Here is a 115,343-nt window from a genome sequence, read left to right on the forward strand (position 1 = left end):
TCACCACCGAGTGCCACTCGGTCTTCTCCTTGCGCTCGCCCGTGCCCTTGTCCTTCCAGGTCTCCGACGTGGCAAGGCGCAGGTTCACCACCGGCTCCCCGTTCGACAATCGCCGCACCTCCGGGTCACGCCCCAGATTGCCAACCAAAATCACCTTGTTTACGCTTCCAGCCATGATGGCCTCTCCACTTCATCTCTCCTGAACGGCTGAAGCATCGGGGATGCCACACGTTTTCAGGTCGGTTGCACATTCCTGCCCGGTGAGAGGCATCGCCTATTGTTCTATCTTTGTTCCACGTGAAACACAAGGTCCCTGGGTGGCCCGGTCCGTTTCCGGCGAGGGAATTTCCGGCCCGCGAAGCATCGGCGCACGAGTTGTCTGTGAAGTGCCATGAGGGCTAAAGGTTACGGCTCGGCTTCAGGAGTCTGGCATGACCGATGAGATCTTGGATGAAGCAGCTGTCGCGGCCGCTTGGGATCGGAACGCTGCGATCTGGACCCAGGAGGTGACAGCGGGCTTCGATTTCTACCGAGAGCTTTATACGTTGCCCGCTTTCCTTGACTTCGTTCCCTCCATGACCGGACAGCGCATCATTGATTTGGGCTGCGGCGAGGGCTCGAACACACGCCGCTTCGCGAAGCTCGGTGGAATGATGACCGGCGTTGATCTGTCCGCTGAGATGATCAAGCATGCCCGCCGGAAGGAAGAAGAGGAACCTCTCGGCATCACATATGAGGTCGGCTCGTTCAACGATCTCTCGCCCTTTGCGGACGGGCAGTTCGACTGCGCTGTGTCGACCATGGCGCTCATGGACGGGCCGGACTTGCCAGCCGCGATGCGGGCTACGTCCCGGGTTCTGAAGCCAAGCGGCACTCTGTGCTTCAGCGTTCTTCACCCCTGCTTCATCACACCTGCGATCCGGTGGCTCACGGATGAGGAAGGATCTCATCTCGGTCTTCGTATTGGCCGCTATTTCGAGAGAACACCCTTTGTTGAATATTGGCGTTTCGGCCGCCGTCCGGGCACGACCATGCTTGAGCCTTTCGAGGTGCCGCGCTTTCCGCGCACTCTGTCCGACTACATCAATGCCGTCAGCGAAGCCGGATTTCGAATTGTGAAGGTTGAGGAGCCGCGCCCGAGCGAAGAAATGGCACGTCGATATGATTGGCTAAACCGCTGGTATCAGCATGCGCCGCTCGTGCTGTTCATCTTGGCCGTAAAGGCCTAAGCGACGGTTACGGAACTGGTGGCCGATACAAAAATAGCGGTGACTGTGTCACCGCTATTCTGAAAGTGAAGCTTACTCGGCAGCCTGAAGGTACACGACCTTCGACTGTTCGCTCTGAACCTCGCGCAGGGTGCGCGCCATATAATTCAATTGCTCGATGGCCTTGTTGAGGTCGAGCTTGGTGCCTTCTTCAAGGTCATAGGCCCGGCGCCCCCGATAGAGCCGGTTGACCTGACTCTCCATCTCGGCAGCAGCCTCGCGGATGCGGTGGACGAGGTTATCGGCAATGTCATTGGCGTTGTCATCGACAACGCAGAAGCCGACATCGCTTGCGCGAACCTTGGTCATGGGGTGATACCTCTTCTTGTTGTTTCGTCTTTAGGCGACGGCCCGCTGTGCATGCTCTGCGTAGACGCCGAGCCGGCGAGCCAGGGAATGCTTCGTCACGGGTCCCACCCAGGGCAGCGCTGCAAGGAAGCGCAGCTTATCGGGACTTGCGTTGTACTCGTCGAACAGTCGCTCACGCTCGCGCCAGATCATGTCGATCGCCTCAGCCTTGGCAGGATGGCGAAATCCAATCCGGGCCGTTGATCCCAGGCTGAGCGCGCGCATGCAGCGCTCGAACGTGCGGCGACCGACGCTTGGCGTCACGCTCGCATGACAGATTGCGTCGACGACATGCTGTGCAAATTCATCCGCCGTTTCAGGCGATGTCGTCTCCGCTCCGGAGATATCTTCCTGAAAAGCATTCGCGCCATACCGCATTGTCTCTTCAAGTCCGAAGCTCGGCATTCATCTCACCTTATGTTCCAGGCAGCCTGCAGCAGCCGAACAAGCTTTGTCCCTGTCTTTCGAATCCGGCGCTGCGCTCGCCATGGAAGGTCGGCTTCTCGCGCCAGGCTCAGGCGTTCGGGACGGGGACGCGGGGTTTTCAGAAACAGGCGCGCGCCCGTTTGAGGGCGTATGCGCCAGGCATCGTCCGGGCTCTGAAAACCTTGACCATTCAAGGGCTTCTCCGAAGAGCGCGGCTCGATGAAGATGGGGTTCAAGCCTTGCGGATGCAAGGTCCGCGGGATGAGCGGAACGGGGTTGGAGCGCCGGTTAGATTCTCTTGCAACCTTCGGCCAGGGGGAGATCTCGCAGCGCGCCATCTTGAAGGTTTGCGCCAGCTCCGCACCTGTCGTGACACCAAAGACGGACGCCGCACGGGAGAAGGCTTCGGAGAACGGTTGCATGGCACACCAGCTCTTCTCAGCCATGTGCAGCGGCCACGTCCACAGACCATCCTCCCGGCGCTGGCCGAGGCTCTCGCGGTCGATGAAATAACCGGTTCGCTTGTGCTCCAGGCCGCTTTCGATCACGAGCCATTCGTCGTTCTCGAAGATCGGTCGTTCGTCCGTCATGGCGGTCATCGCAGGATCCTTTGCGGCGGTGAGGCGCGGCTGCCCTAATGGCGTCACATCCACAACGCATACAGGGGATGCGAACAAACCAAGAACATACTCCCGAGGGCCGCTGTGTCAAGCAAAGTCCGCGGTTTGGGACTGTAATCTTGGAGTAACCGATACTATGTGGAGGGTCGGATGCCAGGATTGAAGAGATTGCGCTTATTCCCGTCCAAAAAGAGGCAAAGTCGTTGCGGCGAAATATCGCTGGCGATACCTGAAGCTCGACCATTCCAGCACAGCGGATTCGCCCCCTCATGACCAATCTGACCCGACTCGAAACAGACCAGCTCCGGCGCCTGGAGGAGATGCGCAAGACCTTCGACAAGCTTCGGGCGGAGCGGATCCGGGCCGAGGGCGAGGTCGAGCGCCTGACGCGCGAGCTCGAAGACGCGAGGGCGCTGGCCTTGTCGGAACTGGGCACGGACGACGAAGGGCAGATCCAGTCTTTGATCGAGCAGGCACAGGCTAAGAATGCCAAGCTTGCCGAGGAATTTGGCGCGTCGCTGCGCGAGGTCGAGACGCGTCTGAGACAGCTTGGAGACGAGCGTTGATCGGGCATTCCATCGATCACGACGCCACGCGGGCGCAAGCGTCCCTCGCGCGCCTGGAGGGACGGCGCGATGCCCTGCGGATACGACGCGAGGAACTGACCCGTGAGATCGAGCTCGCCAAGGGGCGACTTGCCGTCAAGGACGAGGTGGAGGCCTTCATCGAGGCGGTCCATGGCTCCGCCAGCCGCCGCAGCCTGTCCGCATTCGAAACCCTTCTGACCGCATTGGTGCAGGAGGTTCTGCCGGGTGAAAAGCCTGTGGCCTTGGACCTCTCGACCGAGCGCGGCCTGGCCTCGCTCGATATCTGCGTGCGCCGTCCGGACGGCTCCCTGGAAGATGTGCTGGAGGACAACGGCGGCGCGCTGACCAATGTGGTCGGCATGGCGCTGCGGCTGATCGCGGTGGTCAAGGCGGATGTCGCCCGCTTCCTCGCCCTCGACGAAGCGGATTGCTGGATCGCGCCGGATCGCGTCTCGTCCTTCTACCGGGTGCTGGAGGACGGCGCGGCGCGTCTTGGCGTGCAGTGCCTCGCCGTTTCACATCACGACCTGTCGCAATTCTCCGGCAAGTTCCACATCGCCCGCATCGTCGGCGAGCCCGTCTCCGGCGTCGATGTGCAGTCCTCCGACACCAGCGCCGCGTGGGACGACGTGCAACCGGGCTTGCGTTTCATTCGGCTCGCCAATGTGCAGGCGTACAAGGACGCGACACTTCCCTTGAGCCCCGGCGTGAATGCGCTGATCGGCCCGAACAACCGCGGCAAGTCGACTTTCATCCGTGCCTTGCGCGCCGTGTTCTATGGTGAGGCCCGCGACAGTCTCGTGCGGGCGGGCGCGAAGGCGGCAAGCGTCGAGATCGGGGTTGCCGGACGCCGGACACTGCGTTTCACGCGTCAGCCCCGTCGATCGCCCGTCAATATCTGGTCTCTGCATGAAGCGGACGGCGCCATCGTCGAGGAACGGGGCATGCGCTACGAGACCGGCGGGCGCAGTGTTCCCGATTGGGTCGCCGATCTCATCCGCATCCGGAAGGTGGAAGACCTCGACGTTCACATCGCGCATCAGAAGTTTCCCGTCTTCCTTCTCGGGGAGACGCCGTCCCGCCGCTCCGCCGTTCTCTCGATCGGGCAGGAGGCGGGCTACATCCGCGATATGCTCGTCATCCATCGCGAGCGCTGCCGGCGGGACAACGATCTCGTGCGCAACGGCGAGCGCGATTTGATCGCGCTCGGCGAGGCCCTCGAAGGGCTGAAGGATCTCGACGGTCTCAAGGACAGGCTGTCGGCCATCCGCCGCCTGGGGGACGATCTCAAGGACGCTTCGGCCCATCTGCAGACGCTGCAGCAGCGCGCATCGCAGCTCGCCGATCTCAATCGCCGCTTGGAGAAGGCACAGGCGCGGGCCGAGATCACGGCAAAGCTCCCCGAGGCCGAGCAGCTGGCCCATCTCACGCGCATGGTGGAGCGCTCGCGCGAGCGCGAGCGGTTGGGAGGACGCGTCATCGGGCTCAGTCATAGCCTTGCCTGGAGCAGGGCGCGGCTCGCGGCGCTGCAGAGCCTGCCCGAGGCTCTTCCGACCCTTGAAAACACTTCGTCGGCACAAAATATCCTGAAGCGCATGAACGATCTCCGCTCTGCGGCTCTGATCGCGCAGAGCCGGATCGCGCAGGTCGACGAAGGGCTGACATCCCTCCAGGCTGAAATGGCACAGCTCGTCGAGGAAACCGGTGGGCTTTGCCCCACCTGCGGCGCGCCGGTGAAGCCTGAGAACCTGCTGGACCATCACGCCCATCCCTCGCTTTCTTCTACGCCGTCGGAGCGGCTGACCGCATGATCCTGTCCGGAGACCGTCTTCCCGAGATTCAGTGCAATGGTGTCCTCGTCATCGGGGATCCGCATGTCGGCTCGAGGCGCCCAGGGCGGCGCAAGGATGCCGTGTGGCCGCAAGCCGTGCTCGGCAAGCTGGAGCGCTGTGTCACTATTGCCAACGAGCGGCAGCTTGCCGTCGTGATCCTGGGCGATCTGTTCGACCGGCCTGTTGAGACCGACGAGGCGCTCAAGAACCAGCTCATTCGCGTTCTGAAGGGCTTCCGGCATCGTCCCATTGTCAATGTCGGCAATCACGACATCCAGCACACGATGCTCACCGACAGCGACTCGCTGGCGCTGCTGGGCTTGTGCGACGTGGTCGATGTGATTGCCACATCGGCTCCCGTGACCGAATTCCAGATCGGCGCGCGCCGTATCGGCATCGGCATGACACCCTATGGCCAGACGATCCCAACCGATGCGCGCGGCTCCTTCGCGGGTGTCGATCTTCACGCATGGTTCACGCACCACGACATCGCCTTCGACGGCGGCTATCCGGGAGCAGTGCCGCCGTTTGCAGTCGAGGGCTGCGATGTCCTCATCAACGGGCACATCCACAAGACGCAGAAATCCGTTCTCGCCGGGCGGACGCGCTGGATGAACCCCGGCAACATCACGCGCCAATCCGTCGATCTCGTGGATCATGTTCCCCGCGCCTGGATCCTGGATGGCAGCGGTGCATTGGAGCCGCAGGCTCTGCCGTTCGAAAACAATGTCTTCGATCTCACGGGGCGCGTGGTCGAGGCGGCTGACGGTTCCGATGTGGCGCGGGAGGTGGAAAGCGCCTTTGTCACCTTGCTGCAGGCGGAATCCTCGACCGAACTGAAGCGGAGCGGCGACGGTTCGATCGTTCGCGACGAGATCGAGGCGAAATTCGCCGCCGACGACACGTCGGATGCCGTGCGCGCCATCGTGCGCTCGCTTCTCGGCGAGGCGGTGGAGCGTCACGCCGCGCAATCCTAGGGCTGTTTCCACTCACGTGGAATCATCTCTGCCCTTTGCGGTGCCGCATTTTTAACGTCGAGGCGGATCCACCTCGACGAAAGATGCTCTAGAACGCGAACGGATCGGTGTAGGGCAGGCGGCGTCGGCGCACCTGTGTTTCCGGCAGGATCGGACGACTGATGTCGACGGCGATCAGCCCCTCGCAGGCCAGCGCCAGAACGGCCGCCACACCATCCTGCGTGTTCATGACGGCGCTGGCGCAATCCACCAGTCGCATGGTGCCCATCTCGTCGAGCTGATGCAGAACCCGCACCCGGTCTCCCGCGGTCACGGGAGTGCGCTTGCAGGCCATGATGAGGCGCATGGTCGTGAAGCGCGGCTCGGCCCGGATGCTGGCGGCCGTTTCAATCAGGAAAGGGCGGCCGTCCGAGGAGGTGATGCCATGGATTGCGGCAGCGCGCAGGGGATGCTGCAGCAGGTCGTCGTCGGTCACCACATCGACCAGATAGGCGGCGCCATCCTTCACGATCTCGAAATCCGCAACGTGTGCGATGGTCTCGTCCCCAACGGTGAACTCAGCCGGATCGGCGGGCGCGCGCAAGGACTCCATCTCGGCGTCAAGCTCGCAGAGCGCCAGGTAGTCGGCAATCAGGGCATTGCGCGTGAGCGGCGTGGACGGGCGCTTCTGGGCCCGGCGGGTTCCTGGACGCCGGGCCGGGCGCCGGTCCGAAAGGTCGAGGAGCGCTTGCGCGGACATCGGAGCCTCCAGCTTGGCTTTTCAAGGATTGGGCAGGCCGCCCGATATTCCGGCAGCTTTTCGCCTGTAGTATAATGAGAACATATATAGAACAATACGATAGGGGTCAAACTTTAAACGGCTCCCGAAACGGGAGCTTTAGGGCGCCCTCTCACGGCCTCGCTTCGTGCGCTTGAGACAAAATGGCACATGGGTTAAGTCTCTGACGAACAATAGTTTATTGTCTCGCCTCGTGGAGTCGAAAGTGGACCGGGAGCCTCAAATTTGCTATAGAACAAATAACGAACGCGCCGGCCGGAATAAGGCTGCGACAAGAGAGCGTGACCGATTCACGGGCTTTTGAGAAAGTTAGGATCGAGGATGAATACGACTGACAAAAAGATTTCCGAGGTGCTTGGGAAATTCGGCGAGCCGATGGCCGGGAATGTCTGGCGCGTCCAGGGAACGGCCGTCATCTATCACAAGACCCTGGAGCGCATCGCCGCCCAGGCGAAGGTCGTCTTTGACGAACCCAAGATCATTCGCGCCGAGCGCGACGAGGCCGTCATCCAGGTGACGGGCCGCATGGGCGAGCGCGTCGAGTGGTCGATCGGCGAGGCGCTGATCGGCGTGAACTACCGCGTCTCCGGCAAGCAGGCGGCCTATGTCTACGCCATGGCGGAGAAGCGGGCGAAAGATCGCGTGATCCTCAAGCTCATCGAGCTGCATGGCTACGTCTACTCCGAGGAGGAAGCCGACGAGTTCAAGCAGGGCCGCCCGGGCTATGCCGACCCGCATGTGGAGCTCGAGAAGACCGAGCCGCAGAAGGGCAAGGTTGAAGCGGCTGCCGCCGATGGCAACATCGAGGACGATCTGAAGGCGAAGATCAAGAAGTCCAAGACCATCAACGCGGTCACGGACCTGATGCTCCACGCCGACACGCAAAAGGTGCTCGCCGATCTGCCGGAAGGCATCCGCGACGAGATCCGCGACTTTGCCAAGGCGCGCCTCGTCGAACTCGGCTGGCCGACCAAGAAGGCAGCCTAAATTTTGCTGCGATCATGGACGAGACGGTCTCACCGTCTCGTCCATTCTTAATTCTCGTCCACTCTCGGTTCTCATGGCGTCCCGGCGCTGGTGGTCTCGCTGATCGATGCCGAATTCCTCCGCCATCACTGCTTCCGACCAGGACGCCCTGTCCCTCTCCGAACATCTTGTCGGTTCCATCGAGCGGGTGACGTTCCACAATGACGAGACCGGCTTCTGCGTATTGCGCGTCAAGGCGCGCGGGCACCGCAAGCCGGTTGCCGTTGTCGGCCATGCTCCATCGGTCGCCATCGGCGAAGTCGTCGAGGCGACCGGTGAGTGGCTGCACGATCGCAATCATGGGGTTCAGTTCCGGGCCGGTGAGCTGAAGACCTCGGCTCCGACGACGGCGGAAGACCTGCAGCGCTTTCTCGGATCCGGTCTCCTGAAGGGCGTCGGCCCTTCCGTTGCGCAGCGGCTCATCGCTTCCTTCGGATCGCGCATTCTCGACGTCATCGAGAAGAAGCCGCATGAGCTGACGCGCGTGCACGGCATCGGCATGGCGAAGGCTCTGAGCATCGGCGAGGCTTGGGCCGAGCATCGCACCCTCAAGGACATCGCGGCGTTCCTGAACGCACACGGCATCGGCGGCTTCCTGCTCACGCGCATCTACCGCGCCTATGGCGTCGGGGCCATCGACATCATCTCGGCCAATCCCTACCGGCTTGCTCTCGACATTCCAGGTTTCGAATTCGCTCTGGCCGATCAAGCGGCCATGCAGCTCTCAATCGAGCCGACGGCCGAAATACGATTGCAGGCCGGGCTCGCCAGTGTTCTGTCCGAAGCCGTAAAAGAGGGACATTCCGGCCTGCCGGTCGACGAGCTCCTGCAGCAGGCGAGCATTCTGCTCGAAGTGTCAAAGGCTCAGCTGGCGCCTGTGCTCGATGCGCAATGCGCGGCGGGCCAGCTTGCTGCCGATGAACTCGATGGGCACCGCTGCATCTTCCTCAAGAGCCTCTACGGCGCAGAGCTTTTCATCGCACAGCGCTTGAAGGAGATCGCGCAAGGGTTCCATCCCTGGCGCGGGCTCGATACCGCACAGGTGATTGTCGAGGCGGAGGCTGCTACGGGCGTGTCCTACTCGGTCAGCCAGCGCGAGGCGCTCATAGCCTCCTGCCGGGCAAAGGTGCTCGTCGTCACCGGCGGCCCCGGTGTCGGCAAGACCACGCTCATCCGGAGCCTGACGCATCTCTGTGCGAAGCATGAGTTGCAGGTTGCTCTTTGCGCACCGACCGGACGGGCTGCGAAACGGCTGGCCGAGAGCACAGGCTTTACCGCCAAGACCGTGCACCGGCTGCTCGAAGCCTCCGAGGGTGGGTTCCGGCGCAACGGCAATGCGCCGCTCGACTGCAATCTCCTCGTCGTGGACGAAGCCTCGATGCTCGACATCCGACTCACGGCGGCGCTGTTGCGCGCTTTGCCGAATGAGGCCTGCCTGCTCCTCGTCGGCGACGTGGACCAGCTTCCCTCCATTGGGCCTGGACAGATTCTCTCCGACATCATCGCGTCCGGCGCCGTTCCGGTCGTGCATCTCCGGGAAGTCTTTCGGCAGGAGCGGGAGAGCCGCATCATCACGGTGGCGCACGCCATCAATCGCGGCCTCGTGCCCGATCTGATGCACCAACCGGACTCCGACTTCTACTTCGTGGAGGCGGATGCCCCGGCGGACGCAATGGCCAAGATGACGATCCTCATGCGCGATCGCATCCCGAGAAGGTTCGGTCTCGATCCCGTGCGGGACGTCCAGGTCTTGTGCCCGATGAACCGCGGGCGGCTCGGCACGCATATGCTGAACGCTGAATTGCAGCAGATCTTCAATCCGCCGGGACCCGAGAGCCTGCACCGTGCCGGATGGGTCTACGGTCCCGGCGACAAGGTCATGCAGGTCAGGAACGACTACGAGCGCGACGTCTATAATGGAGAAGTCGGCATCGTCCGTGAGGTGAGCCGCACAGAGGGCGAACTCACGGTCGCATTCGACGACAGGCTCGTGGTCTACACGCTCAGGGAACTCGACGAGTTGGCCCTCGCCTATGCCGTCACGATCCACAAGGCGCAAGGATCGGAATATCCGGCGGTGATCATTCCTGTAGCGTTGCAGCAGGCCTCCATGCTGCGGCGCAAGCTCCTCTATACGGGCGTGACGCGCGCAAGCCGCCTCGTCATCCTGATCGGAAGCCGCGCCGCACTGGCTCAGGCCGTCACTCATGAGGAAGAGCCACGCCTCTCCAGATTGCGGAACTGGCTCCAGGCCTGATCCCTTTCCCTTGAATGCGGAGCGCTCTATGTTTGGTCCCCAGCGGCCGCCTTTGAAGGATTTGAACACGTGAGTGCGGGAACGGGACAAGCCGAACAGCAGGAGAGACGGGTCCGTGTGAGCCTTCTCGCCGGGGCGGTCCTGTGCCTGGTTGCATCCGGCGGCCTCCTCTGGTGGCGCTATGGTGGCGCCGTCTTCAACGATCTGGTGCTGACGACCCTGGCCTGGTGCTTCTGAACGGGGCCGCTCCGCGACGTCCGAGCGTGGCCATGGCTCGTCTTGTTCCAGCGGAACGTTGCCGTCGCCAGTTCCCACAAACCTCTCCAGGCCGCGAGGCTGACGAGCCCGTAATAGAACGGAAGCAGCGGCACCCATGGCAGAAGCCGCCAGAGGCGGCGCCTGTGAAGGGCAAAGCACGCCGGAACGACGATCGCGATTGCTCCGGAGAAGAACAGCGTCAGGCTGTAAGCATATCCCATGAGCTCCCATCGCGAAGCGAAGAGCCTGGCCGTTCCGGAAAGCCACCATGTCAGGAACAGCGCGGAAAAGAGCGGATAGACCACGGCGCTGAGCACGATGCCCCAGGTCAGAACAAGAGCACCATAAAAGCGCCAGATGCCCAATTGGCGGAGCAAAACCCCGGGCTTGCGCGAATGGCTGGTCGCGGTCTGGACATAGCCTTTCATCCACCGGGTTCGCTGCCGCATCCAGGCACCCAGGGTGCTTGGTGCCTCCTCAAGCGTCGAGGAAGGAAGATCCCTGACCCCGTAGCCCAACCGCGCCAGACGAATGCCGAGATCGGCATCCTCGGTGACGTTCCAGGCATCCCAGCCATGGATTGCCTTCAGGACCGAGGTGCGGAAATGATTCGAGGTGCCGCCCAAGAGGATGGGGCTTCCGATCTCCGCCAAGCCTGGATTGAACACATCGAACAAGGCTGCGTACTCGATGGTGAAAAGCCGCGTGAGCCAGGAATCGTCCGTGTTGTCGATGGTCAGACGCGCCTGAAGGCAGGCAACGTCGCGCGGCAGACCTGCAAACCGGGCGACAGCCAGGCGCAACTGGCCGGGATCCGGCACGTCTTCGGCATCGTAGATGACCGTAAAGCGGCCCCGCGCCAGGGGCAGAGCGACGTTGAGCGCCCGCGGCTTGGTGCGCGGCTCGCCCTTGGGGGCGACGATGATCTCCGTATTGCCCGGCAGTTCAATAGCCTGAAGAGTTTCCAGCGTTTCGCGGTCATCGGTTTCAAGCACGAGCTTGATGTCGAGCTTCGCCGCGGGATAATCGAGCCGCGACAAGGCATGGATGAGCCGGGCAGCCACCCGCTTCTCGCGGTAGAGCGCCGCGATGATCGTATAAACCGGCAGACCGGTATCCTCGGCGCGGGGCAACTGGGTTTTCGGCTCAATGGGATTGTTCATGATCGAGGCTGCGAGCCGCAGGACGATCATACCCAGGAACAGCGGCCCCAGAGCGGCGCCCACGCTTGCGATGGTCGCCCCCGGAGCGTGGCAGATGCCGAACGAGATGAGCGTAACACCGATGAACAGAACCGCAATCTGCACATAGCTGAGATCGGTTGCCAGATCGGGAGTCCGTTTGGCCAAATCGGACGCGGCCCGATGTGCTATCCACGGGCCTCGAGCGCGAAAGACCGCTTCTCTCATCCGCGATGGCGAGGTGATCGCAAGTGGCCCACCACGGGGCCGCGTTCTGAGGAAGCGGGCGAGCGCCTCACCGCGTGGCGCCATCACGAAGCCGGATTTCCGGTTGGCCAAGGGGGCGATGCCCGCCAAGACGCTGTTGGGATAATGGGCTGATCGCGACAGACGGGGGGCCGCCAAAAAGGGCAGCTGGAGTTCGGTCGCAAGGGCGCGGTAGAAATCATCCTCGCCGACGAGGTTGTGCTTCAGCAGAAATTCATCGGCCGGCACCCCGACGGATCGAGCGAGGATCGCGGCTTGGCGCAGGGTTTCCGGTGGATACCCGTGATGGGCCAGGAAGCCGATCTCGACCGGCAGTGCTATCGGCCGTGCTGTTGACTGTGGGCTTGGCTCCGCTAGACCGAGCCTCATGAGCACAGGACACTTTCGAAAGACACGCTTGATGGGTGCGGGGTCGCGTGCAAGAGAATATCAGCTTATGCTTCGAGATATTATTACATTGATTGCGCGCTTCCCTTCCAAGATCAAGCCCACCGGGCTTATCTGGGCCTTATCGGCTCTTCTGTTGTTGCCGAGCCTTGCGCAGGCGCAAGGCGTGGCCATTCCGAACTTCTGGGACCCCAAGGCGCAGCTCGACCGGCCCGACCTGCCGGCTACCCGCACGATCCGTTTTCTCGTCGATGACGACTTTCCACCGCTTCATTTTCCTGGGCTGGACGGCAATCCGACCGGGCTCTCGGTGGAACTTGCCCGCGCCGCCTGCGAGCGTCTCGGCATCACCTGCACCATCCAGGTCCGCCGTTTCGACATGCTGCTCGACGCCCTGAACGAACGGCAGGGCGACGTGGTGGCTGCCGCCATTCCCGTGACGGCGGATCTGCGGCGGCGTTTCGCCGTGACGGCCCCGTATTTCAAGATTCCGGCTCGCTTTGCCGTGCGAAAGGACCGCAATCAGCCCACTCCCGAAGCCAAGGCGCTTCAGGGCAAGACCATCGGCGTTGTCGGCGGCACGGCCCATGAGGCCTTCGCAAAAGCCTTCGTGACCGGCACTACCCTCAAGCCCTATCCGGAGCTGGCCGCCGCTCAGGCTGCCCTTAAGGCAGGCGAGATCGACTACCTGTTCGCCGATGGCCTCGGCCTTGCGCTCTGGATCGGGGGAGAGGAGGCGGGCGGATGTTGCGACTTCTCCGGCGGGCCTTATCTGGAGAGCCGCTTCTTCGGCGAAGGGATCGGCTTCATCACCCGAGCCGAGGATGAGAACCTGCGCCGGGCCCTGGATTTCGCCCTGCAGCAATTGTGGAAGGAAGGAAAATACGCCGAGCTCTACCTGCGTTTCTTCCCGATCAGCCCGTTCTAACCTTCCCTCTGCCTTGGAGCGGACGGGTTTATCGCATTGACCCTAACAGGTCTGATCCCTAGTGTGCCGCGCTTCTGGAAGCATTTTCCCGCAAGCACTAGGCCCATGTCTCACCCTCTGACCCTTGATCCTGCTCTGATCGACGCCGCCCAGACTGCCACCGCCTGGCCTTTCGAGGAGGCGCGCAAGCTCATCGAGCGGCTCAAACGGACGGGAAAGAAAGAGGCTCTGTTCGAGACGGGCTATGGCCCTTCGGGCCTGCCGCATATCGGGACCTTCGGCGAGGTCGCCCGCACCAGCATGGTGCGCCATGCCTTCCGGGTGCTGACCGGTGATACCATCCCGACGCGCCTTGTCGCCTTTTCGGACGATATGGACGGTCTGCGCAAGGTGCCGGACAACATTCCGAACAAGGAACTCGTGGCCTCCGCGCTCGGCAAGCCGCTGACCCAGGTGCCGGATCCTTTCGGCACCCATGAGAGCTTCGCGCATCACAACAATGCACGCCTGCGCGAATTCCTCGATGCCTTCGGCTTCGACTACGAGTTCATGTCCGCGACCGAGTGCTACAAGGCCGGGCGCTTCGACAAGACGCTGCTCACCGTGCTCGAGCGCTACGACGCGGTGATGGCGATCATGCTGCCTTCGCTGCGCGAGGAGCGCCAGCAATCGTACTCGCCCTTCCTGCCTGTCCACCCGAAGACCGGCATCGTCATGCAAGTGCCGATCGACGAGCGCAAGCTCGACGCAGGCACGATCGTATGGCGCGATCCGGATACCGGCGAGCGCTTCGAGACACCGGTGACGGGCGGCCATGCCAAGCTGCAATGGAAGCCCGATTGGGCCATGCGCTGGGTGGCGCTCGGCGTCGATTACGAGATGGCGGGCAAGGACCTGATCGACAGCGTGAAGCTGTCGGGCGAGATCGCCAAGGCTCTCGGCGGCCTGCCGCCGGATGGGTTCAATTACGAGCTCTTCCTGGACGATAAGGGCCAGAAGATCTCCAAGTCGAAAGGCAACGGGCTCACCATCGACGAGTGGCTGACCTACGGCACGCCGGACAGCCTGAGGCTGTTCATGTTCAACAAGCCGCGCGAGGCGAAGAAGCTCTACTTCGACGTGATCCCGCGCCAGGTCGACGATTACCTGACCTTCCTGGAGAAGTATCCGGCGCAGGATGCCAAGGCGCGCCTGATGAATCCGGTCTGGCATCTCCATTCGGGCGAGCCGCCGGCTCCCGAGCTGGTGTCGTCCGACGGAGGCAATCAGCCCGGCACGACGATCTCCTTCTCCATGCTGCTCAACCTGGTGGCGGTGGCGAATTCCGAGGATCCCAACGTGCTGTGGGGCTTCATCCGCCGCTATGCGCCGGGTGTTTCGCCGGAAACCCATCCGCGTCTCGACAGCCTCGTGAAGCGTGCCGTGCGCTACTTCGAGGATTTCGTGAAGCCGCAGAAGGCCTATCGCCTGGCGGACGAGGTCGAGGCGGCGTCGCTGCAGCGACTGGAAGAAGTGCTCGGCTCCTTCGAGGCCGGAGACCGTCCGGCGACGGCGGAAGCGATCCAGGAAGAGATCTACAACGTGGGTCGGGCCGAACCGCGCTATCAGGATCTCAAGGCCAAGGGCGCAACGCCCGACCGTCCGGGCGTGTCCATCGAGTGGTTCAATACGATCTATCAGGTGCTGCTGGGCGAGCCCCGCGGCCCGCGCTTCGGCTCGTTCATCGCTCTCTACGGGGTGAAGGAGACGCGGGCGCTGATCAGAAAGGCGCTCAATGGCGATCTTGTGCGCGAGCACGAGGCTTTCCTGAAGGAGCGCGGGGCCGGCCGCGCGGTCTGACGAGCGTCTACTGCCGCGCCCACATGATACGGGCAGCCCAGGAGACCTCTTCAGTCGGGATCATCTGGTCTTCCTGGTCCTTGGCCAAGGACGTTATTTCCAGAGTTTTGGCCGAGCGACGCTTGAGCTCCTTGGCCAGAATTTCCCCATTGGTCGTGCACACGACGATCCGGTCGCCCTTGCGGGTGCTGGCCGTCGGCGAGACGATGAGGATATCGCCGTCGCGGTAGAGCGGGGCCAGGGCATCGCCCGTGACTTCGAGAGCGAAAACCTTCTCCTGACCGAAATCGGGAAACTCGATCTCGTCCCAGCCCGGGCCTTCGTTCGGCATGCCTTCTTCATTGAAGACTTTGCCGGCTACCGCGTCGTCCATGCCGATCAACGGGATCATGGAGCGGCGCAAGGAACCGGAGGGCTCGACGAGGCGGAGAAAATCCTCCAGGGTCGCGCCGGTGGCTTTCAGGATTTTCGAGATCGACTCCGTGGAAGGCCAGCGCTCCCGGCCCTCGGGACTCACGCGCTTCGACTTGTTGAAGCTGGTCGCGTCGAGACCGGCCTTGCGAGCCAGTCCTGATGCGGTCATGCCATGGCGTGATGCCAACGCATCGATAGCAGCCCAGACGCGCTCGTGAGATAACATTGTACTAACCTTCGCTAGGAGCGAAATAAATGAAAGCGAACCTATAATTAGGAATTAAATGTGACCGAAAGCTTAGACAACTGGCAACAGACTATTGAGACAATATGTCTAATTTGGGTTGCTCCTGATGTGACGCACGGCTAATCAAGACTTCATGCGCATTATTTACAAAATTTGCCCCGCTTTTCTTTGGCAAGAGGCTGAAAAGGCCGGCTCCTTCGAAGGAGCGCCTGTCGATATCCAGGATGGGTACATCCATTTCTCAACAGTCGAACAGGTCCGTGAGACGGCTAAAAGGCACTTTGCCGGGCAGGACGATCTGCTGCTGGTTGCCGTCGATGTCGATTCGCTGGGCGAAGCCCTTCGTTACGAGCCTTCCCGCGGCGGAGACCTGTTCCCGCACCTCTATGCTCCGCTGTCCCTCTCCGCCGTTCGATGGGTGAAGTCACTGCCCCTCGGCCAGGATGGCCAGCACATCTTTCCGGATCTTGCCCGATGATCGGCGCTCTCTTTTCCCTGGCCAAACCCGCTCTTCATGCGCTCGATGCGGAGACGGCGCACCAGCTGACGATCCGTGGATTGTCCCTGATGCCGATATCGCCGGCGCCGGTGGACGATCCGCGCCTGTCCGTCGATGTGTTCGGCAGGCAATTTCCCAATCCCGTGGGACTTGCGGCAGGCTTCGACAAGCAATGCGAAGTGCCCGATCAACTCCTCGGTCTCGGCTTCGGCTTCGTCGAACTCGGTGGCGTGGTGCCGAAGCCGCAAGAGGGCAACCCGCGGCCGCGGGTTTTCCGGCTGACACGCGATGAAGCCGTGATCAACCGCTTCGGCCTCAACAGCGAGGGGCTCGATTCAGCCCGCCGGCGGCTCGCAAACCGTCGCGGTCGTCCGGGTATCGTCGGCGTCAATATCGGGGCGAACAAGGATTCGACCGACCGGATCGCCGATTACGTTCTGTGCATCGAGCGGCTGTGCGGTTTGGCCGATTTTCTGACGATCAACGTATCCTCGCCCAACACGCCGGGATTGCGCGACCTGCAGGGAGAGGCGTTCCTCGACGATCTCCTCGCCCGCAGCATGGACGCACGCGACAAGGCGGATCAGGGCAGGCGCAAGACGATCATCCTGTTGAAGATCGCACCCGACATTTCGCTCGATACGCTGGATGCGATCGTCGCCACGGCGCTCAAGCGCGGCATCGACGGGCTGACCGTCTCCAACACCACCATCGCCCGGCCCGACAGCTTGAGGGAGAAGGGGATCGCCTCCGAAACGGGCGGTCTGTCCGGCAAGCCTTTGTTCGTCCCGTCCACGAAACTTCTCGCCGAGACATTCCTGCGCGTGGAGCGCAAGATTCCGCTCATCGGTGTCGGCGGCGTCGACTCCGCGGAGGCGGCCTGGGTCAAGATCCGCGCCGGTGCGAGTCTGGTGCAGCTCTACTCGGCCATGGTCTACAAGGGGCCCGGCCTCATCGGCGACATCAAGCGCGGGCTGTTGCAGACGCTCGAAAACGAAAACACCTCGCTGGCGCAAGCCCTCGGGCGCGATGCATCGGCGATTGCGCAGGGGCGGTATTAAGATCTCCGCTCAAGACATGTTGGCGAAGGTTCTCTTCGCCAGCCTCGGATAAAGGATGAACTGGCCGAGGCCTCGTGCGCTCAGGAAAGTCAGGAGAGCGATCCAGAGCGCCGTGTTGCCGAGATTGCCGGCCGCCAGAAGAATGGCTCCGTAGGCGATGAAGGCGATCACCATCAGGTCGCGCATGGATCGAGTCCAGGTCGCTCCCGTGTAGATGCCGTCGAAGGCGAAGGCGGCGGCACCGAAGAGCGGGGTCAGAGCGGCAAAGACCAGATAATCCCGCGCATAGGAACGCACCTCCGGGTTCGTCGACACGAAGTCGATGAAGAAGCCGCCGCCAATCAGGAAGATCGCCGACACGGCGAGACCGAAGCCGAGGCTCCATCCCAGGCTCAAGTGGATGGCGCGCCGGAAGCCCCGTTCGTCGCGGGCGCCGATGCTCTGGCCGCACAGGGTCTCGGCGGCGGTGGCGAAGCCGTCGAGGAAATAGCCGCCGATCAGGAACATGTTGTAGAGCACCGCATTCGCCGCGAGCGTCACATCGCCGGACCGTGCTCCGAGGGCGCTGAAGATCGAGAAGGCGAGGATCAGCGCCACGTTGCGGATCATGATGTCCCGGTTCATGGCCAGCGTCTGCACCATCTCCGCCCGGTTCAGGACCTCAGGCCACGTGACCGCCAGCGGGTTCGAGCCGAGGCGGCGCAGAACCACGATGCCGAGGCCTGCCCCCAGCACCTCGGCGAGTGCCGTGCCGATGGCTGCACCGGCAATGCCGAGACCGAAGCCGAGGACCAGCGCCATCGTGAACACGATATTGGCCACATTGATCGCCACCTGCAGCAACAGACCGAGATCCGTGCGACCGCGCCCCAGAGTGGAACCCAGGATCACGTAGTTCGCCAGGGTGAAGGGTGCCGCCCAGATGCGGATGAAGAAGTAGGTCGAGAGGGCATCCGTCACCGCCTGGCTCGCACCCGCCATGGAAAAGGCCAGAGTCGCGATGGGCCATTGCAGCAGGATCAGCAGAAGGCCCGTCATGCCGGCTACCAGGAAAGCCCGGGCGAGCGTCAGGTCGATCTCATGCCGGTTGCCGGCGCCGGTCGCCTGGGCGGTCAGGCCGGCGGTTGCCATGCGTAAGGACCCGAAGCTCCAGAACACGAAGTCGAAAATTACCGCGCCCAGCGCCACCGCTCCGAGCAGATGCGCCTCGCCAAGCCGTCCGATCACTGTCGCATCGACGAGCCCCAGAAGGGGTGTCGTCACATGCGACAAGGTCATCGGCAGCGCGAGGGCCAGGATGCGGCGATGGGAGATGTCCAGCCGCCGCGCGGTCGCTGAGCCGTCCATGATGGTCCTCGAAGGTTTCAGCGCCGGCTGCTGAACAGGCGCGAGATGAGCCAGAGCGGGACGACGATGATCGCTCCGTAGAGAATCCAGCGCCCCACATCGAGAACCGTCTCGAGACTGAGGTCGAGAACGGAGGCGATCCAGTTGAACAGGCCTTCGATCAACCCGACAGGCGTGATGTCGAGAAACGCCAGGAAGGCGCCGACGAGCAGGGACAGGAAGATCAGCTTCACCAGCACGGAGCCGGGGGAGCCGCCGAGAAAACGGTTCAGGTTGGACATGTCCTCATCTCGTCAGAAAGCGTCACTGGAAGAAAGCGTAATAGACCTGGGTCGTTGCGTGTGCTTCATCGCAAGGGCCGGCGACGAACGCAACCCACTCCGAGCTTCGCATGATCGATCCCACTCTTTTCGACCCCTCCGCCGTCAGCGACGAGATCCGCGTCCAGAATGCCGAGATCGTGGCAAAGCTCGCCGCTCTGCCCGATCCGATGTCGGTGCCTCCGGCCTTGGTGCGGGAGCGGCGTCGCCAGGGATTGGGGCCGTTCCCCCTGATGCCGTCGAGCAGCCGGGCCCGGACCATCACCGTCGATGGGCCGGCCGGTCCCATTCCCCTGCGCATCATCGCTCCGGACAACCCGCGCGGCGTCTATTTCCACATCCATGGCGGCGGCTGGACCTGGGGCACGGCGGACGAACAGGACCCATGGCTCGACCGTCTGGCGGAAAGATGCGGCCTTGCCGTCGTCTCCGTCGAGTATCGCCTTGCTCCCGAACATCCCTATCCGGCCGCGCCCGACGATTGCGAGGCGGCTGCCCTCTGGGTCATCCGGGAGATGGAGAGCCGGTTCGGCACCTCGCGCCTGTTCATCGGCGGCGAGTCGGCCGGTGCCCATCTCTCGGCAGTGACGATCCTGCGCCTGCGCGGCAGGCACGGGCTGAAGCCCTTCCGGGGCGCCAATCTCTTCGCCGGGTGCTACGATCTTTCTCTCACGCCGAGCGTCCGGCATTGGGGCAGCGAGCGGCTGATCCTCAACACGAACGACGTGCGGGTCTTTGCCGACAATTTCTGCGGTCAGGTCCCCGACCCGCGCGATCCAGATATCTCGCCCCTTTATGCCGACCTGAAAGGCCTGCCGCCGGCTTTGTTCTCCGTCGGGACCAAGGACATGCTCCTCGACGACAGCCTCTTCATGGCGTCGCGCTGGGTGGCGGCCGGCAACACGACCGACCTCGCCATCTGGCCCGGTGGCTGCCACGTGTTCATCCGCTTCGACAGCGCTCTGTCGGAACAGGCGCTGTCGCGGATCGATGGCTTTATCGAGAGGCTTTAATCGGCCCCGGCCGGGGAGGGGCGCTGGGTCACGCCGATCTTCGAGGCAGCGATGACCGCCTGCGTGCGGCTGTCGACGCCGAGCTTGTCGAGAATGGCCGACACGTGGGCCTTCACGGTGGCTTCCGAGACGCCGAGCTCGTAGGCGATCTGCTTGTTGAGCAGGCCCTCAGACAACATGGTCAGGACGCGAACCTGCTGCGGGGTCAGCGTGCCGAGGCGGCGGACGAGATCGGCGGTTTCGGGATCTTCCGAAGCGGAGAGGTCCACGTCCGGCGGGGTCCAGGTGTCGCCGGCCAGCACCGCCTGAATGGCGCCGCCGATGCTGTCGATATCGATGGATTTCGGGATGAAGCCGGAGGCGCCGAAATCCATGGCACGGCGGATCACGGTGGGCTCTTCCGTTGCGGAAACAATCACGACGGGCAGTTCGGGATATTGGGCTCGGAGCGACATCAGTCCGGAAAAGCCCTGTACGCCCGGCATCGTCAGATCGAGCAGGATCAGGTCGACGTCCCGCTCCTGGGTCAGCGTGACGTTCAAGTCATCCATGCCGCTCGCTTCGACAACCCGGGCCTGGGGCATGGTGGAGGCGACGGCCTGTCTCAATGCCCCGCGAAACAACGGATGGTCATCGGCAATGATGATCGTGGTGGTTTGACTTTGCACGTGTGCCTTCTCCCACGAGACGCTTGCTTGAGCCTTAGCCGCATCCCTCATGAAATAGCAAGGCGGCAATCGAAGACCCTGGCTATTCTAAGGGAAAGTACTGAGGCGACACACTCGATCATGTGGATTACGCCCCGATCAGGTGAAAAGTAAGATCCCGGCGATGGGGCCTGTCCCGGTGCTCGGCAAGGTAGATCCCCTGCCAGGTTCCCAAACTCATCCGGCCTTCCGTCACGGGAATGCTCAGGGCGACGCCCGAGATCACGGTCCGGATATGGGCCGGCATGTCGTCCGGACCCTCGGTCGAGTGGACATAGCCCGCGCTCCGCGGAGCCAGACGATCGAAGGCGGTCAGCAGATCCCGGCGGACGTCCGGATCGGCATTCTCCTGGATCAGGAGCGAGGCCGAGGTGTGGCGGCAGAAGACGGTCAAAAGCCCATGCCGGATGCCGGTGCCGGACACCCAAGCCGCCGCCGCATCCGTGATCTCGGTAAAGCCCTGACCCCGCGTGTCGACGCCGAGCCGCCCGCTGGCCTGCCGCGTGATCTCGCCTTCGGACACGGTTTCGATCCTCATCCCTTCTGCCTCTTCGCTTCCTCGTCCTGCAGGGGGTAGACCTCCTTCTCGCCCCGCTCCAGGATCTTCTCCAGGGTCTCGATCCGGTCGGCTTCCGCCGCGGGCTTGTCCCAGCGGATGCGGTTGATGCGGGGGAACCGCATGGCGACGCCGGATTTGTGCCGGGTCGAGCGCTGCAGCCCCTCGAAGGCCACCTCCAGCACGAGACCCTTGTCCTTGCCGTATTCGACCTCCCGCACCGGGCCGAAGCGGTTGACCGTGTGATTGCGGACATAACGGTCGAGCTTCACCAGTTCCTCGTCGGTGAAGCCGTGATAGGCCTTGCCGACGGGCACCAGCTCCTGTCCACCCGGCCCATCGCGCCAGACCCCGAAGGTGTAGTCGGAATAGAAGGACGAGCGCTTCCCGTGGCCCCGCTGGCCGTACATCATCACGGCATCGACGAGGTAGGGATCGCGCTTCCACTTGTACCAGTAGCCCTTGGGACGGCCGGGGAGATAGGGACTGTTCGCCCGCTTCACCATGCAGCCCTCGATGGCATCCGCATCGAGACCGGCGCCGACGGAAGCCGGGTCGGCGCGGGCGGCGGCAAGGTCCTCCCAGGTCGAGAAGGGCACCATGGGCGAGAGGTCGATGCGCGGATCGTCGATGCGGGCGACGAGCGCCTCCAGGCGCTTCCGCCGCTCGGCGAAGGGGAGCCCGCGCAGATCCTCTTCGCCCTCGAATAGGATGTCGTAGACGCGCAGGTGTGCCGGAAACTCGGCGATGAGCTTCGGCGTCACGGCCTTCCGGTTCAGGCGCTGCTGAAGCACGTTGAAGCTCTGGACCCGGCCCTCGCGGACGATCAGCAATTCCCCGTCGATAGCGCCTTCGAAGGTCAGCGCCTCGACCAGATCGGGAAAGGCGCGGGAGACGTCCTCGCCGGTGCGGGAGTAGATCCGCTTCACCGGTCGCCCGTCGCTGCCATGGCCGGCTGCGGCCTGCAGGCGGATGCCGTCCCATTTCCACTCGGCCAGGAACTCGGAGGCCTCGAGCTTGGCGAAATCCTCGTCCTCCAGGGGATGCGAGAGCATGGAGGGGCGAAACGGGGCGGGATTGCCGGATTCGGGCTTCGGGCCACGGCCCTCGACCCAGGCGAAAAGGTCCTCGTACGGCGCCTCCAGCCCGTGCCAGATCAGCTCGACCTCGTCGGGCTCGACCTGGCCGAGCTGGGCGACCGCCGTCTTGGCGAGCCGCGCGGAGACGCCGACACGCAGCTCCCGGGTGATCAGCTTGATCAAGGCCCAGCGTCCCGTCTCGTCGAGAGCGTCCATCCACTCGGCGACCCGGCCGGGCAGGTCGCTCTTGCTCGTGGTCGCCAGGGTTTCGATGACCTCGGTGAGACTCGGGACATGAGGCGGCGGATTGTTGTGGCCGATGACCGGGGCGACCGGGGCGGGAGCCACGCTCTCATGCCCGGGGGAGGGCCAGATCAGCGCCACGGTCTCGGCCAGATCGCCCACATAGTGATAGGACATCCGGAACAGCTCCGGGTCGGTCCGCTCCTCGACGAGGCCGCGGATCAGGCCGGGCTTGGCCTCCTTGAACATAAGCGCGCTGGTCATGGCGGCTAGCGCATAGCCCCGGTCCGGATCGGGCGTATGGCGGAAATAGTCCGCGAGCAGCCGCAGCTTCGCGTTGCGGCGCGGTTCGTAGCCCAAGCGGTCGAGGAGGGCGGCGAAGCGGTTCATGCGGCGTCTCCCGCTTCCGCGCCAGCCGCAGGAGGCTCCTCCGCCTCGCCCTCGTCGCCATAGCCCAGCATGTGCAGGGGCCGCGCCCGGATGCCGTGGGTGGTGCACCAATGGACGAGGGCATCCTCTTGCCCATGCGTGACCCAGACCTCGCTGGCGCCGGTTTCCCGGATCGTGCGGCACAGATCGTCCCAATCGGAATGGTCGGAGATCACCAGCGGCAGCTCCACGCCCTTCTGCCGCGCCCGTGCCCGCACCCGCATCCAGCCGGAGGCGAAACAGGTGACGGGATCGGGAAAGCGGCGGGACCACAGGTCCTGGATCGAGGAGGGTGGGCAGATCACGATGGCACCGGCGAGCTTCGAACGCTCCGAGGCCACGACCTTCGGGGTTTCGCCCAGGGGGATCCCTTCCGACTTGTAGAACTCGGTCAGGCGCTCCATGGCGCCGTGCAGATAGATCGGCTTGTCGTAGCCTTCCTCGCGCAGGAGGGCCATGACCCGCTGCGCCTTGCCCAGCGCGTAGGCGCCGACGATATGGGCGCGCTCGGGAAAGAGGGCAACGGAATCGAGGAGCTTGCGCACCTCGGTCCTTGTGTCGGGATGGCGGAAGACCGGCAGGCCGAAGGTCGCCTCGGTGATGAAGACGTCGCAGGGCACGACTTCGTAGGGCAGGCAGGTCGGGTCCTCCGCGCGCTTGTAATCGCCCGACACGACGACGCGGGTGCCTCCCGCTTCGATGGCGATCTGCGCCGAGCCCAGCACATGACCCGCAGGGGTAAAGCGCACGGTCACATCCCCGAGGCGCAGGCTCTCGCCGAGTGGCGCCTCCTGCGTGGAGCCTGCGAAATCCGCCCCATAACGCACAGCCATGATGAGCAGGGTCTCCCGCGTCGCCAGGACGGAACGGTGTCCCGAGCGGGCGTGATCCGAATGGCCATGGGTGACGAGCGCCCGCTTCACGGGCCGGACCGGATCGATGTGAAAGTCGCCAAGGGGGCAGTAGAGCCCTTGCGGGGTCTGGGTGAGGATGTCGGTGGAACGCAGCGCCATGGGTGAGAATATAGGGTCCGGCCGGTCGATGTCAGGCCGAGGAGAAGTGCTGTCCTCGACGGGATTCGCCGTCGTTATCCGCGACCGGGCAGGCGGCCGGGAGTGCGGCAGGATGGATTGCTCGACCCTCGGTATTGTCATTCCCGCGCGGGTGGGAATCCAGAGCCGTTGACAGTCCCGACAGGAGCGCCGCCGCGGTTATGGATCCCGGGCTTCTCCGGGATGACGGTGCCGGGCTGGTTTTCACGCTCCCGCTTCGGCTTGCGCCGTTCGGCCCTGACATTCTCCGCCGTCATCACCGGCCTTGTGCCGGTGATCCCGATGGTTTGAAGCGCCGCGCTTTTCCGGATCGGGATGGCCGGGACAGGCCCGGCCATGACGAGGAGGGTGTGATGACGTCTGCGGGTGGATGATGTGTGTCACAGAGCCAGCACCTGTAGGCCCGGAGCCGGTGGGCTCCGAGCCAGTCAGGTTGATCGAGGGTGGTGCGCTGGGCAGCCCGGCTCGATGGGTATGGGAATGGGAAGAGCCGGACGGCGCCTCGCACGCGGGACTTTTAGGCGTTTAGACTTGGACCAGCACAGGGCTGCCAAGGGCCTCCCGCCAACCGGCGTGCGAGGCCTGCTGCAGGACCGCTCCCCGCCCCACATCTGCGACGCCCCGCGAGCGCCCCCGTCGGGCCGGGATGAGCACGGGTCGAGCCCAGATGATACACAGTGTCAAGAACAAAATGAGAACATTACACACGCCTCGTCACCACCGCCCCCGTCTTGGTGATCCCGATCCGCAAAGCACTGCGCCTCACCGGATCGAGATGGTCGGCACAGGGCCGGCCATGACGGGGAAGGTGTCATTCCCGGAAGGACGCGCAGCGGAGAGAAACGGAAGCCACTCACACCCTCACGGCCATGGGCTTCTTTCCTTGTTGCGTTCGCCGAGGATGACACGCAACGGCGTTGTCCGTTTTCTCGGCGGGAGGGGAAAACACCCTCGTCACACGATCCCGGATCGCCTGCAGCGTCCAGGCTGACGGTGGTACGCCATTGACAGACTTTCCGCTCTCCCGCATCCAAAAGCCATGCCGCAGCCCTCGACCGTCCGATCCACCGGCGATTTTCGCGCCGACCGCCGCTATGAATATGCCCGTGCCGCCTTCGATGAGCGCGACTTCGAGGCGGCCGCCGATCTGGCCCGGCAGGTGATCGAGCTCGCTCCGGACTTTGCCCCCGCCCATGTCATGCTCGGCCGCTCGGCCGCCGAACTGGAGTTACGGGAGGAGGCGGTGACGGCCCTGCGCCGGGCGCTTGCGCTCGAGCCCGAGGATGCGCTGGGCGTGCGGCTCGATCTCGCCCGGCTCGGCGCGCTCGCGCCCGGCGAGGCGATCACCGATGGCTACGTGCGGGCGCTCTTCGACGATTACGCGCCCAAATTCGACCGGCACCTGACCAAGAGCCTCGCCTATCGCGGCCCGGAGTTGATCGCCGATGCGCTGCGCCGGGCCTGCTCCAAGCGGATACGGGATTATCGCTTCGGACGGACTCTCGATCTCGGGTGCGGCACCGGGCTAATGGCGCAGGAACTTGCCGGGCACTGCGCCTCGGTCGAGGGCGTCGATCTCTCGCCGCGCATGCTGGAGAAGGCGGAGAGGACCAAGCTCTACGATACCCTGCACGAGGGCGAACTCGTTGCTTTCTTGAGCAGGCGCCGGACGGGCGAGGCCGATCTCGTCGTGGCGGCCGACGTGTTCGTCTACATGGCGGGCCTCGATGCGGTGTTTCGGGAGGCACATCGAGTACTGAAACGTGAAGGCCTTTTCGCCTTTACCGTCCAGGCGCATGAGGGCGACGGTTTCGTCCTCGGCGAGGATGCCCGTTACGCGCACAGCGAGTCTTATCTTCGCGATCTCGCGGACAGCGCTGGATTTACGCTCGTCATCTTCGAGCGCGTCTCGACCCGGGAGGACCGCGGCGTGCCGGTTCCCGGGTTCTTGTGCGTGCTGCAGCGCTGATCAGTATTGCGGCGGCGTCGAGGGGTGCGGCGCGCTCTCGTAGCAGCCGGCCACCGACTGGTCGAAATCGATCACCGAGCCGGTCATCATGCCGGATTCGCCGCTCGTCAGAAAAGCTACGGCCCGTGCCACCTCCTTCGGATCCAGCAGGCGGCCGAAGGGCTGCTCCTTCGCGGCCTTCTCGAGCCAGCCGTCCTCGGCATCGTGATAGGTCTTCATGATCCGGTCCTCGCCCGGCGTGTTCATCCAGCCGATGTTGAGGGCATTCACGCGGATGCGCCAGGGCATGAGGCTGAAGGCTGCGTTCTTGGTGAGCGTGGCGAGCGCGCCCTTCGAGCCGCTATAGGCGGTGATGAAGGGCTGGCCGCCATGGGCCGACATGGACAGGATATTGACCATCGCGCCTTCGATCTTCTCGCGCCGCATGATCTTGGCGGCCTCCTGCATGAGGAAAAAGGGCGCGCGCACGTTGACCGCGAACATGCGGTCGAACAACTCCGGGCTCGTGTCGAAGATCGTGCCGCGATCCGTGATGCCGGCCGCGTTCACCAGCACGTCGACGCGCCCGAACACGTTGTCCGCCCGTGCGGTCACCTGACGGGCTTCCTCGACGCTTTCCAGGTCGGCCTGCACGAATTCCGTTTGGCAGCCTTGGTTCGAGATCTCGCGTGCCACCGCATGCCCGCGCTCCACGTTGCGGCCGCAGATCACGAGGCCCTTGGCGCCGCGCTCGGCGAAGGTGCGGGCAATGGCCTCGCCGAGGCCCTGCGTGCCACCGGTAACGACGGCGACGGCATTCTGGAACTGGAAGTCGTGCGACATGGCGTTTGCCTTTTCATTCTCGTTGTTGGCGTTGCCCAAGCTGAAATGATCTTGCGGGAGATGGCAAGCGAGCATTGGCACGCGTTCACATCTTCAGATCCTTCACCATCTCCCAGCAGGCCACCGGGACTGGCCCGCTCCGTGTCTCCGCCTCCTCGACGATATCGGCCTCATGGCGCCAGCCGCAGCGTTCGTAGAATGCGCGGGCGTCGCGATTGCCGACGAGACACAGGAGACGGGCCCGGTCGAAGCCGCCTGCCCAGATCGCGTGTTCGCTTGCCAGCAGCAGGGCGCGGCCGAGACCCAGCTTTCGCCCTTCCGGCGCGACGTAGAGCTGGCCGAGCGTGTTTTCCGCCCAGGCGGCGAAGCCCAGAAGCCTGCCTTCGAAATAGGCCGCGAGGGGCGGCACGGGAAAGCGCCTCACCCGCTCGATGAAGAATGCTTCGTCGCGATCGGCCGCCACGCCCGGCGGCTGAAGAGGAGCCTGCGTCTCCTGCCAGACGGCATGGTAGAGCCGGCCAATCTCCTCCAGCTCGTCCCGTCCCGCTGCGCGAAGCCCGCCGTTCATGACATCTCCTTGATTCAGCAATAAATGTAATTCTGTTTCGAGCGTCAAGGCGCTCCCTGGCGAAAGCCGCGGCGCACCTTATGTCTAGGACAGATGTCGCAAGTCCCCGCCTCCCTTCTCCCCAAATCCTTCCGCGACTGGTTCAAGCGCCGTGGATGGGCGCCCCGAGACCACCAGTTGGAGCTGCTCGCCAAGGCCGGGCAGGGCCGCTCCGTGCTGCTCGTGGCGCCGACCGGCGCGGGCAAGACGCTCGCCGGGTTCTTGCCGAGCCTGGTGGAGCTGGCAGAGCGGGGAGGGGGCAGACCGAAGGAGAAGCGAGGGCTTCACACCCTCTACATCTCACCTCTCAAGGCGCTCGCCACCGACATCGCGCGCAACCTCGAAGCGCCGGTTGCGGAGATGGACCTTCCCATCCGGATCGAGACGCGCACGGGCGACACGCCGTCCCACAAGCGGGCGCGGCAGATCGAGCGCCCGCCGGACATCCTGCTGACCACGCCGGAGCAACTGGCGCTCCTGCTCGCCCATGCGGAGGCGCGGGAGTTCTTCAAGGACCTGCGCCGCGTCGTGCTGGACGAGCTGCACTCGCTCGTTACGTCGAAGCGCGGCGATCTGCTGTCGCTCGGGCTCGCGCGGCTCCTGACCATCGCCCCGCAGGCGACCGCGGTCGGCCTGTCTGCGACGGTGCGCGAGCCGGACGATCTGCGGCGCTATCTGGTGCCGCAGCGTACGGACGACGCCCTGGCCGACCTCGTCGTCGTGCAGGGCGGCGCGCAGCCCGATATCCGCATGCTCGAACTCGACGAGCGCCTGCCGCTCGCGGGCCACACGGCCTCGCTGTCGATGCCGGCGATCTACGATCTCATCCGCGACCACAAGACGACCCTGGTCTTCGTCAACACACGCCTGCAGGCGGAGTACACCTTCCAGGAACTCTGGAAGCTCAACGACGACAGCCTCGCCATCGCGCTCCATCACGGCTCGCTCGACGTATCGCAGCGCCGTCGCGTGGAAGAGGCGATGGCCGCGGGGAAGCTGAAGGCCGTGGTATGCACCGCGACCCTCGATCTCGGCATCGACTGGGGCGATGTGGACCTCGTGGTGAATGTGGGCGCTCCGAAAGGCGCCTCGCGCATCATGCAGCGCATCGGTCGCTCGAACCACCGCATGGACGAGCCGTCGGAGGCCTATCTCGTGCCCGCCAACCGGTTCGAGATCCTCGAATGCCGCGCGGCGCTGGATGCCGTGCACGAGGCGGCGCAGGATACGCCGGATGCGCGCATCGGCGCGCTCGACGTGCTGTGCCAGCACATCCTCGGCATGGCGTGCGCCGAGCCGTTCAAGCTGGATGAGCTCTATGGGGAGGTGTGTTCCGCCGCGCCTTACGCGGGCTTGAGCTGGGAGGATTTCGAGGCCTGCGTCGCCTTCGTCGCCACGGGTGGTTATGCCCTTCGTGCCTACGAACGCTTCGCCAAGATCGTGAAGGGCAAGGACGACCTTTGGCGCGTGCGCGATGCCAAGATCGCGCAGCAATACCGGTTGAATGTCGGCACCATCGTCGAATCCAGCATGATCAAGGTGCGGCTCGGCAGGACGGCACGCTCGCGGCCGGGCACCGTGCTGCCGCGCGGCCGCATCCTCGGCGAGATCGAGGAGTACTTTGCCGAGACGCTGACGCCGGGCGACACCTTTCTCTTCGCCGGGGAGGTGCTGCGCTTCGAGGGTATCAGCGAGGACGAGGTGCTGGCGACGCGCGCAGGCTCCGGGGCGGATCCGATGATCCCGTCCTACGAGGGCGGCAAGTTTCCGCTCTCGACCTTTCTCGCCGCGCGGGTGCGGGCGATCCTGGCCGATCCGTTCGAGTGGGACCGCCTGCCGCAACAGATGACCGAATGGCTGCTGCAGCAGCGCCGCCGCTCCATCGTGCCGGGGCCTCGCGACCTGCTCGTCGAGACCTTTCCGCGCAGCAACCGCTTCTACATGACCTGCTTTCCCTTCGAAGGGAGGCTCGCGCATCAGACCCTCGGCATGCTGCTGACCCGCCGCCTGGAGCGGGCGAAGCTCAAGCCGCTGGGTTTCGTCGCCAACGATTACGGCATCGCGGTCTATGCCTCCGGCGACATTGCGGCCCGCGCGGGTCGTGATCCTCATTTCATGGACGAACTCTTCTCCGAGGACATGCTCGGCGACGATCTGGAGGATTGGCTCGCCGAGTCCTCCCTCATGAAACGCACCTTCCGCCAATGCGCCGTCATCGCCGGGCTCATCGAGCGCCGGTTCCCGGGGGAGAAGAAGACCGGGCGGCAGGTCACAATCTCCACCGATCTCGTCTACGACGTGCTGCGCAAGCACGAACCCGACCACGTGCTCCTGCGCGCCGCGCGGGCGGATGCGGCAACGGGACTCCTCGACGTGAGGCGTCTCGGCATGATGCTAGAGCGCATCCGGGGGCGAATCATCCACAAGCCGCTCGACCGGGTTTCTCCTTTGAGCGTGTCCGTCATGCTGGAGATCGGCCGCGAGCGCGTCTATAGCGATAACGCGGACGAGATTCTGGCCGAGGCGGAAGCAGCGCTTCTCGACGAGGCTTTGGCGTGACGGCTTTGCGTAAGAACAAACAGACAACACACGAAATCGAGCTTCAGGGGCAGCCGGCTCTCCTCGATCTGACGGGGGCGATGTATCTGCCGGACCGGGACACGCTGCTCGTGGCCGATCTCCATTTCGAGAAGGGCTCGTCCTTTGCCCGGCGCGGCATGATGCTGCCGCCCTACGACACCCGCGAGACGCTTCTTGCGCTCTCCGACGCGGTGTTTCGCTTCGACCCCAAGTGCGTCATCGCGCTCGGCGACAGCTTCCACGACATCGGCGGGCCTGAGCGGCTCGGCGACGAGGAGCGCACGACGCTCGGCGACGTGCAGAAGGGGCGCGATTGGATCTGGGTCACGGGGAACCACGACCGCATCCTGCCCGACAGCATCGGCGGGCAGGTGATCGAGGAGATGGCGCTCGGATCCCTCACCCTGCGCCATGAGCCGGCGGCAGGAGAGCAGGCCGAGATTGCCGGCCACCTGCACCCGGTCGGCAAGGTGGTCATGCGCGGGCGCGCAACGCGCCGCCGCTGCTTCCTCACCGACGGCTCCCGCTGCGTCATGCCCGCACTCGGCGCCTATGCGGGTGGACTCAACGCCTGCGATGCCGCCTTCAAGCCGCTCTTCCCCAAAGGCTTCACCGCGCATCTCATCGGCACCGAGCGCATCTTCGCCATCGCCAGGGCGATGCTCTGCCGGGATTGAAAGCAACCTATACCATCCTTTCAGCTGTCATGGCCGGGATTGTCCCGGCCATCCCGATGATGTGAAGCGCTGCGCTTCAATCGGGATCACCGGCACAAGGCCGGTGATGACGCGAGCGTCGATGATCCGCCCACATGCCCGCACTATCCCCATTCTTCCTTCCGTTGCGCGCCCTTCAGTAAATGACTCGAGTCATTCCGCCTTCACCACAGGGGCCTCCGAGAAACGGGCCTGCCGTGGGGCGAGCTCATGGCCCTGCGGCTGCGTGAGAAGGCCGTAGAGATCCGGACGGCGGCCACGGATCCAGCGCCGTCCCGTGGCGAGCGGCAGGAGGTCGAGATCGAGGTCGGCGACGACCAGGGTATCCTGAGCCTTCCACGTTTCCGCGATGATCCGTCCATAGCAGTCGATGATCATGGCGTTGCCGGTGCGCACTTCCCCGTCATCCTCGCCGACGCCGTTGCTGAACAAAAGGAAATAGCCGTTGTCATGCGCGCGGGCAGGCAGCCAGCGCAGCAGCCATTCGCGTCCTTTCGGTCCCCGGAATTCGGCCTCGATGGCTTCCGGATTGCGGTGCCGGTTCTCCCAGAGGGCCGGATCGATCAGGCCCATGGCCTGGGGAGAGCGTGAATGACAGCCGCCGGTCTGGTGCGGCGCCATGACGATGTCGGCCCCGAGAAGCGCCGTCGCGCGCGCATTCTCGACGAGGTTGTTGTCCCAGCAGATGAGGACGCCGACCTTCACCCCCCAGGGTGTATCGAACACCGTGTAGCTGTCGCCGCTCGCGATGTCGTCGCTCTCGAAGGCATGAAGCTTGCGGTGGCGGTGGACCTGCCCATCGGGCAGGCAGACCGCATAGGTGTTGAAGAGACGGCCATCCTCTCCGCGCTCGATCAGGCCGACGCCGATGGCCATGTCGTACCGGGCCGACAGGGAGACGACGGCCTGGGTGGAGGGGCCCGACGGCACAGGCTCGGCAAGCTCCTCCAGGCGCTCCCGCCCGAGATTGCGCACGTGCCAGTACCCGGTCAGGCACATCTCCGGAAAGGCGAGGATCTTGACCCGGCTCTCGGCGGCTTCCCGGCAGAAGCGTTCCACAACCGCCATGTTGTAGGCCTTGTCATTGGCCTTGTGGTGGAATTGAACCGTTCCGCACCTGAGCATCATCGTGCACCCCGAGTTGAGCAACCGGCAGGATCGCCTGACGATCCCCGCGGGTAAAGAGCCGAGCGCGAGACGCTTCCTCAATCCCGCCGGAAGATCGTGCTGGCGAGCCAGCCGAAGAAGAGGGCCATCCCGGCCGTTGCCAGGCCATAGGCCAGGGACCAGTCGCGGGCAATGACCCCGACCCGTTCCTCGAAGCCGGTCTTGACCAGCTCGAAATGGGTCTGGGTGCGCGCCAGGATCACGGTGTCGGCAAAGAGCGTCACGTCGACATCGTAGTTGCCCGGCGGGGCCGTTGCCGGAAGCGCGATGCTGGCGCGGAAGATCTCGGGCGTCAGGAACGTCACGCCGCGCTCCTCTTCCAGATAGAGGCCTTCCTCCGCTTTGAGCCTGTAAAGCGCATCCCGGAAGGGCTGGTCCGCGCCGCCGCGATAGAGGGTGAAATCGGGGGCATTGATGATGGCACTCAGGCCGACCTTCTGGCGCTGGCGCAGCTGGTCGCTCGTAATCTCCTCAATAGACCGGGAGCTGAGCACGTTCAGATAGGCCGGGGCCGTCGGGAACTTCTGCTGGTCCTGGTTGATCCAGACAGGGCCGAGCCGTTCCTTTTCACGCACGGTCAGAAACTGGCGCGGCCCGCGAACGGTGACGACGATGTCGTAACCTGTGGCGCGGGCGATCGTCTGCGCATCCCGCTCGATGGCGCCGAACACGGCAATCTGCGTTCCGGTATAGTTCGAATTGATCAGTACCCGGTGGTTCGACAGCGACGTGATCAGGGTTTCCGCTCGGGCGCAGACCATCGTACCGACGAGGATCAGGAGGGCGCCGACGATCCTCACGTGCGCGTCTCCTGTGTCGTGATGGAGAAGGGCTCGTCCGGCTTCAGAACGAGTTCGAGGCCGAAGCGCAGGCCCACTGCCAGCAGCAGGATGGCGAGCAGGAAGCGGAAAAGCTCGGCTCGCAGGTGGCGCCCCATGCGCGCCCCGAACTGCGCTCCGAAGACGCCGCCGACGATGAGGAGGATCGCCAGGACCATGTCGACCGCCTGGTTCGTGACGGCATGCAGAATGAGGGCGACGAGGGTGGTGCAGACGATCTGGAACTGGGAGGTCCCCACGACCACGGTGGTCGGCACCCGGAAAATATAGAGAAGCGCCGGCACCACGATGAAGCCGCCGCCGATGCCGAGCAGCGCGCCGGCAAAGCCGATGAACAGCGAAAGCCCGAGGATCGGGATGATGCTGACATAGAGCTTGGAACGGTAGAAACGCATGCGCAGGGGCCAGCCGAGATAGGGCGCATGCTCGCCGGCCCTGCGCCGCAGGCGCACCGCGCCGCCCTTCCGTCGGCTCCAGAATTCCCTGATGCTCTCCTTGAGCATCAGGCTGCCCACGATGGTGAAGAGCGTCACGTAGGAGATGACGATGACGAGATCGAGCTGGCCCGCCCGTCTCGCCGCCGCGAAGAACCATACGCCCAGCGCCGATCCGACGAATCCTCCCGCCACCAATATGGCGCCGAGCTTGTGGTCGAGGGCATTGCGGCGCAGCGCTCCGAGCACGCTGGTCGTGGAGGAGGCGACGATCTGCGCCGATTGAGTCGCCACTGCGACGGCCGGGGGAATGCCGAGGAAGATCAGGAGCGGCGTCATCAGAAAGCCGCCGCCGATGCCGAAAAGCCCTGAAATGAAGCCTACCGCCGCACCCATCCCCAGGATGAGAAGAACGCTCACAGGCATCTCGGCAATCGGCAAATAGATTTGCAACCCGGTTCCCCCAATGGCCGGTGCAGCCACGTCGTTGTTACAGCATCATGCAGGCGGTGTAACGGTCATGTTCTGAACGGAAGATGACAAAGCCTGCTTGGAGCGTCGGACCCAAAAGGTGGAATCCCTTGTCGGACCCGAAACCCCTCTTCGATGAGCGCACCGTTCGGAGCGAAAAACCGGATCCACTGTCCGCATGATGCGCTAGGCTTAACTCCTGTTGCCCGGCGTTCGATCCAGAGCGGCGGTCCGGCCCTGGACGGAGACAGGCGGCTTGTTGGCAACGGGATCGACGGCCCTCGGTCGCCAGAGTTCGAGAGCCGCCTTGGCGGCCTTCATTTCGGCCGCGCTCAGGCGTCCGGCCATCTCGTCCCGCTTCCGGGCGGCCTCCGCGTCTCCCTGGTCTGCAGCGAGGGAGAACCACTGGAAGGCCTTGGACTGGTCGGGCTTTGCTCCGATGCCGCCGGCGAGCAGGATCCCCGCGTTGTACTGGCTGTCCCGCAGGCCGGATTCGGCGGCCTCGCCGTACCAGCGCAGGGCAGCGGCGTAATCCGGCTTTCCATTCTGGCCCGAGGCGAGAAGGGTGGCGAGGTTGTGCATGGCGCGAATATTGCCGCCCAAGGCTGCACGCTCGTACCAGAACGCGGCCTGCTTGAGATCGAGCGGAACACCTTCCCCCTTCGTATGCATCATGGCGAGCCGTTCTTGGGCGGGAGGAAGTCCCGCTTGGGAGGCCCGCTCGAAAAGATGAGCCGCGATGGTCATGTCCTTGGCCATGCCGCGTCCTTCTGCGGCTCGGGATGCGATCTCATAGAGAGCCGCCGCATCGCCGGAGAGAGCCGTCTGCTGCAGCTCAGCCGGCGCATCGGCCGGGATCCCACCGATGGTCGCAGGATCGACGAGAAACTGTCCAGCTGCCAGTGGGGCGACAGGATTGAACCCCGCGCCAAGGCTAGATGCCTGAAAGACGCTGGTGTCACTGGCCAGGGAGGAATGCCTCGCCGCGGCAGGCTGGGCCGTTTCCTGCGGTTTTCCGGCCGGTGTCGATGCCCGGTCAAGGGAGCTCCGCTCGCCGGACAAAATCTGGAATGTCCCGGCGGTCAGGATCAGGAAGGCAAGTCCGAAAAGAAGAGGACGGCGATGGCTGTCGAAGCTTTGACGCAGACGTTCGAAGAAGGACGCGGAGGCCTGAATCGGTTCATCCGCCTCCGGCTCTTCGGGTTCAGCCGCCTGCTCCTCCTTCGGGTTCGAGAGCGAGAGGGGAGCGGGCAAAGCCGGCTCCGGTGCCGCATTCTGCACAGCCCGCCGGGCTGCGGCGATGAAGTTGGCGCGGACGTTGCCGAGAGCGGCTTCTGGGGCGGCTTCCGGAGCGGCAGGTATGGTTGCGCCGGTCTGTGGAGCCTCCGGTGTCGAGACATTCAGGGCTTCGCAGGAAGTCGTGTCAAAGGAAAGAAGCGCGACTCCTTCGATCTGCGACAGGGTGGCCGCATGGAGCCTGCGCACGGCGACTTCGAGACGATCGGCCGGCGGCAATGGAGTGGATGGCACGTCCAGCCCGGGCTTGAGCGTCCCGCCAGGGGCGTAGGGGGGCTGGTTCGGAAGGCGGGAGGCGAGCGCTTCCAGAGCATCGTGGACGGCGCGCAGGGTTTCCTGCGTCTTCTTGTCGGAGCGATTGTGCAACGCTTTCAGCTCGACGAAGCCATGCTTGAGCGCATCGAGATCGCCGGAATCCGGCAGGGAGGGGCGGATGTCGTTCAGCACGGTCCTGGCGGCGCGCTCGGCAATGCCGACGGCCTCGTCCTGAAGGTTCTTGAGATGCCCGGTCGCCTCGTTAAGGGTCCTGTGCAGAGCCTCTCCGGGCATCTGCTCGAAGCGTTCGGCCAGGGCCACGACCTGCCGTTCGAGGGCATCGAGGCCTGCGGGGTGAGGCGGCGTCCGCTCGAGCTTCTCGTCGATGGAGCGCAGCATCTGCGCCATCCCGGAGGTGTCCGTCCGCCGGCCGAACTCGCGTAACTCCTGCTCGATGCGGTCGAACCTCTGCAGCAGAGGCTCGTGGGAGGAAGCCTCCTGTTCGGCAACGGCCTCGATCCGCGAGGACAGCCGTTCGATCGTTCCGGTCAGCGCGTGGCCGTTCTCGGTGCGGCTGTCGGAAAGGCTGGCCATCCGCTCGGTCAAGCGCGCGAGCTGCTCGCTGATCGGGGTGAGATCGGCCGGTGCCGGCTCGGGACGTCGGGCGAGAACGTCGATGCGCCGACCCAGGATCTCCAGCTGCTCGGGAATCTTGCTCGTCTCCTGCGCCGTGGCGGTGACGAAGAGAGCCGAGCAGACATCGTCGAGCGACGTCTTCAGGGCGGTGAAGTCGCTCTTGCTCACCTGATGGAGGCGAAGCTCGGAAACCTGACGGCCGAGGACCTCGATATTGTCGGAAAGCTTGGCAATCTGCTGCGGTTCGGCCCGATGCGCCAGATCCTGGCGCATATCAACGATCTGGCAGCTGAGGAAATCGACGACGGAGCGGTCTACCCCCGTCTCGGCCATCGCGTCGATCTTGCCTTTGATGTGGTCGATCTCATGGCCGATACGCCGGTGCAGTCCTTCGCTCACCTCCCCCGAAAGAGACTGTATCTGCTCGTAGAGAACGGAGATCGAGCTGGCGAGGGTGCGCAGATCCTTCGTCGTCGGTCCCTGCTCGAGATCCTTGGCAATCGACCCAAGGGCGGCGTCGAGGGCTGCGATCTCCTCGCGGGTTGCAAGGCTTTCGATGCCGGAGCGCAGCCCATCGATCTCGGTGCGGATGCCTTCGACGGAAGGGCCCCAGGTGGGATTGGGTTGTTCCAGGTACGTGGCAAGGCGCGACATGTCGGCCCGCAGGCCGACGAGCGTTGCGGAAACGGGCGCGAGCGCCTTGAGCGCCTCCTCCATGGGGAATTCGATGCGCGGTGGAGCAGCCCGTTCCGAGGTGACCTGGCGCTCCACCGTATCGAGGCGGTCCTTCAGGGACGACAGGGCCTGGGACAGCACGGCGGCGATCCGGTCCTGCTGGTCCACGGAGCTGCGGGCCGCGTCGTTCAGGCGGATTTCCGCCTGCTCGATCCAACTGGCCATGGATTCGAGCGCAATTGCCGTCTGGGAGGCCTGATCCTGAGCCTGACGCTCGCTCTCGGCCGCCACGGCAGCCATCAGGGCTTCATAATCCCGCTTGGGCTGGGACCGGGGCGGAGGGGACATCCGGGCGATCAGGCTCTCGAGATCGCTGCCGGCCCTCCGGCGCGGGGACGCCGGCCTGTCCTGCCTCTCTTCGAGCACGGCTGCGGCCCAGTCCTCAAGGCTCATGCCGGCCCGGCGAGCCGCGGCGGCGACCAGCTCGCGGGTGTCGAGGTCCAGGTCATCAGGTCTTGAGAAGACGTGTCGTCTCATGGTTGGGCTCGCGGGGATACGCGTGAACTTCTAAGGCTGGCTACGGCCCCGTACCGATGCTCGCCTCCGGGCCAGGAGCCTGAAAGAGGCGAATCACGTCGCTTCCAGACCCTTCGTCCGACGCCGCAACTTTTGTCCGCCATAGTAAAAAACCCGTTAAACGGAGGGGATTTAGAGGCAAATGGTGCCCGGAGATCGGCTATCTTCCCTATCGGAATCCCCGAAAGAGGATTTTCTTTTGCCCCAGCGGCAGATGAAGTGCGCAATACTCTTGCAAGTCCTGAAATTCATGTTGTATTATATCATTACTGAAGGGGAAGTGCTCGCACCGACCCTGTAACGAAGAAATAACGGGGCGTTCCATGGATCAATTTGCAGGCAGCACCCATGCCGGCGAGACCGGAGAGGGTGCAAAGCTTTATACGATAGGCGATCTCGCACGGGAGTTCGGAGTGACCCTCCGCACCCTGAGGTTCTATGAAGACCGCGGTCTTCTGTCCCCACGCCGGGACGGAACGGCTCGCATCTACGATGCCCGCGACCGCGAGCGTCTCTCCGTCATCCTCAAGGGCAAGCAGCTTGGCTTCACCCTGACCGAGATCCGCGCCATGCTGGCGGAGGAACGGTCGGGCAATGGAGCGGCTATGAACCTCAAGCTCTCCCTCGACCAGATCGAGGATCAGATCCGCCATCTCGAGCAGCAGAAGATCGAGATCGAAGAGGCGCTGGCCGAACTCCGCGCCCGGCGCGCAGGCGTGGCGTTCGCCGCCTGAATCGCGGCACCTTAAAAACCTGATCTTTCAACGACGCCCACCCGGCAGCAGACGACATGCTTGCTGCCGGGTGGGCGTCGCCGCTTGTGCGATGCCGCTTGTGCGATGCCAGGACTGGAAGGACCGGTCGAGCCTCCGGCGGATAGGCCTATGGCGTGGCCGGAAATCGACTTTCGTCGCTTCCATCAAAGATTTCCCACCCTACCTCTTTCAAAAACGGCAAGATGGTTTATATGTAAACTATCTACTTGGCCGGTGTGCTTCCTTAGAGGAAGCTTCGATGCCGGTGTCCGATCTGGGAGAGTCCGAATGCCGGTCTACAAGGCCCCCGTCGAAGACGTCATGTTCCTCCTGAACGACGTGTTCCCGATTGAGCGTCACAACAACCTGCCCGGCTTTGCCGATGCGACGCCCGACACGGTGGAGGCGATCCTCGCGGAGGGCGCCAAGCTTTGCGAAGAGGTCTTCGCGCCGCTGAACCTCTCCGGCGATCAGGAGGGCTGCACCCGCAATCCGGACGGATCGGTGACCACGCCGAAGGACTTCAGGCAGGCCTACGAGGCCTATGCCGCCGGCGGCTGGATGGGGCTTGCCGCGCCGGAGGAATATGGCGGACAGGGGCTTCCCTCCGTCCTCAACACCATCATGCAGGAATTCGTCTCGTCGGCGAACCTGGCGCTCGGCATGTATCCGGGCCTGACCCAGGGCGCCATCGCGGCGCTGCTGGTGCACGGCACCGAGGAGCAGAAGAAGACCTATCTGCCCAAGATGATCGAAGGCGCCTGGACCGGCACCATGAACCTCACCGAGCCCCATTGCGGCACGGATCTCGGCCTGCTCAAGACCAAGGCCGTGCCGAACGGCGACGGCTCCTATGCGATCTCGGGCACCAAGATCTTCATCTCCGCCGGCGAGCACGACATGGCGGAGAACATCGTCCATCTGGTGCTCGCCCGCATCGAAGGCGCTCCGCAAGGTACGAAGGGCATCTCGCTCTTCGTGGTGCCGAAATTCCTCGTCAACGGCGACGGATCGCTCGGCGACCGCAACGGCGTCTCCTGCGGCTCCCTCGAGCACAAGATGGGCATTCACGGCAATGCCACATGCGTGATGAACTACGACGGCGCCAAGGGCTGGCTCGTCGGTGAGGCGAACCGCGGATTGAACGCCATGTTCGTGATGATGAACGAGGCGCGCCTCGCCGTCGGCGTGCAGGGACTGTCGCAATCCGAGGTCGCCTATCAGAACGCCGTGGCTTACGCGAAGGATCGCCTGCAGGGCCGTGCGCTCACGGGGCCGAAATTCCCCGACAAGCCGGCCGATCCGATCATCGTGCATCCGGACGTGCGCCGCACGCTTCTCTCCATCAAGGCGTTCAACGAAGCGGCGCGCGCGCTCATCGTCTGGACGGGGCTGAACAGCGACATCGCGCATCGCTCCTCCGACGATGCGCAGCGCCAGACTGCCGAGGATTATATGGGCCTGATGACGCCAGTGGTGAAAGGCGTGCTCACCGATCTCGGCTTCGACAATGCCGTCAAGGCGCAGCAGATGTTCGGCGGCCATGGCTATGTCGAAGAATGGGGCATGTCGCAGTTCGTGCGCGATGCCCGCATCACACAGATCTACGAGGGCGCCAACGGCATCCAAGCCATGGACCTCGTCGGCCGCAAATTGGGCAAGGATGGCGGGCGCGCCATCACGACCTTCTTCAACGAGGTCGGCGCCTTCTGTCAGGAGAATGCCGGTGACGAGAGCCTGAAGGCCTACATCGCGCCCCTGCAGCAGGGCCTGGGCCATCTGCAGCAGGCCACTATGTGGTTCCTGCAGAACGCCATGGCGAAACCCGACAATGCCGGTGCCGGCGCGACCGACTACATGCATCTCTTCGGCCTGGTGGTCATGGGCTACATGTGGGCCAAGATGGCGAAGGCCGCGCAGGCGAGGAAGGCTCAAGGCGACGGCGTCGCCGACAGGATGGACGCCAAGCTCCTGACCGGCCGCTTCTACATGGAGCGCCTGATGCCCGAGACGGGCACGCGGCTCGCCCGCATCTCCACGGGCGCGGACACGACCATGGCGCTGCCAATGGAAGCGTTCTGATCAAACACGGCCCGGTTGGAGCATCAGCGGAAAGCCGGGACCGCATGACGAGTACACGCTCTTGAAAACGGCCCCGGATCGCGCTTCGCTTATCCGGGATGGCACATGATAATTCTGGGAGGCCTCCATGGCTGAAGCCTATATCTACGACGCCGTTCGCACCCCGCGCGGACGCGGCAAGCCGGACGGTTCGCTGCACGAGGTTCCGGCGGTCGATCTGGCCGTGACGGCGCTCGACGCCATCCGCACGCGCAACGATCTCGATCCGATGCTGGTCGAGGACGTGGTGCTGGGCTGCGTCGATCCGATCGGCGAGGCAGGGGGCGACATCGCGCGCGCGGCCGCGCTGAAGGCGGGCTTCGGCAAAGAGGTGCCGGGTGTGCAGATCAACCGTTTCTGCGCCTCGGGCCTCGATGCGGTGAATCTGGCCGCCGCGCAGGTGATGTCGGGCATGAAGGACATCGCCATCGGCGGCGGCGTCGAATCCATGAGCCGCATCGGCATGGGTGCCTCCGGCGGCGCGTGGCCTGTCGATCCGGGCATCGCCATTCCCACCTACTTCCTGCCGCAGGGCATCTCGGCGGACCTCATCGCGACGAAGTACGGTTTCACGCGCGACGATGTCGACGCCTATGCGGTCGAGTCGCAGAAGCGCGCGGCGAAGGCCTGGGACGAGGGGCGCTTTGTCAAATCCGTCGTGCCGGTGAAGGACGTGAACGGCCTCACCATCCTGTCCAAGGACGAGCACATGCGGCCTCAGACCGACATGCAGTCCCTCGGTCAGCTCAAGGCGGCCTTCGTGCAGATGGGCGAGATGGGCGGCTTTGATGCTGTGGCCATCGCTGCGCACCCGGACGTGGAATTCGTCAATCACGTGCACCATGCGGGCAACTCATCCGGCATCGTCGACGGCGCGGCCGCGGTGCTCGTCGGCAGCAAGGAAGGCGGCACGACGGCCGGACTGAAGCCTCGCGCCCGCATCAAGGGCTTTGCCTCCATCGGTTCCGATCTCGCCCTCATGCTCACCGGCCCCATCGACGTGTCGGAGCTGGCTTTGCGCAAGGCCGGCATGACGAAGGATGACATCGATCTCTTCGAGATCAACGAGGCCTTCTCGTCGGTGGTGCTGCGCTACATGCAGGCGCTCGACCTCGACCCTGCGAAGGTCAACGTGAATGGCGGCGCCATCGCCATGGGCCATCCGCTCGGCGCTACCGGCGCCATGATCCTCGGCACGGTGCTCGACGAACTGGAGCGCACCGACAAGCAGACGGCGCTGATCACGCTCTGTGTTGCCGCCGGCATGGGTACGGCAGCGATCATCGAGCGGGTTTGAAAACAGGCGGGAAGGGGATAACCACCATGACGAACTTCACCAATTTCCGCTTCGAGGTTGACGCCGACGGCATCGCGCTCGCGACCTGGGACATGCCCGGCCGTTCCATGAACGTGATCACCCCCGAGGTGATGGGCGAGCTGGAGCAGATCATCGAAGCGGTTGCCGGCGACGAGGCCATCAAGGGCTGCGTCATCACCTCCGGCAAGGAGGCTTTCTCCGGCGGCGCCGACCTCACCATGCTCCAGGGCCTCGGCGCGGAGTACGCGCGGCTCGCGAAGGAGAAGGGCGAAGAGGCCGCGATGCAGTTCTTCTTCGAGGAATCGCGCAAGCTCTCGCTGCTGTACCGCCGTCTTGAGACCAGCGGCAAGCCGTTCGCGGCGGCTGTGCATGGCGTATGCCTCGGCGGCGCTTTCGAGCTGGCGCTCGCGTGCCATTTCCGCGTGCTGTCGGATGTGGATTCCACCCGCGTCGGCCTGCCGGAGGTGAAGGTCGGGCTCTTCCCCGGCGCCGGCGGCACGCAGCGCGTGGCGCGGCTGATGCAGACTGGTGATGCCCTGCAGATGCTGTTCAAGGGCGAGCAGATCCGTCCGCTCATGGCGCGCAACATGGGCCTCGCCCACGTGGTCGCGCCGCGCGACCAGATCGTGCAGACGGCGAAGGACTGGATCAGGAGCGGTGGCTCTGCCATCGCGCCTTGGGACCAGAAGGGCTACAAGCTGCCGTCCAACAAGGTCTATTCCGCCGCCGGCATGCAGATCTGGCCCCCGGCCAACGCCATCTACCGCCGCGAGACGCAGGACAATTACCCGGCGATCCGTGCAATCCTGGAATCCGTCTATCAGGGTTTGCAGCTGCCGATGGATCTCGCCCTGAAGATAGAATCGCGCTGGTTCGCCAAGATTCTGCGTTCGAAGGAGGCGGCGGCGATGATCCGCACACTCTTCATCTCCATGCAGGATCTGAACAAGGGCGCGCGCCGGCCGAAGGATGTGCCGCCGACGAGTCTGAAGAAGGTCGGCGTCGTCGGCGCGGGCTTCATGGGCGTGAGCGTCGCTTATGTGACGGCCAATGCCGGCCTTGAGGTCGTGCTCATCGACCGCGACGTGGAAGCCGCCGAGAAGGGCAAGACACATTCGCACAAGCTCATGTCCGACCAGATCATGAAGGGCCGCGCCAAGACGGCGGATCGCGACGCGCTGCTCGCGCGCATCACGCCGTCTGCCGACTACAATGACCTGAAGGATTGCGACCTCGTCGTCGAGGCGGTGTTCGAGGATCCCAAGGTGAAGGCCGAGGTGATCCAGAAGGTGGAGGCCGCGATCCGCCCGGATTGCATCTTCGCGTCCAACACCTCGACCCTGCCGATCACGGGCCTTGCCCAGCAATCGAAGAGTCCTGGCCAGTTCATCGGCATCCATTTCTTCTCGCCGGTCGAGAAGATGATGCTCGTCGAGATCATCATGGGCAAGGAGACGGGCGACAAGGCGCTCGCCACCGCGCTCGATTACGTGCGCGCGATCAAGAAGACGCCGATCGTCGTCAACGATTCCCGCGGCTTCTTCGCCAATCGCTGCGTGCTCGCCTATATCCTCGAAGGCCATCTCATGTTCGCCGACGGACTGCCCGCGGCGATGATCGAGCAGGCCGGCAAGCAGGCCGGCATGCCGGTCGGACCGCTCTCCCTCAATGACGAGGTCGGCGTCGATCTGGGTCTCAAGATCCTGCGCGCCACGAAAGCGCAATTGGGTGAGACGGCCATCGTGCCGGAGCAGGAGGAACTTCTCACGACGCTAGTAGAGAAGGAAGGCCGGCTCGGCCGCAAGAACCGCAAAGGCTTCTACGACTATCCGGAAGGTGGGCAGAAGCGCCTCTGGCCCGGCTTGAAGGATCTTCAGACGAAGCATGTGGAAGCTGAGTTTGTCGACATGCAGGAACTGAAGCAGCGCCTGCTCGTCACGCAGGCTCTGGAAGCCGCGCGTACGTTCGAGGAGGGCGTGATCACCGATCCGCGCGAGGCGGATGTGGGCTCCATCCTGGGCTTCGGATTCGCGCCCTACACGGGCGGCGCGCTCTCCTACATCGATTTCATGGGCGCGAAAGCCTTCGTGGATTTGTGCAAGAGCCTGCAGGACAAGCACGGTGATCGCTTCGCGCCGCCGCGCATTCTCCTCGACATGGCGTCAAGCGGCGAGACATTCTATGGTCGTGCCGCTGGGACGAAGAAGGCTGCCTGAGGTTTACTGGCACTCTTCATCACCGGCCTTGTGCCGGTGATCTCGTTCCGAAAGGCTCCACGCCGATCCGCTCGGAATGGCCGGGACAGACCCGGCCATGGCGGAAAGTGGGGTCAGAGGTCAAAGCTTGACCGAAGCTCTGCCGCGTCACATGAATCGAGGGTAGCGACGACCCTGAAGGAGCCTCTCCATGAAACCGCACTTCGCCATGATGGCGGGCTACAATGCGTGGTGCAACGAGCGCATCTACGATGTCGTCGCGCAGTTGCCCGATGCGGATTACCGCGCGGATCGCGGGGCTTTCTTCAAATCGGTTCACGGCACTCTGAACCATCTCCTCGTCGCCGACCAAATCTGGTTGAAGCGCTTTTCCGGGCGGGGCGATGCGCCGAACCGGCTCGATGCGATCCTGTTCGAGAACCTCGATGACCTTTGGGACGCGCGTCACAGGGAAGACGAGCGGATCATCGCCTATATCGACAGCCTGTCGGAGGCCGATCTTGGCGGCCGCATCCGCTACAAGACGATTACGAACCCGGTCGAGATCGAGCAGCCGCTGGCACCGGCCCTGATCCACTTCTTCAACCATCAGACCCATCATCGCGGGCAGGTCCATGGCCTGCTCACGGGCTTCGGGCTCGAGGCGCCGTCCCTCGATCTCATCCTTTTCCAGCGCAAGTCCGGCATGGGTCTGGCATGAACCTGTGGCTGCGCGTCCTTCACCTGATCATCATGTCGTTCTTCCGACCGAAGCTCGATCCGGTGCGGGACGTATCGCGCCTCACCTTCCGCGTCTGGCCGCACGACCTCGACACGTCTCTGCATATGAACAACGGGCGCTACTGGACACTCATGGATCTCGGCCGCACCGACATCATGATCCGCTCTGGCCTGTGGCGGCCTATCCTCAAGCGTGGCTGGGTGCCCGTGGTGGGCGCGGGGCAGATCCGCTTCAGGCGGGAACTGAGGCCCTTTCGCTCCTTCACTCTGGAAACCCGCATCCTCACCTGGTCCGACAGCCATGTGGTGATGGAGCACCGGCTTGTCTCGAGATCCAAGGGCGGAAGCTCTATCCTCAACGCCATCGCTCTTGTCAGGGCAGGGCTCTATGACCGCAAGGCGAGGCGCTTCGTCCCCATGGACCGCCTGCTCGGCGAGACCGGAATCAACGCCGAGGCACCCGCGGCTGCGCCCGAGGTCGAGGCTTTCCTCATGGCGGAAGAGACGTTGAAGAGCGCCGCCTGATGGTTCAAGGTGAGGCCGACGCCGTTCCGGCCCGACCAACCCCGAATCGGACCCCCATGCCTCGCATCATCGACTATTATTTCTCCCTCGTGAGCCCCTGGGCCTATATCGGCCATGCGCCCTTCATGGAGATCGCGCAGAAGCATGGGGTCGAGATCAATTACAAGCCGGTCTTCCTCGGCCGGGTTTTCTCGGAAACCGGCGGTCTGCCGCTTGCCCAGCGTCATCCGGCGCGGCAGCGCTATCGGATCCTCGAATTGCAGCGCTGGCGCGAGAAGCGCGCGTTGTCCTTCAACATCAGCCCGAAGCACTGGCCCTTCGACGTGAATCTCGCCGACCGGTTCGTCATTGCGATCACGGCCTCCGGCAAGAGCCCCGATGCCTTCCTGCGCCGCGCCTTCGCCGCCGTATGGGAGGAGGAGCGCAACCTGGGCGATCCTCTCGTTCTGAGCGTAATCGCGGAGCAGGCGGGCCTCGACTCGTCCGCCCTCATGGATGTGGTGACCGGCAGCACCACCGAGGCGATTTACGCTCTCAACCTCGAAAATGCCGTCGCTGGCGACGTCTTCGGTTCGCCCGCCTATGTGCTCGACGGCGAGGTGTTCTGGGGGCAGGACCGGCTCGAACTGCTCGACGATGCGTTGAGCTCCGGCCGCGCGCCCTACACGCCGAACCCCTGAACGTACCATGAGACAGGCGACCATCGGCCTTATCGGCGGCATGAGCTGGGAAAGCTCGGCCGAGTATTACCGCATCATCAATCGGGAGATGAATCGGCGGCTCGGCGGCGTGCACTCGGCGCAATGCCTGATGTATTCCGTCGATTTCGAAGGGATCAAGCGGCTTCAGCACGAGGGCGATTGGGAGCGCCTCGCGGAGGCGATGAAGGAGGCCGCGGTGCGGCTGGAGTGCGGCGGGGCGGACTTCATCGTTCTGTGCACCAACACCATGCACCGCGTCGCCGACGCGATCGCGGCGTCCGTGAGCATTCCAACGCTGCACATCGCCGATCCCACGGCCGACAAGATCAAGGCTGCAGGCTTTCAACGTATCGGACTCCTCGGCACGGCCTTCACCATGGAGCAGGATTTCTACAAGGGCCGCCTGCAGCAGCGCCATGGGCTCGAGGTCATCGTGCCGGACGAAAACGACCGGCGGATCGTGCACGAGATCATCTACAAGGAGCTCGTGCTCGGACAGATCAGGCCGGAATCGCGGCAGGCCTATCGGGCGATCATCGCGCGTCTGATCGAGAGCGGCGCGCAGGCCGTGATCCTCGGATGCACCGAGATCATGCTGCTGGTCTCCGACGAGGACAGCGCCGTGCCGCTGTTCGACACGACGACGATCCATGCGTTGGCGGCTGTCGATTGGGCTTTGAAACCGACGAAGGGTCTATAAGACCGATTTCACTCCGGCGTCATGGCCGGGCTTGGCCCGGCCATCCACGTCTTCGAAACCACAGCAGTTTCAAGACGTGAATGCCCGCAGCACCTGCGGGCATGCCGGGAAGACGGCACTCACTCCGCCGCGACCTTCGTCGCCCGCCATTGCGTCAGAAGCGCCCGCAAGGCTGCCGGCTTCAGCGGCTTGTTGAGCACGTGGATGTTCATCGCGGCGGCGGCGTCGCGCACGGCGGGCGTGCGGTCGGCGGTCACGAGCACGGCGGGCGTGTCGACCTGGGTCTTCCAGCGCAGGGCCTTGATGAGTTCGAGGCCGTCCGTGTCGTCGAGGTGATAATCGGCGATGATCACCTCCGGCAGGGCCTTGTGCGTTCTCAGTGCCCGATGTGCGGTCTCGAGATCGGACGCCGTCCAGGTATCGCAGCCCCAGCCCGAAAGAAGCAGGCGCATGCCTTCGATGATGGCCGGCTCGTTGTCTATGACGAGGACGCGCAGGCCCGACAGCACCGTCGCGGCAGGCTTGGGCAGTTCGGGTGTTGCGGCGGTTGCCGGAAGAGCCGCCACCACCGGCATCTCGACCCGGAACACCGAGCCGCGCCCCACTTCCGAATTCAACGTGATCGGATGCTTGAGCACGCGGCCGATGCGCTCGACGATGGAGAGGCCGAGGCCGAGACCGCGCGCGGCCTTCATGCCCTGATCGAGTCGCTGGAACTCGCGGAACACGATGCGCTGCTTCGACGGCGGAATGCCGAGGCCCGTATCCCACACCTCCAGCACGAGATGACCGCCGCGCCGGCGTCCGCCGACGATCACGCGGCCCGACGGCGTGTACTTGATCGCGTTGGAGATCAGGTTCTGCAGCAGGCGCCGCATCAGGCGCCGGTCGGAGCGCACCGTCAGGGAGGAGTGGACAAAAGTGAGTTTCAGGTCCTTGTTGCGGGCAACAGGCTCGAATTCCCGCTGCAACTGGCGGAACAGTTCATCGATACGGAAGCTCGACCATTGCGGCTTCATGGCGCCCGTGTCGAGGCGCGAGATGTCGAGGATCGCCGTGAGGATTTCCTCCACCGCATCGAGCGAGGCGTCGATGTTCTCGGCAAGCAACCCATCGCCCGCCTCGCGATCCCGCTCCACGAGCGAGACCGCGTAGAGCCGCGCCGCGTTGAGCGGCTGCAGAATGTCGTGCGAGGCGGCGGCGAGAAAGCGGGTCTTGGAGATGTTCGCCTCGTCGGCCTCGGCCTTGGCGCTTCTCAGTGCTTCGTTGAGACGCGTCAATTCCTCGGTTCGCTCGCGCACGCGCTGCTCCAGGGTCTCGTTCGCACGGCGGCTCGCCTCCTCGGCCAGAACGGTTTCGGTCACGTCCGTGTAGGTGGTCACGTGGCCGCCATCGGGGAGCGGATTCGAGCGGATCTCGATGACCTTGCCGGAGGGATAGAGCCTGAGGCGCACGGGCTCCACATCGTGGCGAAAGGAGTGGAGGCGAGCGGCGACGAGTTCGTCGATCCTGCCGGGTCCGTACGATCCGCGCGAGGCATTGTAATGAACGATGCGTTCCATGCTGATGCCGACGTGAACGAAATTGGGCGGCATGTCGTAGAGATCGATGAAGGCCTGGTTCCATGCAAGCAGGCGCAGGTCGCTGTCGAGCACGGTGATGCCCTGCTTGGCATAGTTGAGCGCATGCTGGAGAAGATCGCGACTGTGCTGGATCGCCGCGGAGGCATCGTCGAGCAGCTTGAGAGCCGCTTCCGTGGAAACGGTGCGCCGGCGCAGCAGCAGCGACAGCGCCAGGCGCGACGATGCCGTGCCGATCGCCGAGGCCAGGAGGTGTTCCGCATAACGCAGAAGATGGACATCGGCTTCCGCACGCGGCTCCAGATTCTGTCCACGGCTATGGGTGAAGCCCTCGAAGGAGCGGTTCGTCCGCTCCTCGCCGAGGTAGCGGGCGACGGTGGCGCGCAACTCGCCGACGGTGACGCTGGCGCGGAACAGGCGGAAGCTCGGTGCCGCAGAGGCGGCCGCCTCGCCCAGGAAGACATTGGCCTGGATCTGCTCCATCGCGGTCACCGGCCGCCACAGCGAGAAGCCGATATAGCAGATAATGTTGAGCGTGAGACTCCAGACGACGCCGTGGGTGAGTTGCGGCAGGTCGACGCCAAACAGGGATGTGGGCTTGAGAGCGGTGATGCCGAACGGGCCGGTGACGACCACGTCGGACCAGAACACGCCATCCCAGACGAGGCTCGGGAGGAGAAGCGTGTAGGCCCAGGTGAGGAAGCCGACGACGAGCCCGACGCTGGCGCCGAGCGCCGTGCCGCGTGACCAGATGAGCCCACCGAGAAAGGCGGGCGCGACCTGCGCGATGGCCGCGAAGGACAAGAGGCCGATGGCCGCAAGCGCCGCTTCACCGGAGGCGCGGTAATAGACATAGCCGAGGAGAATGACGAGAACGATGGAGATGCGCCGCACGCCGATCACGAAGCTGCCCGGATCGACGCCCGCAAAGGCGCGCCGCCGCAGGACGATGGGCATGACGAGATGGTTCGAGATCATCACCGCCACGGCGACGGAATCGACGATGACCATGGCCGTCGCGGCCGAGAACCCGCCGAGGAAGGCGAGAACCGCGACGGTGCCCGCCTTGTCGCTGAGCGGCAGCGCCAGCAGGGTCATGTCGCGGTCGATGGTGCCTTCGGGAAACGAGCCGAGGCCTGCAAGCGCGATCGGGATCACAAAGAGGTTGATGAGGACCAGATAGAGCGGAAACAGCCAGGCGGTGCGCTTCAGATCCGCGATGTCGTGATTCTCGACCACCGTCACGTGGAACTGTCGCGGCAGGAGAAGCGCCGCGCAGGTCGAGAGCAGGATGAGGGTGATGTAGCTGCCGAACCCCGAGGTTCGTCCCATCAGGTCCGCGCTGGTCCCCTGCGCATGGAGCCGCTGCACGATGGCATCGTAGCCGTCGAACATCACGAAGGTGATGTAGACGCCGACGACCAGGAAGGCGATGAGCTTCACCACCGACTCGATGGAGATCGCCAGAAGGAGCCCGTTCTGGTGCTCGGTCGCATCCGTGTGGCGGGTGCCGAACGCGACGGCGAAGCCCGCCAGCACGAGGGCGACGACGAAGGCGAGATCGCCGATGAAGGGAAGCTGCGACGGAAACGCCTCGTTGGCCGCACCCAGGAACACGTCGAGCGAGGACGAGACCGCTTTCAATTGCAGCGCGATATACGGAATGGAGCCGACGAGCGCGATCAGGCTGACCAGGGCGGCGACCCGCTCGCTCTTGCCGTAGCGAGCCGCGACGAAGTCGGCGATGGAGGAAATGTTCTGCGTCTTCGCCACCCTGACGATCCGGGCAACGAGGGGATAGCCGAGGCCGATGACGAGGATCGGGCCGATATAGATGGCGAGGAAGTCGAAGCCGGAATGGCTCGCAAGCCCCACCGATCCGAAGAAGGTCCAAGACGTGCAATAGACCGCAAGCGCAAGGGCCGCGATGGTGGAGCGGGCCGGGCCCTGAATGAAGCGCCGCCCGCCGCCGTCGCCCCAATGGGCCACTGTGAACAGGAAGCAGAGATAAACCAGCGCCGACAACACGACGGCCCAGGTGGCAACCATAGGCTCAACCCTCGCAAGCAAATGTAAAATAGCTTTAGCGGGTTAAGGGCGTGAAAGCCATGGCGGGTGCAGTCACAGGTCCCGGTCCCATTCCGGCTCCGGCCCGAAGCGTTCGGCCAGGAACGCCACGAAGGCGCGGACCTTGGCCGGAGCCTGTCGGCCCGAGGGCAGGACGGCATGGATGGCGGGCTCATAGGTCGGATAGTTGCTCAAAACTGGAACGAGGCTGCCCTCGCGCAGACTGTCGCCCACGATAAAGGTGGGCTGATAGATCAGCCCCTGTCCGGCGACGGCTGCAGCCAGCAGGGCGTCGCCGTTGTTGGCCCGCAGATTGCCCTGGATCGGCACCACGATATCGCCGTCGATGCCGAACGCCCACCGGTTCGCCCCGATGACGCTCGGCAGGGTATAGCCGAGGCAATTGTGTTGGGCGAGATCGTCCACGGTTTGCGGGATTCCGTGCTGCTTCAGATAAGCGGGAGAGGCGCAGATGATGGTTCGGCAGGCGGCGAGTCGCCGCGCGACGAGGCTCGAATCCTTCAGCCGCCCGATCCGGATCGCCAGATCCCATCCCTCCTCCATGAGATCGACATAGCGGTCGGCCAAGCCGAGGTCGAACGAGACGGCTGGATAAAGCCGGCTGAACTCGGTGAGAGCCGGGACGACCTGCCGGAAGCCAAAGGTGAGGGGAACGTTGAGCCGCAGCGTTCCCCTCGGCTCGACGCGGTCGAGGCTCGCGGAGGCCTCCGCCTCCTCGATCTCGGCGAGAATGCGCTCGCAGGCGGTGAGATAGTTCCGGCCGCCCTCCGTCAGCACCAGCTTGCGCGTGGACCGGTGCAGCAGTTTGACGCCGAGCCGGTCTTCGAGGGCTGCCACATGCTTCGTCACCATGGTCTGAGACAGGTCGAGGGCGCGCGCCGCCGCCGAGAAACTGCCGAGCGTCGCGACGCGAACGAAGACCTGCATGCCGGTAACGCGGTCGAGCATCGCAACGATCTCACTCTCTTGGTGTGAAGTGATATTCTGAAGTAAGGATTATCATATTCTGAGTTTGAGATTATAGGGGAGGACCCAATTCAGGAGATCTCCCATGGTCGATACCCGCACCGCTCCCTACGCCGCCCTGATCCTGCGCATCACGCTCGGAATCCTGTTCCTCGCCCACGCGGGCCTCAAGGTCTTCGTGTTCACGCCGGCTGGCGCGGCCCAATTCTTCGGCAGCCTCGGCCTGCCTCCGGCCCTGGCCTACCTGACCATTGCGGCCGAAACGGCCGGTGGTATTGCCCTCATCGTCGGGTTCTTCACCCGTTGGGTCTCGCTGGCCCTGATCCCGGTCCTTCTCGGCGCCATTGCATTCGTCCACGGCCCGGCCGGGTTCTTCTTCAACAATCCGAATGGCGGCTGGGAATACCTGGCGTTCTGGATCGCCGCTCTCGTGACGCAGGCTCTCCTGGGCGACGGCGCCCTTGCGGTGCGGGCCGGATCGGCGAAGACTGCTCCGGCGTTGTCCACGCGTTCAGCCTGAGGCACCCTCATGGTCAAGCCCATTTCCCATGAAGTCACCGGAACGCCGGTGGCACGCCCCATCGATCCCGGCGTCAGGATCGGCCATGTTCACCTGAAGGTCGCCGATCTCGAACGCTCGCTTGCCTTCTATTGCGGCGTACTCGGCTTCGAGTTGATCCAGCGCTACGGCACCCAGGCCGCCTTCGTCTCGGCGGGCGGCTATCATCACCACATCGGCCTGAATACCTGGGAGAGCAAGGGCGGCTCCCCACCGCCTCCCGGCACCACGGGCCTCTATCATGTGGCGATCCTCTATCCGACGCGGGCAGCCCTCGCCGATGCCCTCTATCGGCTGGCCCAGGCTGGCATTCCCCTGCAAGGCGCGAGCGACCACGGGGTGAGCGAGGCGCTCTACCTGAGCGATCCCGACGGCAACGGAATCGAGCTCTATGTCGACCGCCCGCAAGACCAGTGGCCGAGAACCGCCGACGGCGAACTCGCGATGGTCACACAGCGCCTCGACCTGCAGGATCTTTTGGCCAGCCGGGAAGCTTGACGAAATTCCCAGATCGGGCAGCTTTAGCTTGGGACTAAGCAAAGAGGTGCGGTCATGTGGAATGAATTCAAGCAATTCGCCCTGCGCGGCAATGTGGTCGATCTTGCCATCGGCATTATCATCGGTGCTGCCTTCGGCAGGATCGTGGATTCTCTCGTCGGCGACATCTTCATGCCCATCATCGGGGCCGTCACTGGCGGCCTTGACTTCTCGAACTACTTCACGGCCCTGACAGGCAACATCACGGCGGGGTCGCTCGACGAAGCCAAGAAGCAGGGGGCCGTGCTCGGTTGGGGCAATTTCATCACGGTCGCCATCAACTTCGCCATCATTGCCTGGATCCTCTTCCTCCTGGTCAAGGGTATGAACCGCCTGCGCCGCGCGGAGGATGCGAAGACCGGGACGGCAGATAAGCCTGCGGAAATTCCGGCCGACGTGAAGCTGCTGACGGAGATCCGCGACCTCTTGAAGACTGGCCGGACAGCCTGAAACCTATCACCGGTTTCGATTGGATCCTTCGTCTTTTGTCATAAGACGCGTTCGAGGCTTGCCTTGAGCGGGCGAACGGGCCATCCCTGTCCGCCTGTCTTTCGAGGAAATCTCCGATGAATGCGTCCGTCTCGATTCCATCCGTTCTCAGCCTGCGCCCCGAAGCGGAGCAGGCGCCGACGAGCGGGATCGTCGACGTCTTCAGCTACGGCCGCTTGAAGCCCGGTATCATCCCGCTCTGGGTGGGCGAGGGCGATCTGCCGACGCCGTCCTTCATTTGCGAAGCAGCCGCCCAATCGCTCGCGAAGGGCGAGACCTTCTACACCTACCAGCGCGGCATTCCCGAACTGCGCCAGGCCATCGCCGGCTACCACGAGCAGGTCTATGGCAAGGCCTTCGATCCCGAGCGCTTCTTCGTCACCTCGGGCGGCATGCCCGCGATGCAACTCGCCTTCCGCATGCTGGCCGGCAACGACGACGAGGTCCTGGTTCCGACGCCCGCCTGGCCGAATTTCGCCGGTGCGATCACGATTGCCGGTGCACGGCCGGTCGCGGTGCCAATGACGATCGACGCCAAAGGCTGGCATCTCGATTTCGAGCGGCTCGAAAAGGCGATCACGCCGCGCACCCGCGTCCTCGTTATCAACTCGCCCTCGAATCCCACCGGATGGGTTGCAAGCCATGCGGATCTTCGCACCGTGCTTGACCTCGCCCGTCGCCATGGGCTCTGGATCGTGGCGGACGAGATCTATGGTCGCTTCGTCCACGACCCGGCGCTTTCCATCGATGGACGCACGCCGTCCTTCCGCGATGTGATGGAGCCCGAGGACAAGATCCTCTTCGTCCAGACCTTTTCGAAGAACTGGGCCATGACCGGCTGGCGCCTCGGCTGGCTGGAGGCCCCGCTGGCTTTGGGCCAGGTCATCGAGAACCTCGTGCAGTACCAGACCTCCGGAACGCCGGTCTTCATCCAGCGCGCAGGCGTCGCCGCCATCGAGCAGGGTGAGAGCTTCCTGGCCGACCAGATCGCCAAGGCACGCTACGGACGGGAAATCGTCGGACGCTTGGCGGAGACGGGCCTCGTGGAACTGCCGCCGCCGAGCGGGGCCTTTTACGCCTTCCTGAAGATCAAGGGCGCGACGAACTCGAAGGACATCGCCTTCCGGCTCATCGACGAGGCCAATGTCGGCCTCGCGCCGGGCTCTGCCTTCGGGGAAGCCGGTGAGGGCTACCTGCGTCTGTGCTACCTGCGCAGGCCCGAGGATGTGGAAGAAGCAGTCCGCCGCATCAGCGAGGCCCTGCCAAGGCTCGTGGCCTGAGCCTGGTTCTCTACGGAGGCGGGATCACACCCTTCTTCAGGATGAAGCAGCCGTAGAAGCGGCGCTCGCCTGTTGCGACGATGGCATAGGCCTTTTTCGCGCGCTCATAGAACGCAAAGCGTTCGACCGAACCCATCGGCCAAGTGTCGCGTCCGGCATCGCGTTGCGCCACCGCATCAATCGCGGCCTGGGCCTCCTGCTGAATGGCCGGGAGTTCGTCAGGATTGCCGACGACCTCCATGCGCTCTGCGGCATATTCGACGAAGCTGTCGAGCGGCATCAGCGAGAGGACGGCACGGATGGCCTGGGGCGAGCCGATATTGTCCGTGCGGATCAACCGGCCGTAGGTCGTCTGGCGCGCGATGGAATCGGCGGGAAAATTGGCATCGCAGATCACGAGATCATCGCCATGGCCCATGGCCTGGAGCACATACAGCAGATCCGCATTGAGCGCCGGGTCGATTCCGTGCAGCACCGTTTCCTCCACGTCTTGTTTGAGTGAGCGCAATCTCAGCAGGCTTTTAAGATCTCTGCAATGCTCACTCTTTGATAGCGCACCGTTCGGTGCGGAAACCGGGGTCATTGTTCCGCACGATGCGCTAGGCACGGGCAGACCGTGACCGCATGGCATCTGCGCACCACCGGCATTTGACGCGACGGTGAAGGACGTTCATGAGCAGAGCCGTGATGCGTCTCGTCCTCGCCCATCTCATCCAGATCCTGGTTGCCGCTCTCGGCGGGTTCGTCTTCCACGGGCTCGGCGTTCCGGCCGCTTGGCTGTCGGGCTCGGCTATCGCGGCCACGCTCTGGGGCCTCACCGGTTGGGCCGTGCCCCTGCCGAAGGCGCTTGCCGATGCCGCCATGCTGACCTCCGGCGCCGCCATGGGGGCAGCGGTCTCGCCGGCCGCCATCGCCGCCATGGGCCGCTATCCGGGCAGCCTCATCCTCCTTGTCATCGGCGTCGTGGCGATCTCGGCCGCCTCGACTGCCTGGCTCACGCGCATGTCGGGCTGGCGCAAGGCCGATGCGGTGCTGGCCTCCGTGCCCGGTGCCCTCTCGACTGTTCTGGCGGTGGCCGCCGACCGGAACGCGGAGGTCGCCTCCATCGCCATCGTGCAGAACTTCCGTCTCTTCGTCCTCATCGCGCTCCTGCCGAGCCTCGTCGTTGTCACGGGCGGCGGGGGTAATGGCGGCGCTCTGATCGGGGAGGGGCTTCCCATCGAGAGCCCGGAGGGCATGGCCTTCATTCTTCTCGGCGGGCTCGCTCTGGGGACGGTGTTCAACCGGCTGAAAGTGGCCGCTCCGATCCTGCTCGGCGCTACCATCGTCAGTTCCGTCAGCCATGGCACTGAATGGGTGACGGGCGTCATCCCTCCGGTCATCGCCACGGGCGGCCTCGTGCTGATCGGGCTCTTCATCGCCGAACGGTTCCGCAATCTCCAGCGCTCGACCCTGAGGCGAGCGCTGGTGGCGGCTTTCGGATCTTTCACGGTCGGCATGGTGGTGGCCGCGCTCTTCGCAGGTGTCGCGGCCTGGCTCGCAGGGGTCAGCTTCGCCAACGGACTCGTGGCCTTCGCCCCCGGTGGACTCGAAGCCATGACCGTGCTGGCGCTGATCCTCGGACTCGATCCGCTCTATGTGGGCATCCACCACCTCGTTCGCTTCCTGGGCATCGGACTGGTTCTGCCGCTTCTCATCGCGTGGCTGCAACGACGCCAGCCGGAAGCCGCGGAATAGGCCATTACGATCTCCCGCTCCGCAGCCGCTCGACCGCCTCCATGCGTGGCTTGGCGGTGTCCCACAGGTGTTTGGTGACGGCCGCGACGAGCGCCTCCGTCAGGAGCAGGAGACCGGTGGACGAGTCCCAGTTGGAGGGCGCCACGATGTGCGCCGGCAGCACGTGCCGGGCGACGCGGGCGATGGGTGAGAGCCAGGGATCGGTGAGAAGAACGACCGTCGCGCCCTGCTTCGCGGCCGTCTCGCACAGCGCCGTGACATCCTCCTGATAGCGGCGGATGTCGAAGGCGACGATCACGTCCTTGCGGCCGATCTCGATCAGCCGGTCGCGCCAGAGGACGGGCTGGCCTTCGATGAAATCCACGTGGCTGCGCACGATGCGGAAATGGCTCTCGGCATAGCGCGCGAGCGCCCCGGTGAAGCGCCCTCCGGTAAAATGGATGTGTCGGCGCGGATCCGACAGCAGCGCCACGACCGCGTCAAATTCCGCCGGGGCGATGTTCTCCACCGTCGCCCGCAAGTTCCCGATGACGGCTTCCGCAAAGGAAGCGAGCGCCGGCGCACCCTGGCCCTTGTCGGAGGGACCCGCCTTGGCGAGCGGCGACAGAAGTTGGGCTTCCAGTTCTCCGCGCAGATGCTTTTGGAAATCCGGAAAGCCGCCGAAACCGAGCCGCGTGACGAATCGCAGGACTGACGGTGCGGAAATGCCGGCCCGGGAAGCGAACTCGGCCACCGTATCGAGCCCGGCGAAGGGATAATGGCTCAGGAGAAGATGGGCAGCACGCTTCTCACTGGGGGTGAAGGTATCCATCTCATGGCGGATGCGCTCGGCCAGGCTCGGTGGGTCGGTCGGAGAGGGGCGATGGTCGTCACGCATACCGGATTGATTCACACTCCCTCCTTGACGCTTTTGAAAAGCTGTATCAGAAATTTCAGAACGCGAGAAAAATAAAAGAAACGTATCAAGCGTTCAAACGGGGACTGACCTGCCTTGAGGCAGGTCAAAGGAGAACCGCATGACGCAGGCGAGTCGGAAGCCGGCCGATCTGTCCTCTGCCGCAACGGCAGAGCAGCCGGTTGCCGTCGTGGAGAATCCGCAAGGACGCTCGCCGATCCTGCTCATCTGCGAACATGCCTCCAACCGCCTTCCGGCGCGCTATGGCACCCTGGGACTCGGGCCGGCCGAGCTTGCAAGCCACATCGCCTGGGACCCCGGGGCGCTTGGCGTGGCAAAAGAACTCTCGCGCCTGCTCGATGCGCCCCTGATCCATGCCACCGTTTCGCGCCTTGTGCTCGACCTCAATCGGGAGCCGTCCGCGCCTGACTCGATCTGGACGCTCAGCGAGCGCACCACGATTCCGGGCAACGTCGATCTCGATGAGACGGAGCGGTCGACCCGCGTACGCGAGGTATACGATGCGTTTCACGGCGCGGTCGACGCCTTCGCGAAGGCCCGTAAGGCGGCGGGGCAGCTGACGGCAATCGTCTCCATCCATTCCTTCACACCGGTCTACCGGGATGTGCCGCGCCCTTGGCAGATCGGCCTGATCTTCAACCATGATGAGCGCTTTGCGCGCAGCGTCGAGGCCGGATTGAAGCAGGATCCGGCACTCGTCGTCGGCATGAACGAACCCTATTCACCAGCGGATCGGGTGTTCCACACACTCGAGCGCCACGCCGAGAGGCGCGGCCTTCCTCCGCTGATGATCGAAATCCGCAACGACCTGATCCGCACACAAGACGGACAGGCGTCGTGGGCCAATCGTCTGGCGCCGCTTTTGAGGGAGGGGGCACGGACGCTCTGATGACGGGCATGGCGCAGAATGTGCCGTGACCCGAAAGACAGAACTTCTTGGAGGATCAACTCGATGTCAGTCGGACAAGGAAGTACCGGGGTGCATGCCCCGCCGGCCGGAGCGCAGGGCTCTGCCGGCATTACCTACACCACGGTGGATGAAAGCTATTTCGAAGCGCGGCGTCTCAAGCGTCATGCCCGCGTTTGGTCGCTCTGGGCGCTCGGCGTCGGGGCGGTGATCTCGGGCCATTATTCGGGCTGGAACTTGGGTCTCGCGAATGGCTTCGGCTCGATGTTCTTCGCGACCATCATCATCGCCATCATGTATCTCGGCCTCACCTTCTCGCTCGCCGAGATGTCGCCGGCCCTGCCGCATACGGGCGGCGCCTATTCCTTCGCCCGCACCTCGATGGGGCCGTGGGCGGGATACGTCACGGGCATTGCCGAGAATATCGAGTTCGTGCTCACGCCGGCCGTGATCGTGTTCTTCATCGGCTCGTATCTGTCGGCGATCTTCGAGACGGCGCCGGCATTCCAGCCTGTCTACTGGGTGCTGTGCTACGCGCTGTTCGTCGGGCTCAACATCATCGGCGTCGAGCTCTCGTTCAAGGTCACGGTGGGCGTGACACTGGCGGCCCTCGCCGTGCTTGCCGCCTTCTATCTGTCGGTCCTGTTCTCCGGTCAGTTCGACTTCTCGCGCTGGGCGTTGAATATCGGCCCTGATGGTGCGGAGATGCCGAACGGCAACGGCCCGTTCCTGCCCATGGGCGTGGGCAGCATTCTGGCCTCACTGCCATTCGCAGTCTGGCTTTTCCTGGCCATCGAGCAGCTGCCGCTTGCGGCGGAGGAGTCGCACGATCCGCAGAGGGACATGCCCAAGGGCATCATCGCCGGTATCCTCACGCTGATCGCGTCCGCGTTCCTCGTGCTCTTCCTGAATACGGGCATCGCGCCAGGCGCCGCAGGCCTCGGCAAGTCCGGCGAGCCGTTGCTCGACGGGTTCCGCACCCTGTTCGGCACGGATATCGCGAAGATCCTGGCGGCGGTTGCGGTGATCGGGCTGATCGCTTCGTTCCACACCATCATCTTCGCCTTCGGGCGGCAGATCTATTCGCTCTCGCGGGCGGGCTACTTCCCGAGCTTCCTGTCGGTTACGCATGGCGGGCGCAAGACTCCGCATATGGCGCTGATCGCGGGCGCTGTGCTCGGTCTTGTGGTGATGCTGATCATCTGGTTCGCGCGCGGTGCCGAAGCGGGTGCCACCGTCATCGGCGGCACGCTGCTCAACATGGCGGTCGCAGGTGCGATGCTCGCCTACTTCATGCAGGGCATGTCCTATATCGTGCTCAAGAAGAAGTTCCCGAGCCTGCATCGGCCTTACACCAGCCCCTTCGGCATCGCGGGCGCGGTGATCTGCATGGTGATCGCGGCGGTGACGCTCTACTTCCAGCTGACGGACTCGGTCTTCCAGACAGCCGTCATTGGCGTCGCCATCTACTATGCGGTGATGATGGCCTATTTCCTGCTCATCGGACGCCATAAGCTCATCCTTTCGCCGGAGGAGGAGTTCGCGCTCACCAAGGGCGAGAGCGAATACAAGTCCCATTGATGCGAACCGGGAGCGCGCAGTTGTGCGCGCTCCCATTTTTCCTCTTCGGTCAAGGTTTTTCGAATGGACGCTCCCAAGATCAAGAATGCCGCCGAGGCTGCGGAATACGTGCGCAGCCGCGATCTTCCCTTCGTGAAGGTCGGCGTCGTCGACATCGACGGCATCATGCGCGGCAAGTACATGGCCCGCGACAAGTTCGAATCCGCTCTCGAGAAGGGCTTCGGCTTCTGCGACGTGGTGCTGGGGTGGGACTCCAACGATCAGCTCTACGACAACACGAAGCTCACGGGCTGGCATACGGCCTATCCGGACGCGTCGGTGCGGGTGCTGCCGGAGACCATGCGGCTCATTCCCTTCGAGAACGACCTGCCATTCTTCCTCGCCGAGTTCGACGGCTATGCGGAGGCCGCCTGTCCGCGCGGCGTGCTGCGCCGTGTGCTGAAAAAAGCGGAGGATATGGGCTTTGCCGTTTCGGCTGCAGCGGAGTTCGAGTTCTTCCTGTTCGAGGAAACGCCGCATTCCGTGCGCGAGAAGAACTATCGCGACCTGAAGAGCATCACGCCGGGCTTCTTCGGTTACTCGGTGCTGCGCTCAGGCGTTCACGCGGACTTTTATCACGAGCTTCTCGACCTCGCGAACAGGATGGATTTCGAGATTGAGGGACTGCACACGGAGACTGGCCCCGGTGTTCTGGAAGCCGCGATCCGCGTCGATGATGCCTTGAAGGCGGCCGATAAGGCGGCGTTGTTCAAGACCTACACCAAGATCCTGGCGCAGCGCCGCGGCTGGATGGCGACCTTCATGGCGAAGTGGTCGCGCGACTGGCCTGGCCAGTCCGGTCATCTGCACACCTCCTTGCGCGATATCACCTCCGGCAAGGGCGCGTTCTACGACGCACAGGCTAAGCACAACATGTCGGAAACCATGCGTTGGTTCGTCGGCGGTCAGCAGAAGCTGATGCCGGAACTGCTCGCCATGGTCGCCTGCACGGTGAACAGCTACACGCGACTGATTCCGGGCTTCTGGGCGCCGACCGATTCCGCCTGGGGTGTCGAGAACCGCACCACGGCCCTGCGCGTCATTCCAGGTTCCGAAAAATCGCAGCGCGTGGAGTACCGGGTCGCTGCCGCCGACATCAACCCGTATATCGCGCTGGCGGCCGCCATCGGCTCAGGCCTCTGGGGCATCGAGAACCGAATCGATCCGGGTGAGCCCATCGAAGGCAATGCCTATGCGGTCGAGCATCCCAAGGAGCGGGCCCTGCCGCGCTCCCTCGGCGAGGCCGCCGAGCGTCTGAAGGGCTCCAAGGCTGCGCGTGAACTCTTCGGCGACACCTTCGTCGAGCATTATGCGGCCACGCGCGAATGGGAAGAGCGTGAGGCCCGCAAGGCCATCACCGATTGGCAACTCGCCCGCTACTTCGAGATCATCTAAAAGATTCATCCAGACTCAAAGCACAGGAGAAGACCATGATTCCCTGGAATCATGGTCTTTCAGACATAACATCATGGCCGATACCGATATCGTCTGCATTTCCCCCATCGACGGACGCGAGCTCGTCCGCCGTCCCATCATGTCAGAGGCTGCCATCGATGCCGCTATTGCTTCGGCGCGAGGGGCGCAAAAGGCGTGGCGAAACACCTCGCTGTCGGAGCGTGCCGGCAAGGTCTCCGCCTTCCTCGACGCGTTGCTTGCGATGAACCAGGAAGTGGTGCCCGAAATCGCCCAGCAGATGGGCCGCCCGGTGCGTTATGGCGGCGAGTTCCGCGGGGTCGAGGAGCGCGCGCGCCACATGATCGGGATTGCGGAGAAGAGCCTGCAGCCCATCCCGGCCGACGATGAGAAGCCGGGCTTTCGCCGCATGATTAAGCGCGAGCCCGTGGGTCTCGTGCTGGTCATCGCACCCTGGAACTATCCCTATCTCACCGCCATCAACACCATCGTGCCGGCGCTCATGGCCGGCAACGCGGTGCTCTTGAAGCACGCCTCGCAGACGGTGCTCGCCGGCGAGCGCTTTCAGATGGCAATGGACCGGGCGGGCATGCCGAAGGGCCTGTTCCAGAACCTGCACCTGAGTCACGACCAGACGAGCCGCATCCTGGGCTCCGGTCTTGTCGATCACTGCAATTTCACCGGCTCCGTCTCCGGCGGCCGTGCCATCGAGCGCGCAGCAGCAGGCACGTTCACCTCGCTCGGCCTCGAACTCGGCGGAAAGGATCCGGCCTATGTGCGCGAGGATGCCAATATCGATCATGCCATCGAGAACCTCGTGGATGGCGCGTTCTTCAACTCGGGCCAGTGCTGCTGCGGCATCGAGCGCATCTACGTTCACGAGAAGCATTACGACCGCTTCGTCGAGGGCGCGATCGATCTCGTGAACACATACGTGCTCGGCAATCCGCTCGACGAGACGACGACGCTCGGCCCGATGGCGCACAAGCGCTTCGCCGACCTGGTGCGCCAGCAGAACGCGGAAGCGGTGGCAAAGGGCGCGAAGGCCCATATTGACGCCAAGAAGTTCCCGGCCGATGTCGGTAATTCCGCCTACCTCGCGCCGCAGGTGCTCACCGACGTCGACCACGCCATGAGCGTCATGCGCGAGGAGAGCTTCGGCCCGACCGTCGGCATCATGAAGGTGAAGGGCGACGAGGAGGCGATCCGCCTCATGAACGACTCGCCCTACGGCCTCTCCGCCGCCATCTGGACCTCGGATGTCGATGCGGCGGAAGCCATCGGCGAGAAGCTGGAGACCGGCACCGTCTTCATGAACCGCTGCGACTATCTCGATCCCGCGCTCGCCTGGACCGGCGTGAAGGACACCGGCCGCGGCGCGAGCCTTTCGCGGCTGGCCTACGAGGCCCTCACCCGTCCGAAATCCTACCACCTCCGTCAGATCTGATTGCACGCATCATGACCACATCTCCCCGCTCCAACTGGAACTACCCCACCGCCATCCGCTTCGGCGCAGGCCGCATCGCGGAACTCGCCGAGGGCTGCAAGGTCGTCGGCATGTCGGCGCCCCTCATCGTCACCGATCCGTTCCTGGCGACCCAGCCCATGACGAAGGCGGCTTTGGATCAGCTGACGGGCGCCGGCCTGAGGGCCGCGATCTTCTCGGACATCAAGCCGAACCCGGTCGAGACCAATGTCTACAAGGGTCTTGAGGCTCTGAAAGCTGGAAAGCACGACGGGGTCGTAGCCTTCGGCGGCGGCTCGGCGCTCGATGCCGGCAAGGTCATCGCCTTCATGGCGGACCAGACTCGTCCCATGTGGGACTTCGAGGATATCGGCGATTGGTGGACCCGCGCCGACCCGAACGGCATTCTCCCGATCATCGCCGTCCCGACGACGGCGGGCACGGGTTCCGAAGTCGGCCGCGCCGGCGTGATCACGCAGGAAGCCACCCACACCAAGAAGGTGATCTTCCATCCATTGATGATGCCGAAGATCGTGATCTGCGATCCGGAGCTCACGGTCGGCATGCCGCAGCACATCACGGCGGGCACGGGACTCGATGCGCTCGCGCATTGCATCGAGGCCTATTGCGCACCGGGCTATCACCCGATGGCGGACGGCATCGCAGTCGAGGGCATCCGCCTCGTGAAGGAATACCTGCCGCGGGCGTACAAGGACGGAAAGGATATTGAAGCCCGCGCCCAGATGATGTCGGCCGCCGCCATGGGCGCCACCGCGTTCCAGAAGGGACTGGGTGCGATCCACGCCCTCTCGCATCCGACCGGCGCGCTCTACGACACCCACCACGGCCTGACCAATGCGGTCTTCATGCCGTATGTGCTGGTCTACAACCGCAAGGCCATCGAGACACGGATCGAACGACTCGCCGCCTTTATCGGCCTGGAACCTTCGTTCCAGGCCTTCCTCGATTGGGTGCTGCAACTACGTAAGGATCTTGGCGTACCGCACACCTTAGAAGGCCTGAAGGTCGATGCGGCTCGTTTCGACGAAATGTCCGAGATGGCGCCCAACGATCCCACCGCCGGCGGCAATCCGGTGCCGATCGCCAAGGACAGCGCCCGCAAGCTCTTCGAGGATGCGCTGGCCGGGCGTCTCTGACGAATTGCCCGCTATAAAATGACAAAGGCACCGCTGTTCGCTGCAGCGGTGCCTTTTCCTTTGAGGGATATCGGTCGGCGTTTAAGCGGCAGCCTTCAGGGGAGTCTTGCGCTCGGCCCGGAGCGATTTGAGCGCTTCCGTCCAGCGGAAGAGTTCGTCGAGCATCGTGGCCGCCGAGGTCTTGTAGATGTCGGGAGCGTTGAGATTGCCGGTCTCGTCCAGGTTCTGGAACACCATCGGCATGGGCACGCCTTCCGGAATCGGCATCATCTTCAGGGTCGTGACGATCTGCTTCGCCACCTGAACCGAACGCAGACCGCCCGAAATGCCGCCATAGCTCACGAAGCCGACGGGAGTGTAGTTCCATTCGCGGGACAGGTAGTTGAGCGCGTTCACGAGAGCCGGGGGCGGAGCGTAGTTGTACTCCGGCGTCACGAATACGAAGGCATCGGCGGCGCTCACACTCGCGGCCCAAGCCTTGGTATGGGCATGGCGGTAGTTCTGCTTCATCGGGTGCTCGGGCTCGTCGAAGACGGGCAGGTTGAAATCCGCCAGATCGACCAGAACAGGCTCGAACTTGCCATGCTCGGCCGTGTAGTCGCTGAACCATCGGGCGATGCTGGGGCCGATCCGGCCAGGGCGGGTGCTGCCGATGATGATGTGAAGCTTGGGCTTCATGACATGTCCTTGGTTTGCATTCGAAGGCCGGAACCCTTAAGTTCCGTTTTGTAACCGAGGCTCATTAAGTAACTTCCTGAGCATCGCGCAAGGAGGCACTTTCATGTCACCCAGTCACATCCATGTTCCCACCGACTGTCGGACGGTGACGGAGATCCTGTCGCGCGTCGGCGACAAGTGGAGCGTCCAGGTCGTCGTCCAGATGGGCGAGGGACCTAAGAGATTCAACGAGTTACGCCGTAGCGTGACCGGGATCTCGCAACGCATGCTGACCCTGACGCTGCGCGGATTGGAGCGAGACGGGCTCGTTACGCGCACCGTCTACCCGACCATTCCGCCCCGAGTGGATTACCAGCTCACAGGGCTGGGTTGCTCCCTGCTCAAGACTGTGCGGGGCTTGGGCGAGTGGGCGATCCAGAATCGGGACGAGATCCTGGAGGCACGCCGACGCTTCGATGAAGGCGATACCGGCTCCGGGACCGGCCTTCGGCAGTTCGACGCCGCTTGAGAGATTTCAGGAGGCGGCCCTGTGCTCCAGGATTTCCCAGAGGGCCCGGTCGTGGAAGGTCACGATGGCCCCATCGGCCCCGATCTCCCTCATCTCGTCTCGGGTCAGCCCGGTCAGAACACCGAAAGAGAACAGGCCGGCGGCCTTGGCGGCCCTCATGCCTGATGGCGAATCCTCGAAGGCGACCGCCTCTTCGGCCTTGATGCCGAGCCGCGCCAGCGCCGTCAGATAGGGCAGGGGATCGGGCTTGCCACGCTCGACGTCTTCGATGGTGATCTGGACGGGAAAGCGCTCCGCCAGCCCCAGCACGTCCAGCATGTGATCCGCGTTGAGGCGCGGCGCGTTGGTGACGAGGGCGACCTTGATGCCGCGCGCTTCGGCCCAGTCGAGCAACTCGAGGAGGCCCTCCAACGGTTTCAGCTCCATAGCCATGCGGCGGAAGGTGGCTTCCTTCTCATCGGCATAGGCTTCGTGCTCCTCGACCGGCAGATGGGGCAGGAGAGAAGCAAAGATCGCCTCGTTGGTGCGCCCGATGATCTTGGAGCGGTAGATCTCCTCGTTGATGTCGACGCCCTCGGCTTTCAGAACCTCGGCAAAGGCCTCCAGGTGGACAGGGTCGCTGTGAACCAATGTTCCATCCATATCGAAGATCAGAGCTTTGAGCATCGGGCCGTCTCTCAACAATGTCGGGTCTCAGGGCGAGGGAATAGACCGCTTCGCCCCGGAAGGCACCCCGTTGGAATTGCAACCCTGCTCTATACATAATCGGGGACCTGATAAACCGTATAAAGCGTGATCCCCCTGATGGTTCGCATTCTTTCCCGCCTGTCCGACGAGATATCCCGATGCGGGTGATCGACAGGCTCAGGCTTCTTTACGAGGGCGATACGCCGGAAGCGCATCAGTTTCGCTACGCACTTCTGGTCTTCGACGTGACGACGATCCTTTTCATCGTCGTCACGTCCTTCCTGCCGCGCTCACCGGCTTTCGAGTGGATGGACGTGATCATCGGCTTGATCGTTCTGGCGGACTTCTCGGTGCGCCTTGCGATCAGCCGAACGCCATGGCGGGATCTGGCCTATCCAACGACTCTGGCGGATATTGCGGCCATCGTGTCCTTTCTCGCCCCGGTCGTCGGAGAGGGCATAGGCTTCCTGAGGGTTCTGCGGACACTTCGGCTGCTGCGCACCTATCAGCTGCTCGCCCGCCTGCGGGCCGACAGCGTGTTCTTCCGGCGCAACGAAGACCTGATCATCGCTGCGGTCAACCTCGGCGTCTTCATCTTCATCATGACCGGCTTCGTCTACGAGACGCAGCGCTGGACGAACACGAAGATCGGCAACTACATCGATGCGCTGTATTTCACCATTGCGGCGCTCACCACCACGGGATTCGGCGATATCACCCTGACCGGAACGCTGGGACACCTGATCTCTGTCGTGATCATGATCTGCGGCGTCACGCTCTTCCTGCGTCTCGTGCAGGTGCTGCTCAGACCCGACAAGGTACGCTTTCCCTGCCCCGTCTGTGCTCTGCAGCGGCACGATCGCGATGCAGTCCACTGCAAGGCCTGCGGCACGGTCCTCAACATTCCGGATGAAGGGGCAATCTGAAGGCGCTAGAGCTGCTTCCACTTGCGTAGAAACATCTCTCCTCTTGGTCCGCCGCATTTCTTAACGGCGAACCGGATCCACGTGGCCGAAAAACGCTCAATTCCTTAAACGGCTCATCGTTGGCGTGGAAAGCCGGATCCGCTTTTCCGTACGATGCTTTAGGCGTCCGGAACGATAGCGACGCCGCGCTGTGTCGTGAACGAGATTGACACGGGCGTGCCCGGAGTAATCGGCTCCTTGCGTCCGTATTGGACGACGAACAGGTTCCCGATGGCGCTCTCTACCTCGTATTCCACCTGCGTGCCGAGATAAGAGGCTTTTCGCACTGTCCCGGTCAGCGCGCCGGCGACGGAGGCTGACTCGTCGAGGAGGATTGCGTCGGGCCGGACGGCAAGTTTGACAGGTCCTTGGCTGGCGTTTCTGTGAGGAAGCTGGAGGCTTAAATTGCCGATATTCACCTGTGCCGTAGGTCCCGCAATGCTCACCAGATCGCCGTTGATGATGTTGGCGTCACCGATGAAGTCGGCGACGAACAGGTTGGCCGGCTCTTCATAAAGCTCACGCGGTGCACCGGTCTGGGCGATACGAGCGTTCGACATGACGATGATGTGGTCGGAGACAGCGAGCGCCTCCTCCTGATCGTGCGTCACGTAGGCCACGGTGAGATTGAGGCTCTGCTGCAGTTCGCGGATATCCTCGCGTACCCTCCGGCGCAGCTTGGCGTCGAGATTCGACAAAGGCTCGTCAAAAAGCAGAACCTGCGGTTCCAGCACGAGTGCGCGGGCCACCGCCACGCGCTGCTGCTGTCCGCCGGACAGCTCGGAGGGTGCGCGCTTCTCCAGGCCCTTGAGGCCTATCAGCGATAGCTTTTCCATGGCCATCTCGTAGGCGTCCTTCTTGGAGACGCCCTGCACGGAAGGTCCATAGGCCACGTTCTCCAGCACCGACATGTGCGGAAAGAGTGCGTAGGACTGGAACACCATGCTCACGTCCCGGTCGGCGGCGGAGAGGTTCGTCACGTCACGCCCTCCGATCAGGATCTGGCCTTCGCTCGCCATCTCGAGGCCGGCGATCATGCGCAAAGTCGTGGTCTTTCCGCAGCCGGAAGGGCCGAGCAGGGTTACGAGCTGGCCCGGTTCGATGGTGAAGGAAATATCGTCCACCGCGGTGACGCTGCCGTAGTGCTTCGTCACGTTGCGGAACTGCACCGAAGCAGCTTGCTTCTTGGAGGCCGCGGGGCGGGATAGGGAATGAATGGACGACATCTTGTTCATGGGACCGCCTGCACGGCAACGGGGGAAGGAGCGATGCTCGCGCTGCGGCGCCCGAGGCGCCGCTCGCCGACGGCCAGCTGGATCGCCACAATGGCGAGCAGCATGACAAGGATGAGCACGGTGGAATAGGCAATCGCAAGGCCGAACTCGCCTGCCTCGACCCGGCCGACGATGTAGGTCGTCGCCATATTGTACTCGGCGGTGACGAGGAAGATCACCGCGCTCACGGCCGTCATGGCGCGCACGAAGGAATACACGAGAGAGGCGACGATGGCCGGTCTCAGCAGCGGCAGCACTACGCGGCGCATGGTGGTCCACGAGCCGGCACCCAGCGTCAACGAGGCTTCATCGAGGCTCTTGTCGATCTGGCTCAAGGTGGCGATGCCGGAGCGCACGCCCACCGGCATGTTGCGGAATACGAAGCACATCACGAGGATGAAGCCGGTTCCGGTAATTTCGATCGGCGGCACGTTGAAGGCCAGGATGTAGGACACGCCGACGACCGTGCCGGGAATCGCAAAGCTCAGGAGCGTGCCGAACTCGAAGGCGCGCTGGCCGGAGAAACGCTGGCGGGTGAGAAGATAGGCGGTGAGCAGTCCGATGGCCGCGGTCAGCGGCGCCGAGAGCGCGGCCACTCTCACGGTCGCAAAAAATGAGTCCCAGGCCGAACCCGAGAAGTAGAGGCCCGAACTGGAGCGCTCCACCCGGAAGGCTGTCAGGAAATGCTCGAAGGTCGGCGTATAGTCGCGACCCATAGAGCGCACGAAGGCGCCGACCACGATGATCGCATAAATGGCGACGGTGAAGATCGCCCAAGGCAATGCCGCGAGGTAGGAGGCCAGCGCCACCCGCCGCGGCAGCGGCAGCGGAATGCCGGCGTCGCCCTTTCCCGTGACTGTTGTGTAGACCTTCTTGCCGAGCCAGGCATGCTGGAGCCAGAAGGCCCCGAGCGTGAACGCCAGCAGGATGATGGACAGCACGGCCGCGCGGCCCTGATCCTGCTGCGCGCCGACGACGGCGAAGAAGATCTTCGTGGAGAGCACCTCGTAGTTTCCGCCAAGCACCAGCGGATTGCCGAAATCGGCCAGGCTTTCCACGAAACCGAGGAGGAAGGCGTTGGCGAGACCCGGTCGCATGAGCGGCAGCGTCACGGTCCAGAAGGTCGTCCAGCTCTTCGCACGCAGGGTTTGCGAGGCTTCTTCGAGTGTCGGGCTGATACCCTGCACCACGCCGATGAGGACGAGGAACGCAATCGGCGTGAAGGCGAGAAGCTGTGCGATGAGAACGCCGGGAAGTCCGTAGATCCAGCGTGAGCGCGGCACGCCGAACCACTCCCACAGCACCGCGGAGAGAGCCCCCGAGCGGCCGAAGAGCAGGATCAGGGCCAGGCCGATCACGAAAGGCGGCGTGATGATGGGCAGAACGCTCATCAGGCGCAGAAGCTTCTTGAACCGGAAATCCGTCCGGGTCGCGATGAGAGCGAAGGCAAGGCCGAGAGCCGTCGTGCCGACGCCCACGAGCAGCCCGAGGAAGAGCGTATTCCACGCCACGCCGCAGCGCAGGCCGCTCGACAGGCAATCCAGACCCCAGATCGACCGATCAAGGAACTTCACGAAGAATTCGTAAGGGGCGAAGTCGCCGCTGTTGTCGGCGAAGGCGCTTGCGAGAATAGTCGAGACCGGGAAGAACACGAAGACAAAGATCAGGGCAATGACGACGCCGATGGAGGAGGTGACGAAGGCATCGCCCCGGCACCAGCCGCGCGCCGCAAGGCCGTGGCACAGGATGATGAGGAAAGCGGCCGCCGTCAGAGCAGCGCCATAGCCCATTCCGGCCTGGCTTGGACCCGGCTCACCGAAGAGGTCCTTCAGAGCATCCATGGTCCAGCCGTTGAGGCCGATGGAAAACCCTTGCAGAACGATGAGGGTGAGACCGAGAAGTCCCGATGCGATGAGCCAGCTGCCGTTGGGTTGAGCCGAGGGACGGATCACGGGGACCAGGGACAAGCACAAGGGCGCCAGGATCGGCAGGAGCCACCACGTGCCCTTGAGGCCATGAATCAGGGCCGATCCGCTGACGAAATAATCGGAGAGGGTCGGGATGGCAGTGCGGTCGAAGCCGTACCAAGGCAGGAGGGCAAAGCCGACCCAGCCCAGAACGATCCAGCCAAGGGTTGCCCGTGACATCTTCTGTCCTCGCCTCAAGACCGATGCGGGCTCGGTCCTTATTATGATCAGAGTATCGATGTGCTTCGGCGCAGCGGTCCTCCGGTGCGCCGAAGCATATTTTAAGTCCGCCTATTTCGGCAGGTTCTTCACCTCGTTGTCCCACTTGGACAGGAGGCGCTTGCGCTCGGCCGAGGAGCCGTATTTCGCGAAATCGAAATTGATCAGCTTGATGTCGCTGAGCTTCGGAGCCTGCGGCGGAATCGGTGTGCTCTTGTTCGAGGGCACTTGGTACGACTTGGCTTCTGCGCCGAGCTTCTGCGCGTCGGCGGTGAGCGCCCAGTCGTAGAACTTCTTGGCGTTGTCTAGGTTCTTGGCACCCTTGATGACCGACATGGAGCCGATTTCGTAGCCCGTTCCCTCGCAAGGGGCGACGACCTTCACGGGCGCCTTGTCGACGACCATCGTCACGATATCGTGCATGAAGGCGATGCCGGCGGTCGTCTCTCCGAGCGCCATGGCCTTGGCCGGGGCAGCGCCCGACTTGGTGTATTGATTGACGTTCTTGTGCAGGGCCTTGAGATATTCGAAGCCTTTGTCCTCGCCCATGATCTGCACGATGGTGGCGAGAAGCGTGTAGGCCGTGCCGGAGGAGTTCGGATCCGCGACCTGCACCTCGTCCTTCAGCTCGGGCTTCAGCAGATCCGCCCAGCATTTCGGCTCGCCGATCTTGTTCGATTGCGCGAGCTCCGTGTTGTAGCCGAAGCCGAGCGCCCCGGAATAGATGCCGACGGTGCGGCCCTTGGATTGCTCCCACTGGCGCACGGCCCAGTCCTGCAATTCGCCCATTTTCGGCGACTTGTACTCTTCGGTGATGCCCTCTTCTGCCGCCTGCATGTGCGGGTCGCCCGTGCCACCCCACCAGATGTCGGCGCGAGGATTGGCAGCCTCCGCCTTGACCTGAGCGTAGACCTCGCCTGCGCTCTTACGGGTCATCGAGACCTTGATGCCCGTCTCACGCTCAAAGGCAGTCGTCATGGCGCGGCACCATTCCTCCTGCACGCCGCAATACATCACCAGCGCGCCTTGCGCCTGGGCCGCTCCTGCGGACATGAAAGACAGGGCCGTCATGGTGCCTGCCAGCATGGTTGCCGCAGCGAGATTCTTCTTCACGTTCATTCGATCCTCCCAAAGAGCCGTTTCTATTATTGGTTGGTCGGCTAAGCTCCCCCCATTGCGACGGCGGGTCAAGAGCCTAGCCGGTGCTTCAAATCTGAATCTTTAGAATAAGATGCCGTCTCATGGCGTCTTCGCGATCCCGGTCGCCTGGGTGAGTGCATCGGCCAGTTCCGGCGTGCAGGCCAGAACGGGATTGCCTTTCCTGAGGCCGTCCTTTGCCAGGAAGTCGTTGGTCCAGCCTCCAGCCTCTTCGATGATCAGAAGGCCGGCCAGGGCATCCCAGGAATTGATGTGGAGCTCGCAATAGGCATCGATGCGACCGTCCGCAACGTAAGCCAAGCCCAGCGTACCCGATCCCGCCCGGCGCACATTGGCACCGGCCGTCTTCAGCTTGTCGATGACGGCGATATAGGGCTCGGGCGGCAGGCGCGAGGACCAGCCTGCTTCCACGGTGGCCTGATTCATATTGGCGAGGCCGCTCACACGGATGGTCTCGCCATTGAGGATGGCGCCCCGGCCGCGTTGAGCCGTGTAGAGCTCGGCATGCATCACATCATAGATCACCCCGATCTCGACCCGTCCCTCACGCACGAAGGCAATGGAGATGGCAAAGTGCGGGATGCCGCGGGCGAAATTCGCCGTGCCGTCGATAGGATCCACCACCCAGACGTCGCGCTCGAAGGAGCCGCCACCTTCCTCGCCGAAGAAGGAATCGCCGGGAAACAGCTCGCTCAGACGGCTGCGGATCAGCTCTTCTACCTCCGCATCGGTGGCTGTCAGGAAATCCTGCGGGCCCTTGAAATCCGGCCGCTGCGATCGCGGCCGTTCCAGAAAGCGCTTGCGCGCCAGCACGCCCGCCTCCCTGGCGATGGCGCAGGCGGCTGCAAATCTCATGTCCAGGCTGTCTGTCGTCATCGGGTTGGAACATCCTTCTGGATCAAATGCGGGGTTTCCACTGTTATGAGGCGGTCATGGATCTTTGAGAGGATGGAGAATCGTATGAGGCCGAGGCCGACGGTGTTCCCAATTCCTCTCAAATTGACCCTTTCTTAGCCGGCTCAAATCACTTACGTTACAAACTATCTCGTTAGGAGTCCTACTCTCGTCGAATGCCCCAGACAGCAAAAGAAGAACTCAGCCAGGTTGCGGCACTCCCCTTCCGGATCAAGGACGGCAAGATCGAGGTGCTCCTCGTCACGTCGCGCGAGACCAAGCGCTGGCTGATTCCCAAGGGCTGGCCCATGAAAGGCAAGAAGCCTCACAAGGCGGCCGCGCAGGAGGCCGAGGAGGAGGCTGGCGTCAAGGGCGAGATCAAGAACAAGCCACTCGGCTCCTACGATTACTGGAAGCGTCGGGCCGCGCATTTCGATCTGTGCCGCGTCAACGTCTACCCGCTCGAGGTCTCCAAACAACTCAAGTCCTGGCGCGAGAAAGGGCAGCGTCAGGCCCAGTGGTTCGAGGTTGAAGAGGCAGCTCATCAGGTCCTGGAGCCCGCTTTGGCCGAGCTCATCCGCAGCCTTCCCGAACACGTCTGACGGCCTCGTCCCAACGAGGTAGAACGTAGATTTTAGGGCGATTCAGGGAACGCAAAGCTCCTCAAGAAGTCTTTCCTGTGACGAAAGCGGTCAAGCGGCGGAGCTTGACCATTTCCAGGCATGTGAGGAGATTTCGATGAAGGCGCTTGTTTGGCATGGCACCACCGATATCCGTTGCGATTCGGTTCCCGATCCACAGATCGAGCATCCGCGCGACGCGATCATCAAGGTGACGAGCTGCGCCATCTGCGGCTCCGATCTTCACCTCTACGATCATTTCATGCCGGGGATGAAATCCGGTGACATCATGGGCCATGAGACCATGGGCGAGGTCGTAGAGGTCGGTGCCGAGTCCAGAGGCAAGCTCAAGGTCGGCGACCGGGTGGTGATCCCATTCACCATCATCTGCGGCGAGTGCGAGCAGTGCAAGCGCGGCAATTTCTCGGTGTGCGAGCGGACGAACCGCAACGGCCATATCGCCGCCAAGGCCTTTGGGCACACGACGGCGGGTCTGTTCGGCTACACGCATCTGACCGGCGGCTATCCGGGCGGGCAGGCCGAGTATCTGCGCGTGCCCTTCGCCGACTCCACCCACATCAAGGTGCCGGACGGCGTTCCGGACGAGAAACTTCTCTTCCTCAGCGACATTTTTCCGACAGGATGGCAAGCGGCCGTCCAGTGCGACATCCAACCCACGGACACGGTCGCGATCTGGGGCGCAGGTCCCGTGGGCCAGATGGCGATCCGCAGCGCCATACTCCTTGGCGCCAAACAGGTCGTGGTGATCGACCGGGTTCCCGAGCGCCTCGCCATGGCAGAGGCGGGCGGCGCCATCACGATCAATTTTGACGAGGAGAGCGTGATCGAGCGGCTCAACGAGCTCACCAAAGGTAAGGGTCCCGAGAAGTGCATCGACGCTGTCGGCATGGAGGCACATGCCACCGCGACGATCGATTCCATGTACGATCGGGTGAAGCAGGCCACCATGATGGAGACGGATCGTCCGCATGTGCTGCGTGAGATGGCCTATGTCTGCCGCCCGGCCGGGACGCTCTCGATTCCTGGTGTCTATGGCGGCTTACTCGACAAGATCCCCTTCGGGGCGATCATGAACAAGGGGCTCACCATCCGCACGGGCCAGACGCATGTGAACCGCTGGACCGATGATCTCCTGCGCCGCATCGAGGAAGGTCAGATCGATCCGTCGTTCGTCATCACACATACGGTTTCTCTCGATGAGGGACCGGACATGTACAAGGTCTTCCGTGACAAGCAGGATGGCTGCATCAAGGTCGTACTCAAACCCTGATAGGTGAGATCATGCGCTACGAAACTGAAAAAACGCGCCGCCGTGGTCACGCCGACACGGCGACCGACACCCTGGCCCGCGGGCTCGGCCTGTTTTCCATCGCTCTCGGCATCGCCGAAGTCGCAGCGCCTCGCGCACTGGCACGAGCGCTCGGCATGAAAGGGCAAGAGGGGCTGATTGCTGGCTATGGTGTTCGCGAAATCGCAACCGGCATTGGCATTCTGGCCTCGAAGGATCCGACACCTTGGGTCTGGGGGCGTGTCGCCGGCGACGGGCTCGACCTTGCAACGCTGGCGACGGCCCTTGAGGGCAACAACCCGAAGAAGGGTAATGTCGGCATCGCGATGGCGGCTGTGGCCGGCGTGACGGCGCTGGACGTTTATTGCGCTCAAACCCTGAGCCGCGAAAGCCCGCATCCGTTGCCGCCGATGCAGGATTATTCCGATCGCACCGGTTATCCCCGTGGGATTGAGCAGAGTCATGGTGCGGCCCGGGATTTCGAGGTGCCGAGCGATTTCCGCACGCCGGAGGCGCTGCGGCCCTATACGCAGCCGGAGCCATCTCGACATCCTCAGCCGTCCATGTAACTTCGCGGCATGACAAAGCCGCAGGTTTTTACCATTGGATACGAGGGAGCGGATGTGGACCGCTTCCTCACCACCTTGAAGGATGCGGGAGTCGGCGCCCTCGCGGATGTGCGTGCCGTCGCGCTCTCACGCAAGCGCGGTTTCTCCAAATCGGCCCTGCGGGATGCTCTAACGAATCAGGGCATCGGCTACCAGCATTTCATCAAACTCGGAACGCCGAAGGAGGGGCGTCAGGCGGCTCGTGCCGGTGACGGCGAATTGATGCGCCGGATCTATTGCAACGAGGTTCTGGCGACCGAACCGGCTCAGGAGGCTTTTCGCGAGTTGGAGGCACTGGCGCAGGCCCAACCGATCTGCCTTCTCTGCTTCGAGCGCGATCCCGCCGATTGCCATCGCCGCGTGCTGGCGCAGCGACTCGCCGAAAGAGGCTTCGAGACGGTGGATCTGACGGTTCTCTGACGCTACAAGATGAATCCTGCGCAGGGAGGCAAGGGGCGGTCATGCAGGCAATCGTCACGGCGGTGAGCAGTAGCCCCGGCCACAGCTTCAGCAAATCCAATCGGGGCGTTATCCGCCTCCTGGCCGGTCTCGGCGTCGAGGGCGATGCTCACCTTGGCACGACCGTCAAGCACCGCTCGCGGGTGGCCAAGGACCCGAGCCAGCCGAATTTGCGGCAGGTTCACCTGATCCATGCCGAACTGCACGACGAACTTCGTGAAGTGGGCTTCAACGTTTCCGCCGGCGACATGGGCGAAAACGTCACGACGCGCGGCATCGATCTGCTCGGCCTGCCGGCGGGCGCGCGCCTGCTCATCGGCCCGAGCGCCGTGATCGAGGTGACGGGACTGCGCAACCCTTGTGTCCAGATCGATCGCTTTCAGAAGGGACTCATGAAGGCCGTACTCGGCAAGGACGAGCACGGAAACCTCGTCCGTAAATCCGGAATCATGGCGATCGTCCTCGAAGGAGGTGAGGTGAGATCGGGTGATGCCATTCGGGTGGAGTTGCCGCTCGGACCGCACCGGGCGCTCGAGGTCGTCTAGAGCATCATCCAAAAGCGGGAGGCACTTCTGGGGTCCCGCCGATGCTCACTTTCCTAACTGTCGCACCGTTGAGCGGACTTCCGGTTCCGCACGATGCGTTAGAGCCTCAGATCGGGCTGAAACAAAAGTGCGGTTGCCAAGTTGAACGAACTGCACTACCTTGGGCCTAGGTTTAATTTCTAGAGAGGGAGGACTGCATGGCTTTTATCCGCTTGCTGAACGTTCCTCCCGCGTCCGAACTTTAGGTCGGACCAGGTGGGGCTCCAAGGCCCGGCAAACCTTATCAAGCTTTCACAATCTATGATCTTTGAGCGACATCGGACGCTGTAAGCAGCGGTTCCCCTGTCGCTCCTCAAATTCCGGGGAGAGGTGTGCGCTCCGAGCGCCGCCTGTTCGCTTCCATGAGCCAGCAAACGAAGAGCGGGGACGCCACCCGCGATGTCTTGAAATTCACGTTTCGGCACTGGCGCGAAGAACCGCGTTACGTGGTGCTGATCGTCGTTACCATGATGGTCTCGACGCTGGCCGATGTATTCATGCCCGTCTTCGCGGGACGTCTCGTCGATGCCATCGCCATGGGCGCCAACGACCGTGAGGCCGCCCTTCACGCAGCGCTCGTCTCCTTCGCCTTCATGACAGGCCTCGGCCTGCTCACGATCGTCATGCGCCATCTGGCCTTTTATGGCATCGTGGAGCTGACGCTGCGGGTGATGGGGCGCGTGGCGCAGGATGCGTTTGCCCGTGTCCAGCGCTTTTCGACCGACTGGCATGCGAACTCCTTTGCCGGCTCCACCGTGCGCAAGATCACCCGCGGTATGTGGGCGCTGGACCTGATGCACGACACGCTCCTGCTCGCGTTGCTGCCTTCGCTCACAGTGCTCGCCGGCTCGATGATCGTGCTGGGTCTGCGCTGGCCGGTGATGGGCTTCGTCATCGGAGGGAGCGCGCTCGCCTACATCGTCATGACGGGCTTCCTGGCGACCCGCTATGTCGCGCCCGCGGCGCGGCTGGCCAATGCTTGGGATACGCGCGTCGGCGGCACCCTGGCCGATGCTTTGAGCTGCAATCCCGTCGTAAAGGCTTTCGGAGCCGAGGTGCGTGAGGACCAGCGCCTCACCTGGGTGCTGCGCAAGTGGCAGAACCGCACCCGCCGCCTCTGGCAGCGCGGCACCAACAGCGGAACGGTGCAGTTCATCGCCCTGCTCGGCATCCGTGCCGCCATCATCGGCACGGCCATCTGGCTGTGGTGGCAGAACCGCGCAACGCCAGGCGATCTTGCCTATGTGCTCACGACGTACTTCGTAATCCACGGCTACCTGCGTGACGTCGGCATGCACATCAACAACCTGCGCCGTTCGGTGAACGACATGGAGGAACTCGTCGAGATCCACCGGGAGCGCATCGGCGTGCCGGATCGTCCCGGCGCGAAGCCGATCCGCATTTCGCGCGGCGAGGTCTCGTTCGACCGTGTCACGTTCCACTATGCGGGACATGACACGCCGCTCTACCGGGATCTGTCCCTGACGGTCCGGGCGGGCGAGCGCGTCGGCCTCGTGGGCCCCTCGGGATCAGGCAAGACGACCCTCGTCAAGCTGATCCAGCGTCTCTACGACGTGACGGGTGGGCAGATCCTGATCGACGGGCAGAACATCGCTCAAGCCGAGCAGGCGTCCTTGCGTTCGCAGATCGCCATCGTGCAGCAGGAGCCCATTCTGTTCCACCGTACGCTGGCCGAGAACATCGCCTATGCCCGCCCGAATGCGTCTGTGGCGGAGATCGAGCGTGCGGCGCGGCTCGCCAATGCGCACGACTTCATCATGAGCCTGCCCAAAGGCTATTCGACCCTTGTGGGTGAGCGTGGCGTGAAGCTCTCGGGTGGCGAGCGCCAGAGGGTCGCAATCGCGCGCGCCTTCCTGGCTGATGCGCCCATCCTGATCCTGGACGAGGCGACCTCCGCGCTCGATTCGGAATCGGAGGCGCTGATCCAGCAGGCGATGGAGCGGCTCATGGTGGGGCGCACCTCCATCGTGATCGCGCACCGCCTTTCGACGGTGCGCGCCCTCGACCGCATCCTCGTGTTCGACAGAGGGCGGATGGTGGAGGAAGGTGATCACCTGACGCTCTATCGCAAGGGAGGTCTTTACCGCCGCCTCTGCGATCACCAGGGGCTGGATCTCACTAAGGGACCGCGGTCCGACATGGCTGCAGAATAAGGCGTCTGGACAAGCTATTCTGAAATTTCTGGCGCATCGTGCGGACCGGAAGTCCGCACGATGCGCCAGCCAAGAAGATGAGCATCGGACCCAAAAGTGGGTTCCACTTTTGGGTCCGATGCTTTAAGGGAAATCCCATGTTTGAAGTCAAAGACATCCCGAGTTCCGACAATAAGCGGGACTTCTATGCCTCTCTCGCCCAGCAACTCTCCGGACTTCTGGAGGGCGAGCCGGATGCGATCGCGAATGCGGCCAACATGTCGGCCCTGATCTACCAGTTCCTGCCGGATCTGAACTGGGCCGGGTTCTACTTCATGCGCGGGCCGGAGCTCGTTCTCGGCCCCTTCCAGGGCAAGACGGCCTGCGTGCGCATCGCGGTCGGTCGCGGCGTTTGCGGCACAGCGGTAGAGCGCAAGGAATCCATCGTGGTGCCGGACGTCAACGCCTTTACGGGTCACATCGCCTGCGACAGCGCCTCCCGCTCCGAACTCGTCGTGCCGCTCATCAAGGACGGCAAGGTGCTGGGCGTGCTCGATCTCGATAGCCCTAGCACGAACCGGTTCGACGAGGAGGACCGCGAGGGCTGCGAGAAACTGGTGCGGATCTATCTCAAGGCTTCCGAGCTCTCGCTTTAACCCTCAAAATGCAGCCCGCCTATATCGACACCTATTACAGCCGCACCGCCGCCACGTCGGAAGCCTATCCGCGGGCGGCGGGACGCATCCAGGCGGATGTCTGCATCGTCGGTGGTGGATTGGCCGGTCTGACAGCGGCTTTGAAGCTTGCACGCAGCGGACGCAAGGTCGTGCTGCTCGAAGCCCAGCGGGTGGCCTGGGGCGCCTCCGGCCGCAACGGCGGCTTTGTTTCCGCAGGTTATGCCACGGGGCTTGCCGCCATCGAGCGCCGTGCGGGACCTGATCAGGCACGGGAGCTGTTCCGCCTCTCCATGGAGGGCGTGGAGATCGTCCGCAGCAATATCGACGAACTCGGGATTCAGAATGCCCATCGGGTACCCGGCATTGCGAAGGCACTGCGTTACAACTCGCGCGGAGCCCTGCAGGCTGCAAGCGAACGCCAGCGGAGCGAGTTCGGATTGCAGCTCCGCTATGTGCCCCGTGATGAGGTGAGAGAGCTCTTCATTTCTCCCAAATATCACGAGGCGGTTCTGGACGAAGGCGCCTTCCACTTCCATCCGCTGAATTACGGACGTGCGCTGGCTCGCGAGGCGGCGCGACTGGGCGCTTCGATTCATGAGCATTCGTCGGTGACGGCGGCCGATCTCGACAGCGCACGCAAGGTCCTTCGCGCGGGGGATGCCGAAATTTCGACCGAGCATGTGGTGTTCGCAACGGGCGGCTATACCGGCGCCGTCTTGCCTGCGCTCAAGCGCGCGTTCCTGCCCATTGCCACTTACGTTCTGTTGAGCGAGCAGGCGCCGGAGCTGGTGCAAGGCGCCATTCGCACGCAGGCGGCCATTCTCGATGATCGCAGGGCAGGGGACTATTACCGACTGGTCGACGGCGGAAATAGGATCCTATGGGGTGGACGCATCACCACGCGCACGACCGATCCGCACGATATCGCAGCCCTTCTCCGGCGCGAGATGGTGACGACCTATCCGCAGCTGTCCGGCTTGAAGGTCGAGGTCGCTTGGTCGGGCCTTATGTCCTATGCCCGGCACCTGATGCCGCAGATCGGTCAATGGAAACAGGGGGTCTGGTACTGCACGGCCTTCGGCGGCCACGGTATGAACACGACGGCAGCTGGCGGGACGGTGATTGCGGAAGGAATAACTGCAGAAAGCGACCGCTATCGCCTGTTTGCGCCGTTCGATCTGGCATGGAATGGCGGCATCTTCGGCCGTGCCGCTGTTCAGCTCACTTACTGGAGCTATCAGGCCGCCGATGCGGCCAGGGAATTGCGCTCCCGCTGAAACGGCGGAAACGATACAAAATTACATCTTGGCGGCCGATGCCACGACCCAGAGGCAACTGAAGCTGAACGCGAGAGCGATCAGATTCATGAGATAGGCCAGAGCATCGTTGGCAGGGTGGCGTTTTTCCGTTTGTTCCATCGCGCTTCCTCTAAAGCCGGAAGGCCTTGCGATGTGGATTATGCCTAAGCTTGCTGTCTGTCCAGATGGTTAACCTATTATTCTTAGTCAGCCACCAATCGTGCCGTGGATTGTTCCGAGGCGCCGGCTTTCGCAGGAGCAGTCGTTGCCGCTGGAGAGGGGGTCTGCAATCCAGCACACGCCTTTCGGTGTCACGCAGGTGGCGCCCTGACGGGTTCCTGCCCGTGTCCGCTCATAGGCACGCATCCGATGCTCACGGAAATAAGTGCGCTCGTTCGAATGGAAGGGAGCAACGAGGTCCGTCTCGGGCAGCGACTTTTCGCTATCGGCCGCGAGAGCAAAGGTCGGAAGAACCAATCCGGCGAACATGGCAAGACAGGCGGCGATGGACGTTCTCATTCACGGCTCCCGGGGTCGAATCTGTTCAGCGGATGAAGCGACCCTCCTCGCATCATCGCTTGTCACGAGGCAACCCTGGTCCCCTGGGAGAGCCGATCACAAAAACCTGATCACAAATAAAAGTCGCCTTTCGACAACGTGAAGAGGCCTGCGACATTGATCTTGAAATCGGCAGTCCTATCGCCGTTCACGTCCACCCGACACGATGCCATCGGCAAAGCGCAACTCGCCGGCCTTGCCATGGAAGGCGGTTTTGCCGATAAAGGTGAATGCCTGATCGCTTGCGACCTTCGTATTCGCATCGATGCTGCGCAGATCGATACGATCGGATCCGCGATAGAAATCCTTGATCGTATCGACAGTGGATCTGCGGGAATCGCTCAAGGCCTGGAAAACAAAAGCATCTGCTCCGCTTCCGCCGATGAGCATGTCCTTCCCGCTCTGACCATAGAGCTTGTCGCCGCTTGAACCGCCCTCGAGCATATCGTTGCCGTTGCGCCCGTAGAGCGTATCCTTGCCGCCTTCGCCCTTGATCGTGTTGGACGCGCCGTTTCCGCGAAGCGTGTCGCCATAGGCGCTCCCGATAAGGCTCTCGATGCTCGAGTAGGTGTCGCCCAAAGCTTCGCCTCGGTTGCTCGACGAGGATTGGAGATCGGCCGTTACGGCCGCCTTCGCCGTGATGTAACTTGCGATATCGGTGCCCGTCCCGCCGTTGAGCACATCTTTGCCGCTTCCGCCGATCAGTACGTCGTTATCGCTCAGGCCATAGAGCTTGTCATCGCCGCCATTGCCGCGAAGCGTGTTGCTGGCCACGTTGCCCTTGATGACATCACTCGCGGAGCCGCCGGAGGCGTTCTCGATGAGAGAGAGCGTGTTGCCCTGATAGAGAAGGGCATTGGCGATGTTGCCAGCTGCGAGTTTGGAGCCATCCCAATGCAGCTTGGCGCGTTGCTCCTGGGACGTGGTCGTCCAAGCTCCAGGCTGGAGGTCGATCGATAGCTCGGTCGTGTAGTTGGTGAAGCTATAGGTATCGGAACCGCCCCCATCCCAGACGGTCAGTAGGATCTGGTTGTCGCCGGGGGCGCCCTGGCCGACACCGTTCATGAACATCTCGCCCGTTGTCGGGCTCCAGGTATAGGTCGTGTTGCCGTCGTTGGTCGCGTAATTCGCGCCGTAGATGTGCTGGATAGCGGCGATGTCGTACATCATGAGAGACTGGGCATAGCCCCAGGTCTCGTTGGTATAGCCCGTACTGGTTGAAGCGCCCGCATAGGAGCGGTAGCTCATCACGGTATATTCCATGCTGTCGCGATCCAGAGGCATATTGCCCTCGTGGGCATGCTCGAGCCCAAGGGCGTGCCCGATCTCGTGAACGAGGGTGAGATAGGCGTAGTTGCCCATGGCCGGGCTTGCATAGGTCTGGCTGGAATTGTTGACCCAGACATCGCCGCCGGTTGCATCCGTTGTCGGGAAATAGGCCCACGCCGTGCTGGGCAGGTCCGATTGTGCAAAACGCAGGTCGGCCGATGGCCCGCTCGCCCCGCCCCACTCCTGGAAGGTCAGATTGCTGACAGCCGAGTAGAGATTCAACGCCGAGCGCGTAATGGATTGCTGCGCGCCGTTGAACGCGCCAAATCCTTTCGCCGCCTCACCGTCTCCATAGGAAGAGCCGTATGAGGTAGGTGTCGCGGGAAAGCTGTATGTCAGGTTGCTCGGCACCCATTTGGTGCTGCCGAGAACGGCATCGATGTAGGCGTTTCCCGTTGAATTGTATGTCTCGACAGCAGGCATGATTCTTCAATCGAATAGAGCAGAAATTGATAAGGTTCGTGCGAGCTGCTGCCCGCCAGTGACAAGCAGCCTTGCTTTTGAAGAGTAAAGAACGTCTCTTCCAAAAAGCTTAAGCTTGCCGTCTGATCGCGCTTTCGTGCGAAGCGTTACAATAAATTACGATATATCATCTGACAGCCCCAGCGAGATTGCTTTATTTTGTTGATCTCGCGCGAACTTTATCGCTTCGGGAGGTGATAAGGGATTTTTGGCAGGACTAAAAGCGGACCTGCTTGAATATTGCCTCTTTCGACAACATGCCGCATCGCAGCGTTTTTTGTACGCTGTTCCTGAGTGCCGGCCTGCGCAGGGGCCTTCTTCGAACGGGTCTTAGGTGTCTCTATGAAGGAAGACGCTCGTTTCGCTTGTCGGAAGCTCGGGGGAGGTCTGGTTTGAAATGGATCTGCGGCTGAAGAGGTGGGGCGGCAACTCTGGCGCTTTTCCCACTCGCCTTTTTTCGGCGCGTTGCAATCGCCTCCTGAGCCAGGAGGCGAATATCCTCAAGCCGCCATTCCTCGCTCAGCCATGATCGACCGATTACTTTGAGAATCTTTTCGAGCGTCGCATAAGGATCTGCGATCTCAGGTGCAATGGCCGCGTTCTTCATGTTTTCCCCCTTATGCCGGGGGTTTTCCCCCAGTCATTCTGGCCGGAATGCCTGTCTCAAGGGACAAGTGTTCCTAAGTCCTGAGTATTGCAAAGCTGCAGCCTGAAAGAAACTGCACTTTTGGACAGGTTCCGGTGCTGAGGATCAGATTGAGGGCCCTCACCCAAGGTGAGGCTGCCGATGGAGATGAGGACACCAAGATGCCAATTGTGCATGCAAAAGTTCTTCTCGCTTTCATCCCGGCAACTCACCCTTGTGTGGCTGATAATACGCGGAAGAACACCGTCGAAAAATATATAACGGATCGTTAATAGATTGCTGTCTTGAATCCTTGAGAAGGCCGCGAGGCTTGCGAGGTTAATGCCTTACCGGCGACCGGCGCCAACTGCCTAGGCGCGATACCCCAAGGAAACTGCACGAATGCTGCAGCATTGGGTGCCGGTCGTTAGGTGCTGTCACAACGCCTCGGCATCGACCCGCAGCAATCCCTGGAGAAGCCGGCGATATGCGGCAGTGGCACGGCGTGATGTCGTGAGCGGGTCTTCGGAATTGGCGATCCACTGCGCAGCGTAGCATGAGGCTCCCGTAATCATACGCGCCGTTGCTTCCGGGTCGACATTGCGGATTACGCCTTCCGCCTGCAGTGTTTCCAAACTTGCCGTCATCGCTGCAATGCAGCCATCGGCAGTGGGCCAGGATGAAGGATCTCCCAACACCGCCGGACCATCACGTAGGATGATGCGCTGGATCTCAGGCTCAAGAGCCATCTCAATGTAGCCAATGCCCTCTTCGACGAAGCCTTCCCAGCGACTGGGCGCCTCAGCCGCGCGCTGCCTTAGTCGTTCGGCCATCTCAGCGTCGATCTGTAGGACAATGGCCTGGAACAGGCCCTGCTTATCCCGGAAGTGGTGATAGAGCGCTCCACGCGTCAGCCCCGCCTCGGCGGTGAAATCGTCCATCGATGCATCCGCATACCCCACCGTAGCAAAAGCCTTGCGCCCCGCAGCCAAGAGTTTGGCGCGGGTTTCGCTGATCATGTCGCTCCGTGTTCGGCGAGCCATCCATCCATCTATTCACATACGATACAAATGTCAATTGACATACGGTTCGTATGTCAGTATCTGACTTTACATACGCCACGTATGTAAGCCGTATGAGTGGCGTCTCCTCCAATTTCGAGGATGCATGGATATGTCTAACCCCTATGCAGAAATATTCCGGGCTCCAGGCGCCAAAGGATTTGCCGCGGCGGGCTTTCTCGCGCGCATGCCAATTGCCATGGCGCCGATTGGCATCGTCGCCATGCTCTCCCAGACCCATCGCGAGTACTGGCTCGCCGGTACCGTCTCGGCGGTCTATGCGCTGGCCAATGCCCTGATCTCCCCACAGATCTCGCGCGCGGTCGATCGCCTCGGGCAGACACGCATCCTGCTGCCGACCACGGTGATTGCGATCGCGGCATTCGCCCTGCTGATGCTGGCAGCCAACCGGAGTTGGCCGGTTTGGACCCTGTTCGCATCTGCCCTCTCGGCCGCGCTGATGCCCAGCTTTCCGGCGATGGTGCGAGCCCGCTGGAGCGAACTTTTCCGTGATCGGCCGGAGCTGAACACCGCCTTCGCCTTTGAATCCGCCGCCGACGAGCTGGTCTACATCGCCGGCGCCTCGCTGTCGGTAGGCCTCAGCGTTGCTCTCTTCCCAGAGGCAGGTTTGGTGGCCAGTACACTACTTCTGACGCTCGGCGCCGCGGCTTTCGTCGCGCAGCGCTCCACCGAACCCAGGGTGCAGATCGGCACCGAGGTGTCAGGCGGATCCGCCATCTGGCAGCGGCCGGTTCAGATCGTCACCCTCGCCTTGATCTTCGTTGGCGCAACCTTCGCAACCGCTGAAGTGAGCGCAGTCGCCATCACTGAAGATCTCGGTCAGCCTGGCGCCGCCAGTTTCGTGATCGGCGTGTATGCGGTGGGTTCGTTCGTCGTCGGTCTAGTCGTCGGCGCGCTGAATCTGAAAATGGCCCTGCAGCGCCAACTCGTCATCGCACTCACTGTCCTGGCCATAACAGCCTGGCCGCTGCTGTTCGTAAATACGGTGCCCATGCTGGCTCTGGCCGTCTTCGTTAGCGGCATCGCCATCTCTCCGACCTTCATCACGGCCTTTGGCCTGATCGAGCAGCGAGTCCCCGCCGCCATGCTCACGGAAGGCATTACATGGGTGATGACCGGCATAGGTATCGGCATGGCGCTGGGCTCCTTCGCCTCCGGCTGGATCGTCGACGCCTACGGGCCAAGCCACGGCTTCTGGGTCTCGGTTATGGCGGGCCTGTTAGCTCTGCTGACCGTACTCCTCGGGCAGAAGTCCCTCGCCAGCTCCGGTGTGCGATCTTCGGCCAGGGCCAGCGTTCAACCGGCCGAATGAGCCAAGCAATCAACTCACTGTCCCGTCGCACTGTCGGGACAGTCACCACGCCTTGGGTAGATCAACGACTTTTTTCATACCTACACTGCCCTTCGCGTGGGTGCACGATCATGCGTTTCCAGTGACTGAAGCAAACGAAGTCGGTGGCTCAGACGACCTTTGCTTTGCTGATATCACGACGCCGCCACTATCGATTCTGGCTCATTCATAACGCGATGAGATCAAGGCTGGATTTTTGCGTTGGAAGGATAGAGTAGGCAGATGGAAGAGCTGGCCGTTGTCGAAGGTGACAGGCGTGCTCAGAGCCGTACAGGGTTTTGTGAAAAGCCATTTCGAACGATGCTGAACGTCACAGCGAACTGAGCAGCGATCGCGCTTTCAGGAACTCGCGACATTTGGCCAGCCCTGGCCAAACGACCAGGCTGGCGCGGTGCCAGGGAGCGAATGCGTGGTGCAGGTCCAGCACCTCCGAATGCATCCCTGGGTACGGACTGGGACCAGGGCGCAAGATGGCATCCAACGCTCCGCTCAGGAGGCTTGCCACATCGTCCGTCGAGCTCACCTGAAGGTAGTCGGGTGCTTGTCCGGTCTTCGTCAATGTCGCTACCAGACGGTGGGGATCGTCGGTCAGATCCGGAGAAACCCCGAGTCGCAATCTCTTTGTCGGAAGAGAACTCGCGACCGCGTCCATGGCCGTCGACATGCGCTCAAAAGCATCGCTGAGGGCAGGCAGAAGCGCTTCGCCGTGGCCTGTGAGGATGAGGCTGCGATGCAGACGGTGAAACAGCGGAAATCCTAGGGTCTGCTCAAGATGCTTGATCTGCTGGCTGATGGCTCCTGGCGTGACTGAAAGCTCTTCAGCCGCCAGTTTGAAGCTGAGATGGCGGCCAGCGGCTTCAAAGGCCTTTATCCCGGTGAGCGGTGGCAGTCTGTAACTCATGGCACTCATCTCCCTATCCTGCACCTTGATGAGATTAGAAAATCTAATTCAATCGTCCAGAAACAATCGTTTGAGCGAGACGCAAGATGTGGTGCAGCCTTGTGCTTCCCAGGAGCAAGGATACTGCCATGCAAATCCGCCGTATCAATGCCGACGCCGCACCCGTGCCAACAACCGGCTACTCTCAGGCGCTTGAGGTGACCGGCCACACGCGCATGCTTTTCATCAGCGGTCAAACTCCGGTCGAGGCTGACGGTACAGTGCCTGCGGACTTTGAAACACAATGCCGACTTGCGTGGAGGAATGTTGAAGCGCAACTTGCCGCAGCCGGAATGACTCTCGACAACTTGGTCATGCACCGGACCTATCTCACCGATCGGCGCTACACCCACCTCAACCGCTCTACAAGAATTGAGTTTCTTGGCGGGCGGGAAACAGCGTTGACTGTTGTGATTGCTGGAATTTTCGACGATTCCTGGCTGCTTGAGATCGAAGCCGTGGCCGTAGCCTGACGGAAAATTTTGCAACGGGGCTGGCGATCCCATCATGTCAAAATCCACACAATGCCGTGCCCGGCAGGAAACTTCCACCGGTGGCCCCGATCCAGTCATCACGTCGGTGACAGGCCGCGATCGACCACGTCTTCATCCTCAGGCAGAGGGATTGTGCGACCGGCTCTGGTATGGCGGGGGCTCGCTCCGTTCTGTGACCTGGGCCGGGCAGAACGGCTTCGATCTGCCGATCGGCAACATTTCAACAGGTGAGGGGACGATGACCTCGAGGTGGTTCATTTACGCCAACTCGATGCCTATCGCGCGGGCTGGGCTGAGCGGCGGGAACCCGATGGGGCAGATGAGAAGGCGCGATGTCGCTACATGGAGTATGCGGATACTCGACGCGAACGCACGCTCGCGCCACAAGGCGAGCAAAGAACTTTGTTCGCCCGTGATCTGGTTGGATCTGCGGATGAAATCCCCGATGCGCATTATCGAGATCGGGTTCTTGCTCAGGGCCGCGAATTACGCCTTGAGCTGCCCTGCAACTTCGAATTCGAAGAATGCGAGCAGATCCTGAATGACTTCGTCAACTTGATTGCTCCAGAGGTCGGTTGAGGGGCTCGAGACATGCCTCCTTTGATGATCAGGCAAGAAACTGCGGCTCTTGAATTGCGAACTGAGACCGTGGAGCGTGCGTGCGATCAGAGCATCCTCGCGCTCAGGAATGCCTGGGCCGCAGTGCTGGGCAAGCCGGCTTCCGCCATGATCCGCCGGGCAAGTTCCGCTGCCGACGGCCGTAATCGGCCTGAGGTCCGGTCGAGCCAGTACGAGACGGGATTAAGCACTGTTCGCGGATCAACCGCGACGACACGCCCGGTGCATAGCGCCTCGCCGGCCAGAGGTGGACGGGCTAGAGCGACGCCAAGGCCGTGGGCGGCGGCATCGAGCACGAGGTTGTAGTCTTCGAAGCGGCGATCCTGTGGGCGAGGGCGGTAGTCCAAGCCCTGCGCAGCAAACCAGGTACGCCATCCCGATGCGTCGGAATCATGCACAAGCGGATAATTCAGAATTCGCTCGGGAGCGCCAACCCCAAGCGAATTGGCCAGGGCAGGCGCAGCGATCGGGAAGCATTGCTCTTCGAACAGTCGCACCGAAACTCGTCCCGGCAGAGTTCCACGACCGCAGCGGATCGCCAGATCAATTCCCTCAGCCTCGAGATCGATGTTGCGGTGCTCGACCACGAATTCAATCCGCAAGGAGGGATCACCCTCCTCGAAGATTTTCAAACGCGGCATCAGCCAGAGGCTGCTGACCGATGGAATCGACGTCAGGCGAACGATTGCTGCGCCGCGTCGCTCGATCCAGCGGTCGGAGCTGTCGGCGATCAGCGCGAAAGCCTCGCTCGTCCGCTGGTGAAGGCGCTGTCCCTGCGGGGTCAGAGCGACGCCGCGGGCCTGTCGGTCGAAGAGCCTCTCACCGAGCCAATGTTCGAGCTTGGCCACCTGACGACTGATGGCGCCGTGGGTGAGGTGGAGATCGTTCGCAGCAGCCGAGAAGCTGCCGAGACGGGCAGCCGCCTCGAAGGCACGCAGGGCATCCAGCGGCGGCAGAGATGACGAGCTGTGATTCATGCTCACAGCTGATCCTTGAATTGTTCGATTGTCAATCAGCTCAGATCGCAGAATGGTCGGACATCCCGCTTTCTAACTGTGAGTTTCCGCAATGAGCATCGGTGCTGCCTGTTCTTCTGAAAGCAAATCCATCGACGGAGTGACTGCCGCTGCCGTCATCGTCACGATTCTTGCCTGGGCTTCGGCTTTCCCGGCCATCCGCGCCGGGCTGCAGGCCTTCGGCCCAATCGAGCTTGGAGCCCTGCGGTTTGCTGTTGCTGCCGTACCGGCCGCGCTCTTTCTCGCCGTCACGCGCCCGGCCTGGCCGACGTTTTCGGATTTCGTCCGCTTAGCAGTCGGCGGCCTTCTGTTCGTGGCGCTCTATACGGCCCTTCTCAACATGGGTGAGATGACCGTCTCGGCCGGTGCAGCCAGCTTCATCATCAACACGAATCCGATCATGACGGCCGGTCTCGCGATGCTTGTCCTGGGCGAGCGTTTCAGTTCCCGCGCCTGGGCCGGAACGGCGCTGTCGTTCGCCGGCATTGGTCTGATCGCTTTTGGCGAAGGGCAGGGGGTACGCCTCGACACCGGAGCGTTGCTCATTCTCGGGGCCGCTCTCTGCAACTCCGTGACCACAGTGGTGCAGAAGCCCCTCTTCGCCCGGCACAAGCCACTGACGGTTTCAGCATGGAACATGGTGCTCGGCTCTCTTGTTCTCGCGTCGTGGCTTCCGAATGGTGCGGCCCAGTTCTCCGCCGCGCCACCTGCGGCTGTCCAAGCCGTGATTTATCTCGGCCTCGTCCCGAGCCTTGTCGCCTATGGAACCTGGGCCATCGCGCTGTCACGCCTGCCGGCAAGTCGTGCATCGAACTTCATGTATTGTGTCCCGCCCGTGGCGACCCTTCTCGGCTTTCTCTGGCTTGGAGAAGTGCCAACCACGCTCGGTGCCATCGGCGGCATCATGGCTTTGGCTGGGGTCGCCGTCGTCAATTGGCGGCGCTAGGAAAGCGGAGGGGGCGGTTCGCCACACTCCGTCGCGATCATGACTGCAAGTGAGAACATCGTCGCGATGTACGTAGCGCGACGATGTTCGTCGTCGACATCTAGGCCATCGCAGCAGCGGGGCGGGGCCGGATGCCAGCCAGGATGATAAGCGCGGTCAGCAGGAGAACGGCACTGCTGGCGGCAAACACGCCCGTCACTCCGCTCAAACCGAAGACTATGCCGCCCATGGATGCCCCAATTGCGATGGCGAATTGGATCGCCGCAACCAGCAGGCCTCCCGCGCTCTCCGCTTGGTCCGGAACCGTGCGCGTGAGCCATGTCGACCAGGCCACAGGCACGGCTCCGAACGCCATTCCCCACAATGCCACCATCGCGGCGGCCACCATTGACGCACTGCCTAGGGCGACAAGACCCAAGCCGAGGGTGCCCATCAGCAGCGGCATGAGCATCAGGGTCAACCGAAGACTCCGCTCGAGCAATAGTCCTGCCAACAGCGTGCCCAGGAAGTTGGCGGTTCCAAAACCCAGGAGAATGGCGGACATTGCGTTGATTCCGACGCCGGTGACAGTCTCAAGGAAGGGGCGGATGTAGGTGAAGAAAGCGAAGTGCCCGGTGAAGACCAGCATCGCAGCAACCATGCCAAGACAAATTCCTGGACGGACCAAAACATCAACAAGCGTTCGCAGGCTTGTGAGCCCACTCGGGGCCATTCTGGGCAGCATCGCCAACTGTGCAACCAGCGTTACCAATCCCAGTGCTGCGGTGATGAGAAAGACGCTCCGCCAGCCGACGACATCACCAAGATAGCTGCCGACAGGGGCGGCCAGAATGGTCGCGGCCGAGACGCCGCTGAAGATCATCGACAAGGCTTTGGGCACCAGCGCCTCTGGCACGAGGCGCATGGTCACCGCGGCCGACATGGTCCAGAATCCGCCAATCGCAATGCCCAGCAGAACACGTCCCATCAGAAGAAGCGGCAAGTTTGGCGCGAGCGCCACCAGCAGATTCGAGGCAATCAGCAACACGGAAAAGCTCAGAAGCACAATCCGGCGATCGAAGCGCCTTGTCGCTACGGAGATCAGGAGACTCGTTATCATCCCGATGACAGCCGTCGCCGTCACGGCTTGCCCTGCCACTCCTTCGGCGATGTTCAAATCCGCCGCCATGGGCGTCAACAGACTGGCAGGTAAGAACTCCGCAGTCACAAGACCAAAGACGCCCAACGTCATCGAAAAAACGGCACCCCAGGCGGGCTCTTCCCGCACCCGTGTTGCCTCATCCCAGTGTCTCGGTTGGCTCATTCTCTCGTCCTTTCACGAAGAGATGGGTTGCACCGCATCAAAATGGGCTGGAATTTTCGGACTATCTATGTCATTAAATCCGAGATGATTGATCAAGAGTCCGGAACTGGCCTTCCGCCAAAGGGCAGTCGTTTGCCGGCTGATCTCGTAAGCGAACTGCTTATGGGGATGCGCTTGTTCGGAGTCGAATATCGTCGCATTCAGATCACTCGCCCATTCGGTATTCGCTTTGGCATGAGAGAGAGGCGTGCGCAGTTCCACTTCGTCGCCCGTGGCCCTGTGTTTCTGCGCAACGCAGCGGGAACCGTCCATTCAATGAATACGGGCGACGCCGTGCTGCTGCCCCGCGGTGGGCCCCATGACCTCGTTTCGCAGCCGAATCTGCCGAGCCGCGACGTGGCCGGATTTGAGACCGCGCCCCTTTGTCAGAGTGTCAGTTCCATCCAAGCCTGCACTGGCGGAGCCTGTGAGCCGACCGACGCCCTCATCTTCAGCGGATGCATGGAATTCGACCTGGGCAGCATGCATCCCTTGGTCGCGCTGATGCCCGAAGTGATGTTCGTCGGCACGCTGCTGGAACGCTATCCTGAGATTCTGCCGATGCTCGAGGCGATGGAACGTGAGGCGCGAGGCGAGCGCACGGGCTTTGCCGGGATCTTGGCACGGCTTGCCGATGTCGTGTCTGCTTTTATTGTTCGGGCCTGGGTGGAGTGTGGATGTGGTGATGCCAGCGGCTGGGTCGCTGCCCTGCGCGATCCACGCCTGGGACGGGTGATCGCTGCACTGCATCGCGACCCGGGGAAGGACTGGACCTTGTCTGAACTCGCGGCGGAGATGGGCAGTTCCCGCTCCGTATTCGCCGAGCGGTTTCTGACAGTCACGGGCGTGACACCGGTTCGCTACTTGACGGAATTGCGGATGCGGCTCGCGGCACAGTGGATTGGCCGTGACCGGATGCCGATCGAAACCGCCGCGCACCGTCTCGGCTATGGATCACACGCTGCCTTCAGTCGGGCGTTCAAGCGGGTAATGGGACATCCGCCTGGTGCTGCTCGCGTCACTGTCTACGCTGCACCCGGCTGATTTGTGTCGCCCGTATGCCGCACCGACTGAAAAGGTTGCTGGAGCGGCTTGACCAAGGATCCGGATAAGAGATCTGTGCCTTCACTCCTCGCGAAAAGCCTTGGCCATGTTGTCGGCAACCGGTTTCGTCAGATATGAGAACACCGTGCGATAGCCGGTCTGGATCAGGCCCTCTACGGGCATGCCCGGAACCAGCTTGAGAGCGCCCAGACGCTCCCGCTCTCCTTCCGCGAACGCTACGCGCACCGGGTAATACTGCACGCCTGTGCGCTGGTCCGTCACCAGATCGGCCGCGACCAGGCTGACCTTGCCCTTGAGTTCGGGCGTGGTCCGCTGGCTAAAGGCCGAGAGCCGCAGGACCGTATCCAGCCCTGGCTGAAGCTGGTCGATGTCTTGGGGCGATACCTTCACTTCGATGGAGAGCGCATCGTCTTCGGGTACAATCAACATCAAGGGTTCGCCAGCATTGATTACACCGCCAACCGTGTGGACGATCGACTGGTGCACGACGCCGTCCTGTGGTGCGCGGATGTCAATGCGTTTCAACTGGTCTTCGGCGGCAACCTTGCGTTCCCCGAGTTCGGACATCTTGGCCTGAACCTCGCGCAATTCCTTGGATACCTCGCTTCTGAGATCCTGCTCGATCTGGATGATCTGGAGCTCCGTCTCGCTGATACGACCTTTTGCCTGCGCTATGTTTGAAATGTGCTGTCCACGCTCACCGCGCAGACGTGTCTCCTCCCGCCTGAGCGCCGTCACCCGGGAGATCGGAACCAGATTCTTGCGCCAGAGCTGCTCGACGCCGGTCAACTCATCCTGGATCAGTTGGATCTCATCGGCCTTGGCGGAGGCTTGCAGTTGCAATCCATCGATCTGCTCTTGGAGCTGCGCGATGCGCTCCTTGAGCTGTGCCTTCTGGCTTGCCCGGACTACACGGCGATATTCGAAAACATGGATCTCGCCTTGAATCAGCTTTGCGAGCTCCGGATCATGAAGACGGCTTTTCAGTGGGAGTGGAAAGGTAATCCTCTCCAACCCGTCGCGCTCTGCTTCGAGCCGGCTCTGGCGGGCAGCCAACTCGTCCAAGCTCTTTGCCACTATCGCAAGGTTAGCACGAGCCACCGTTTCGTCGAGGCGGATCACGACATCACCGGATCGAACCCGGTCCCCGTCTCGGGCCAGGATCTCACCGACGACACCGCCCGTGGGATGCTGCACCTTCTTGACGTGACTGTTGACCACAATAGAGCCGGGCGCAACCACGGCACCGGAGAGCTCCGTCACAGCCGCCCAGCCGCCGAGCCCCCCGACAAGGAAGAAGGCAGACGAGAGGCCGAGCAGCGAATAGCGGCGGATCGCGGTGCGGGCATTGCTCTTATTCGCAGGTTTCATGACACACCCCCAGATCCTAGACGACTTTTAGCGGAGCGGTGGAAACCACCCGTTGCTCGGCAGCCTGCGGCGCTGGCACGGGGCGCAGCACCTTACTCAGCACGTCTTCCTTCGGGCCGAAGCTCTGTACCCGACCCTCGCCCATCACGAGCACCAGATCGACACCAGCAAGAGCGCTCGGCCGGTGGGCGATGACCACCACGATGCCACCTCGTGCCCTGATACCCATGATCGCAGCCGTCAAAGCCTGCTCGCCTTCGTTGTCGAGGTTGGAGTTCGGTTCGTCGAGTACCACGAGAAACGGGTTGCCATAGAGCGCGCGCGAGAGAGCGATGCGCTGGCGCTGCCCGCCGGACAATGCCGCCCCAGCTTCGCCCACCTGCGTCTCATAGCCGTCCGGCAACTGGAGGATCATCTCGTGGACATTGGCGGCTTTGGCGGCGGCGATGATTGCATCCGCTTTGGGCTCGGGATCGAAGCGTGCAATGTTCTGCGCCACGGTTCCGGCGAAGAGTTCCACGTCTTGCGGCAGATAGCCGATATGGTGACCGAGGTCCTCCGGCAGCCATTGTTCGACGGCGGCACCGTCAAAGCGAACCTTCCCGCGCCAAGTCGGCCACACCCCGACGATCATGCGGGCGAGAGAAGACTTGCCGGACGCGCTTGAACCAATGATGCCAAGCCCGTTGCCGGCCTTCAGTTCGAACGACACGTCCTGCACGGCGAATCTCTGTCCGCCGGGCGCTCCCGCTCCTGCGTTCTCAACCGACAGCACGGAGCGAGGCACGGGAAGCTTCAAGGGATCGCTGGTCCTGACATTGGCTTCGAGGAGAGTCTTGAGCCGACGCCAGCCCTGACGGGCGCTCACGAAACCCTTCCAGTTACCGATGGCGAGTTCGACCGGCGCCATGGCCCGTGAGGTGAGGATCGAGCTTGCGATCATGATGCCGCCCGTCGCCTGGCCGTCGATCACGAGATAGGCACCAATCGCGAGCACCATGGACTGCAACAGCATGCGTAGCACCTTGGACATGGCGCCGAAGCCGCCTGCCACATCCGAAGCCCGCTGCTGGTGGGCCAAGTAGCCGGCATTGGCATCACCCCAACGGGCACCAATCCGCTGGGCCATTCCCATGGCGTGGACAACTTCCGCATTGCGGCGTGCGCCTTCGGAGATCCCGTTACGAAGCAGCGCGGCCCTGACGGCCCCCTTCGAGGCTTCCTTGGTCAGCAACTCGGTCAGGAGCGTAATCACGACGAGAACGGTTGCGCCACCCAATGCCGCGAAGCCGAGCCACGGATGAAAAGCGAAGCATACGAACAGGTAAAGCGGCATCCAAGGTAGATCGAAGAGTGCGGACGGCCCACCGCCGGCGAAGAAGGCCCGCAACTGGTCAAGATCGCGCAGGGGCTGCTGCCCGTCGCCGTCGACCTTGTCCTTGAGCGGCGCCTTGAGCTGCTCCTGTAAGATCTGTTGGCTCAGATCTTCATCGAGTGCTGCGCCGACGCGCGCCATGATCCGACCGCGGAGCATCTCGAACAAACCCTGAAAGAGGTAGAGAACCACGATAATGACGGAGAGACCGACAAGTGTCGGAATGCTCCTGCTCGGAAGAACCCGATCGTAGACCTCCATCATGAAGATCGAGCCTGACAGGTAGAGCAGGTTAATAAGGCCGCTCAGGATCGCGACACCCAAGAAGGCGCCGCGGCATGAGGCCATGATACTGGGACGTCTCTTGAGTGAGTGGGTCATCGACGTTGCCTTAAGGGGGGTTGTGCCGTCTCGTGCTTTTGGCCTCAAAGGTTGCACCGCGACATTCTGTAAGTAGCCCGCCGGGAGGATTGGGGCTGATACTCCCGGCGGGCCATCGCGATCTCAGATCAACTGCATCAGAAGATGAAGTCGCTGTTGTCGAGATCGGATGCGTTGACGCCCTTCAGGACGAGGATGTCGGAGCCGCGTGCGATCATCACATCCTGATCGACCTGCACCAGAGTCAGGTCGGACAGATTGTCCACCCCGGACAGGCCTCTTGCATCGATCCTGTCATGACCATTGCGGAAGTCAGTCACAGTGTCTGAGCCGCCGTTCTTCTGGAAGACGAAGCTGTCCTGACCTGAGCCGCCAGTCAGCTTGTCATTCCCGGCTCCACCTTTAAGCAGGTCGTTGCCTGCCCCGCCGGAGAGACGATCCTTGCCTTTGCCGCCGTCGAGGTGATCGTCGCCGGCCATACCCTTGAGCGTATCGTGCCCGTCTTGTCCCCAGAGCCGGTCTTTGCCGGATCCGCCCTCAAGCCGGTCATTCCCGGACCTGCCATAGAGCCTGTCGTCGCCCGCCCCACCGTAGAGCCGGTCGTGGCCCGCCCCGCCGTCGAGGCGATCGTGGTTGTCCTGTCCCCAGAGCCGGTCGTTTCCGGACCCGCCGTAGAGCTTGTCATTGCCGTCCTGGCCCCAGAGCCGGTCATGACCGCGACCGCCCCACTTGACCTCATCTACCGGACCCTCAACCACCGGGCCCACGACCGGAGGCTGCTCGACCGGAGGCTGCTCGACCGGAGGCTGCTCGACCGGAGGATGTTCGGCCGGGGGTTGCTCCGCCAGAGGCTCCTCGACCGGAGGCTCCTCGACCAACGGTTCCTCGTTCGTGCACTCTCGAACGATTGGGGGCTCGGAGCATGTGTAGGTGATCCGGTGGTTGGCGCTTGTCAGCGTGGTGACCCCTTGGTCGTTGGTCTCTTCCGTGTAATCGCCGACTGACATGCCCGGCGGCAGCTCAATCACGTCCTGGGCCCGCAGGGTGCCCACGATGGTGTCCTGTCCGCCGTTGGAGCGGAACACGATCCGATGCGCCGAGGTCAGCCCCGAGATGTCCACCGTGTCGTCGCCCGTATTGCCATCGATGGTGATGGTGTTGAGGGCGAGGCTTGTGGTGGAGAAATCGCCGAAGATTTGCACGGTGTCGCCTGGGCCGGCACCGCCATTGACCGGATCGGCCGTCTGCGTGCCGATGCGGATCTCCTCGATATTGTCGAGTTCAGCGATGATCGAGGTGTTGGCCCCCACGGTACGGGTGATGATGATCTCCGTGTTAGCCAGCAGACCAGTCATTCCGAGAACCTGTTCTGCATAGGCTTTCGTGTAGACTCGGAAGGTCTCAGATGTATTGCCCCTGGTGTTCACGTCAAACGTGTCTGTGCCAAAGCTGCCGTCGACTTTATCGTAGCCGTCGGTATCCCCACCAGCGTTGGCGTTCCAGAAGATCAAGTCATTTCCGGTGCCGCCGTTGACGTTGTCGTCGCCGGTACCAGCCGTGATCGTATCGTTACCATCACCGCCGTCTATGCTGTCGTTGCCGCCTCCGCCGTTGATTGTTGTGGCGGAGCCATTACCGACTATGATCTCGTTACCGCCACCTCCGTTGATCGTTCCGGTAACGCGAGTGATGGTCACCGTCGCAGGATCCGTCAGGGAGCCATCGCTGGCATTGTAGGAGAAGGAACCGTTGGGAGTCCCGTTATCCGCGACCGTCACGACGCCAACCCCAAGCACCGGAGCTGCGTTCAGGCCAACCGGGTTACCGACCGCTGTGATGGCCACAGGCGAACCTTCGGCATCTGTATCGTTGGCAAGCAGCGCCGACTGGGCGATGGAGAAGTTCACGCCAGCGGCGACGTTCGTAATCACCGTATCGTTAGCCCCGTTCGGAGGATCGTTCACAGCAATCACGTTGATGGTCGTTGTGACCGGATCGCTCTCGACGAATCCGTCGTTGACAGTAACCTGGATAATACGGGCAAGATTACCCGGATTGTCCGAGCCGCTGTCGAACGTCACCTGCTGGATCGCAGCCCGGTAAGCAGCCAAGCTGGCTGTACCGTTCAGGTTCAGCGCGATCTGGCCGTCGACCGAAGTGTCGAGCGTGGCGTTGATGCCTGCAGGCAGGTTACCAACGATGTCGAAGTCGTCACCGGGCTGAGCGTTGGTCAGCACGATCCGGGCCGAAACCAGCGTCGTGCCATCGTCCGTAATGCCTGGACGGTTGGCGATCGCCACTCCAGGTGCATTCTCGGTGTAGGAGGTAGTGTAGTTCAGGCCGTCGGCCGGAGCCGGGACGGTGAACTCGATTGAGATGGCATTGATGTCGACGATATCGGCACCAAGGTTGCCACCGCCAGCAGCTTCTAGTGAGGACGCCACGAAGCGGATGGCGGAAGTGGCCGTGAACGGGCCGGGCAGGCTCACGGCGCGAGTCGTGTTGCCTGTATTCCCGTCGATTGTGTCGACCGTCGCCCAGGTCGTACCATTCGACGAGAACTGCACCTGGATGTCGTCGCCGAGATCGAGGCTCTGCTCGTTGACCTGGTAGGTTAGTGTGGCCGACCCGGCCCCGTTGAGTGGGACTGTACGGGTGATCGTGGCGCCGTCGCCGGTATCGAAGCGGAGATTGCCGCCGGTAACCTGGATCTGGCCAGCCGCATTGGTGGCGCTGTTATCATCTCCTGTCTCGGTCCAGACCGTCCCCCAGGCGGCCGTGCCGTTGCTGTTGTTGTACGCAGCCGTGGTGAAGTTATCGAGGAAGGTGCCGCCGACGTCGAAGGCGTGGAGGTCAACGACCGGCTTGATCAACGATACGTCTCCGTCCGAGAAACGGAGGATTTCGACATTACGGACTCGGTCTACACCATCGGACTCGAGCCCGTCGGAGACGATCACGTGAGCAACCGAGATGCTGCCATCGGCATTGGCAGTGATGGTGTAATTCTCTCTAACGTCACTGAACACCGCGACGTCGACATCGGCAGTTCCGTCACTGTCGGGCTGGTCGGCGCTGTTCCTGATAGTACGAACGATCGCGAGTTGGCCCGGGTTGATGGTGCCGTTGAACATGCTGGCAGCCAGTGTCGTCATGCTTTTATGCAATGCGATCGGTTCACCGAGGTGATTAGGATCATTCGCGGCGAAAACGCCAATCTGCACATCGAGCCACTTGTCGCCGTCGATGATGTCGTCACCCATTCGACCTATCATGATGTCGCTGCCGTCGCCGCCAAGGATGATATCACCTTCGCTGTAGGAGGCGACGCCCGCACCCAGCACTTCTTGCAGACCCTTGATCAGGGCGATGCCCGCCGCATCGAGAGCGCTGCCGGCATATCCTTCCGTACCCCCCTGGGAGGCTGGAAGACGATCGGCTGCCACTGCGTCCGAGCCTGACAGAGTGTCGTTGAAGCGCGTGCCCGACAACCCTTCCATCGACTCGTATTCATCGAGTGCCGCGTTCTGGGGAAGCGTCGGGCTTTCATCGAACACGATCGGGACGGACAGATCGGCGTTCACCGCCAAGGTGTTATCCTTGTAGGTCGCCCAGTCGAAGCCGGACATGCCAACCATCTTGCCCCGACCGGCGCTGCCCACCATGATGTCGTCGCCGCCCTCGCCGATGAACTCGTCGAAGCCGCCGTCGCCGAGGAATACGTCGTGTCCGTCGATCCTGTCATGGGCGAAGACCTCGTCGAAGTTGTCGCCCGGTGCGCCGTCGAAGGTGCCTGTCTCGATCCAGTCATTGCCCTCATTGCCGAGGATGCGCTCGGCGTTCTTGTTGCCGTAGATGAAGTCGTTGCCTTCACCGGCGAACACTTCCGAGCCCATGTCGGTGCCGAGGAAGATGAAGTCCTGGCCTGCATTACCCATCACCAGATCGAGGCCCGGGCCGGCATGAACCACGTCGTTGCCGGCGCCGGCCTTGATGTTGTCGTCGCCGCCGCTGTCCACGATGATATCGTCGCCGTCACCACCGTTGATGATGTCGTTGCCGAAGCCGCCCTCGAGTCGGTCATTCCCGCCATCGCCGTAGAGCGTGTCGTCGCCATCGCTGGCGATGATGGTATCGGCCTGGTTCGTGCCGCCGAGCACGGCATGCTCACCGCCGGTGTACTTCAGGTAATTGGTGTCGGCGCCCGGCGTGGCCGGGTTGTTGCGGACGACCAGCGGAGTCAGTACGCCACCGCCTATTGGATCGGTACTCTCCATGATCCCATCGCCATTGAGGTCGTTGAACTGCTTGGTTTGGTCGACCTCAAGGATCAGGCCTGGCGTCGAGAATACGTCCGACGGCAGATGTGTCGCGTCCGTATTGCGCATGATCATGGCGGCGAAGGAGTTGTTCTCCATCTCGCCGAACAGATGCAGGCCGTCGAGACGCTGCAGGTAGTAGAAGCGGTCCGCGTTCTGAAGCTTCTCCATCTGAACTTCAAAGACGAAGTTGAAGGTGGAGCCCAGCATGCCGCCGAAGGGCATGATCTCTTCGGCAAGGCCGCCGATCCAGAGGTCAACATCGTTGAGGCCGCCGAGCGAACCGCCGGCATACGTACCGGTCGCATTGAGGAATTCGGCTGCATCGGCTGGGACTTCCAGGCCTCCGAACGACTGACCAAAGATGAGCGTCATCGCGGCGTCGCGCTTGCCTTCAAGCGTAGTCTGACCGGTGATCAGCGAGTGCGTTCCATAGGCCGCGACGAAATTGATGATCGACGCTTCGTGCTTGAGGTGCCCGGCGAAATCGACCCAGCTCTCATAGGGCTTGAGCAGTGCATCCTGGTTGGTGGCGGCGTAGAATTGCGCGCGCGCTTCATTAAGGGACGGCACTCCAGTGTCGCGACCGCGAGCAAGATTGATCGTCGCAAGGTCGAGTGGCAGGCCGAGGAGGTTGTTGCGCAGAGCTCCGGTGACGAACTCGTCGATCTCGTTGCCGACCTGCCGGGTCATGCCTCGGATGATTGCGCCGGCCGAGATGTCGGCGTCGACGCTGGTCGTGCCGCCGTTGTTTTGAAACTGCATCGGATTGAGGAAACCCTCGATCAGCCCAATGTGGTCCTGGTTGAAGTTGGGGTCGAAACGGTCGATCGACTCGGTCAGCATGGAGTGACCGAAGCGGTAGACCACGTGGGCGAATTCGGCGACGATCGATGGGTCGATCGTTGTGTCGAAGCCGTCTGGCACCAGGAACACGTTGATGTTCGGCTGGATCTTGCGCGCAAACTCCTCGAACACCAGATGCTGGTACTGCATTTCGGTGCCGAACTTGGCCGCCTGGAATACGCGCTCGCCATCCCAGAGGAGGCCGGTAGCGGAGGCCGGGACCGCGGCCACGTCGACCGCCAGCCACTCGTTCAGGAATGCAACAGCTTCGGCCTGAGAGGCACCGTTATCGAGCATGTCCTGGGCATCAGCCAGCACGACCGCCTTAGTGTGCTCGACCAGCCGGTTATGCTCCGAGTGGAAGACGTGGTGGACAGCTGTCAGGCCGACATTCTCGTTGGCGCGGCCGTCGCCGGCTACGAAATGGGCGTCGAGCAGCTCATTGTCGTAGACACCTGGCTCGTTGCCGGGATTTTCAAGCCCAATCTCGATATCGCCGTCCGCGAGACCCGTCGGGACTGCATTATGCGCGATGTCGGCAAGGAAGGCGTGACCAGTAAGGACAGTGTTCGCAGGCACCAGGACGCCCAATCCCCCGTTGGCGGTCGGGTCACCTTCGACCAACCCGGTCGTCGTCACCATCTGCGGATAGCCATTGGGGCCACGGATGAACTCGCCGTAGGGGTCGGTGGCGAGCAGCGGGATGTTGCCGACGTTGGAATCGAGAAGTTGGATGCCGAGCAGATCGGCGGCTTGTGCCTTGAGATCGGCCCAGGTCGCCATGCCGCCCGCACTGCCGACGAGGAGCTTGCCGGTCGATACCGGATCACCATTGGTATTCAGTTCATACTGACGCAGGAACACTTGGTGCGATGGATGCGAGGTATAGGTCTGGTTCTGGTCGACATACGCCGTGGTGGTGTTCACGGGACGATCGGTATCGTCGGCGGTGCCCATGATACCATCATGGCCAGGTCCGGCCAGTGTGGCCCGTGTCAGCACCATGAAATTGGTGGTACTGCCCTGCACATAAAGCGGATCATCTGGCATTAACGGGATGAACACCGTACCGTTGCCGCCCTTGGCGACAAGATCGAGACCGTGATCGAAGAACTGACCGAACAGCGTGAACCATGAGTTAAACGGTGCCGACAGCCCCTCGTCCGGCGCTGCGTTGGTGAGTTTGATGTTTGCACCTTCGAGCTCGATGCCGTTGGTCTCCAGCAGCGTCATCAGCGAGTCATCGGCTGCATCGAGTGCAGCCTTCGCTACATTCAGGGCCTCCAGCTTGGCTGCTGCTTGTCCCTGAAGCGCTTCATTATTGGGACTGGCGGATGCGGCTGCGGAAGCTGCCGCATATTCGCGTTCCGCAGTTCCGACTGCGTTGAACAGAGGTTTAAGCGGCTGGTAGGCCGCTGAGATCTGTGCCGTAACTGCCATCTGCTGATCAGGCGGCACGATGCCGGCGCGCTGCAACCCGGTCAGAATAGCGGACGGGTTCCCCAACGTCTGGTCGACCAGCAGGTTGGAGATGATGCGCACGGTTGGATCGAATACGTCGCCCGGTCCAGCGGATCCAGGGCCGTCATTGTCGACGCCGGGCGTGTAGCTGACAGGCACTAGCGCACCGCCTGGGCCAGCAGGCACCATGATGGTCTTGAAGTCCTTACCGAGGTGCTCCGGAAACTCGTTGTCGGAAGCACCCCACTCGATCTGGCCAGGCAACAGATGGTTGTACGTGCCATCCACCGTCCGCAGCCCCCAAGCGACATTGTAGGCAGGCACCAAGCCGCCCGGGCCATACAAGGGCTGACCTGCAGCATGCGCTTCAGCGATCTTGATTTGAGCGAGAATGAAGTCCAGATCCGAGCGAATATAGGCAACCATGTGAAAACCCTCACCCTTGTGTTCTTGAGAAAGACGCAATCATCATGGGCAGGAAGGCTGATGTTTTACTATCTGGGCTGAGGTCCAAGGCAAGTGTTTCGAACGTCTTTACTCTTCAGGACCAAAGTTGATTGCTGGGTCGGACTTTAGTTATGGAGTCCTGCGCTTTCGCAGCAGCTTCTGCGCAAGCGGGAATCTGTGAAGTGGGCGAACGTAGATCAGCTGAAATTCCGACTTTTGATAAGGACAGCTCCGGCTTGTACTGACATTCCACTGCAGGCACCGGATTGCCAGCAAGCTTGGCTCCCGTCTCATCTAGCGACTGAGCAAATGCAGCTTCACTGATCTCGTCCTCGTTGAGGTGACGTGAGCTAGTAATTGCAAGCAGGCCGTCGTTGCGAGTTCGTCGGAAGATGTTTGACCCGTGGCCAATGAACAAGTGGGCCGGCGCTCGTGAAATCCTCTTCAGAAGCATCGGTGAGGGGCCGAAGGGTTCGATCTGTACCCGGCCAAGCCTAAGTCGGTCATGCATCTGTAATAATCTCAGACGCTCTTTCGGACTGTACCTGAGTGACTACCTACAGGCTCAATCGTCGGAGCTACTCCTTTTTAGCCGAAGGTGAGGTTTCCCCTCCTCGTTATTCGTATTGAGTTTCGTCATGACCAAGAACATTATTTTTAGAAGACTTCTAGGATTGTGACGGGCAATGTGCTGCAAAACTAGGTAAATACCATAGTAGATAATGACAGCACTGTTTCCACACAGCGGGGCCTCAGAAGAGGATCAGCAGACTATTTGCACAGTGACCGAGGTCATCGTGCCAAGAGGAGGTGTGTGCTTGACACACGCACGTTCTGCAACGGGGAGTGCTAATGTCGAAGGCGATCAGAGTCGGTATTATTGACGATCAACCTCTCTTCCTGGATGGGGTGATAGATGCCCTCAAAACTCAATTGGATATAGAAGTCTTAGGTCAAGCGGCATCAATAGGAGATGCGATTCAACTGATTCAGGAAAATGAACTGGATGTGATCGTAGTCGGCGTGAGCCTGCCGGACGACCGCTTCGAAGCCCTTGATGCAATCGTGTCGAAGTATCCAGCGGTCAGAATTTTGGTTCTTTCAGACAGCTCTGACGAAGAACGGATCTGCGATGCCATAGCAGCGGGTTTATCTGGATATCTTCCAAGGAGTACCAGCGGCCCTGAACTGGTCAATGCTGTGCGGTCGCTTGACAAAGGCATAGGCTGTATTTCACCGACGCTTGCTGGGAGGCTCTTGATGCGCGCCAATCAGGGCGGTTCTGGAATGACAAAGCCTAGGGACCGCCTCAAGTCTCTAGCACCGCGGGAGAAGCAAATCATATCGATGCTGGCCGTGGGCCTTAGCAACAGAGAGATCGGCAGCAAGCTCGACCTCAACGAGGGTACGGTCAAATACTACGTGACAAGCATTCTAGGTAAGCTGCAAGTCCGCAATCGTGTAGAAGCGGCCCTATTTGCCCGCTCTCAGGGTTTGGTGTGGCAGGCTAGCGACGAAACCGCCCTGCAGTTCGAGCCTCCTATTCCCGGCAAACCTACTGGGAGTGAACCTGCAAGTGACAGGAACTGGCTGCATTGCGTTGACTTGAGCAAGAATTGAAACGGCCAGCGCGAGAGGCAATGTCAGCGTGACGTCAAGGGGACAACATAGTCGCCAAGTCGGCCCAAGTTAATACAAGTGAACAACAGTTAAGTCGCGCCATGTAATAAAAATATGCTCGTGGGCAGTGTGTCATTCACAGGCGGACAAGATAGTCCCTCAAACTGAGAATGATTGCGGATTGGACGCCAGGCGGGGAGCGAGGGCTCGCATATCGGGCCGACTTGAATTGCCTCATGTGTTACTCACGCCTTCGGGTGGTTTGGTGCAAAACCTCGCAGCGGCTGCTGGGGCAGCGGCTTCGCCGCTACTCAATATCTTACAGGATCTCACGCTTGATACCGCTGCAGGCCCACCGTTTATCCGTCACAATGCTCTAAGCATGTATCGCGAGCTCGTCAGCTGCTTGTGAAAGAAGCTCTCGTCCGCCTTCGTGTTGCGATGATCCGGAACCGGCACATCAAGCGTACACCCATCCTAACCTATACCTAAAGGGAACGGTGCATTTGCCTCGGAACGGAGCATCATCTCAAGGAGTACCCCGATGGAGGTATATCGCGGATACAGCGAGCCATACCTCTCTGCCGCAACGCCTCTGTATTATTGGCTAGCTACGCTAACATCTTGTTTTTGAACTGTTTTGAAGGGCAGATCCGAGTATTCACGATGTCTAAGGAGCCGCCCTGCCATGATGAGGGCATCGCCTTTGGACTAGAGCCCGGCCTCGTTGTCGGACCAACGTCGATTGCAGGGAACTTCACTGCTGTTTACCTTCATGTGCCTCGGTGCAGCAAGCGGGGTAAGAAATGTTAGAGTTGGCGCCATCGACATGGATGCGTCGCCGGAGCGCGACCCCGGCAACGGTGAGCCTGACCCGCCAGTTCGCACTGACAGGCAGTGTCATCATGCTAATTGCAATGATTGCTGCGGGCCTCTTCACCACCGAGATTGTATCAAAGGCGACGGTGGAGAACACCGCCTCATCGACGGCTCTCCTCATAGACAGCTTTCTCGAACCGATGATCCAAGGCTTGGCAAGCGAGGAGCTTCTGCCTGCCGATGAAACCGCTGAGTTGAACCGCCTGTTGGGAGCAGATCACTTCAAGGAGCGATTCCCCCACTTGGAGATTTGGAAGGAGAGTGGGCTTATCGTCTATTCAACGACACCGAATTTGGTTGGTCGAAGATTTACGCCCCCTCCCGGCCTAGTCACAGCCCTGGCAGGAGACATTTCTGCACAATACGCTGACCTGAACGCACTTGAGCACAGAGTCAGGGACCTCAGCAGCAAGTACCTTGAGATCTATGTCCCCATCCGGGAGGAACGCTCCGGTCGCGTCGTTGCCGTTGCAGAGATTCATGAAAGCACCGCACCACTCGAAGAGAAACTCTGGTGGTTACGTCTTAAAAGCTGGCTCGCAGTCGTGGGGGCGACCGCGCTCATCATGGTCGGTCTGTTCGGAATCGTCTACCGCGGCAATAAGCTCATCCGCCTCCAACAGCGTCAGCTTCACGAACGATTGGTGGAGATCGAGCATACATCCCAACACAACCATATCCTCAAGGAGCGTGCTCAGAGAGCCTCTGGTCGCGTCGCCGAATTGACCGAGAATTACCTGCGGAGGATTGGTGCGGACTTGCACGATGGTCCCGCGCAGCTCATCAGCTTAGCCGCTCTAACCGTGGAACACGTCCGGCGCGCCCAGACACCCGCGAAACACGAAGAAGAGTTGCAGTTACTGAATACCATGCTTTCGGAGGCCCTTCGCGATATCCGAACTATGTCGAAGGGACTGATGCTGCCTGAAATAGAAGGCTTGCCCCTCCCAGAGGTTATCAAACGAGTAGCTTCCAATCACGAGCGGCGTACTGGAACCAAGGTTGCCATTCATTGCGGCGACATTTCGCATCCCCTTACCCATGGAATCAAAATCTGCGTGTACCGGTTCCTGCAGGAGGGGCTCAACAATGCATTCCGCCATGCGGGCGGAAATGGCCAGATGGTAACGTGCAGACTCGATGACTCTGTTCTGAACATGGTCGTGCAGGACGATGGGGGAATGGGAATCGGCGGCCACGCGTCGGTAGACTCCGGTTTAGGGCTCTTTGGGATGCGGGAAAGAGTGGAAAGTCTGGGCGGTGTTTTTAGGGTGAGCCATCTCCCGAGTGGGGGGACCAGAGTTGAAATGAGCGTTGTTGTTGCGGAGGGGAGCCAAGATGTCTGAAAAGACCTGTGTTGTTGTGGTGGATGACCACGCACTCCTGCGTAGAGGAGTTGTCCGAGCGCTTGCACTTGATGATTCGATCAAAGTCGTGGCAGAGGGTGCTTCAGCAGCAGATGCAGTCGAGCTTACAAAAATGTATGCACCGGATCTCATCTTGCTGGATATATCTATGCCCGGAAACGGCATCGAAGCCGCGCGTGCGATCCGCGATCTTGCGACCTCAACTCGCGTCGTAATGCTGACGGTTTCGGGAGATGAAGACGACGTGACGCATGCACTTGAGGCAGGTGCCGTCGGCTACCTTCTCAAGGGAACGGATGCACTAGATCTAATCACGGCTGTGAGAAGTGTGAAGGCTGGAGAGTCTTTCATTTCCCCCAATCTCGCACTCCGCATACTGTCGGACGATGCTCAGGTGAAAGCTAGCCCGCTGACACCTCTGTCCGAGTACGAGAAACGTACTCTGTGCCTGATCTCCGAAGGGCTGAACAATCGCGAGATTGGAGAACAACTAGCGGTGACAGAAAAGACGGTTCAGGACAATGTGACCGACATTTTTCGAAAGCTTAAGGCCAAGAACCGTGCCGAAGAAGCACTTGTTGTCGAACAGATCTGGGTTGGACTTCAGAGCAGATTGAAACTGCACTGACGCGCGAATTGCCGAAAACGAAGCAAGAGAGAGATTGACGACGGAATAGTTGATGTCGCGGTTTCTTGCAGCTTTGGAAGTATTTTCAGGGGGAGTGCAAGGTAGCATAGACAAGGACCTTGGGGCACGGTCCCGCCACGGGTGACACGGCAGAAGCCGCTCAAGTCATCATTCGGCCACCGCTTGCATGGGGACTTGGCGTCATTGCCGCGCTTGCGCTCAGCTGGTTCATGCCCTTACCGTTCCTGCCGGCGGCCCTACCTGCAGGCTGGCTCGGCGCGACGGTATTTGTCCTCGCGTTGACGCTGGTCGCCTGGGCCATCGTTACAATGACCAGGGCCGGTTCGAGCGTCCCGACGAACCTGCCGACCGCCACCATCGTCAAGGGCGGAACGTTTCGTTTCACGCGCAACCCTATCTACCTCGGCATGTTCCTGGGTCTGATCGGCTTGGCAATCGCGTCTGACAATCTCTGGCCGTTAATAATACTGGTGCCCTTCGCACTCGTCATACGCTACGGCGTCCTGGCCCGCGAGGAAGCCTATTTCGGCCGCAAGTTGGGCGATGTCTATTATAGCTATCGCTCGCGCGTATGCGGCGCACGTGACGATGGAGAGAGACTGCGCGAGCCCTTCTCCCTCTGATTATGCGGCCAAGCGCAGCAATCCTCATGGAATGGGGTTGCTGGGCCCTTGCGCAATCACCATGAAGATGGCTGAGAATACACCGGCTAGTACCAAGCTGCCAAAAAGGGCCGCCCGAATGGGTATACGATAGCTCATCCAAGAGAGGCGAACGGCCTCACTGTGCTCTTGCCGAACAAGTACATCATCGGCATTGATGAAGCGTAGCAGAGCCTCGATATCATCCAGCAAGTTGAGCATCTCTGCGGACGTTGCTCCCTTCCGCCACTGTTGGCGCTGTACTCCGCTGGTCTTGAGTTTAACCGACTTGGCCTGGATACGTCTCGCCTCTCGCACCTCACTGCGGATGGCATAGATGCCGAATGCCATGAGAAGCGGCAGGATGATGACAGAGGTGATGAATGCCCAGTCTGCCGTCGCTAGCTCGGGAAGGAAACGGCCCATGGAACACTCCCTTCGGGAATCCATCACCTACTATTGAGACATGTCTTGGAGACTTTCTTGCGGCAGATAGAATAGGAAACAGGCTTCCGTACAGACGTAGGATACTCCGAGACTTCTGACCCGCGATCTCTCGTCCAAGGCCCCTGATCAGCTCTATCCATAAGGGCTACAGAGACACGGGTCAGTTCAAATGCTTTGAAGAGGCTGAACCGCCATATAAACGCAGAGCGCTCTGGTGCTCTAGACGCTCGAGTTGAGTCCGCGCTCACCTCTTAGTGGAAGTCTCTCTAATTTAGGAGTGCCAAGCCTGGATGCAGCAGGTATCAGTCCGTAAAGCGGACAGTACCGTCCTGGCATACATCGAGTTCAGAGAACTCTGCCGTCGATTCATCCTCGAACGTCGCTGCGACAGCCACCATGCATCCTGTCATTTTCGGCAGCCTCAAAGTAGTTTTCGCCTTCGGGGCAAGCGGCTTGGTCAGTCGAACTGTCTGTCCATTGGCACCAATGGCTACATCAGTCGCAGGTATGTCGCGGGCATTTGTGATGATAACGGTCGAGACTGGCTTCGTTTTGGTAGGTGCAGCAAAGGCACCGGTAGCGGCAAGCAGAAGGCTGGTAGCAGTTGTGATACGGAAAATCATGGCTATTCCTCTCTGTACCATTGGAGATGCATCATACTTGTGGGAGGACATTCAGAACTCCCTCTATTAAGCCGTTGCACTGTAGCTGACGGATTGGCCCAATATGGCCAAGGTGTGCCGTCTTCATTGACGAGGCAGTCATCAAAGAAAAAGCGCCAGTTGCGCTTGGCGCTCAAGGGAGGCCGCCTTTCACGGCCAGTTCCAGAGGAAACAACGACCGTGCCGTCTCGGCACATGAAGAGGCTGCGCCCAAGGAATTAACAAATGGTTGCTGGAACGGAGCAATTGCTCATCTGAACTCCATAGAGCGCACTCTTGCAAAGCCGCCTCATCTGCCGCGCCGCTGCTTTTCTGAGCATCCTTCGAACTGCAGCCAGGGCTCTCGAAACATTCTTATAAATTTCGTGAAGGAATAGACGAGCAAATGCATGCGTTTAGTGGCTATAGGTCGTCGATAGAGATGCAGGATAGGCGTATGAGCAACACCCGACACACGAACGCCGTACAGGGAGCCGATTTAGATCCCACGAACCCCACCAGCACAGGCCCATCCTTTCAGTGCGCAGTGCTCCTCTTTGTTGCATTCCTCTGTTTCTTCATCGGAGCAGCCCTTCTTCTGGCCGGGATCTGACGAGGCTGGGAACCTTAAAGCTTCCATGGACGAGAACGAGACTAATCGCATCATTGGAGACAAAGATGGACTACAAAATTGAGCTCGTGGCTCAGGCCATTCATGAGGCCGAGCAAGCAGCATGCTTGTGGGATAACGAGCCCGCAATCCGAAAGGAGCGGTTCCGGGAGTATGCCCGCAATGCCATTGATCTGCTCGACGACGACATCAGTATTCTTCTTCTGGCTCTGAAGGGGGCGCAGCAGAAGAGCGGTTGTGCGATTAGGAGCCACCGCCTAGTCCATCGGGAGTCGCGAGCTCTTAAGCGGCGTGGTCTTGGCCGCTTTGCTGATGTGACGATTCAGCCCCACTTACTCGATGCCCCAGGTGGTCAGTGTCATCTCGCGTCGCGCGGCCGCTTCGCTGCCGGCTCGATGTGTTCTTTGGGCCTAGGGGCATACGAGCTTTCAGTTCAGCCTCCAGCCACCGCAGTTCCTCTTGGAGCCCTTCAAGGCGCCTCAGTAAAGCGGCATCTGATAAGCTAGGTGAAGCAGCGTGACTGACGCTCTGCACTCGCCCAGCATGGGTGATGCTGCGGATCGCTTCCAGGGATGCTGGGCCAATGCCCGGTGTCGCCAGCCAATGTTTATCCGGGATCTGGTCAACTTCCCGGAGACTAGGACAGCGCCCCTTGAACTCAAGCAAGAGCGGATGCTTCACCCGCGATGGAACGGCTTCGAGAGGAAAAGGCTGATCTAAGTGCATGTGTTACCTCGTAAATCAAACCACATGGCTTGCTATTGCGACGTGCAGATCAAGGCTCTTCCAAGGCGATACGTAGACAGATCCTTGGCTCTCACTCCCTCTACACCGCTGAGGTACCTATAGTCCTCCAGAATTGAGTATGTTTCCTTCAACGACAATGAGGGAAGTTGGTCCACATTGTTTGGGATGCGCTACATAGTGCAGCTTCGTCAGTTGCTCTGATTGCTGATCTGCCCCGAGGCGGACGCGTGTGACCGCTACTGACGTAACACTCTTGTGTTCTGCAGCATTTCCAACAGCGACGGCGACGGCGACGGCAGAGGAGAGGGGTGAACCCCTCTCCCGACGCTATCCCTTAGTCATAGAGGACGGCTGCGATCTTCGGATCGCTTATGTTCGACTTGTCATAGTAGAAGAAGCCAGTGTCGATGATCTTCTCGAGCTTCTCGCCCTTGAGAGCCTTCACGGCCGCCTCGACTGTCTTGTAGCCAATGCCGACAGGGTTCTGGGTGATAGCGCCCGCCATGAGACCCTCCTGAATCGCCTGCTTCTGCTGCTTGCCGGAATCGTAGCCGACGATGACGATCTTCCGGTTCATCTCCCTGGCTCCGTTGACCACGCCGATCGCCGAACCTTCGTTGGCGCCGAAGATGCCCTTGAGCTTCGGATTGGCCTGGAGAACCGACTTCGTGATCTCCGTCGACTTCAGGTGATCGCCGGAGCCGTACTGGATGCTCACGATATTGATCTTCGGGTACTTCTCCTTGATGCGGTTCACGAAGCCGTCCCGCCGGTCGATGCCCGTGCGGCTGGTCTGGTCGTGCACCACGAGAGCGATGTCGCCTTCGCCACCGATCAATTCGGCCATCTTGTCGGCAGCCAGTGCCGCAGCTGCGAGATTGTTGGTGGCTGCCGTGGTCAGCGGAATGTCGCTGTCGACACCGGAGTCGAACGCGATGACCGGAATCTTGGCGGTCTGCGCTTTGCGCAGCAGAGGGACTGCCGCCTGGCTGTCGAGAGCCGCAAAGCCAATCGCTTTCGGATTCTTGGCGAGAGCCGCCGAGAGCATGTCGATTTGCTTGTCGACCATGGTCTCGCTGTCCGGGCCCTCGAACGTGATGCGCACGTTATAGTCCTTGGCCGCCTGTTCGGCCCCGGCTTTGACTGCCTGCCAGAACTGGTGCTGAAAGCCTTTCGAGATAAGTGGGATATAGATCTCCTGGGCCGCTGCCGGGGCTGCGAAACCAATGAGCGCGCCAATGCTGATGGCGCCAATCAGAGTGCGTCTACTCCACATCGTTTCCTCCTGGTCGTTGTTGGTTCTGGCTATTGTCGGATGCGGTGGGCTGGATTGCTGGAACGTGTCGCGTGCTCCTTTTCGCTCGTGAGAAGTAAGGGGAGATGCTCAGCCCTTGCGGCGCAGGATATCGGCGTAAACGGCCAGGATGATGATCACCCCGGTGACGACCGTCTGCCATTCCTGAGCCACCGACAGGATGCGCAGGCCGTTCGTGAGCACGCTGATGATCAGTGCTCCGATGATCGTTCCAAGAATGGTACCGCGCCCGCCGCTCAAGGAAGTTCCGCCGATGACCACGGCCGCGATGGCATCGAGCTCATAGCCTTGGCCGAGCGCCGGCTGGGCGGAGTTGAGCCGCGAGGCGATAATGAGACCGGCAATACCGCAGATCCCGCCTGAAACCGTGTAGACGATGATCTTCCAGAAATCAGTATTCACGCCGGAGAGGCGCACCGCCTCTTCATTGGAGCCGAGGGCAAAGGTGTAACGGCCGAGAGCGGTGCGCGTGAGAATAAGGCTGGAGGCGACCGCGACCACGAAGAGGATCAGGACACCGTTGGGGATCGGCAGGAACGGCAGGATTGCCGCGATCAGCGACTCCTGCGAGATCATCGGGAAGTTCGGTGTATCGTTGAAGTAGATCGGACGCGTTCCCGAGATCACGAGGGCAAGACCCTTCAGCAGCAGCATCATGCCAAGCGTCGCGATAAATGGCGGGATCTTCATCTTAGCGATGAGAGTGCCGGAAACCGAGCCGCAGAGAGCACCTGCGGCAATGGCCGCCAGGATGCCTACGGGCATGGGCAGACCCCAGTAGGTCAGGAACACGCCGGCGATGACCGCGCAGAAGGTCATCAACGTGCCGATAGACAGATCGATGCCCCCAGTAATGATGACGAATGTGGTAGCCACGGCGAGAACGCCGTTCACAGCCGTCGCCTGCAGAATGCCGATAAGGTTGTCGGGCTGGAGGAAGTTATCGGACGCTATACTGAAGACGGCCATCAGGGCGATCAGGCTGGCGAAGGCAAGGATCTTCTGCCATGCCCCTTGGCTGAACACAGCGGATTTGATGACGGTCTGGGCTTCCTTTTCTACGATCGTCGTCACGTGCTTGATCCCCGGGTCGCCGCGTTCAAGGCATTGGTGGTGAGGCTGTGCCGCTGCGTCGCAAGGCGCATGATGTCTTCCTGTGACGCTCCCTCGGCGGGCAGTTCGCCGGTCAGACGACCCTCGCACATCACCGCGATCCGATGACTCATGCGCAGGATCTCGGGCAGCTCCGATGAAATCATCACGATGGCGCGTCCTTGGGCCGCAAGAGTGTTGAGGAGCTTATAGATCTCGTTCTTCGCACCGACATCGATGCCGCGTGTCGGCTCGTCGAAGAACAGGATCTCGCAGTCTCGGGCGAGCCATTTCGCGATGACGATCTTCTGCTGGTTGCCACCTGACAGAAACCGCACCTCCTGAGCATCCGATGGCGTCTTGATCCGCAGCTGCCGGATGTAGGAGCGCGCCGTCTCCCGGATCGCACGTGTCTTGAGGAATATGTTCTTGGAGAGGAAGCGGCTCAGGCATGGCATGACGATATTGGCCGCTACGTCCATGCCGGTCGCCAGTCCGAAACGCTTACGGTCTTCTGACAGATAGCCGATGCCGAGACGGACGGCGTCTTGCGGCGAGCGGATCGTCACAGGCTTGCCCCTGACGATGATCTCGCCGTCGTCAAGCGGATCCGCCCCGAAGATGGCGCGTGCAACCTCCGTCCGACCCGCCCCCATCAAACCGGCAAATCCAAGGATCTCGCCTTTCCGCAGCTTGAAGCTCACGTCCAGGATGTCATTGCTGCGGTGGAGATTGCGGACCTCGAGCACGACGTCATGGCTCGACAGGTCCGGAACTTCCGTCTTCGTCTCGGTGAGGCTTCGGCCGACCATCATCGAGATGATCGTGTCGACACTCGTGGTCGCTGTGGAAACCGTGCCAACATATTCGCCATCGCGCATGATGGTAACGCGGTCGGAGATTTCCTTCAGCTCATCTATCTTGTGCGAAATATAGACGATGCCGACGCCATCGGCCTTGAGCTTCCGGATGATGCTGAACAGTTCTCCGATTTCGGCATTGTTCAAGGCAGCCGTGGGCTCGTCCATAATCAAGACCCTCGACCTGAAGGACAGGGCCTTGGCGATCTCGACCATCTGCTGTTTGGCGACGGTGAGCTGGCCGACCTCGACCCTCGGATCGAGCTTTAGATGCATGCGTTCGAAGATTTCGACGGCAGCTCGGTTCAGAGCCTCTTCATCGAGCAGAAGCCCCATGGCTCGCTTAGGCTCACGACCGATGTAGATGTTCTGCGCGGCCGTGAGGTCGTTCATCAGGTTCAGTTCCTGATGGATGATGCTGATCCCCAGATCCTGCGCGGCTCGCGGAGATGGAATATCGACGGGCACGCCTTCAATGCAGATCTCGCCGGCATCTTTGCGGTAGATCCCGGAAAGAACCTTCATCAAGGTGGACTTGCCGGCGCCGTTCTCACCCATCAGGGCATGGACCTCTCCGGAGAGGAGTTCGAAGCGAGCCTTCTTCAGAGCCTTCACGCCAGGAAATGATTTGTCGAGATCCCTGATCGTGACGAGCGGCGTCATGAGCGACGCTCCGCTTGGTACGATACTGTCGCATGCCTAGGCTGCCTCCAACCCCAGCGGCTGACGAGAACCGGTCTGCGGGATGCCGCACATGCGGCGGCGATCGAGCCAACAATATTCGCCACGTTGGAGTTATTTTTGCGCAGCCGCTGGAGGGCGCTCGGACACTCAACGTCGCAAGCCGCTGCGGTCTGCAGCAGGACGTTATCCTGTACCCGCATCTGTTCCCTCCCGACCGCCACCCAGTGACGGTACTGCGCTCTTGACGCCGTTCCGGTGAGCCCCCTTCGGAGACGGACGAGATTGAACGTGCATAGTTTTATTTTATTTCGAGGATGATATTCATGAAGCCAAGGAGCAGGCAACCGGAAATATGGCTCGGATCGAGTAGGGGCTGTATAAACATGATGATCCCGGTGGCGGATTGCTGGTGTGTGACGAACCGCTCCGGCACGATAAGATGTAGGCGGCTCTGGGCGGGCTCATGGCCACGTAATGCAGCCGAAGCTCCTCCTCGATCTCCGCCGTGGGTGTCGGTGCCGAGATCAGAATGGATGCAGCCGTCGACCACGTTCAGGACGAGGACCGACTTCCACTCCTGCCCCTTGGTGGAACCATGCTAGCTTCCCTGGCAGCACAAGCGAGACTTGTTTCAACGTGGCGCATCGTCAAAGCTCAACGGCGAGTGGGACTTCGTGTCGATGCTGCGGACGGAGTTCCGCCGGGCCGCAAGTGAATTCCTGCACGCCAGTGCCGACGACATCGCTAAGCGCTCCACGACCGATCTAGATATCCTGCCGGCGGAGTGTTGAACGTCAGTCTGTCAGGGATGCCTGTCTGCATGGCCCGAACGTCTATGGATTGACTGTTGGCGACAGAAACAAGGTTCCATCCCGGCACCCGTCAGCGCAATACCACGACCTTGGTGCCTACCCGGGTTCGGTTGTAGAGGTCGACCACGTCAGCATTGGTCATTCGAATGCACCCGGACGAGACGGCATAACCGATGGTCTCCGGCTCATTGGAGCCGTGAATCCGGTACATGGAGGAGCCAAGGTATAGTGCCCGGGCACCCAGCGGGTTGCCCAGGCCACCTTCCATGTAGCGTGGAAGATCAGGGCGCCGCCGCCGCATCGCGGCCGGAGGGCTCCAAGATGGCCATTCCCGTTTCATGCTGACAGTCTTGATCCCGGTCCAGGTGAAGCCCGGACGTCCGACACCGATGCCGTACTGAATGGCCCGCCCGGTGCCGAGTACGAAATAGAGCCGGCGCTGACTGGTGGAGATGACGATCGTGCCTGGCCGATTGTTGCCGGGCCAGAAGACCACCCGCCGAGCAGTCGGGGAGATCGACCCGCCAAATAGGCGCTCGAAGAAGTTGGTAGGCTCGCCACCAAGAGAGGCGACGGTCTGCGCCTGGGCGGAGCCCGTGAACACCAAACTGCACGCAACCAGCACGACAGTGAACACGAAGTGGATCATGCGGACCTCCTCGCGTGGAATGGCACAGCTTCAACGCCTAAGGCCTGGCTTTCGGTTCCTCGCGAATCGGGAGTGCCCCGGAAGGGTTCGAATCGCCCTAGGGTCCGAAAATGGCACTCCCTGGACCAGCAAGCTTGGTCCGTTTCGGCGTCTGAGTGCGGACGTATGTTGAGTGGTCGGAATGTGAAAGTTTGACCCAAACCAGTCATTCAGTATTTGCCAGCGTGGGTTCGAGAAGCGATGGATAAGATGCTCGCGGGTCACGTTGCGCCAGTGCTCGTAATGGCCGCGCCAGGACTCCGCCATGACACTTCTTCCGAGCAGAGGCGCTGGATGTCGATGCACAGGTGACGCGTGGCAGGCCGAGGGGCGTCATGAGCATCGACATAGCGAAGAGCGATGCATGGCAAAGGAGCCGATCTTGGGACGGTTCCACGCTTCAATGGAAGGTCTAACCGCGGAATAGGCAATCTGGATGTCGGCTGCTGGCTTCGGCGAAAACCCCGTTGTGGCAAGTCTCGGAGGCGGAGCGTTGATTAGCTGTCAGGGTCAGCAAGTGACGTTCAGAGGTAACGTCATGAGCTAGACGCGACAGTCGACCTCCGGAACGATGAACCTTGCTGTGGCATTGCCTCCTGCCTCGATCCGCTCTTTCAGGGATGAAGCCAAACATGTTCGATAGCCTGCCTTCTGCGTTGCTCACGCTCTTCCTCGCCTTATGTGTCTTGTGGTTGATCGGTCAAGCGCTCCGGCGTTTCCTGGCATCGCGCAGGATGAGGCGTGCCCCATCTCTTGAAGCGGAGCTCAAGGCTCGCAGGAACCATGAGGATCCGGCCGTATCACGGGCGGCCACTACCGTGTCCACCATTCCCGATGCGGCTGATGTCCTCGCCCTCAAAGCAGCCATCGACAATCTGGCACGGCAAGTTGCTGCCTTAGAGAAACGCTTGTCGATAGGGCAGTCAAGGTTCACACCACTCCCGACACCGCCGAGCGAAAGGACTATCGAGTCGAGATCTGACCTCCCGCCGGTAACGCCAGATCATCGGATCTGAGGCAGGTCTGGCCGCTTTGCTGCCAGTGTGAGAATGGTAGTTTCGGACCTGGGGGCTACGGTCGCGCCATCATGCAGCCGTCGGGGGCCCCTTACGTGGTGCCGGATGTATCTGGGTGTGCACTTCCGGGGCTGCCCCCTCCTCTCGGGCTCCCAGCACCATCTCGGTAGCCCAGTTGAGCAGCAGGGAGGTATAGGACTGCTGCCACGCCTCTTCTGATAGCGCATGATCCGCCTCTTCGATGAGACGGTAGGTCAGCGAGTGGGCACCCTTGAGCGCAGTGAGATAGTTCTCGATCACCGGGTGCGGGATGATGTCGTCGTGCTCCGATTCCACGATCAGCACGTCACCTTGAAACGCCGCACAAGCTGCTAAAGCCCTGTTCTGGTCAGGAGTGACCCGCCCACGG

The 115,343-nt window shown here is 62.2% G+C and carries 99 protein-coding genes and 2 pseudogenes (2 of these 101 only partly in view); 53 read left to right on the plus strand and 48 right to left on the minus strand.

The window, feature by feature from the left end; translation table 11 throughout:
• Positions 1–175, minus strand: the 5' end (the start) of a protein-coding gene (locus ACD578_RS00040; RefSeq protein WP_152715824.1) for a single-stranded DNA-binding protein. It extends 326 nt beyond the left edge of the window; only the first 175 of its 501 coding nucleotides appear in the window; its start codon is at positions 173–175; the stop codon falls past the left edge of the window.
• Between the two features lie 256 nt (positions 176–431).
• Here ACD578_RS00040 and ACD578_RS00045 point away from each other — a divergent pair, with 256 nt between their 5' ends.
• Positions 432–1,229 carry a class I SAM-dependent methyltransferase gene (locus ACD578_RS00045; RefSeq protein ID WP_404289759.1) on the plus strand — a complete coding sequence of 266 codons (798 nt, stop codon included), beginning with the start codon at positions 432–434 and terminating at the stop codon, positions 1,227–1,229.
• 72 nt (positions 1,230–1,301) lie between these two features.
• Here the strand turns inward: ACD578_RS00045 and ACD578_RS00050 are convergent, their stop codons facing one another.
• The 3 genes from ACD578_RS00050 to ACD578_RS00060 are packed head-to-tail and all read right to left on the minus strand — an operon-like array spanning position 1,302 to position 2,641.
• A complete protein-coding gene (locus ACD578_RS00050; RefSeq protein WP_404289761.1) occupies positions 1,302–1,577 on the minus strand; it encodes a hypothetical protein in 276 nt (91 codons plus the stop codon).
• Between the two features lie 30 nt (positions 1,578–1,607).
• On the minus strand, positions 1,608–2,021 hold the full coding sequence (locus tag ACD578_RS00055) for a hypothetical protein (protein WP_404289763.1): 414 nt from the start codon (positions 2,019–2,021) through the stop codon (positions 1,608–1,610).
• 5 nt (positions 2,022–2,026) lie between these two features.
• The gene (locus ACD578_RS00060; RefSeq protein WP_404289765.1) at positions 2,027–2,641 is read right to left on the minus strand and encodes a hypothetical protein; all 615 of its coding nucleotides are present in this window, start codon (positions 2,639–2,641) and stop codon (positions 2,027–2,029) included.
• A 290-nt stretch (positions 2,642–2,931) separates the two neighbouring features.
• Between ACD578_RS00060 and ACD578_RS00065 the strand changes: the two genes are divergently transcribed.
• From ACD578_RS00065 to ACD578_RS00075, 3 genes are read left to right on the plus strand one after another with little or no spacing between them, the layout of a single operon-like run.
• Positions 2,932–3,228 carry a hypothetical protein gene (locus ACD578_RS00065; protein ID WP_404289767.1) on the plus strand — a complete coding sequence of 99 codons (297 nt, stop codon included), beginning with the start codon at positions 2,932–2,934 and terminating at the stop codon, positions 3,226–3,228.
• Positions 3,225–5,060 carry an AAA family ATPase gene (locus tag ACD578_RS00070; RefSeq protein ID WP_404289769.1) on the plus strand — a complete coding sequence of 612 codons (1,836 nt, stop codon included), beginning with the start codon at positions 3,225–3,227 and terminating at the stop codon, positions 5,058–5,060. Before ACD578_RS00065 ends, ACD578_RS00070 begins: the two co-directional genes overlap by 4 nt.
• The gene (locus tag ACD578_RS00075; protein ID WP_404289771.1) at positions 5,057–6,058 is read left to right on the plus strand and encodes an exonuclease SbcCD subunit D; all 1,002 of its coding nucleotides are present in this window, start codon (positions 5,057–5,059) and stop codon (positions 6,056–6,058) included. Before ACD578_RS00070 ends, ACD578_RS00075 begins: the two co-directional genes overlap by 4 nt.
• Before the next feature lie 88 nt (positions 6,059–6,146).
• Here ACD578_RS00075 and ACD578_RS00080 read toward each other — a convergent pair whose 3' ends face one another.
• Positions 6,147–6,797 carry a hypothetical protein gene (locus ACD578_RS00080; protein ID WP_404289773.1) on the minus strand — a complete coding sequence of 217 codons (651 nt, stop codon included), beginning with the start codon at positions 6,795–6,797 and terminating at the stop codon, positions 6,147–6,149.
• Between the two features lie 360 nt (positions 6,798–7,157).
• Here ACD578_RS00080 and ACD578_RS00085 point away from each other — a divergent pair, with 360 nt between their 5' ends.
• Positions 7,158–7,823 (plus strand): trna delta -isopentenylpyrophosphate transferase, encoded by a 666-nt coding sequence (locus ACD578_RS00085; RefSeq protein WP_152715834.1) that lies wholly within the window; start codon positions 7,158–7,160, stop codon positions 7,821–7,823.
• A 106-nt stretch (positions 7,824–7,929) separates the two neighbouring features.
• Positions 7,930–10,119: an ATP-dependent RecD-like DNA helicase gene (locus tag ACD578_RS00090; RefSeq protein ID WP_404289775.1), complete on the plus strand. Its 2,190-nt coding sequence runs from the start codon at positions 7,930–7,932 to the stop codon at positions 10,117–10,119.
• A 179-nt stretch (positions 10,120–10,298) separates the two neighbouring features.
• On the opposite strand, the gene ACD578_RS00095 is transcribed toward ACD578_RS00090, so the two are convergent.
• Positions 10,299–12,194 carry a glycosyltransferase gene (locus ACD578_RS00095; protein WP_404289777.1) on the minus strand — a complete coding sequence of 632 codons (1,896 nt, stop codon included), beginning with the start codon at positions 12,192–12,194 and terminating at the stop codon, positions 10,299–10,301.
• 67 nt (positions 12,195–12,261) lie between these two features.
• Here ACD578_RS00095 and ACD578_RS00100 point away from each other — a divergent pair, with 67 nt between their 5' ends.
• Positions 12,262–13,140 carry a transporter substrate-binding domain-containing protein gene (locus ACD578_RS00100; RefSeq protein ID WP_404289779.1) on the plus strand — a complete coding sequence of 293 codons (879 nt, stop codon included), beginning with the start codon at positions 12,262–12,264 and terminating at the stop codon, positions 13,138–13,140.
• A gap of 105 nt (positions 13,141–13,245) precedes the next feature.
• Entirely contained in the window at positions 13,246–14,979 is a 1,734-nt protein-coding gene (locus ACD578_RS00105) for a lysine--tRNA ligase (RefSeq protein WP_404289781.1), read from the plus strand.
• Between the two features lie 7 nt (positions 14,980–14,986).
• Here the strand turns inward: ACD578_RS00105 and ACD578_RS00110 are convergent, their stop codons facing one another.
• Positions 14,987–15,619: a S24 family peptidase gene (locus tag ACD578_RS00110; RefSeq protein ID WP_404289783.1), complete on the minus strand. Its 633-nt coding sequence runs from the start codon at positions 15,617–15,619 to the stop codon at positions 14,987–14,989.
• 154 nt (positions 15,620–15,773) lie between these two features.
• Between ACD578_RS00110 and ACD578_RS00115 the strand changes: the two genes are divergently transcribed.
• Together ACD578_RS00115 and ACD578_RS00120 are read left to right on the plus strand one after the other, a co-directional pair.
• On the plus strand, positions 15,774–16,118 hold the full coding sequence (locus ACD578_RS00115) for a DUF952 domain-containing protein (RefSeq protein ID WP_404289785.1): 345 nt from the start codon (positions 15,774–15,776) through the stop codon (positions 16,116–16,118).
• On the plus strand, positions 16,115–17,200 hold the full coding sequence (locus tag ACD578_RS00120; protein ID WP_404289787.1) for a quinone-dependent dihydroorotate dehydrogenase: 1,086 nt from the start codon (positions 16,115–16,117) through the stop codon (positions 17,198–17,200). The genes ACD578_RS00115 and ACD578_RS00120 overlap by 4 nt, the downstream gene beginning before the upstream one ends.
• 9 nt (positions 17,201–17,209) lie before the next feature.
• Here the strand turns inward: ACD578_RS00120 and ACD578_RS00125 are convergent, their stop codons facing one another.
• Positions 17,210–18,547, minus strand: a complete 1,338-nt coding sequence (locus ACD578_RS00125) for an MATE family efflux transporter (protein WP_404289789.1) — start codon at positions 18,545–18,547, stop codon at positions 17,210–17,212.
• A 17-nt stretch (positions 18,548–18,564) separates the two neighbouring features.
• Positions 18,565–18,828, minus strand: a complete 264-nt coding sequence (locus ACD578_RS00130; protein ID WP_404289791.1) for a DUF6460 domain-containing protein — start codon at positions 18,826–18,828, stop codon at positions 18,565–18,567.
• Positions 18,829–18,938: 110 nt separating this feature from the next.
• Here ACD578_RS00130 and ACD578_RS00135 point away from each other — a divergent pair, with 110 nt between their 5' ends.
• A complete protein-coding gene (locus ACD578_RS00135; RefSeq protein ID WP_404289793.1) occupies positions 18,939–19,880 on the plus strand; it encodes an alpha/beta hydrolase in 942 nt (313 codons plus the stop codon).
• On the opposite strand, the gene ACD578_RS00140 is transcribed toward ACD578_RS00135, so the two are convergent.
• The 5 genes from ACD578_RS00140 to ACD578_RS00160 form a co-directional block, all read right to left on the minus strand.
• Positions 19,877–20,599, minus strand: coding sequence for a response regulator transcription factor (locus ACD578_RS00140; protein ID WP_152710830.1), 723 nt, complete (start codon positions 20,597–20,599; stop codon positions 19,877–19,879). The genes ACD578_RS00135 and ACD578_RS00140 overlap by 4 nt on opposite strands.
• Before the next feature lie 76 nt (positions 20,600–20,675).
• A complete protein-coding gene (locus ACD578_RS00145) occupies positions 20,676–21,125 on the minus strand; it encodes a secondary thiamine-phosphate synthase enzyme YjbQ (protein ID WP_404289796.1) in 450 nt (149 codons plus the stop codon).
• The gene (locus ACD578_RS00150; RefSeq protein WP_404289798.1) at positions 21,122–22,855 is read right to left on the minus strand and encodes a cisplatin damage response ATP-dependent DNA ligase; all 1,734 of its coding nucleotides are present in this window, start codon (positions 22,853–22,855) and stop codon (positions 21,122–21,124) included. Before ACD578_RS00150 ends, ACD578_RS00145 begins: the two co-directional genes overlap by 4 nt.
• Positions 22,852–23,907 (minus strand): ligase-associated DNA damage response exonuclease, encoded by a 1,056-nt coding sequence (locus tag ACD578_RS00155; protein ID WP_404289800.1) that lies wholly within the window; start codon positions 23,905–23,907, stop codon positions 22,852–22,854. The genes ACD578_RS00150 and ACD578_RS00155 overlap by 4 nt, the downstream gene beginning before the upstream one ends.
• 137 nt (positions 23,908–24,044) lie before the next feature.
• Positions 24,045–24,284 carry a hypothetical protein gene (locus ACD578_RS00160; RefSeq protein ID WP_404289802.1) on the minus strand — a complete coding sequence of 80 codons (240 nt, stop codon included), beginning with the start codon at positions 24,282–24,284 and terminating at the stop codon, positions 24,045–24,047.
• A gap of 701 nt (positions 24,285–24,985) precedes the next feature.
• Between ACD578_RS00160 and ACD578_RS00165 the strand changes: the two genes are divergently transcribed.
• Positions 24,986–25,915 (plus strand): methyltransferase domain-containing protein, encoded by a 930-nt coding sequence (locus ACD578_RS00165; RefSeq protein ID WP_404289804.1) that lies wholly within the window; start codon positions 24,986–24,988, stop codon positions 25,913–25,915.
• Here the strand turns inward: ACD578_RS00165 and ACD578_RS00170 are convergent, their stop codons facing one another.
• The gene (locus ACD578_RS00170) at positions 25,916–26,737 is read right to left on the minus strand and encodes an SDR family oxidoreductase (RefSeq protein WP_404289806.1); all 822 of its coding nucleotides are present in this window, start codon (positions 26,735–26,737) and stop codon (positions 25,916–25,918) included.
• Between the two features lie 85 nt (positions 26,738–26,822).
• Positions 26,823–27,305, minus strand: a complete 483-nt coding sequence (locus tag ACD578_RS00175) for a GNAT family N-acetyltransferase (RefSeq protein WP_404289808.1) — start codon at positions 27,303–27,305, stop codon at positions 26,823–26,825.
• Positions 27,306–27,398: 93 nt separating this feature from the next.
• Between ACD578_RS00175 and ACD578_RS00180 the strand changes: the two genes are divergently transcribed.
• Both ACD578_RS00180 and pdeM read left to right on the plus strand, forming a co-directional pair.
• On the plus strand, positions 27,399–29,903 hold the full coding sequence (locus tag ACD578_RS00180) for a ligase-associated DNA damage response DEXH box helicase (RefSeq protein WP_404289810.1): 2,505 nt from the start codon (positions 27,399–27,401) through the stop codon (positions 29,901–29,903).
• Positions 29,900–30,601 (plus strand): ligase-associated DNA damage response endonuclease PdeM, encoded by a 702-nt coding sequence (gene pdeM, locus ACD578_RS00185; protein ID WP_162002884.1) that lies wholly within the window; start codon positions 29,900–29,902, stop codon positions 30,599–30,601. Before ACD578_RS00180 ends, pdeM begins: the two co-directional genes overlap by 4 nt.
• Positions 30,602–30,793: 192 nt before the next feature.
• On the opposite strand, the gene ACD578_RS00190 is transcribed toward pdeM, so the two are convergent.
• The 4 genes from ACD578_RS00190 to ACD578_RS00205 all read right to left on the minus strand — a co-directional run bounded on the left by ACD578_RS00190 (position 30,794) and on the right by ACD578_RS00205 (position 36,950).
• Positions 30,794–31,768 (minus strand): nitrilase family protein, encoded by a 975-nt coding sequence (locus tag ACD578_RS00190; protein ID WP_404289812.1) that lies wholly within the window; start codon positions 31,766–31,768, stop codon positions 30,794–30,796.
• A 77-nt stretch (positions 31,769–31,845) separates the two neighbouring features.
• Entirely contained in the window at positions 31,846–32,607 is a 762-nt protein-coding gene (locus tag ACD578_RS00195; RefSeq protein ID WP_404289814.1) for a TIGR02186 family protein, read from the minus strand.
• Positions 32,604–33,533 (minus strand): sulfite exporter TauE/SafE family protein, encoded by a 930-nt coding sequence (locus ACD578_RS00200; RefSeq protein WP_152710815.1) that lies wholly within the window; start codon positions 33,531–33,533, stop codon positions 32,604–32,606. Before ACD578_RS00200 ends, ACD578_RS00195 begins: the two co-directional genes overlap by 4 nt.
• Positions 33,534–33,743: 210 nt before the next feature.
• The gene (locus tag ACD578_RS00205) at positions 33,744–36,950 is read right to left on the minus strand and encodes a hypothetical protein (RefSeq protein WP_404289816.1); all 3,207 of its coding nucleotides are present in this window, start codon (positions 36,948–36,950) and stop codon (positions 33,744–33,746) included.
• A 362-nt stretch (positions 36,951–37,312) separates the two neighbouring features.
• Here ACD578_RS00205 and ACD578_RS00210 point away from each other — a divergent pair, with 362 nt between their 5' ends.
• From ACD578_RS00210 to ACD578_RS00245, 8 genes are all read left to right on the plus strand, one after another.
• Positions 37,313–37,723, plus strand: a complete 411-nt coding sequence (locus ACD578_RS00210; RefSeq protein ID WP_404289818.1) for a MerR family DNA-binding transcriptional regulator — start codon at positions 37,313–37,315, stop codon at positions 37,721–37,723.
• A 309-nt stretch (positions 37,724–38,032) separates the two neighbouring features.
• Positions 38,033–39,826 (plus strand): acyl-CoA dehydrogenase C-terminal domain-containing protein, encoded by a 1,794-nt coding sequence (locus tag ACD578_RS00215; RefSeq protein ID WP_404289820.1) that lies wholly within the window; start codon positions 38,033–38,035, stop codon positions 39,824–39,826.
• 127 nt (positions 39,827–39,953) lie between these two features.
• Complete coding sequence (locus ACD578_RS00220; RefSeq protein ID WP_404289822.1) at positions 39,954–41,162, plus strand: acetyl-CoA C-acetyltransferase; 1,209 nt, start codon at positions 39,954–39,956, stop codon at positions 41,160–41,162.
• A gap of 26 nt (positions 41,163–41,188) precedes the next feature.
• Positions 41,189–43,399: an FAD-dependent oxidoreductase gene (locus ACD578_RS00225; protein WP_404289824.1), complete on the plus strand. Its 2,211-nt coding sequence runs from the start codon at positions 41,189–41,191 to the stop codon at positions 43,397–43,399.
• 190 nt (positions 43,400–43,589) lie between these two features.
• Complete coding sequence (locus ACD578_RS00230; RefSeq protein ID WP_404289826.1) at positions 43,590–44,099, plus strand: DinB family protein; 510 nt, start codon at positions 43,590–43,592, stop codon at positions 44,097–44,099.
• Positions 44,096–44,644, plus strand: a complete 549-nt coding sequence (locus ACD578_RS00235; protein WP_404289828.1) for an acyl-CoA thioesterase — start codon at positions 44,096–44,098, stop codon at positions 44,642–44,644. Before ACD578_RS00230 ends, ACD578_RS00235 begins: the two co-directional genes overlap by 4 nt.
• 56 nt (positions 44,645–44,700) lie before the next feature.
• On the plus strand, positions 44,701–45,324 hold the full coding sequence (locus ACD578_RS00240) for a 2-hydroxychromene-2-carboxylate isomerase (protein ID WP_152710803.1): 624 nt from the start codon (positions 44,701–44,703) through the stop codon (positions 45,322–45,324).
• A gap of 7 nt (positions 45,325–45,331) precedes the next feature.
• The gene (locus ACD578_RS00245) at positions 45,332–46,045 is read left to right on the plus strand and encodes an aspartate/glutamate racemase family protein (protein WP_404289830.1); all 714 of its coding nucleotides are present in this window, start codon (positions 45,332–45,334) and stop codon (positions 46,043–46,045) included.
• Between the two features lie 119 nt (positions 46,046–46,164).
• Here ACD578_RS00245 and ACD578_RS00250 read toward each other — a convergent pair whose 3' ends face one another.
• A complete protein-coding gene (locus tag ACD578_RS00250; RefSeq protein ID WP_404289832.1) occupies positions 46,165–49,674 on the minus strand; it encodes a NahK/ErcS family hybrid sensor histidine kinase/response regulator in 3,510 nt (1,169 codons plus the stop codon).
• 72 nt (positions 49,675–49,746) lie between these two features.
• The gene (locus tag ACD578_RS00255) at positions 49,747–50,661 is read right to left on the minus strand and encodes a LysR family transcriptional regulator (protein WP_404289834.1); all 915 of its coding nucleotides are present in this window, start codon (positions 50,659–50,661) and stop codon (positions 49,747–49,749) included.
• A gap of 103 nt (positions 50,662–50,764) precedes the next feature.
• Between ACD578_RS00255 and ACD578_RS00260 the strand changes: the two genes are divergently transcribed.
• From ACD578_RS00260 to ACD578_RS00275, 4 genes are all read left to right on the plus strand, one after another.
• Positions 50,765–51,199, plus strand: coding sequence for a DoxX family protein (locus tag ACD578_RS00260; RefSeq protein ID WP_152710797.1), 435 nt, complete (start codon positions 50,765–50,767; stop codon positions 51,197–51,199).
• A 9-nt stretch (positions 51,200–51,208) separates the two neighbouring features.
• Complete coding sequence (locus tag ACD578_RS00265) at positions 51,209–51,736, plus strand: VOC family protein (RefSeq protein ID WP_404289836.1); 528 nt, start codon at positions 51,209–51,211, stop codon at positions 51,734–51,736.
• A 54-nt stretch (positions 51,737–51,790) separates the two neighbouring features.
• On the plus strand, positions 51,791–52,225 hold the full coding sequence (gene mscL, locus ACD578_RS00270; RefSeq protein ID WP_152710793.1) for a large conductance mechanosensitive channel protein MscL: 435 nt from the start codon (positions 51,791–51,793) through the stop codon (positions 52,223–52,225).
• A 116-nt stretch (positions 52,226–52,341) separates the two neighbouring features.
• Positions 52,342–53,544, plus strand: a complete 1,203-nt coding sequence (locus tag ACD578_RS00275) for a pyridoxal phosphate-dependent aminotransferase (protein ID WP_404289839.1) — start codon at positions 52,342–52,344, stop codon at positions 53,542–53,544.
• Between the two features lie 10 nt (positions 53,545–53,554).
• Here ACD578_RS00275 and ACD578_RS00280 read toward each other — a convergent pair whose 3' ends face one another.
• On the minus strand, positions 53,555–54,019 hold the full coding sequence (locus tag ACD578_RS00280) for an RbsD/FucU family protein (RefSeq protein ID WP_404289841.1): 465 nt from the start codon (positions 54,017–54,019) through the stop codon (positions 53,555–53,557).
• Positions 54,020–54,216: 197 nt separating this feature from the next.
• Here ACD578_RS00280 and ACD578_RS00285 point away from each other — a divergent pair, with 197 nt between their 5' ends.
• Positions 54,217–55,281, plus strand: a complete 1,065-nt coding sequence (locus ACD578_RS00285; RefSeq protein ID WP_404289843.1) for an AbrB family transcriptional regulator — start codon at positions 54,217–54,219, stop codon at positions 55,279–55,281.
• 4 nt (positions 55,282–55,285) lie between these two features.
• On the opposite strand, the gene ACD578_RS00290 is transcribed toward ACD578_RS00285, so the two are convergent.
• Entirely contained in the window at positions 55,286–56,173 is an 888-nt protein-coding gene (locus tag ACD578_RS00290; protein WP_404289845.1) for a MurR/RpiR family transcriptional regulator, read from the minus strand.
• Positions 56,174–56,297: 124 nt separating this feature from the next.
• On the opposite strand from ACD578_RS00290, the gene ACD578_RS00295 reads away from it, so the two are divergent.
• The 5 genes from ACD578_RS00295 to ACD578_RS00315 all read left to right on the plus strand — a co-directional run bounded on the left by ACD578_RS00295 (position 56,298) and on the right by ACD578_RS00315 (position 62,759).
• The gene (locus ACD578_RS00295; protein ID WP_404289847.1) at positions 56,298–57,086 is read left to right on the plus strand and encodes an N-formylglutamate amidohydrolase; all 789 of its coding nucleotides are present in this window, start codon (positions 56,298–56,300) and stop codon (positions 57,084–57,086) included.
• Between the two features lie 63 nt (positions 57,087–57,149).
• Positions 57,150–58,685, plus strand: a complete 1,536-nt coding sequence (locus ACD578_RS00300) for an amino acid permease (protein WP_404289849.1) — start codon at positions 57,150–57,152, stop codon at positions 58,683–58,685.
• Between the two features lie 63 nt (positions 58,686–58,748).
• On the plus strand, positions 58,749–60,119 hold the full coding sequence (locus ACD578_RS00305) for a glutamine synthetase family protein (protein ID WP_404289851.1): 1,371 nt from the start codon (positions 58,749–58,751) through the stop codon (positions 60,117–60,119).
• A gap of 73 nt (positions 60,120–60,192) precedes the next feature.
• Positions 60,193–61,584, plus strand: a complete 1,392-nt coding sequence (locus tag ACD578_RS00310) for an aldehyde dehydrogenase family protein (RefSeq protein ID WP_404289853.1) — start codon at positions 60,193–60,195, stop codon at positions 61,582–61,584.
• 11 nt (positions 61,585–61,595) lie between these two features.
• Positions 61,596–62,759: an iron-containing alcohol dehydrogenase gene (locus ACD578_RS00315; protein ID WP_404289855.1), complete on the plus strand. Its 1,164-nt coding sequence runs from the start codon at positions 61,596–61,598 to the stop codon at positions 62,757–62,759.
• A gap of 81 nt (positions 62,760–62,840) precedes the next feature.
• Here ACD578_RS00315 and ACD578_RS00320 read toward each other — a convergent pair whose 3' ends face one another.
• Positions 62,841–63,437, minus strand: coding sequence for an NADPH-dependent FMN reductase (locus ACD578_RS00320; RefSeq protein ID WP_404289857.1), 597 nt, complete (start codon positions 63,435–63,437; stop codon positions 62,841–62,843).
• A gap of 103 nt (positions 63,438–63,540) precedes the next feature.
• On the opposite strand from ACD578_RS00320, the gene ACD578_RS00325 reads away from it, so the two are divergent.
• On the plus strand, positions 63,541–63,945 hold the full coding sequence (locus tag ACD578_RS00325; protein ID WP_404289859.1) for a winged helix-turn-helix transcriptional regulator: 405 nt from the start codon (positions 63,541–63,543) through the stop codon (positions 63,943–63,945).
• Between the two features lie 6 nt (positions 63,946–63,951).
• On the opposite strand, the gene ACD578_RS00330 is transcribed toward ACD578_RS00325, so the two are convergent.
• A complete protein-coding gene (locus tag ACD578_RS00330) occupies positions 63,952–64,611 on the minus strand; it encodes an HAD family hydrolase (protein ID WP_404289861.1) in 660 nt (219 codons plus the stop codon).
• Between the two features lie 179 nt (positions 64,612–64,790).
• On the opposite strand from ACD578_RS00330, the gene ACD578_RS00335 reads away from it, so the two are divergent.
• Entirely contained in the window at positions 64,791–65,558 is a 768-nt protein-coding gene (locus tag ACD578_RS00335) for a potassium channel family protein (protein WP_404289863.1), read from the plus strand.
• A gap of 158 nt (positions 65,559–65,716) precedes the next feature.
• On the opposite strand, the gene ACD578_RS00340 is transcribed toward ACD578_RS00335, so the two are convergent.
• The 4 genes from ACD578_RS00340 to ACD578_RS00355 all read right to left on the minus strand — a co-directional run bounded on the left by ACD578_RS00340 (position 65,717) and on the right by ACD578_RS00355 (position 71,091).
• Complete coding sequence (locus ACD578_RS00340) at positions 65,717–66,823, minus strand: ABC transporter ATP-binding protein (protein WP_404293621.1); 1,107 nt, start codon at positions 66,821–66,823, stop codon at positions 65,717–65,719.
• Positions 66,824–66,828: 5 nt separating this feature from the next.
• Positions 66,829–69,018 carry an ABC transporter permease gene (locus ACD578_RS00345; protein ID WP_404289865.1) on the minus strand — a complete coding sequence of 730 codons (2,190 nt, stop codon included), beginning with the start codon at positions 69,016–69,018 and terminating at the stop codon, positions 66,829–66,831.
• A gap of 111 nt (positions 69,019–69,129) precedes the next feature.
• On the minus strand, positions 69,130–70,176 hold the full coding sequence (locus ACD578_RS00350; protein WP_404289867.1) for an ABC transporter substrate-binding protein: 1,047 nt from the start codon (positions 70,174–70,176) through the stop codon (positions 69,130–69,132).
• 120 nt (positions 70,177–70,296) lie between these two features.
• Positions 70,297–71,091: an inositol monophosphatase family protein gene (locus tag ACD578_RS00355; RefSeq protein ID WP_404289869.1), complete on the minus strand. Its 795-nt coding sequence runs from the start codon at positions 71,089–71,091 to the stop codon at positions 70,297–70,299.
• 194 nt (positions 71,092–71,285) lie between these two features.
• Here ACD578_RS00355 and ACD578_RS00360 point away from each other — a divergent pair, with 194 nt between their 5' ends.
• The 8 genes from ACD578_RS00360 to ACD578_RS00395 all read left to right on the plus strand — a co-directional run bounded on the left by ACD578_RS00360 (position 71,286) and on the right by ACD578_RS00395 (position 78,796).
• Entirely contained in the window at positions 71,286–71,711 is a 426-nt protein-coding gene (locus tag ACD578_RS00360; RefSeq protein ID WP_152712785.1) for an NUDIX hydrolase, read from the plus strand.
• Between the two features lie 136 nt (positions 71,712–71,847).
• Entirely contained in the window at positions 71,848–73,020 is a 1,173-nt protein-coding gene (locus ACD578_RS00365) for a zinc-dependent alcohol dehydrogenase (RefSeq protein ID WP_404289872.1), read from the plus strand.
• 11 nt (positions 73,021–73,031) lie between these two features.
• Positions 73,032–73,607 carry a cyclase dehydrase gene (locus ACD578_RS00370; protein ID WP_404289874.1) on the plus strand — a complete coding sequence of 192 codons (576 nt, stop codon included), beginning with the start codon at positions 73,032–73,034 and terminating at the stop codon, positions 73,605–73,607.
• A 9-nt stretch (positions 73,608–73,616) separates the two neighbouring features.
• Complete coding sequence (locus ACD578_RS00375; protein ID WP_404289876.1) at positions 73,617–74,066, plus strand: DUF488 family protein; 450 nt, start codon at positions 73,617–73,619, stop codon at positions 74,064–74,066.
• 41 nt (positions 74,067–74,107) lie between these two features.
• Positions 74,108–74,650, plus strand: a complete 543-nt coding sequence (locus tag ACD578_RS00380) for an MOSC domain-containing protein (RefSeq protein ID WP_404289878.1) — start codon at positions 74,108–74,110, stop codon at positions 74,648–74,650.
• A 401-nt stretch (positions 74,651–75,051) separates the two neighbouring features.
• Positions 75,052–76,863 carry an ABC transporter ATP-binding protein gene (locus ACD578_RS00385; protein ID WP_404289880.1) on the plus strand — a complete coding sequence of 604 codons (1,812 nt, stop codon included), beginning with the start codon at positions 75,052–75,054 and terminating at the stop codon, positions 76,861–76,863.
• Between the two features lie 137 nt (positions 76,864–77,000).
• Positions 77,001–77,498 carry a GAF domain-containing protein gene (locus ACD578_RS00390; RefSeq protein WP_404289882.1) on the plus strand — a complete coding sequence of 166 codons (498 nt, stop codon included), beginning with the start codon at positions 77,001–77,003 and terminating at the stop codon, positions 77,496–77,498.
• 8 nt (positions 77,499–77,506) lie between these two features.
• A complete protein-coding gene (locus ACD578_RS00395) occupies positions 77,507–78,796 on the plus strand; it encodes an NAD(P)/FAD-dependent oxidoreductase (protein WP_404289884.1) in 1,290 nt (429 codons plus the stop codon).
• 228 nt (positions 78,797–79,024) lie between these two features.
• On the opposite strand, the gene ACD578_RS00400 is transcribed toward ACD578_RS00395, so the two are convergent.
• The 4 genes and pseudogenes from ACD578_RS00400 to ACD578_RS00415 all read right to left on the minus strand — a co-directional run bounded on the left by ACD578_RS00400 (position 79,025) and on the right by ACD578_RS00415 (position 82,810).
• Positions 79,025–79,336 (minus strand): hypothetical protein, encoded by a 312-nt coding sequence (locus ACD578_RS00400; RefSeq protein WP_404289886.1) that lies wholly within the window; start codon positions 79,334–79,336, stop codon positions 79,025–79,027.
• A 110-nt stretch (positions 79,337–79,446) separates the two neighbouring features.
• Positions 79,447–81,127, minus strand: a pseudogene (locus ACD578_RS00405) (M10 family metallopeptidase).
• A gap of 379 nt (positions 81,128–81,506) precedes the next feature.
• Entirely contained in the window at positions 81,507–81,773 is a 267-nt protein-coding gene (locus ACD578_RS00410) for a hypothetical protein (protein WP_404289888.1), read from the minus strand.
• Between the two features lie 455 nt (positions 81,774–82,228).
• Positions 82,229–82,810: a TetR/AcrR family transcriptional regulator gene (locus tag ACD578_RS00415; protein ID WP_404289890.1), complete on the minus strand. Its 582-nt coding sequence runs from the start codon at positions 82,808–82,810 to the stop codon at positions 82,229–82,231.
• Positions 82,811–82,964: 154 nt separating this feature from the next.
• Here ACD578_RS00415 and ACD578_RS00420 point away from each other — a divergent pair, with 154 nt between their 5' ends.
• Positions 82,965–84,185 (plus strand): MFS transporter, encoded by a 1,221-nt coding sequence (locus ACD578_RS00420; protein WP_404289892.1) that lies wholly within the window; start codon positions 82,965–82,967, stop codon positions 84,183–84,185.
• Between the two features lie 349 nt (positions 84,186–84,534).
• On the opposite strand, the gene ACD578_RS00425 is transcribed toward ACD578_RS00420, so the two are convergent.
• Positions 84,535–85,125 (minus strand): LysR family transcriptional regulator, encoded by a 591-nt coding sequence (locus tag ACD578_RS00425; protein ID WP_404289894.1) that lies wholly within the window; start codon positions 85,123–85,125, stop codon positions 84,535–84,537.
• 128 nt (positions 85,126–85,253) lie between these two features.
• Between ACD578_RS00425 and ACD578_RS00430 the strand changes: the two genes are divergently transcribed.
• Positions 85,254–85,637, plus strand: coding sequence for a RidA family protein (locus ACD578_RS00430; protein WP_404289896.1), 384 nt, complete (start codon positions 85,254–85,256; stop codon positions 85,635–85,637).
• Positions 85,638–85,907: 270 nt separating this feature from the next.
• The gene (locus ACD578_RS00435) at positions 85,908–86,237 is read left to right on the plus strand and encodes a hypothetical protein (RefSeq protein WP_404289898.1); all 330 of its coding nucleotides are present in this window, start codon (positions 85,908–85,910) and stop codon (positions 86,235–86,237) included.
• Between the two features lie 86 nt (positions 86,238–86,323).
• On the opposite strand, the gene ACD578_RS00440 is transcribed toward ACD578_RS00435, so the two are convergent.
• Complete coding sequence (locus ACD578_RS00440; RefSeq protein ID WP_404289900.1) at positions 86,324–87,253, minus strand: LysR substrate-binding domain-containing protein; 930 nt, start codon at positions 87,251–87,253, stop codon at positions 86,324–86,326.
• A 91-nt stretch (positions 87,254–87,344) separates the two neighbouring features.
• On the opposite strand from ACD578_RS00440, the gene ACD578_RS00445 reads away from it, so the two are divergent.
• Complete coding sequence (locus tag ACD578_RS00445) at positions 87,345–88,238, plus strand: DMT family transporter (RefSeq protein WP_404289902.1); 894 nt, start codon at positions 87,345–87,347, stop codon at positions 88,236–88,238.
• Positions 88,239–88,338: 100 nt separating this feature from the next.
• Here ACD578_RS00445 and ACD578_RS00450 read toward each other — a convergent pair whose 3' ends face one another.
• Positions 88,339–89,541 carry an MFS transporter gene (locus ACD578_RS00450; protein ID WP_404289904.1) on the minus strand — a complete coding sequence of 401 codons (1,203 nt, stop codon included), beginning with the start codon at positions 89,539–89,541 and terminating at the stop codon, positions 88,339–88,341.
• Between the two features lie 84 nt (positions 89,542–89,625).
• Between ACD578_RS00450 and ACD578_RS00455 the strand changes: the two genes are divergently transcribed.
• On the plus strand, positions 89,626–90,624 hold the full coding sequence (locus ACD578_RS00455) for an AraC family transcriptional regulator (RefSeq protein ID WP_404293622.1): 999 nt from the start codon (positions 89,626–89,628) through the stop codon (positions 90,622–90,624).
• A gap of 81 nt (positions 90,625–90,705) precedes the next feature.
• Here ACD578_RS00455 and ACD578_RS00460 read toward each other — a convergent pair whose 3' ends face one another.
• The 3 genes from ACD578_RS00460 to ACD578_RS00470 form a co-directional block, all read right to left on the minus strand.
• Positions 90,706–92,016, minus strand: coding sequence for an HlyD family type I secretion periplasmic adaptor subunit (locus tag ACD578_RS00460; protein WP_404289906.1), 1,311 nt, complete (start codon positions 92,014–92,016; stop codon positions 90,706–90,708).
• Between the two features lie 16 nt (positions 92,017–92,032).
• Entirely contained in the window at positions 92,033–93,739 is a 1,707-nt protein-coding gene (locus tag ACD578_RS00465; RefSeq protein WP_404289908.1) for a type I secretion system permease/ATPase, read from the minus strand.
• A gap of 170 nt (positions 93,740–93,909) precedes the next feature.
• Positions 93,910–100,824, minus strand: coding sequence for a peroxidase family protein (locus ACD578_RS00470; RefSeq protein ID WP_404289910.1), 6,915 nt, complete (start codon positions 100,822–100,824; stop codon positions 93,910–93,912).
• An 873-nt stretch (positions 100,825–101,697) separates the two neighbouring features.
• On the opposite strand from ACD578_RS00470, the gene ACD578_RS00475 reads away from it, so the two are divergent.
• The 4 genes from ACD578_RS00475 (at position 101,698) to ACD578_RS00490 (ending at position 105,983) form a co-directional block, all read left to right on the plus strand.
• Entirely contained in the window at positions 101,698–102,465 is a 768-nt protein-coding gene (locus ACD578_RS00475; protein ID WP_404289912.1) for a LuxR C-terminal-related transcriptional regulator, read from the plus strand.
• Positions 102,466–103,280: 815 nt separating this feature from the next.
• Complete coding sequence (locus tag ACD578_RS00480) at positions 103,281–104,690, plus strand: sensor histidine kinase (RefSeq protein ID WP_404289914.1); 1,410 nt, start codon at positions 103,281–103,283, stop codon at positions 104,688–104,690.
• Positions 104,683–105,339, plus strand: coding sequence for a response regulator (locus ACD578_RS00485; RefSeq protein WP_404289916.1), 657 nt, complete (start codon positions 104,683–104,685; stop codon positions 105,337–105,339). Before ACD578_RS00480 ends, ACD578_RS00485 begins: the two co-directional genes overlap by 8 nt.
• Before the next feature lie 119 nt (positions 105,340–105,458).
• Complete coding sequence (locus ACD578_RS00490; RefSeq protein ID WP_404289918.1) at positions 105,459–105,983, plus strand: methyltransferase family protein; 525 nt, start codon at positions 105,459–105,461, stop codon at positions 105,981–105,983.
• A gap of 24 nt (positions 105,984–106,007) precedes the next feature.
• Here ACD578_RS00490 and ACD578_RS00495 read toward each other — a convergent pair whose 3' ends face one another.
• Positions 106,008–106,427: a hypothetical protein gene (locus tag ACD578_RS00495; RefSeq protein WP_404289920.1), complete on the minus strand. Its 420-nt coding sequence runs from the start codon at positions 106,425–106,427 to the stop codon at positions 106,008–106,010.
• Positions 106,428–106,750: 323 nt separating this feature from the next.
• Positions 106,751–107,122, minus strand: a complete 372-nt coding sequence (locus ACD578_RS00500) for a hypothetical protein (protein WP_404289922.1) — start codon at positions 107,120–107,122, stop codon at positions 106,751–106,753.
• 645 nt (positions 107,123–107,767) lie between these two features.
• On the opposite strand from ACD578_RS00500, the gene ACD578_RS00505 reads away from it, so the two are divergent.
• Positions 107,768–108,226, plus strand: coding sequence for a hypothetical protein (locus ACD578_RS00505; protein ID WP_404289924.1), 459 nt, complete (start codon positions 107,768–107,770; stop codon positions 108,224–108,226).
• Positions 108,227–108,801: 575 nt separating this feature from the next.
• Here ACD578_RS00505 and ACD578_RS00510 read toward each other — a convergent pair.
• The 4 genes and pseudogenes from ACD578_RS00510 to ACD578_RS00525 form a co-directional block, all read right to left on the minus strand.
• A complete protein-coding gene (locus tag ACD578_RS00510; RefSeq protein ID WP_404289926.1) occupies positions 108,802–109,743 on the minus strand; it encodes an ABC transporter substrate-binding protein in 942 nt (313 codons plus the stop codon).
• Between the two features lie 108 nt (positions 109,744–109,851).
• Positions 109,852–110,847: an ABC transporter permease gene (locus ACD578_RS00515; RefSeq protein WP_404293624.1), complete on the minus strand. Its 996-nt coding sequence runs from the start codon at positions 110,845–110,847 to the stop codon at positions 109,852–109,854.
• A gap of 5 nt (positions 110,848–110,852) precedes the next feature.
• A complete protein-coding gene (locus ACD578_RS00520) occupies positions 110,853–112,397 on the minus strand; it encodes a sugar ABC transporter ATP-binding protein (RefSeq protein WP_404289928.1) in 1,545 nt (514 codons plus the stop codon).
• Positions 112,398–112,771: 374 nt separating this feature from the next.
• Positions 112,772–113,010 (minus strand): annotated as a pseudogene (locus ACD578_RS00525) (3'-5' exonuclease); the annotation flags it as partial.
• Between the two features lie 34 nt (positions 113,011–113,044).
• Here ACD578_RS00525 and ACD578_RS00530 point away from each other — a divergent pair.
• On the plus strand, positions 113,045–113,209 hold the full coding sequence (locus tag ACD578_RS00530; RefSeq protein ID WP_404289930.1) for a hypothetical protein: 165 nt from the start codon (positions 113,045–113,047) through the stop codon (positions 113,207–113,209).
• A 91-nt stretch (positions 113,210–113,300) separates the two neighbouring features.
• Here the strand turns inward: ACD578_RS00530 and ACD578_RS00535 are convergent, their stop codons facing one another.
• Together ACD578_RS00535 and ACD578_RS00540 are read right to left on the minus strand one after the other, a co-directional pair.
• On the minus strand, positions 113,301–113,879 hold the full coding sequence (locus ACD578_RS00535) for a L,D-transpeptidase (RefSeq protein WP_404289932.1): 579 nt from the start codon (positions 113,877–113,879) through the stop codon (positions 113,301–113,303).
• A gap of 1,124 nt (positions 113,880–115,003) precedes the next feature.
• A protein-coding gene (locus ACD578_RS00540) for an alpha/beta hydrolase family protein (protein WP_404289934.1) crosses the window boundary here: on the minus strand, positions 115,004–115,343 show its 3' end. Its footprint extends 467 nt past the window's final position; 340 of the gene's 807 nt are visible here — the last part of the coding sequence; its start codon lies off the right edge, out of view; the stop codon is at positions 115,004–115,006.

It is taken from the genome of Microvirga sp. RSM25 (assembly GCF_044784385.1).
GTDB lineage: Bacteria > Pseudomonadota > Alphaproteobacteria > Rhizobiales > Beijerinckiaceae > Microvirga > Microvirga tunisiensis.

Bases quoted from the DNA above. Each gene is read 5' to 3' on its own strand.
- ACD578_RS00045 (WP_404289759.1), top strand. From the start codon at position 432: ATGACCGATGAGATCTTGGATGAAGCAGCTGTCGCGGCCGCTTGGGAT.
- ACD578_RS00050 (WP_404289761.1), bottom strand. From the start codon at position 1,577: ATGACCAAGGTTCGCGCAAGCGATGTCGGCTTCTGCGTTGTCGATGAC.
- ACD578_RS00055 (WP_404289763.1), bottom strand. From the start codon at position 2,021: ATGCCGAGCTTCGGACTTGAAGAGACAATGCGGTATGGCGCGAATGCT.
- ACD578_RS00060 (WP_404289765.1), bottom strand. From the start codon at position 2,641: ATGACCGCCATGACGGACGAACGACCGATCTTCGAGAACGACGAATGG.
- ACD578_RS00065 (WP_404289767.1), top strand. From the start codon at position 2,932: ATGACCAATCTGACCCGACTCGAAACAGACCAGCTCCGGCGCCTGGAG.
- ACD578_RS00075 (WP_404289771.1), top strand. From the start codon at position 5,057: ATGATCCTGTCCGGAGACCGTCTTCCCGAGATTCAGTGCAATGGTGTC.
- ACD578_RS00080 (WP_404289773.1), bottom strand. From the start codon at position 6,797: ATGTCCGCGCAAGCGCTCCTCGACCTTTCGGACCGGCGCCCGGCCCGG.
- ACD578_RS00085 (WP_152715834.1), top strand. From the start codon at position 7,158: ATGAATACGACTGACAAAAAGATTTCCGAGGTGCTTGGGAAATTCGGC.
- ACD578_RS00090 (WP_404289775.1), top strand. From the start codon at position 7,930: ATGCCGAATTCCTCCGCCATCACTGCTTCCGACCAGGACGCCCTGTCC.
- ACD578_RS00095 (WP_404289777.1), bottom strand. From the start codon at position 12,194: ATGAGGCTCGGTCTAGCGGAGCCAAGCCCACAGTCAACAGCACGGCCG.
- ACD578_RS00100 (WP_404289779.1), top strand. From the start codon at position 12,262: ATGCTTCGAGATATTATTACATTGATTGCGCGCTTCCCTTCCAAGATC.
- ACD578_RS00105 (WP_404289781.1), top strand. From the start codon at position 13,246: ATGTCTCACCCTCTGACCCTTGATCCTGCTCTGATCGACGCCGCCCAG.
- ACD578_RS00110 (WP_404289783.1), bottom strand. From the start codon at position 15,619: ATGTTATCTCACGAGCGCGTCTGGGCTGCTATCGATGCGTTGGCATCA.
- ACD578_RS00115 (WP_404289785.1), top strand. From the start codon at position 15,774: ATGCGCATTATTTACAAAATTTGCCCCGCTTTTCTTTGGCAAGAGGCT.
- ACD578_RS00120 (WP_404289787.1), top strand. From the start codon at position 16,115: ATGATCGGCGCTCTCTTTTCCCTGGCCAAACCCGCTCTTCATGCGCTC.
- ACD578_RS00125 (WP_404289789.1), bottom strand. From the start codon at position 18,547: ATGGACGGCTCAGCGACCGCGCGGCGGCTGGACATCTCCCATCGCCGC.
- ACD578_RS00130 (WP_404289791.1), bottom strand. From the start codon at position 18,828: ATGTCCAACCTGAACCGTTTTCTCGGCGGCTCCCCCGGCTCCGTGCTG.
- ACD578_RS00135 (WP_404289793.1), top strand. From the start codon at position 18,939: ATGATCGATCCCACTCTTTTCGACCCCTCCGCCGTCAGCGACGAGATC.
- ACD578_RS00140 (WP_152710830.1), bottom strand. From the start codon at position 20,599: ATGAGGGATGCGGCTAAGGCTCAAGCAAGCGTCTCGTGGGAGAAGGCA.
- ACD578_RS00145 (WP_404289796.1), bottom strand. From the start codon at position 21,125: ATGAGGATCGAAACCGTGTCCGAAGGCGAGATCACGCGGCAGGCCAGC.
- ACD578_RS00150 (WP_404289798.1), bottom strand. From the start codon at position 22,855: ATGAACCGCTTCGCCGCCCTCCTCGACCGCTTGGGCTACGAACCGCGC.
- ACD578_RS00155 (WP_404289800.1), bottom strand. From the start codon at position 23,907: ATGGCGCTGCGTTCCACCGACATCCTCACCCAGACCCCGCAAGGGCTC.
- ACD578_RS00160 (WP_404289802.1), bottom strand. From the start codon at position 24,284: ATGGCCGGGCCTGTCCCGGCCATCCCGATCCGGAAAAGCGCGGCGCTT.
- ACD578_RS00165 (WP_404289804.1), top strand. From the start codon at position 24,986: ATGCCGCAGCCCTCGACCGTCCGATCCACCGGCGATTTTCGCGCCGAC.
- ACD578_RS00170 (WP_404289806.1), bottom strand. From the start codon at position 26,737: ATGTCGCACGACTTCCAGTTCCAGAATGCCGTCGCCGTCGTTACCGGT.
- ACD578_RS00175 (WP_404289808.1), bottom strand. From the start codon at position 27,305: ATGAACGGCGGGCTTCGCGCAGCGGGACGGGACGAGCTGGAGGAGATT.
- ACD578_RS00180 (WP_404289810.1), top strand. From the start codon at position 27,399: ATGTCGCAAGTCCCCGCCTCCCTTCTCCCCAAATCCTTCCGCGACTGG.
- ACD578_RS00190 (WP_404289812.1), bottom strand. From the start codon at position 31,768: ATGATGCTCAGGTGCGGAACGGTTCAATTCCACCACAAGGCCAATGAC.
- ACD578_RS00205 (WP_404289816.1), bottom strand. From the start codon at position 36,950: ATGAGACGACACGTCTTCTCAAGACCTGATGACCTGGACCTCGACACC.
- ACD578_RS00210 (WP_404289818.1), top strand. From the start codon at position 37,313: ATGGATCAATTTGCAGGCAGCACCCATGCCGGCGAGACCGGAGAGGGT.
- ACD578_RS00215 (WP_404289820.1), top strand. From the start codon at position 38,033: ATGCCGGTCTACAAGGCCCCCGTCGAAGACGTCATGTTCCTCCTGAAC.
- ACD578_RS00220 (WP_404289822.1), top strand. From the start codon at position 39,954: ATGGCTGAAGCCTATATCTACGACGCCGTTCGCACCCCGCGCGGACGC.
- ACD578_RS00225 (WP_404289824.1), top strand. From the start codon at position 41,189: ATGACGAACTTCACCAATTTCCGCTTCGAGGTTGACGCCGACGGCATC.
- ACD578_RS00230 (WP_404289826.1), top strand. From the start codon at position 43,590: ATGAAACCGCACTTCGCCATGATGGCGGGCTACAATGCGTGGTGCAAC.
- ACD578_RS00235 (WP_404289828.1), top strand. From the start codon at position 44,096: ATGAACCTGTGGCTGCGCGTCCTTCACCTGATCATCATGTCGTTCTTC.
- ACD578_RS00240 (WP_152710803.1), top strand. From the start codon at position 44,701: ATGCCTCGCATCATCGACTATTATTTCTCCCTCGTGAGCCCCTGGGCC.
- ACD578_RS00245 (WP_404289830.1), top strand. From the start codon at position 45,332: ATGAGACAGGCGACCATCGGCCTTATCGGCGGCATGAGCTGGGAAAGC.
- ACD578_RS00250 (WP_404289832.1), bottom strand. From the start codon at position 49,674: ATGGTTGCCACCTGGGCCGTCGTGTTGTCGGCGCTGGTTTATCTCTGC.
- ACD578_RS00255 (WP_404289834.1), bottom strand. From the start codon at position 50,661: ATGCTCGACCGCGTTACCGGCATGCAGGTCTTCGTTCGCGTCGCGACG.
- ACD578_RS00260 (WP_152710797.1), top strand. From the start codon at position 50,765: ATGGTCGATACCCGCACCGCTCCCTACGCCGCCCTGATCCTGCGCATC.
- ACD578_RS00265 (WP_404289836.1), top strand. From the start codon at position 51,209: ATGGTCAAGCCCATTTCCCATGAAGTCACCGGAACGCCGGTGGCACGC.
- mscL (WP_152710793.1), top strand. From the start codon at position 51,791: ATGTGGAATGAATTCAAGCAATTCGCCCTGCGCGGCAATGTGGTCGAT.
- ACD578_RS00275 (WP_404289839.1), top strand. From the start codon at position 52,342: ATGAATGCGTCCGTCTCGATTCCATCCGTTCTCAGCCTGCGCCCCGAA.
- ACD578_RS00285 (WP_404289843.1), top strand. From the start codon at position 54,217: ATGAGCAGAGCCGTGATGCGTCTCGTCCTCGCCCATCTCATCCAGATC.
- ACD578_RS00295 (WP_404289847.1), top strand. From the start codon at position 56,298: ATGACGCAGGCGAGTCGGAAGCCGGCCGATCTGTCCTCTGCCGCAACG.
- ACD578_RS00300 (WP_404289849.1), top strand. From the start codon at position 57,150: ATGTCAGTCGGACAAGGAAGTACCGGGGTGCATGCCCCGCCGGCCGGA.
- ACD578_RS00305 (WP_404289851.1), top strand. From the start codon at position 58,749: ATGGACGCTCCCAAGATCAAGAATGCCGCCGAGGCTGCGGAATACGTG.
- ACD578_RS00310 (WP_404289853.1), top strand. From the start codon at position 60,193: ATGGCCGATACCGATATCGTCTGCATTTCCCCCATCGACGGACGCGAG.
- ACD578_RS00315 (WP_404289855.1), top strand. From the start codon at position 61,596: ATGACCACATCTCCCCGCTCCAACTGGAACTACCCCACCGCCATCCGC.
- ACD578_RS00320 (WP_404289857.1), bottom strand. From the start codon at position 63,437: ATGAAGCCCAAGCTTCACATCATCATCGGCAGCACCCGCCCTGGCCGG.
- ACD578_RS00325 (WP_404289859.1), top strand. From the start codon at position 63,541: ATGTCACCCAGTCACATCCATGTTCCCACCGACTGTCGGACGGTGACG.
- ACD578_RS00330 (WP_404289861.1), bottom strand. From the start codon at position 64,611: ATGCTCAAAGCTCTGATCTTCGATATGGATGGAACATTGGTTCACAGC.
- ACD578_RS00335 (WP_404289863.1), top strand. From the start codon at position 64,791: ATGCGGGTGATCGACAGGCTCAGGCTTCTTTACGAGGGCGATACGCCG.
- ACD578_RS00340 (WP_404293621.1), bottom strand. From the start codon at position 66,823: ATGTCGTCCATTCATTCCCTATCCCGCCCCGCGGCCTCCAAGAAGCAA.
- ACD578_RS00345 (WP_404289865.1), bottom strand. From the start codon at position 69,018: ATGTCACGGGCAACCCTTGGCTGGATCGTTCTGGGCTGGGTCGGCTTT.
- ACD578_RS00350 (WP_404289867.1), bottom strand. From the start codon at position 70,176: ATGAACGTGAAGAAGAATCTCGCTGCGGCAACCATGCTGGCAGGCACC.
- ACD578_RS00355 (WP_404289869.1), bottom strand. From the start codon at position 71,091: ATGACGACAGACAGCCTGGACATGAGATTTGCAGCCGCCTGCGCCATC.
- ACD578_RS00360 (WP_152712785.1), top strand. From the start codon at position 71,286: ATGCCCCAGACAGCAAAAGAAGAACTCAGCCAGGTTGCGGCACTCCCC.
- ACD578_RS00365 (WP_404289872.1), top strand. From the start codon at position 71,848: ATGAAGGCGCTTGTTTGGCATGGCACCACCGATATCCGTTGCGATTCG.
- ACD578_RS00370 (WP_404289874.1), top strand. From the start codon at position 73,032: ATGCGCTACGAAACTGAAAAAACGCGCCGCCGTGGTCACGCCGACACG.
- ACD578_RS00375 (WP_404289876.1), top strand. From the start codon at position 73,617: ATGACAAAGCCGCAGGTTTTTACCATTGGATACGAGGGAGCGGATGTG.
- ACD578_RS00380 (WP_404289878.1), top strand. From the start codon at position 74,108: ATGCAGGCAATCGTCACGGCGGTGAGCAGTAGCCCCGGCCACAGCTTC.
- ACD578_RS00385 (WP_404289880.1), top strand. From the start codon at position 75,052: ATGAGCCAGCAAACGAAGAGCGGGGACGCCACCCGCGATGTCTTGAAA.
- ACD578_RS00390 (WP_404289882.1), top strand. From the start codon at position 77,001: ATGTTTGAAGTCAAAGACATCCCGAGTTCCGACAATAAGCGGGACTTC.
- ACD578_RS00395 (WP_404289884.1), top strand. From the start codon at position 77,507: ATGCAGCCCGCCTATATCGACACCTATTACAGCCGCACCGCCGCCACG.
- ACD578_RS00400 (WP_404289886.1), bottom strand. From the start codon at position 79,336: ATGAGAACGTCCATCGCCGCCTGTCTTGCCATGTTCGCCGGATTGGTT.
- ACD578_RS00410 (WP_404289888.1), bottom strand. From the start codon at position 81,773: ATGAAGAACGCGGCCATTGCACCTGAGATCGCAGATCCTTATGCGACG.
- ACD578_RS00415 (WP_404289890.1), bottom strand. From the start codon at position 82,810: ATGATCAGCGAAACCCGCGCCAAACTCTTGGCTGCGGGGCGCAAGGCT.
- ACD578_RS00420 (WP_404289892.1), top strand. From the start codon at position 82,965: ATGTCTAACCCCTATGCAGAAATATTCCGGGCTCCAGGCGCCAAAGGA.
- ACD578_RS00425 (WP_404289894.1), bottom strand. From the start codon at position 85,125: ATGAGTTACAGACTGCCACCGCTCACCGGGATAAAGGCCTTTGAAGCC.
- ACD578_RS00430 (WP_404289896.1), top strand. From the start codon at position 85,254: ATGCAAATCCGCCGTATCAATGCCGACGCCGCACCCGTGCCAACAACC.
- ACD578_RS00440 (WP_404289900.1), bottom strand. From the start codon at position 87,253: ATGAATCACAGCTCGTCATCTCTGCCGCCGCTGGATGCCCTGCGTGCC.
- ACD578_RS00445 (WP_404289902.1), top strand. From the start codon at position 87,345: ATGAGCATCGGTGCTGCCTGTTCTTCTGAAAGCAAATCCATCGACGGA.
- ACD578_RS00450 (WP_404289904.1), bottom strand. From the start codon at position 89,541: ATGAGCCAACCGAGACACTGGGATGAGGCAACACGGGTGCGGGAAGAG.
- ACD578_RS00455 (WP_404293622.1), top strand. From the start codon at position 89,626: ATGATTGATCAAGAGTCCGGAACTGGCCTTCCGCCAAAGGGCAGTCGT.
- ACD578_RS00460 (WP_404289906.1), bottom strand. From the start codon at position 92,016: ATGAAACCTGCGAATAAGAGCAATGCCCGCACCGCGATCCGCCGCTAT.
- ACD578_RS00465 (WP_404289908.1), bottom strand. From the start codon at position 93,739: ATGGCCTCATGCCGCGGCGCCTTCTTGGGTGTCGCGATCCTGAGCGGC.
- ACD578_RS00470 (WP_404289910.1), bottom strand. From the start codon at position 100,824: ATGGTTGCCTATATTCGCTCGGATCTGGACTTCATTCTCGCTCAAATC.
- ACD578_RS00475 (WP_404289912.1), top strand. From the start codon at position 101,698: ATGTCGAAGGCGATCAGAGTCGGTATTATTGACGATCAACCTCTCTTC.
- ACD578_RS00485 (WP_404289916.1), top strand. From the start codon at position 104,683: ATGTCTGAAAAGACCTGTGTTGTTGTGGTGGATGACCACGCACTCCTG.
- ACD578_RS00495 (WP_404289920.1), bottom strand. From the start codon at position 106,427: ATGGGCCGTTTCCTTCCCGAGCTAGCGACGGCAGACTGGGCATTCATC.
- ACD578_RS00500 (WP_404289922.1), bottom strand. From the start codon at position 107,122: ATGTCCTCCCACAAGTATGATGCATCTCCAATGGTACAGAGAGGAATA.
- ACD578_RS00505 (WP_404289924.1), top strand. From the start codon at position 107,768: ATGGACTACAAAATTGAGCTCGTGGCTCAGGCCATTCATGAGGCCGAG.
- ACD578_RS00510 (WP_404289926.1), bottom strand. From the start codon at position 109,743: ATGTGGAGTAGACGCACTCTGATTGGCGCCATCAGCATTGGCGCGCTC.
- ACD578_RS00520 (WP_404289928.1), bottom strand. From the start codon at position 112,397: ATGACGCCGCTCGTCACGATCAGGGATCTCGACAAATCATTTCCTGGC.
- ACD578_RS00535 (WP_404289932.1), bottom strand. From the start codon at position 113,879: ATGATCCACTTCGTGTTCACTGTCGTGCTGGTTGCGTGCAGTTTGGTG.